This window comes from Caballeronia sp. INML1 (assembly GCF_023631085.1).
Lineage (GTDB): Bacteria > Pseudomonadota > Gammaproteobacteria > Burkholderiales > Burkholderiaceae > Caballeronia > Caballeronia turbans.
In genome coordinates this window covers 57,672-171,337 of the sequence record NZ_JALQDT010000043.1, presented here as the reverse complement: position 1 = coordinate 171,337, position 113,666 = coordinate 57,672, and the positions used below count along the sequence as shown (strand labels likewise).

108 protein-coding genes and 1 tRNA gene (1 of these 109 only partly in view) are annotated in these 113,666 nt (G+C 62.6%); 59 read left to right on the top strand and 50 right to left on the bottom strand.

Translation table 11 applies throughout. The features are described 5' to 3' along the window. Positions 1–452 precede the first annotated feature (452 nt). On the bottom strand, positions 453–1,055 hold the full coding sequence (locus NCR38_RS13850; RefSeq protein ID WP_250477256.1) for a recombinase family protein: 603 nt from the start codon (positions 1,053–1,055) through the stop codon (positions 453–455). A 589-nt stretch (positions 1,056–1,644) separates the two neighbouring features. Between NCR38_RS13850 and NCR38_RS13845 the strand changes: the two genes are divergently transcribed. Both NCR38_RS13845 and NCR38_RS13840 read left to right on the top strand, forming a co-directional pair. Further along, on the top strand, positions 1,645–4,080 hold the full coding sequence (locus NCR38_RS13845; protein ID WP_250477255.1) for an SIR2 family protein: 2,436 nt from the start codon (positions 1,645–1,647) through the stop codon (positions 4,078–4,080). Between the two features lie 122 nt (positions 4,081–4,202). Then, complete coding sequence (locus tag NCR38_RS13840; protein WP_250477254.1) at positions 4,203–5,045, top strand: hypothetical protein; 843 nt, start codon at positions 4,203–4,205, stop codon at positions 5,043–5,045. Here NCR38_RS13840 and NCR38_RS13835 read toward each other — a convergent pair. From NCR38_RS13835 to NCR38_RS13805, 7 genes are all read right to left on the bottom strand, one after another. After that, the gene (locus tag NCR38_RS13835; protein ID WP_250477253.1) at positions 5,010–6,371 is read right to left on the bottom strand and encodes a DNA cytosine methyltransferase; all 1,362 of its coding nucleotides are present in this window, start codon (positions 6,369–6,371) and stop codon (positions 5,010–5,012) included. The genes NCR38_RS13840 and NCR38_RS13835 overlap by 36 nt on opposite strands. 32 nt (positions 6,372–6,403) lie before the next feature. After that, a complete protein-coding gene (locus tag NCR38_RS13830) occupies positions 6,404–6,823 on the bottom strand; it encodes a very short patch repair endonuclease (protein ID WP_250477261.1) in 420 nt (139 codons plus the stop codon). 454 nt (positions 6,824–7,277) lie between these two features. Beyond that, positions 7,278–7,353 (bottom strand) — tRNA-Ala (locus NCR38_RS13825). Positions 7,354–7,419: 66 nt separating this feature from the next. Continuing rightward, positions 7,420–7,764, bottom strand: a complete 345-nt coding sequence (locus tag NCR38_RS13820; protein ID WP_061116676.1) for a c-type cytochrome — start codon at positions 7,762–7,764, stop codon at positions 7,420–7,422. Continuing rightward, a complete protein-coding gene (locus NCR38_RS13815; RefSeq protein ID WP_061116920.1) occupies positions 7,761–8,567 on the bottom strand; it encodes a BON domain-containing protein in 807 nt (268 codons plus the stop codon). The genes NCR38_RS13820 and NCR38_RS13815 overlap by 4 nt, the downstream gene beginning before the upstream one ends. Positions 8,568–8,590: 23 nt before the next feature. Then, positions 8,591–9,178: a phosphoheptose isomerase gene (locus tag NCR38_RS13810; RefSeq protein ID WP_061116675.1), complete on the bottom strand. Its 588-nt coding sequence runs from the start codon at positions 9,176–9,178 to the stop codon at positions 8,591–8,593. 103 nt (positions 9,179–9,281) lie between these two features. Beyond that, a complete protein-coding gene (locus NCR38_RS13805; protein ID WP_061116674.1) occupies positions 9,282–9,635 on the bottom strand; it encodes a YraN family protein in 354 nt (117 codons plus the stop codon). Positions 9,636–9,715: 80 nt separating this feature from the next. Between NCR38_RS13805 and rsmI the strand changes: the two genes are divergently transcribed. Beyond that, positions 9,716–10,606: a 16S rRNA (cytidine(1402)-2'-O)-methyltransferase gene (gene rsmI / locus NCR38_RS13800; protein ID WP_061116919.1), complete on the top strand. Its 891-nt coding sequence runs from the start codon at positions 9,716–9,718 to the stop codon at positions 10,604–10,606. 52 nt (positions 10,607–10,658) lie between these two features. Here rsmI and NCR38_RS13795 read toward each other — a convergent pair whose 3' ends face one another. Beyond that, positions 10,659–11,264 carry a septal ring lytic transglycosylase RlpA family protein gene (locus NCR38_RS13795; RefSeq protein WP_061116673.1) on the bottom strand — a complete coding sequence of 202 codons (606 nt, stop codon included), beginning with the start codon at positions 11,262–11,264 and terminating at the stop codon, positions 10,659–10,661. A 664-nt stretch (positions 11,265–11,928) separates the two neighbouring features. Here NCR38_RS13795 and NCR38_RS13790 point away from each other — a divergent pair. The 3 genes from NCR38_RS13790 (at position 11,929) to NCR38_RS13780 (ending at position 13,759) form a co-directional block, all read left to right on the top strand. Continuing rightward, a complete protein-coding gene (locus NCR38_RS13790) occupies positions 11,929–12,573 on the top strand; it encodes an MBL fold metallo-hydrolase (RefSeq protein ID WP_061116672.1) in 645 nt (214 codons plus the stop codon). After that, positions 12,570–13,205, top strand: a complete 636-nt coding sequence (locus tag NCR38_RS13785) for a hypothetical protein (protein ID WP_061116671.1) — start codon at positions 12,570–12,572, stop codon at positions 13,203–13,205. Before NCR38_RS13790 ends, NCR38_RS13785 begins: the two co-directional genes overlap by 4 nt. A gap of 95 nt (positions 13,206–13,300) precedes the next feature. Beyond that, positions 13,301–13,759, top strand: a complete 459-nt coding sequence (locus NCR38_RS13780) for an Lrp/AsnC family transcriptional regulator (protein WP_008352298.1) — start codon at positions 13,301–13,303, stop codon at positions 13,757–13,759. 8 nt (positions 13,760–13,767) lie between these two features. On the opposite strand, the gene NCR38_RS13775 is transcribed toward NCR38_RS13780, so the two are convergent. From NCR38_RS13775 to NCR38_RS13765, 3 genes are all read right to left on the bottom strand, one after another. After that, a complete protein-coding gene (locus NCR38_RS13775; RefSeq protein WP_061116670.1) occupies positions 13,768–14,955 on the bottom strand; it encodes a cation diffusion facilitator family transporter in 1,188 nt (395 codons plus the stop codon). Positions 14,956–15,169: 214 nt separating this feature from the next. Further along, positions 15,170–15,472, bottom strand: a complete 303-nt coding sequence (locus NCR38_RS13770) for an H-NS family nucleoid-associated regulatory protein (RefSeq protein WP_061116669.1) — start codon at positions 15,470–15,472, stop codon at positions 15,170–15,172. 356 nt (positions 15,473–15,828) lie between these two features. After that, the gene (locus NCR38_RS13765; RefSeq protein WP_250477252.1) at positions 15,829–16,509 is read right to left on the bottom strand and encodes a HugZ family protein; all 681 of its coding nucleotides are present in this window, start codon (positions 16,507–16,509) and stop codon (positions 15,829–15,831) included. Between the two features lie 156 nt (positions 16,510–16,665). On the opposite strand from NCR38_RS13765, the gene NCR38_RS13760 reads away from it, so the two are divergent. Then, entirely contained in the window at positions 16,666–17,889 is a 1,224-nt protein-coding gene (locus NCR38_RS13760; protein ID WP_250477251.1) for an MFS transporter, read from the top strand. A gap of 54 nt (positions 17,890–17,943) precedes the next feature. Here the strand turns inward: NCR38_RS13760 and NCR38_RS13755 are convergent, their stop codons facing one another. Continuing rightward, the gene (locus tag NCR38_RS13755) at positions 17,944–19,089 is read right to left on the bottom strand and encodes a branched-chain amino acid ABC transporter substrate-binding protein (RefSeq protein ID WP_250477250.1); all 1,146 of its coding nucleotides are present in this window, start codon (positions 19,087–19,089) and stop codon (positions 17,944–17,946) included. Positions 19,090–19,633: 544 nt separating this feature from the next. Here NCR38_RS13755 and NCR38_RS13750 point away from each other — a divergent pair. Further along, positions 19,634–20,338, top strand: coding sequence for a dienelactone hydrolase family protein (locus NCR38_RS13750; RefSeq protein ID WP_250477249.1), 705 nt, complete (start codon positions 19,634–19,636; stop codon positions 20,336–20,338). 41 nt (positions 20,339–20,379) lie between these two features. Here the strand turns inward: NCR38_RS13750 and NCR38_RS13745 are convergent, their stop codons facing one another. Both NCR38_RS13745 and NCR38_RS13740 read right to left on the bottom strand, forming a co-directional pair. After that, complete coding sequence (locus NCR38_RS13745; protein WP_041730863.1) at positions 20,380–20,562, bottom strand: hypothetical protein; 183 nt, start codon at positions 20,560–20,562, stop codon at positions 20,380–20,382. A gap of 224 nt (positions 20,563–20,786) precedes the next feature. Then, positions 20,787–22,049 (bottom strand): MFS transporter, encoded by a 1,263-nt coding sequence (locus tag NCR38_RS13740; protein ID WP_250477248.1) that lies wholly within the window; start codon positions 22,047–22,049, stop codon positions 20,787–20,789. Positions 22,050–22,372: 323 nt separating this feature from the next. Here NCR38_RS13740 and NCR38_RS13735 point away from each other — a divergent pair, with 323 nt between their 5' ends. From NCR38_RS13735 to NCR38_RS13725, 3 genes are all read left to right on the top strand, one after another. Then, positions 22,373–22,585: a hypothetical protein gene (locus NCR38_RS13735; protein WP_008352308.1), complete on the top strand. Its 213-nt coding sequence runs from the start codon at positions 22,373–22,375 to the stop codon at positions 22,583–22,585. A 60-nt stretch (positions 22,586–22,645) separates the two neighbouring features. Continuing rightward, a complete protein-coding gene (locus NCR38_RS13730; RefSeq protein ID WP_061116664.1) occupies positions 22,646–23,677 on the top strand; it encodes a serine/threonine protein kinase in 1,032 nt (343 codons plus the stop codon). A gap of 175 nt (positions 23,678–23,852) precedes the next feature. Beyond that, positions 23,853–24,581: a PepSY-associated TM helix domain-containing protein gene (locus NCR38_RS13725; RefSeq protein WP_061116663.1), complete on the top strand. Its 729-nt coding sequence runs from the start codon at positions 23,853–23,855 to the stop codon at positions 24,579–24,581. Positions 24,582–24,863: 282 nt separating this feature from the next. Here NCR38_RS13725 and NCR38_RS13720 read toward each other — a convergent pair whose 3' ends face one another. From NCR38_RS13720 to mgrA, 13 genes are all read right to left on the bottom strand, one after another. Next, positions 24,864–25,883 (bottom strand): XdhC family protein, encoded by a 1,020-nt coding sequence (locus NCR38_RS13720; RefSeq protein ID WP_250477247.1) that lies wholly within the window; start codon positions 25,881–25,883, stop codon positions 24,864–24,866. Next, positions 25,856–26,407 carry a CoxG family protein gene (locus NCR38_RS13715; RefSeq protein ID WP_061116661.1) on the bottom strand — a complete coding sequence of 184 codons (552 nt, stop codon included), beginning with the start codon at positions 26,405–26,407 and terminating at the stop codon, positions 25,856–25,858. The genes NCR38_RS13720 and NCR38_RS13715 overlap by 28 nt, the downstream gene beginning before the upstream one ends. Then, positions 26,398–27,582, bottom strand: a complete 1,185-nt coding sequence (locus NCR38_RS13710; RefSeq protein ID WP_250477246.1) for a VWA domain-containing protein — start codon at positions 27,580–27,582, stop codon at positions 26,398–26,400. The genes NCR38_RS13715 and NCR38_RS13710 overlap by 10 nt, the downstream gene beginning before the upstream one ends. A gap of 2 nt (positions 27,583–27,584) precedes the next feature. Beyond that, a complete protein-coding gene (locus NCR38_RS13705) occupies positions 27,585–28,478 on the bottom strand; it encodes a MoxR family ATPase (protein WP_250477245.1) in 894 nt (297 codons plus the stop codon). Positions 28,479–28,483: 5 nt separating this feature from the next. Continuing rightward, positions 28,484–29,284: a xanthine dehydrogenase family protein subunit M gene (locus NCR38_RS13700; RefSeq protein ID WP_061116658.1), complete on the bottom strand. Its 801-nt coding sequence runs from the start codon at positions 29,282–29,284 to the stop codon at positions 28,484–28,486. 12 nt (positions 29,285–29,296) lie between these two features. Further along, positions 29,297–31,678 carry a xanthine dehydrogenase family protein molybdopterin-binding subunit gene (locus tag NCR38_RS13695; RefSeq protein ID WP_250477244.1) on the bottom strand — a complete coding sequence of 794 codons (2,382 nt, stop codon included), beginning with the start codon at positions 31,676–31,678 and terminating at the stop codon, positions 29,297–29,299. A gap of 104 nt (positions 31,679–31,782) precedes the next feature. Further along, positions 31,783–32,259 carry a (2Fe-2S)-binding protein gene (locus NCR38_RS13690; protein WP_061116656.1) on the bottom strand — a complete coding sequence of 159 codons (477 nt, stop codon included), beginning with the start codon at positions 32,257–32,259 and terminating at the stop codon, positions 31,783–31,785. Positions 32,260–32,539: 280 nt separating this feature from the next. After that, positions 32,540–34,000 carry an amino acid permease gene (locus NCR38_RS13685; RefSeq protein WP_284503701.1) on the bottom strand — a complete coding sequence of 487 codons (1,461 nt, stop codon included), beginning with the start codon at positions 33,998–34,000 and terminating at the stop codon, positions 32,540–32,542. Positions 34,001–34,157: 157 nt separating this feature from the next. Further along, positions 34,158–34,811, bottom strand: coding sequence for a response regulator transcription factor RqpR (gene rqpR / locus NCR38_RS13680; RefSeq protein WP_061116654.1), 654 nt, complete (start codon positions 34,809–34,811; stop codon positions 34,158–34,160). Positions 34,812–34,822: 11 nt separating this feature from the next. Beyond that, positions 34,823–35,695 carry a sensor histidine kinase gene (locus NCR38_RS13675; RefSeq protein WP_250477243.1) on the bottom strand — a complete coding sequence of 291 codons (873 nt, stop codon included), beginning with the start codon at positions 35,693–35,695 and terminating at the stop codon, positions 34,823–34,825. 341 nt (positions 35,696–36,036) lie between these two features. Then, a complete protein-coding gene (locus NCR38_RS13670) occupies positions 36,037–36,807 on the bottom strand; it encodes a ferredoxin--NADP reductase (protein ID WP_061116652.1) in 771 nt (256 codons plus the stop codon). After that, complete coding sequence (locus NCR38_RS13665; RefSeq protein ID WP_143756281.1) at positions 36,804–37,163, bottom strand: hypothetical protein; 360 nt, start codon at positions 37,161–37,163, stop codon at positions 36,804–36,806. The genes NCR38_RS13670 and NCR38_RS13665 overlap by 4 nt, the downstream gene beginning before the upstream one ends. A gap of 112 nt (positions 37,164–37,275) precedes the next feature. Further along, the gene (mgrA, locus tag NCR38_RS13660) at positions 37,276–38,319 is read right to left on the bottom strand and encodes an L-glyceraldehyde 3-phosphate reductase (RefSeq protein WP_061116650.1); all 1,044 of its coding nucleotides are present in this window, start codon (positions 38,317–38,319) and stop codon (positions 37,276–37,278) included. A gap of 232 nt (positions 38,320–38,551) precedes the next feature. Here mgrA and NCR38_RS13655 point away from each other — a divergent pair, with 232 nt between their 5' ends. Further along, the gene (locus tag NCR38_RS13655) at positions 38,552–39,349 is read left to right on the top strand and encodes a mechanosensitive ion channel family protein (protein ID WP_061116649.1); all 798 of its coding nucleotides are present in this window, start codon (positions 38,552–38,554) and stop codon (positions 39,347–39,349) included. Between the two features lie 65 nt (positions 39,350–39,414). Continuing rightward, the gene (locus tag NCR38_RS13650) at positions 39,415–39,618 is read left to right on the top strand and encodes a DUF3185 family protein (protein ID WP_061116648.1); all 204 of its coding nucleotides are present in this window, start codon (positions 39,415–39,417) and stop codon (positions 39,616–39,618) included. A gap of 9 nt (positions 39,619–39,627) precedes the next feature. Here the strand turns inward: NCR38_RS13650 and NCR38_RS13645 are convergent, their stop codons facing one another. After that, positions 39,628–40,404, bottom strand: a complete 777-nt coding sequence (locus tag NCR38_RS13645) for a phytanoyl-CoA dioxygenase family protein (RefSeq protein WP_061116647.1) — start codon at positions 40,402–40,404, stop codon at positions 39,628–39,630. Positions 40,405–40,714: 310 nt separating this feature from the next. Between NCR38_RS13645 and NCR38_RS13640 the strand changes: the two genes are divergently transcribed. Then, the gene (locus NCR38_RS13640; RefSeq protein ID WP_250477242.1) at positions 40,715–41,065 is read left to right on the top strand and encodes a hypothetical protein; all 351 of its coding nucleotides are present in this window, start codon (positions 40,715–40,717) and stop codon (positions 41,063–41,065) included. A gap of 5 nt (positions 41,066–41,070) precedes the next feature. Here the strand turns inward: NCR38_RS13640 and NCR38_RS13635 are convergent, their stop codons facing one another. Both NCR38_RS13635 and metK read right to left on the bottom strand, forming a co-directional pair. Beyond that, positions 41,071–42,186, bottom strand: coding sequence for an alkene reductase (locus NCR38_RS13635; RefSeq protein ID WP_250477241.1), 1,116 nt, complete (start codon positions 42,184–42,186; stop codon positions 41,071–41,073). Between the two features lie 123 nt (positions 42,187–42,309). Next, positions 42,310–43,497: a methionine adenosyltransferase gene (gene metK, locus NCR38_RS13630; RefSeq protein WP_061116644.1), complete on the bottom strand. Its 1,188-nt coding sequence runs from the start codon at positions 43,495–43,497 to the stop codon at positions 42,310–42,312. A gap of 274 nt (positions 43,498–43,771) precedes the next feature. Here metK and NCR38_RS13625 point away from each other — a divergent pair, with 274 nt between their 5' ends. The 12 genes from NCR38_RS13625 to NCR38_RS13570 all read left to right on the top strand — a co-directional run bounded on the left by NCR38_RS13625 (position 43,772) and on the right by NCR38_RS13570 (position 56,921). Then, entirely contained in the window at positions 43,772–44,656 is an 885-nt protein-coding gene (locus tag NCR38_RS13625; protein WP_061116643.1) for a lipid A biosynthesis lauroyl acyltransferase, read from the top strand. A gap of 53 nt (positions 44,657–44,709) precedes the next feature. Next, the gene (gene dapF, locus NCR38_RS13620) at positions 44,710–45,582 is read left to right on the top strand and encodes a diaminopimelate epimerase (RefSeq protein WP_061116642.1); all 873 of its coding nucleotides are present in this window, start codon (positions 44,710–44,712) and stop codon (positions 45,580–45,582) included. A 15-nt stretch (positions 45,583–45,597) separates the two neighbouring features. Next, complete coding sequence (locus tag NCR38_RS13615) at positions 45,598–46,317, top strand: DUF484 family protein (RefSeq protein ID WP_250477240.1); 720 nt, start codon at positions 45,598–45,600, stop codon at positions 46,315–46,317. Positions 46,318–46,319: 2 nt separating this feature from the next. After that, positions 46,320–47,270 (top strand): tyrosine recombinase XerC, encoded by a 951-nt coding sequence (gene xerC, locus NCR38_RS13610; protein WP_061116640.1) that lies wholly within the window; start codon positions 46,320–46,322, stop codon positions 47,268–47,270. 37 nt (positions 47,271–47,307) lie between these two features. Then, a complete protein-coding gene (locus NCR38_RS13605; RefSeq protein WP_061116639.1) occupies positions 47,308–48,507 on the top strand; it encodes a class I SAM-dependent rRNA methyltransferase in 1,200 nt (399 codons plus the stop codon). Between the two features lie 121 nt (positions 48,508–48,628). Beyond that, on the top strand, positions 48,629–49,696 hold the full coding sequence (locus NCR38_RS13600; RefSeq protein WP_061116638.1) for a GTP-binding protein: 1,068 nt from the start codon (positions 48,629–48,631) through the stop codon (positions 49,694–49,696). Positions 49,697–50,263: 567 nt separating this feature from the next. Continuing rightward, positions 50,264–50,680, top strand: a complete 417-nt coding sequence (gene dksA / locus NCR38_RS13595) for an RNA polymerase-binding protein DksA (RefSeq protein WP_035499449.1) — start codon at positions 50,264–50,266, stop codon at positions 50,678–50,680. Between the two features lie 371 nt (positions 50,681–51,051). Further along, the gene (gene hslV / locus NCR38_RS13590) at positions 51,052–51,588 is read left to right on the top strand and encodes an ATP-dependent protease subunit HslV (RefSeq protein WP_061116637.1); all 537 of its coding nucleotides are present in this window, start codon (positions 51,052–51,054) and stop codon (positions 51,586–51,588) included. Positions 51,589–51,600: 12 nt separating this feature from the next. Next, positions 51,601–52,938 carry an ATP-dependent protease ATPase subunit HslU gene (gene hslU / locus NCR38_RS13585; RefSeq protein WP_061116636.1) on the top strand — a complete coding sequence of 446 codons (1,338 nt, stop codon included), beginning with the start codon at positions 51,601–51,603 and terminating at the stop codon, positions 52,936–52,938. Positions 52,939–53,274: 336 nt separating this feature from the next. Next, positions 53,275–54,357 carry a bifunctional DNA-binding transcriptional regulator/O6-methylguanine-DNA methyltransferase Ada gene (ada, locus tag NCR38_RS13580; RefSeq protein WP_061116635.1) on the top strand — a complete coding sequence of 361 codons (1,083 nt, stop codon included), beginning with the start codon at positions 53,275–53,277 and terminating at the stop codon, positions 54,355–54,357. Between the two features lie 225 nt (positions 54,358–54,582). Then, on the top strand, positions 54,583–56,202 hold the full coding sequence (gshA, locus tag NCR38_RS13575) for a glutamate--cysteine ligase (RefSeq protein WP_061116634.1): 1,620 nt from the start codon (positions 54,583–54,585) through the stop codon (positions 56,200–56,202). Between the two features lie 152 nt (positions 56,203–56,354). Beyond that, complete coding sequence (locus tag NCR38_RS13570) at positions 56,355–56,921, top strand: hypothetical protein (RefSeq protein WP_250477239.1); 567 nt, start codon at positions 56,355–56,357, stop codon at positions 56,919–56,921. A 1-nt stretch (position 56,922) separates the two neighbouring features. Here the strand turns inward: NCR38_RS13570 and NCR38_RS13565 are convergent, their stop codons facing one another. Both NCR38_RS13565 and NCR38_RS13560 read right to left on the bottom strand, forming a co-directional pair. Beyond that, a complete protein-coding gene (locus NCR38_RS13565; protein WP_061116633.1) occupies positions 56,923–58,485 on the bottom strand; it encodes a DHA2 family efflux MFS transporter permease subunit in 1,563 nt (520 codons plus the stop codon). Positions 58,486–58,610: 125 nt separating this feature from the next. Then, entirely contained in the window at positions 58,611–59,105 is a 495-nt protein-coding gene (locus NCR38_RS13560) for a MarR family winged helix-turn-helix transcriptional regulator (RefSeq protein ID WP_061116632.1), read from the bottom strand. A 203-nt stretch (positions 59,106–59,308) separates the two neighbouring features. Between NCR38_RS13560 and NCR38_RS13555 the strand changes: the two genes are divergently transcribed. Together NCR38_RS13555 and NCR38_RS13550 are read left to right on the top strand one after the other, a co-directional pair. Next, positions 59,309–59,587, top strand: coding sequence for a hypothetical protein (locus tag NCR38_RS13555; protein WP_061116631.1), 279 nt, complete (start codon positions 59,309–59,311; stop codon positions 59,585–59,587). Positions 59,588–59,771: 184 nt separating this feature from the next. After that, positions 59,772–61,316: an efflux transporter outer membrane subunit gene (locus tag NCR38_RS13550; protein WP_061116630.1), complete on the top strand. Its 1,545-nt coding sequence runs from the start codon at positions 59,772–59,774 to the stop codon at positions 61,314–61,316. Positions 61,317–61,319: 3 nt separating this feature from the next. On the opposite strand, the gene NCR38_RS13545 is transcribed toward NCR38_RS13550, so the two are convergent. From NCR38_RS13545 to gspD, 12 genes are all read right to left on the bottom strand, one after another. Next, on the bottom strand, positions 61,320–62,099 hold the full coding sequence (locus tag NCR38_RS13545; protein ID WP_061116629.1) for a type II secretion system protein N: 780 nt from the start codon (positions 62,097–62,099) through the stop codon (positions 61,320–61,322). Further along, positions 62,096–62,599 carry a type II secretion system protein GspM gene (gene gspM, locus NCR38_RS13540; protein ID WP_061116916.1) on the bottom strand — a complete coding sequence of 168 codons (504 nt, stop codon included), beginning with the start codon at positions 62,597–62,599 and terminating at the stop codon, positions 62,096–62,098. Before gspM ends, NCR38_RS13545 begins: the two co-directional genes overlap by 4 nt. Beyond that, complete coding sequence (gspL, locus tag NCR38_RS13535) at positions 62,596–63,942, bottom strand: type II secretion system protein GspL (protein ID WP_061116628.1); 1,347 nt, start codon at positions 63,940–63,942, stop codon at positions 62,596–62,598. Before gspL ends, gspM begins: the two co-directional genes overlap by 4 nt. 36 nt (positions 63,943–63,978) lie before the next feature. Beyond that, positions 63,979–65,097, bottom strand: a complete 1,119-nt coding sequence (gspK, locus tag NCR38_RS13530; protein ID WP_061116627.1) for a type II secretion system minor pseudopilin GspK — start codon at positions 65,095–65,097, stop codon at positions 63,979–63,981. Beyond that, positions 65,094–65,768: a type II secretion system protein J gene (locus tag NCR38_RS13525; RefSeq protein ID WP_086960773.1), complete on the bottom strand. Its 675-nt coding sequence runs from the start codon at positions 65,766–65,768 to the stop codon at positions 65,094–65,096. Before NCR38_RS13525 ends, gspK begins: the two co-directional genes overlap by 4 nt. After that, positions 65,746–66,135, bottom strand: coding sequence for a type II secretion system minor pseudopilin GspI (gene gspI, locus NCR38_RS13520; RefSeq protein WP_061116625.1), 390 nt, complete (start codon positions 66,133–66,135; stop codon positions 65,746–65,748). Before gspI ends, NCR38_RS13525 begins: the two co-directional genes overlap by 23 nt. Beyond that, a complete protein-coding gene (locus NCR38_RS13515; RefSeq protein WP_035499420.1) occupies positions 66,135–66,608 on the bottom strand; it encodes a GspH/FimT family pseudopilin in 474 nt (157 codons plus the stop codon). Before NCR38_RS13515 ends, gspI begins: the two co-directional genes overlap by 1 nt. Positions 66,609–66,637: 29 nt before the next feature. Further along, a complete protein-coding gene (gene gspG, locus NCR38_RS13510; RefSeq protein WP_061116624.1) occupies positions 66,638–67,108 on the bottom strand; it encodes a type II secretion system major pseudopilin GspG in 471 nt (156 codons plus the stop codon). A 156-nt stretch (positions 67,109–67,264) separates the two neighbouring features. Further along, positions 67,265–67,678: a hypothetical protein gene (locus NCR38_RS13505; protein WP_061116623.1), complete on the bottom strand. Its 414-nt coding sequence runs from the start codon at positions 67,676–67,678 to the stop codon at positions 67,265–67,267. Then, complete coding sequence (gene gspF, locus NCR38_RS13500) at positions 67,678–68,895, bottom strand: type II secretion system inner membrane protein GspF (protein ID WP_061116622.1); 1,218 nt, start codon at positions 68,893–68,895, stop codon at positions 67,678–67,680. The genes NCR38_RS13505 and gspF overlap by 1 nt, the downstream gene beginning before the upstream one ends. Positions 68,896–68,899: 4 nt before the next feature. Beyond that, entirely contained in the window at positions 68,900–70,384 is a 1,485-nt protein-coding gene (gspE, locus tag NCR38_RS13495) for a type II secretion system ATPase GspE (protein ID WP_061116621.1), read from the bottom strand. Positions 70,385–70,386: 2 nt separating this feature from the next. Beyond that, the gene (gene gspD / locus NCR38_RS13490; RefSeq protein WP_250477237.1) at positions 70,387–72,792 is read right to left on the bottom strand and encodes a type II secretion system secretin GspD; all 2,406 of its coding nucleotides are present in this window, start codon (positions 72,790–72,792) and stop codon (positions 70,387–70,389) included. Between the two features lie 603 nt (positions 72,793–73,395). On the opposite strand from gspD, the gene NCR38_RS13485 reads away from it, so the two are divergent. Both NCR38_RS13485 and NCR38_RS13480 read left to right on the top strand, forming a co-directional pair. Beyond that, on the top strand, positions 73,396–73,839 hold the full coding sequence (locus NCR38_RS13485; protein ID WP_061116619.1) for a lytic transglycosylase domain-containing protein: 444 nt from the start codon (positions 73,396–73,398) through the stop codon (positions 73,837–73,839). 137 nt (positions 73,840–73,976) lie between these two features. Further along, positions 73,977–75,254 carry a GTP-binding protein gene (locus NCR38_RS13480; RefSeq protein ID WP_061116618.1) on the top strand — a complete coding sequence of 426 codons (1,278 nt, stop codon included), beginning with the start codon at positions 73,977–73,979 and terminating at the stop codon, positions 75,252–75,254. A gap of 122 nt (positions 75,255–75,376) precedes the next feature. Here the strand turns inward: NCR38_RS13480 and NCR38_RS13475 are convergent, their stop codons facing one another. After that, a complete protein-coding gene (locus tag NCR38_RS13475) occupies positions 75,377–75,655 on the bottom strand; it encodes an HU family DNA-binding protein (protein ID WP_008352404.1) in 279 nt (92 codons plus the stop codon). Between the two features lie 298 nt (positions 75,656–75,953). Here NCR38_RS13475 and NCR38_RS13470 point away from each other — a divergent pair, with 298 nt between their 5' ends. From NCR38_RS13470 to NCR38_RS13435, 8 genes are all read left to right on the top strand, one after another. Beyond that, on the top strand, positions 75,954–76,976 hold the full coding sequence (locus NCR38_RS13470) for a VTT domain-containing protein (RefSeq protein ID WP_250477236.1): 1,023 nt from the start codon (positions 75,954–75,956) through the stop codon (positions 76,974–76,976). Between the two features lie 18 nt (positions 76,977–76,994). Then, positions 76,995–78,797: a bifunctional tRNA (5-methylaminomethyl-2-thiouridine)(34)-methyltransferase MnmD/FAD-dependent 5-carboxymethylaminomethyl-2-thiouridine(34) oxidoreductase MnmC gene (mnmC, locus tag NCR38_RS13465; protein WP_061116616.1), complete on the top strand. Its 1,803-nt coding sequence runs from the start codon at positions 76,995–76,997 to the stop codon at positions 78,795–78,797. Between the two features lie 820 nt (positions 78,798–79,617). Continuing rightward, positions 79,618–80,820: a cation:proton antiporter gene (locus NCR38_RS13460; protein ID WP_061116615.1), complete on the top strand. Its 1,203-nt coding sequence runs from the start codon at positions 79,618–79,620 to the stop codon at positions 80,818–80,820. Between the two features lie 42 nt (positions 80,821–80,862). After that, the gene (locus NCR38_RS13455; protein WP_061116614.1) at positions 80,863–81,975 is read left to right on the top strand and encodes a YbdK family carboxylate-amine ligase; all 1,113 of its coding nucleotides are present in this window, start codon (positions 80,863–80,865) and stop codon (positions 81,973–81,975) included. A 729-nt stretch (positions 81,976–82,704) separates the two neighbouring features. Continuing rightward, positions 82,705–83,349, top strand: coding sequence for a MarR family winged helix-turn-helix transcriptional regulator (locus tag NCR38_RS13450; protein ID WP_061116613.1), 645 nt, complete (start codon positions 82,705–82,707; stop codon positions 83,347–83,349). A 133-nt stretch (positions 83,350–83,482) separates the two neighbouring features. Continuing rightward, on the top strand, positions 83,483–84,208 hold the full coding sequence (locus NCR38_RS13445; protein ID WP_061116612.1) for a glutamine amidotransferase: 726 nt from the start codon (positions 83,483–83,485) through the stop codon (positions 84,206–84,208). Between the two features lie 109 nt (positions 84,209–84,317). Next, a complete protein-coding gene (locus NCR38_RS13440) occupies positions 84,318–85,430 on the top strand; it encodes an NADH:flavin oxidoreductase/NADH oxidase (protein WP_061116611.1) in 1,113 nt (370 codons plus the stop codon). A gap of 181 nt (positions 85,431–85,611) precedes the next feature. Beyond that, the gene (locus NCR38_RS13435) at positions 85,612–86,076 is read left to right on the top strand and encodes an SET domain-containing protein (RefSeq protein ID WP_061116610.1); all 465 of its coding nucleotides are present in this window, start codon (positions 85,612–85,614) and stop codon (positions 86,074–86,076) included. 54 nt (positions 86,077–86,130) lie between these two features. On the opposite strand, the gene NCR38_RS13430 is transcribed toward NCR38_RS13435, so the two are convergent. Then, positions 86,131–87,585: a sensor histidine kinase gene (locus NCR38_RS13430; RefSeq protein WP_061116915.1), complete on the bottom strand. Its 1,455-nt coding sequence runs from the start codon at positions 87,583–87,585 to the stop codon at positions 86,131–86,133. A gap of 80 nt (positions 87,586–87,665) precedes the next feature. Then, positions 87,666–88,352, bottom strand: coding sequence for a response regulator transcription factor (locus NCR38_RS13425; RefSeq protein ID WP_014192702.1), 687 nt, complete (start codon positions 88,350–88,352; stop codon positions 87,666–87,668). Positions 88,353–88,529: 177 nt separating this feature from the next. Here NCR38_RS13425 and NCR38_RS13420 point away from each other — a divergent pair, with 177 nt between their 5' ends. Continuing rightward, positions 88,530–88,760: a DUF3717 domain-containing protein gene (locus tag NCR38_RS13420; RefSeq protein WP_061116914.1), complete on the top strand. Its 231-nt coding sequence runs from the start codon at positions 88,530–88,532 to the stop codon at positions 88,758–88,760. 248 nt (positions 88,761–89,008) lie between these two features. After that, entirely contained in the window at positions 89,009–89,512 is a 504-nt protein-coding gene (locus NCR38_RS13415) for an Lrp/AsnC family transcriptional regulator (protein ID WP_061116609.1), read from the top strand. Here NCR38_RS13415 and NCR38_RS13410 read toward each other — a convergent pair. Then, positions 89,470–90,000 (bottom strand): class IV adenylate cyclase, encoded by a 531-nt coding sequence (locus NCR38_RS13410; RefSeq protein ID WP_061116608.1) that lies wholly within the window; start codon positions 89,998–90,000, stop codon positions 89,470–89,472. The genes NCR38_RS13415 and NCR38_RS13410 overlap by 43 nt on opposite strands. Before the next feature lie 105 nt (positions 90,001–90,105). Continuing rightward, entirely contained in the window at positions 90,106–91,008 is a 903-nt protein-coding gene (locus tag NCR38_RS13405) for a LysR family transcriptional regulator (RefSeq protein WP_061116607.1), read from the bottom strand. A 105-nt stretch (positions 91,009–91,113) separates the two neighbouring features. On the opposite strand from NCR38_RS13405, the gene NCR38_RS13400 reads away from it, so the two are divergent. The 19 genes from NCR38_RS13400 to atpB form a co-directional block, all read left to right on the top strand. Beyond that, positions 91,114–92,637: a CoA-acylating methylmalonate-semialdehyde dehydrogenase gene (locus NCR38_RS13400; RefSeq protein WP_250477235.1), complete on the top strand. Its 1,524-nt coding sequence runs from the start codon at positions 91,114–91,116 to the stop codon at positions 92,635–92,637. Positions 92,638–92,691: 54 nt separating this feature from the next. Further along, positions 92,692–94,368: a GMC family oxidoreductase gene (locus tag NCR38_RS13395; protein ID WP_061116605.1), complete on the top strand. Its 1,677-nt coding sequence runs from the start codon at positions 92,692–92,694 to the stop codon at positions 94,366–94,368. A 382-nt stretch (positions 94,369–94,750) separates the two neighbouring features. Continuing rightward, positions 94,751–95,530 carry an ABC transporter ATP-binding protein gene (locus tag NCR38_RS13390; protein ID WP_061116913.1) on the top strand — a complete coding sequence of 260 codons (780 nt, stop codon included), beginning with the start codon at positions 94,751–94,753 and terminating at the stop codon, positions 95,528–95,530. Further along, positions 95,527–96,288 (top strand): ABC transporter ATP-binding protein, encoded by a 762-nt coding sequence (locus NCR38_RS13385; RefSeq protein WP_250477234.1) that lies wholly within the window; start codon positions 95,527–95,529, stop codon positions 96,286–96,288. The genes NCR38_RS13390 and NCR38_RS13385 overlap by 4 nt, the downstream gene beginning before the upstream one ends. A gap of 74 nt (positions 96,289–96,362) precedes the next feature. Further along, positions 96,363–97,583, top strand: a complete 1,221-nt coding sequence (locus NCR38_RS13380; protein WP_250477233.1) for an ABC transporter substrate-binding protein — start codon at positions 96,363–96,365, stop codon at positions 97,581–97,583. A gap of 93 nt (positions 97,584–97,676) precedes the next feature. Further along, entirely contained in the window at positions 97,677–98,561 is an 885-nt protein-coding gene (locus NCR38_RS13375; RefSeq protein WP_061116602.1) for a branched-chain amino acid ABC transporter permease, read from the top strand. Next, the gene (locus NCR38_RS13370) at positions 98,561–99,532 is read left to right on the top strand and encodes a branched-chain amino acid ABC transporter permease (RefSeq protein ID WP_250477258.1); all 972 of its coding nucleotides are present in this window, start codon (positions 98,561–98,563) and stop codon (positions 99,530–99,532) included. The genes NCR38_RS13375 and NCR38_RS13370 overlap by 1 nt, the downstream gene beginning before the upstream one ends. A 474-nt stretch (positions 99,533–100,006) precedes the next feature. After that, entirely contained in the window at positions 100,007–101,173 is a 1,167-nt protein-coding gene (locus NCR38_RS13365; protein WP_250477232.1) for an ABC transporter substrate-binding protein, read from the top strand. A gap of 279 nt (positions 101,174–101,452) precedes the next feature. Continuing rightward, positions 101,453–102,625: an ABC transporter substrate-binding protein gene (locus tag NCR38_RS13360; RefSeq protein ID WP_061116600.1), complete on the top strand. Its 1,173-nt coding sequence runs from the start codon at positions 101,453–101,455 to the stop codon at positions 102,623–102,625. A 147-nt stretch (positions 102,626–102,772) separates the two neighbouring features. Continuing rightward, entirely contained in the window at positions 102,773–103,828 is a 1,056-nt protein-coding gene (locus NCR38_RS13355; protein WP_061116599.1) for a branched-chain amino acid ABC transporter permease, read from the top strand. A gap of 4 nt (positions 103,829–103,832) precedes the next feature. Next, positions 103,833–105,617 carry an ABC transporter permease subunit gene (locus NCR38_RS13350; RefSeq protein ID WP_061116598.1) on the top strand — a complete coding sequence of 595 codons (1,785 nt, stop codon included), beginning with the start codon at positions 103,833–103,835 and terminating at the stop codon, positions 105,615–105,617. After that, positions 105,617–106,384: an ABC transporter ATP-binding protein gene (locus NCR38_RS13345; protein ID WP_250477231.1), complete on the top strand. Its 768-nt coding sequence runs from the start codon at positions 105,617–105,619 to the stop codon at positions 106,382–106,384. Before NCR38_RS13350 ends, NCR38_RS13345 begins: the two co-directional genes overlap by 1 nt. Before the next feature lie 154 nt (positions 106,385–106,538). Continuing rightward, positions 106,539–108,503 carry a tRNA uridine-5-carboxymethylaminomethyl(34) synthesis enzyme MnmG gene (mnmG, locus tag NCR38_RS13340; protein WP_250477230.1) on the top strand — a complete coding sequence of 655 codons (1,965 nt, stop codon included), beginning with the start codon at positions 106,539–106,541 and terminating at the stop codon, positions 108,501–108,503. Next, positions 108,500–109,165 (top strand): 16S rRNA (guanine(527)-N(7))-methyltransferase RsmG, encoded by a 666-nt coding sequence (gene rsmG, locus NCR38_RS13335; protein WP_250477229.1) that lies wholly within the window; start codon positions 108,500–108,502, stop codon positions 109,163–109,165. The genes mnmG and rsmG overlap by 4 nt, the downstream gene beginning before the upstream one ends. Before the next feature lie 77 nt (positions 109,166–109,242). Then, the gene (locus tag NCR38_RS13330; protein ID WP_061116594.1) at positions 109,243–110,022 is read left to right on the top strand and encodes a ParA family protein; all 780 of its coding nucleotides are present in this window, start codon (positions 109,243–109,245) and stop codon (positions 110,020–110,022) included. Positions 110,023–110,068: 46 nt separating this feature from the next. Continuing rightward, positions 110,069–110,971, top strand: coding sequence for a ParB/RepB/Spo0J family partition protein (locus NCR38_RS13325; RefSeq protein WP_061116593.1), 903 nt, complete (start codon positions 110,069–110,071; stop codon positions 110,969–110,971). Between the two features lie 12 nt (positions 110,972–110,983). Then, the gene (locus NCR38_RS13320; RefSeq protein WP_250477228.1) at positions 110,984–112,120 is read left to right on the top strand and encodes an SLC13 family permease; all 1,137 of its coding nucleotides are present in this window, start codon (positions 110,984–110,986) and stop codon (positions 112,118–112,120) included. A 223-nt stretch (positions 112,121–112,343) separates the two neighbouring features. Beyond that, on the top strand, positions 112,344–112,877 hold the full coding sequence (locus NCR38_RS13315; RefSeq protein WP_061116591.1) for an ATP synthase subunit I: 534 nt from the start codon (positions 112,344–112,346) through the stop codon (positions 112,875–112,877). Positions 112,878–113,054: 177 nt separating this feature from the next. After that, positions 113,055–113,666 carry the 5' portion of a F0F1 ATP synthase subunit A gene (gene atpB, locus NCR38_RS13310; RefSeq protein ID WP_061116590.1) on the top strand. 240 nt of this gene lie beyond the right edge of the window, so 612 of the gene's 852 nt are visible here — the first part of the coding sequence; its start codon is at positions 113,055–113,057; the stop codon falls past the right edge of the window.

The window sequence follows — 113,666 nt, the reverse complement described above, 5'->3', positions numbered from 1 at the left end:
CCGAGAGCAACAAATCAGCACTTGCGAAAGGAGGTAAAAACAAGGATTCTTGATCCCCGTTCGAGCCCCGAAACAGGGCCTTTCTCTGGCGCCATTACGCCGAAAACACCCGGCTCCTTTACGGCGAAAGGCAACATTAATGGAGTGTGAGGGGAATCGCCGGGATGAGTGGGTATCGCTGGGATGACTGGGTTCGCCGCGAATGTCGTTGCCGGTGACAAACAGAAAACGAGCTGTGGGCGTCACTCAACTCTCACATTGTGCGAGCACCGTAGTCTTCTGCAGAGAACGAGGAGGCCGTTGCGTGGTCTCAAAGACTACGAGAGAAACTCAGGGAACATGAGAGCGAAGCCCGTCTGCTTCGTTGGAAGGGGCGTCCCCCACCTCGCTTTATATCATCAAAATATCGTTTAAAATCAATGTCTTATATCTGATTTTACATTTCGAATCGTTTAGGCTTGGGCTCCCACCTCAGCACAGTAGCGCTTGATCGTCGCCACAGACAGACCGAAGTGAGCAGCCGTGGCCGCAATGCTGGCTCCATTCTCGACTCGCCAAGCCTGCACCTCTACAGCCTCAGCCTTCCGCGGTGCTCCGAGCTGCTGACCCCGTTCCCTAGCGGCCTCAATGCCTCGCTTCTGCATTTCCTTCCGGTTCAGGTAATCAGCCTCACCCTGAGCACACATGAAAGCCAGTACAGCGTCTCTGGTCGCCTTGCTGATGGCATCGGTAGCTGTTCCATCGAACTCCATGCTGTTCATCGTGCAGATCACCTTCACACCCATGTCCATAAGTTGCCGCATTGTGGCCGCAAGCTCATCGTATCGGCGGCTGATACGGTCTAACCAACGCACGTACAGCACACCCCCATCGGAGAGCTTGTCCATCACACGCTTCCACTCGGGACGATCAGAAGGCGCTACGTGGTAGCCAGACACGCCCTCGTCAACATGCACATGGCGCTTATCCACGTGATGGGCCTTCGCATCATCGTATTGGCTGGCGCTCGTTTGACCTTCCGTTGTCGAAATACGACCGTAGTAGACCGTCTTCACTGTTAGCTCCCCGTGGCTCATTAAGTAGATGGCTCAATTCTACGGGTAGCTCACAATACAGTCAACATTATGAGCTAGGTTTTTAGCTGCACCGTTGCTTGGCTCTAACGGTATACCTTGTGAGCTAGCAGAAAGGGCGATCACGGATGCGTCGGGCTAATACCTTAGTCATCCCCCCAAAGCAGAACCATCGTTGAACAGCCAAGCGGCGATAGCTCCGACGCTCTCGACGTGCAACCGTTTAGACGCTCTTGAACTTTTCTCGACTTTGAGGTGCGAAGACCGGTACCTGAGAACCCACTGGGCCGCCTTCAAAAGAAGCGTTAAAGTCTTGATCCTGTTGTTGTAGTTTCAAGCTTGCAGCAGGGCTGGCGCTCCGGAAACTTCTCTCATCAATCAGGGCAGAGTTTGGGTATGACGGCTCAGGACCAACGGACCGAGACCTCCGCTCTCGTAAGGCACGGGGATAGAGGAAGTCCAAGGCTTGACCGGTCATTGCGATATCATTCCGGCCGAGAAAGGCAATGCAATAGGTCGGTAGCGCCGAACAAGCTGCACAACACAAAGAGAAACCATAAAAAGGCCGTATATGGATTTAGAAACCGCATTCTCACACGCTGTCGATGGAAACGCCGTCTTGTTCATCGGCGCCGGCTTTTCATTCGGTTCGCGAAATCTTCTAGATGAAACCCCTGCTGACAGCCGTGGTCTAGCGCGTGAGCTTTATGCAAAGGCGGGTATCGAGACAACCGACAGCAACCTTGCCAATGCGTCTGAGCTTTATTTGCAAGAATGGCCGGCTGGAGATTTGATTGAGCACCTAAAGAACAGCTACACCATAAAAGAACCGTCGTCCAGCCATCTCCAATTTGGAACTATCAACTGGAGACGCATCTACACGACCAATTACGACGATCTGATGAAGCGTAGCGCGGCGCAAGCGAATATAAGCCTAGTGCCGGCCGTACTTTCGGATCGCGCACTCGACTACCTTTCGACGCCGCGTACTATTCTGCACATAAACGGATGGATAGAGCGCCTAACTTCCGCCAGCTTGCGCAGCGACTTCAAGTTGACGGACGGCAGCTATTTGACCGAGGACTTCCTCCGGTCCGAATGGTGCACGGTGTTTCGCGATGACCTGCGGTTGGCGTCTGCGGTGATTTTTGTCGGCTATTCGATGTATGATCTGGATATTAAAAGGATTGTATTCTCTGAAAAGATAAAAGAGAAAACGGTTTTCGTCACCTCGCCCACAACCGATATCGTTACGGCGAAATTGCTCGGCACTTTCGGGCAGGTTTACAGCATAGGCGTTGATGCTGCTGCGGAAGTCTTATCCGCAGTCAAACAACATCATCAACCTAATCAAGATGACCTTCAGTATCTAGCTTTGCGGGAATATAAAATAGCCACCGCGAAGAACGATATTACTAATCGCGATTTCGAGCAACTTTTTCTTTACGGATTTGTTTCTCCAGAGCTGCTTGCCTCCAGCACGCGAGAAGGAAGAAGCGTTGAGTATCTACTCCATCGCGATCCTCAGGCGCAGCGTGTGGTTGATGCGATCAATCAGGGTGAGAAAAATGTCGTTGTTACCTCCGATTTAGGGAACGGTAAAAGCCTTTTCATCCAACGAGTATCAAATCTTTTGATTGATCTGGGATGGCGAGTGTTTCAAGTGGTCGACGCGTCCGCAGATACCGAGAAAGAAATTGAACGCCTGTTAGAGTCTGGGGCCAAAGTTGTCTTCGTTTTTGATTCGTATTTTTCATTCATCGATATAATTCGGTTTATTTCGATGAGGCGTTCGGACAAGCCTTGTTCTATATTAATGGCCGGCCGCACACACATCCATGAGGGCTTTGTGACTCGACTTACTAAAGCACTCGGCGGAGATGACTGGGGCGAAGAAGATCTCAACATGCTGTCGAGAGAAGACGAGGCCTTGATGATTTCACTGATGAACGCCAACGGCCTCTGGGGCGAGATGGCGGGTCAGTCGGATGTCAAAAAGTCCCGCTTTATCCGCGAGAATTGTGGATCGCAAATAAGCCAGATACTCATCGAGATCTTCAAGTCGCCCTCAATCGCGACACGGTTGAAGGCTCTGATCGACGAGGCGGATCCTGACGTAAAGAAGTTGATGATAGCGGTATCGATCATCGCGGGCATAGGAGAGTCTGCGACGCCAGATTTTCTCAATGAGGTTTTGAGTGAATCACCCCTGCTGAGAGGGCGAGCCAGTGCTCGGCCGCACCTGGACGCATTCTTTTTCTTCGGACGGGAAGGAATTGGCCTTAAGTCCCCTGTGCTTGCATTATATTACCTGACCCATATAGCGGATCCAAAGGTTATTCTAGAAACCATTCTAGAAATGTTTTTTAACGCAGATCGGGTACGGCACTTATCCGCAAGTTGCGAAAGCTTCCTTCGGGGCATAGTTCCATACTCAAATATTCAGCGACTGTTTCCCGAAAGGCAACGTCGCGAGGTTCTCCTGAGTTTCTACAGCCGAATCTCAAGATCGACTTTTGTGCACAGAAATCCTCACTACTGGCTTCAATATGCGATTGCCCGCCTCGCCTTTGAGAATGATGCAGTGAAGGAAATGGACGAAATCAGCCGTTATTTCGAAACGGCGTACGGGCACGCCAAAGCTCGGGTTCAGTTCGACACCTCGCGCATTGACAACCATTACGCACGTTTCATGCTTTTCAAGGCAACACACGCTCGTTCCTCCGAAGAGGCGATTTCGTCTTTCCGGCGGGCAGCGCAGATTATCAAAGGACAAATCGCCCGTGAGGATCGTCACTACCCTTACCGTGTCGCAGCTGGCGTCCTCCCGCTTTTTGAGCGCTTTCAACACGAGTGGACACAGGTTGAGCTGAGGGAGTTTCTAATATTCGCGCAGGAGATCACAGCGCAGATTGCCAAAATGCCGGAGCATCTCCGTAGGCACGTGCATGTAAAAACGTGCGAAGCTGCGTTGAGGACGGTCTTGGACAACAGCAGTGATCGATGAGCAAAGCGCTGCAATCTGCTATCAAATTAGGCACTCGAAAATCGGATTTTTTTAACAGGCGAGTTCTTTCTCCCAAACTCACTAACAAGAGCACACGCAGTCACAACAATTAATTAAGAAAAATGGCCAGATCAGAGAAACCAGCTGTCATTGAGCGGATCTTCAACGAATTGTGGGATGAACACGCTCAAAAGTTGACGCGGAGCGTTGTCACAAGCGAAGACGTGATTCGCGCGATTGCTCATTTTAAAGAAAAAAATGAATCGAAGCTCTCGGTGAAAAATCCGGCAAACTTCATAAAAGATGTGATAAGAAGCAAGGGCGCTTCCCGGATGTGGCCTGAGAGTCTAAAGGAAAGGCGAATAACAGCGAAACAAGTGACCGGTGACGGCAATGTCTTCGAGTTTGTCCAATATCAAGAGAATCAAACCGAGCCTTTTCCAGAGCGATTTGGTTATCATGAGGGTGTCTGGAAACATCAGATACAAAGCATCTCTATGCCGCAAGCGAGCAAGGCATTGGGGCGAGATGACGAGACGTATCTGATCCAAGTTGCAGTGAAGCTAGCCGTTGTCGAGACTCACTTTGCCCTGCAGTCGCCAATTGACGTTGTTGAACTAACTCATCTACAGGTCGGCATCAAACTTCGGCGGTGCGAAGTCGATTCGCTGTTCTCTGCTATTTACAAGGATATCCACGGAACACATCATGAAATGATCATCACTGCGGAGGCTAAGAACAAGAGCCAACGCATCTTAGAGGAACAGATCATGGAGCAGGTAAGAGCCGCGTTTAAGGCAACAAAGGTAAACCTTGTGGTGCCGATTGCGATGACGGCGGCAGCCAAAGGAATCTATCTAGCGGAATTCAAAGGAGTGAAGCGCAGCGAGCTCGACCAGTTCACTGCGCTCGACCTTGAACGGGAAGCACTATACGAGCTCTGCCCGGCTGTCAAAGGCATCTAGCTGAGCAGTTTCGGCCTCCTGTTCGAGCGTTGCTCGATCGTCCCACTGTTTTCGCTTGGGTGCGCCCTTCTTATCCCGTTTGCCTATCGGCGTCTCGATACCAAAGTGCGCCGATGCTTGGCCCATGTCCATCTGCAAGAGCGCGAGGTCGCCAAGCTCAAGGATCTTTGCAGGGACAGCCGGTTGCGCACCCAACGAGCTCATTACCTGCGCCGCGACTGCTCGCGCCAGCGGCGGCGGTACTGCGTTCCCGATTTGTCGAGCACCGTGCCATTTGGTTGGATGAAGTCGAAACCAATCGGGAAAACCGTGCAGACGAGCCATCTCTCTGACAGTTACACAGCGGGCGTGTTCGTAATGGATCGGCCGGGGAGAGGTGAACGCTCCTCTCGCGCTATCCGTTCCGGCTCGGAGGGTGTTGCTGACACCGCAGCTCGGCAACTTGAAGAACCGCGAGATTGGTTCGACGGCACCCTCTTGGGTCTCAGCGAACCTCCGTCGCGAAATTTCGGAATGGTCGGTACGTAAACTGCCCGTCAATACTCGCGGATCGAATTTGCGCCCGTACGCGAAGTCCCATGCCGGCCTCACACTGCCTCGGAGCGTTTTGGCGTACCAGCTTGCCTTACCCCACTTAACTTTCGCGGCATCTGAAACCAGAAGCCCTTCGTAAAGCTCTGCATTCGGAATGTCGCTGAGCGCGTCGAAGCAGGATGGCCCCTCGGGCAACTCCGAAAGGTCCGGTTTACTTCCGGCAGGACGGAACATCGGGGCGGGATATTGCGGGACCTCGCGTCCCTTCTTGCAGCCCATAAGTATCAACCGCTCGCGAAACTGGGGCGCACCGAAATGCGCGGCGTTCAGAACCTTCCACGGGAGTCGAATCTCATACCCAATCGATGAGAATGCGTCGATCAACTCTTGCAGAAATTGGGCGTGCTTGCCGACCGTAATCCCCTTGACGTTTTCGAAGACGAAAGCTTCGGCGTCAAGTTCGTGGACCAGTCTAACGAAATGTCGAACAAGCGCGTTCCGGGGATCGTCAAGAGCCCGACGTCCAATCATGGAAAAGCCTTGGCATGGCGCACCGCCGAACACAACGTCGACCTTCTGCTTGCCGATTCCCGCTGTTTTCCGAATCTGAGCTCCGGTCAGATGCTCAACGCTTCGCGGAATAACCGCGCAGGTGGGAAAGTTGAACGCGTGAACCGCGGCATGGATCGGGTCGATTTCGACCGCTGCGACGACGTCAAAGCCCGCCTGTTCGAACCCAAGAGACAGCCCGCCCGCACCGGCGAACAAATCAATTCCAATCGGTCGACTCATTGTGAAAATGTCCCTTTCTCGCTTAAGTGTTACTAGCTCGGAATCGTACCGGAATGCGTCGGAGAAGTCGATCGATTTTTCGATGTTGGACCAAGGAAGCTAACTAGAACGGACACAATCGCCGATGGGTCGCGAAGCTCGCATTGCCAAAGCGTAAGAGCGCCCCAACCTGCGGCTTCGAGCGCCTCAACGTTTCTATTGTCGCGGGCTTGATTCGCTTGAATCTTGGGCCCCCAGTAGTTTAGAGACGACTTCGGGAGAGCTCCTTTCCTGCAGGAGTGCCCATGCCAGTAGCAGCCATGCACAAAAATCACCTTCCTGCGGCCACTGAAAACAATGTCCGGCGTGCCCGGAAGTTCCCGGACGTGGACGCGATAGCGGTAGCCCAACTTATGAAGCAGTCGACGGACAAGCATTTCCGGCCCGGTATTGCGGGTGCCCACGGCTCGCATGATCTGGCTTCGCTGCTCGGGAGTTCGCGTGTCGACCATTTTCTGCACATTGGACTGTTGCTAGTGGACGGTCATGCCGACAACTCTCGACGCGGACGCGCCCGCCGAAAACCGGATCCGTAAGCATGTCGCCTAATCAATAAGCGAGCGACGTAATTGGTTTCCCGTGTTTGTCAACGAGATGCAGTAAGGGTTCACTCTACTTTTGCCTTCACCACCAAAAAGAGCTTACCGCCAGACCGGACAACGTTCGTCTACTTGCGATAGTAAGGAGCAGCATTCGGCCGCGCGTCGCACCGCGTGGTTGACACGCCTCGGAGTCCCTGTAATTCTTCGTTGCGACGGGCAACCGCTTGTCACCCTGATGTCACCCTGCGGGGAGTCAAACCAAACGCGGACCGGAGCAGCGCCAAAGAAAAAACCGGCCTAAGTGACCGGTTTTAAAAGGAATTCGTGGTGGAGAGGAGGAGGATCGAACTCCCGACCTTCGCATTGCGAACGCGACGCTCTCCCAGCTGAGCTACCCCCCCAACGAACGCAGATTGTATCACAGCCAAATCGCCCACAGGCAAGCCTTCGGACGATTCCACTCGCGCCTACTTCTCCGGCGCTCCCGCCAGGATCCATCCGACGACTGCCTTGATATCCGTATCGTTCATCCGGGGATGCGATGGCATCGGAATGGACCCCCACACGCCTGCGCCGCCATTCTTCACCTTCTTCTCGAGCTTCGCGCTCGCCTGCGGATCGCCCTTGTACTTCTCGGCGACCTGCTGAAACGACGGACCCACAAGCTTGCGATCGATCGCATGACACCCCATGCACGCATTGCTTCGCGCGATCACGATGGCACTCGCGGATGACACGGACTGCTCTGCGGCAGACACACCAAAAGACGCGGCGACGATCACCGCGCCGAAAATCACACGCACCATACTCATTTCGCCGCGGGAGCCCGGTTAGGATTGCCCGGATGCACGTCTGAGTTCTTCACCGGCGCGGGCGACTGCATATCGAGCGGACGCGACGTCACGCCCGAATCGGGCACCGTGCCGACCGTCGCGTCAGCGGCAGCGGGCGAGCTTGCCGCCGACACCGCGCTCGCATCGGATGCGGCCGCGGCCTCCAGCGCTCGCGCCTCTTCAGGCTTGATGTACTGGAACACCTTCACGACCTGCTCCACGCCCGGCACGCGCGCGGTGACATCGGCGCCATGCGCGCCCTCGTCCGGCGTGACGAGACCCATCAGATAGACGACGCTGCGCTCACACACCACCTTGTAGTAATTCGCGCGCAAGTCCTTTTCGCCGACCATCGCGGTCTTCACACGGGTTTCGAGATAGGAGTCGTTCGCACGCGACGAGATCGAACTCGCGCCCTGAATCGACAGTTCGTTGACGATGCTGCCCACGTTATTGATATCGCGCACGACGGCCTCGGCCTTCTGCTTCGACGCTTCGTCGGGCACCTCACCGGTCAGCAGCACGCGCCGGTTGAACACGGTCACGTTGACATGCGCCGTATCGGGCAGGTTCTCGTTGATCCGCGAAAGCGCCTTCACCTGAATCTCGCGGTCTTCGGTCTGCGCACCGAGCGTGCGGCGATCCGTGGCGATCAACGTGCCGCCAGCCGCCGCGCCGACGACCGCGAGCGCGCAGCCCTGCAACGTCAATGCGACTCCCGACAACATGCTCACCACGAGCGTGGCTTGGGCCAGCGTCGCCTTGACGCGTGTCTTGTTCATCAACTCCGTTCCCCCTTTCAGTTTCAGTCGTCGCCGAGCAACATCGCATCGATGCCGTCGCACAGACAGTGAATGGTCAGCAGATGGACTTCCTGGATGCGCGCCGTTCGATCGGACGGCACGCAGATGTGAATATCGGTTTCGGCAAGTACGTCGGACATCGCACCCCCGCCCTTGCCGGACAAGGCAATCACGATCATCTCGCGGTCATGCGCTTCCTGAATCGCCGCGAGCACGTTGACCGAGTTGCCCGACGTGCTGATCGCGAGCAGCACATCGCCCGATTGACCGAGCGCGCGGACCTGGTTCGAGAAGATCTGCTCGAACGCATAGTCGTTGCCGATGGCCGTGATGATCGATGTATCCGTCGTCAACGCGATGGCCGGCAAGCCAGGGCGCTCGCGCTCGAAGCGGCCGATCAACTGCGCGGCGAAGCGTTGCGCATCGGCAGCCGAGCCGCCGTTGCCGCAGACGAGAATCTTGTTACCGTTGGCAAGTGCGCCGAAAAGCGTGTCGACAGCCGCCGCGATCGGAACCGCCAGCGCATCGAGTGCTTCGAGTTTGAGTGCCGCGCTGTCGCGGAATTGCTGTTGAATACGTTCGACTGACATCGACTCTCGATCATCGGCCGCGGCGCGCGGCGGTATGTGGCTTGAACGCTCAAAGCGTCGGTTGTTGCGCAGTTTACCGCATGCATCATGCAACGAACCTCGCTCATGCCTCGTCGGCGCGAAACGCATCGGGCAGCCAATGCACGCGACCCGCATCGAACGCGACGACATCGAAGCGGCACGCCGGCAACGCGCCGCGCCAGGTCGCGAGGAAATGCTGGGCGGCGTGCACGAGGCGCACACGCTTTCTCGCATCGACACTCGCGGCTGCATTCGCGTAGCGCCTGCTCTTCCTCGCCCGAACTTCGACGAACACGAGCGCGCCACAAGCATCGAGCATCACAAGATCGATCTCGCCGCCCCGGCACGTCACATTGCGCGCGACGAGGCGCATGCGCTGCCGCTGCAGAAATTCCAGCGCACGCGACTCGAAAACATCGCCGAGCGTTTTGGACAAGGCTCCTCCCTAAAAGTTGTCGGCGGGCCATGCTAATCGCGCGTGGCAAAATGACGTCCTTTCCTTCAACGCCCGCGCTCATGCTCCAGATCTCCGAACTCGCCGCCGGGCAGCACTATCCGACAAGCGCGCTCTACGTCGTCGCAACGCCGATCGGCAACGCGGCGGACATCACCGTGCGGGCGCTGCATGTGTTGCAACTCGCGGATCGCATCGCGGCCGAAGACACGCGCAACACCGCGCAACTGCTCGCGCGCTACGGCATCTCGAAGCCCTCGATCGCCGTGCACGAGCACAACGAGCGCGCGGCCGCCGAACGCGTGATCGAGCATCTCAGGAACGGCGAGCGCATCGCGTGCGTATCCGACGCCGGCACGCCCGGCATTTCCGATCCCGGCGCGCGTCTCGTCGACGCCGTGCGCGAAGCCGGGCTGCCGGTCATTCCACTGCCTGGCGCGAGCGCGCTGACGACGGCGCTCTCCGCGGCGGGCGCGTGGGTAAGCGGCTTCTCGTTCATCGGCTTCCTGCCGACGAAGCCGAAGCAGCGCGCCACGCAATTGCGCACGCTCGCGAATCATCCGATGGCGCTGGTGTTCTACGAAGCGCCGCATCGCATCGTGGAGACGACGCGCGCGCTCGGCGAGACGCTCGGCGGCGAGAGGCAACTGCTGATCGCCCGTGAACTGACGAAATTACACGAGAGCCTGCATCGCTGCACCTTGGCCGAAGGGCCAGCGTGGCTGGAAGCCGATGCGAATCGTCAGCGCGGGGAATTCGTTCTGGTGGTGGAAGGCGCGCCCGAAGCGCAAGACGCCGACGACGCGCACGACGCACTGCTCGCGACGCTGCTGGAAGAGTTGTCGGTGAAGAGTGCGGCGCGCATCGCCGCGACGTTGACGGGCGCATCGCGCAACGCGCTGTACGAGCGCGCGCTCAAGCTGGCAAAGCGGCACGAAAGCGCAGACGAATGAAAACGGGCCGTCGCGAGACGGCCCGTCCGGTTCTGCAAGGCGCGGCGTGAGATCAGTTCACGTTGTCGTCGGCAAGCGATTGCGCCTGCTCTTCGCGCGCCGCACGGGCTTCCTGCTGCGTGAGACCTTCGATCTTCACCTTCTGCGTGCCGGCGCCGCGCATGCCGAGCACCGCCGCGGCAGCGTACGACAAGTCGATCACGCGCCCGCGCACATACGGACCGCGGTCGTTGATCTTCACGACCACCGTCTTGTGGTTGGACTCGTTCGTCACGCGCACCCACGACGCCAGCGGCAACGTGCGGTGCGCCGCGGTCATCGCGTTCATGTTGAACTTCTCGCCGCTCGCCGTCTTGCGGCCATGGAACATGCGGCCGTACCACGATGCCTTGCCCTTCTGTTCGAAGCTGCCGGCGTCCGGGCCGGTCGTGATCGGCTCGGCGCTCGAAAGCGACTGAGCCTGGGCCGGCTTGTCGGCCGGCAGGGTGGAAAGATGGGAATCGAACGCGAGCGGCGCCGTCGAGCGGGCATTGCTCGTGCTCAGAGAGTCTGTCTTCTGAGGATTGGCTGCAACATCGCCCGAACCCGGCGCGGCGCAACCGGCCAGCACACCAACTGCTAGCAGGCTTCCGACATGTCGAATAAATCGAGCATTCATAGACGTGTTTACGATAAAAGGAGCAACCGCGCTGCGCTGGTCGGCGCGCGCATGGCTGCTCGAGGCTTTGCCGTGCAAAGCAGAACGCCGCTCGGTCAAGCGAACGGCGAAACTGTGCTCGGATGCGGCGCACTCGTGCCGCAAACGCCCGGTTATTGTTCACGTCTGGCGCAACCTGTCCCCGGCAGCCTGACCAGACCCCACAAGCCGCCATCGAACTTGGCATCAATTCGTGCGCTGAAAACCCTTATGAGCGCAGGAACGGCGGCGTAGGCCCCATCCGGCATGATGGCTGCAAAAACCATCAGACAGACGCGCGGCGTCTGGCCGGACAAGACGTGTGCACCTACTCGAGGTGCTTGAGTTGCAATTGCGAGGCTTTTGGCCCCGGAACAGCGTACTGACAGCGATTGTAAAAACGCACTAGCGTTTCAACCTTCGCCTATTGACGGCATGGTTAAGTCCATGCACAAGTACTGCCATTATACAAAAAAACAGCGGTTCGTCCCGCCGGACCCAACATTTGGTCATTGATTTTCGCTATGACCGTAAGAATTGCCAGTTTGCGGCGGATTCCCAAGTGCTTTCAGCATCACCATTGCATGCGTTCTGGCACCGGTACAATGGACGTTTTTACAGTCCTGCGCGTACCGACGACAGTCATATGAAAGTCATTCTCGTTCCCGTGACGCCCTTTCAGCAGAACTGCTCGATCGTGATCTGCGACGCGACGCGGCGCGCCGCTGTCGTGGACCCGGGCGGTGACATCGAACGCATCATCGAGGAAGTAGAACGGCAGGGCCTGACCGTCGACAAGATTCTCCTGACGCACGGCCACCTCGATCACTGCGGCGGAGCAAAGGCGCTCGCCGACCATTACGGCGTACAAATTGAAGGACCGCACCGTGAAGACGCGTTCTGGATCGACCAGTTGCCCGCGCAGACTCAGCGCTTCGGCTTCTCGAGCGCGGAAGCGTTCACACCGGAACGCTGGCTGGTCGACGGCGACACCGTGCAATTCGGCAACGAGTCGATGGAAGTTTATTTCTGCCCGGGTCACACGCCGGGCCACGTCGTGTTCTTCAGCCGTGAGCACAAGCTCGCGTTCGTCGGCGATGTGCTGTTCGCCGGTTCCGTCGGACGCACGGATTTTCCGCGTGGCAATCACGCTGAACTTATCCGCTCGATCCGCGAGAAGCTGTGGCCGCTCGGCGACGAGGTCACGTTCGTGCCCGGTCACGGCCCGGCATCGACTTTCGGCGAAGAACGGCGCACCAACCCGTTCGTGCGCGACGGAGTGACAGCGTGAACGCGATTCCCGAAATCTACGTCAGCACCGACGTCGAAGCCGATGGCCCGATTCCCGGACCGCATTCCATGCTGAGCTTCGCCTCGGCAGCGTTCACGGCCGACAAGCAACTCATCGGCACTTTTTCGGCCAATCTCGAAACGCTGGAAGGCGCGGCGCCCCATCCGGTCCAGGCCGCATGGTGGAAAACGCAGCCGGACGCGTGGGCCGCGTGCCGCAAGGATTTACAGAAGCCGGAGATCGCGCTGCCGGCTTATGTCGAATGGGTGGAGGCGCTGCCGGGCAAGCCGGTGTTCGTCGCGTATCCGGCGGGCTTCGACTTCACGTATATGTTCTGGTACATGATGCGCTTTGCCGAGCGCTGCCCGTTCTCGTGGTCCGCGCTCGATATCAAGACGCTCGCCTTCGCGATGACCGGCCTGCCGTATCGCAAGGCAATCAAGCCGCGTCTGCCGAAGCATTGGTTCGATGAGCTGCCGCACACGCACGTCGCACTCGACGACGCGATCGAGCAAGGCGCCCTCTTTTGCAACATGCTTGCGGAGCTGCGGGCATCGCAGGCCGCGATGGCTCGGACATCGGCCGAACCGAGCGGCGATGCCGAAGGTAAAACCGCGCAGTCAGGCCAGTGAGTTAGGGAAACTCCCTCAGTGCGGGCGCCTTGCATTGCGTTTCTTTTCTGGCGCCTCTACCATGAGAGTCAAATCGCGACCGAACGGAGGCGCAGTTGACTCTCGATACATTCTCACAAAAAATCCTGCGTCTTCTGCAACTGGACGCACGACGCTCCGTTCAGGAAATTTCCGACCAGGTCGGCTTGTCGAGCACGCCGTGCTGGCGCCGCATCAAGGATATGGAGCAATCGGGCGTCATTCAGCGCTATACGGCGCTGCTCGACCGCGAGAAACTCGGCCTTCACGTCTGCGCGCTCGCGCATATCCATCTCACGCGTCACACCGAAGGCGGCGTCGAGCAGTTCGAGCGGGAAATCGCCACTTGTCCGGAAGTCACCGAGTGCTATAGCACGACCGGCGAATCCGATTACATCCTCAAGATCGTTGCGCCGGATATCAAGGCGTATGACGCGTTCCTGCACGATCGCATCTTCAAGATTCCCGCCGTCGCGCAAGTGCGAACGAGCGTGGTGCTTCGCGAAATCAAGTTCGACACGCAATTGCCGCTCTGAGCGGCGTTTTAGCGTGGCGTATCGATCGCGCGCTTCGTCGCCGAGGCGGGCGCGTAATCCAGCGCTTGTGCGATGTGAATCTCACGCGCTCCGATCTTGCGCCTGAGCGCGTCGAAATCGATCGACTCCAGTTTCGCTGCGGTGTCCGGCGCGCCTGGCGCGGGCAGCATGACATCGACATTGAAGCCGCTGCTCAGGTAATGCAGGTTCAAGCTCTCGACGGGCATTCCGTGTTGTGCGAACGCCGCCCGCACAGCGTCGCTGACGGTTGAACGCAACGGAAAGTTGCCCGGCAGCGGATTGAGTTCATCGAGTTCGGGGTCGACATGAATGAGTGCGTCGATGACCCGCGTGTCGGCCAGCATGTTCGCGCGCGCCGATTCGGCGATGTAGTGGCCTTCCGAAACCGAGATGAGCGGATCGACCAGAATGTGCGCATCGACGATGGCGAGATCGCCCATTTTGCGTGTGCGGAACTCATGGACCTCACGCACGCCGGGCGTGGCCAGCAGAATAGTTCGCAAATCCTCGGTAGTCGTTTGATCGAGCGCGCGATCGGAAAGGTCTTGTAATGCGTCCCACGCAAACGTCCATCCCATCTTGCCGATCATGAAACCGACGAGCGCAGCGGCGATCGGGTCCAAAATGCGGAATCCGGCCAGACTGCCGATTATCCCAAGCGCGACAACCAGCGAAGAAGCGGCATCGGATCGCGCGTGCCACGCATTTGCGACGAGCATCGAGGAGCGCACCCGTTCAGCCGCCCGCAGCATATAGCGAAAGAGCGCTTCCTTGGAAAGGAGCACGATTATCGCAACAGCCAGCGCGCCGACCTTTACCGGCGGAATATCCTGAAGGTTGACGATTCGCGCGCCTGCGCGCCATAGCATTCCGACGCCCACCGCGACGAGTAATCCGCCGAGGAATAATGACGCCACGGTTTCATACCGGCTATGCCCGTAGTTATGATCGACGTCCGGGGCCGCGCCTGCGTGCTTGTTCGCAATCAACACGAGAAAATCCGACACGATGTCGGCAAGCGAATGAACGCCATCCGCAATCAGTGCCTGTGAGTGCGCAACAAAGCCCACGACGAGTTGCGCTGCGGTAAGCCCGCTATTTACCGCGATGCTCGTCCAGGTGGTTCTTCGGGCAACCTCCTGCTTTTCCGCAGCGTGCGTTGTTGAAAGCGGCATGTAATTATGCTCGGTGTACTCGGGCCTTTTCAGATTCCTATTTTATCAGCGGTGCGTCGCGACGCTTTTATGCGTCAACGACAATAGTCCGGAATCGGCCTTGAACACGCCGGCTGCGTGCAGAATAAGTGACCGAAGAGGCCGTTTATGCAACTGCGAAATAAAAAAGCCGCGTGTCGAGACGCGGCTTTTCAGGCACGATCCTGCTCAGCGCTTATTTGCCGATGAGGAAGCTGTCCCGATCCTGTCCGGCGATCCACTTCGGCGGCTTGCCGCGACCGGACCACGTGCTGCCGCTTTCGGGATCACGATATTTCGGCGCCACACCAGAACGGCTGCGCGCCGCCTTCGTACCTTTAGCACCCCGACCGCCAGCCAGTTCCTGAAGCGTGATCCCGTAATCCGCCATTTTCTGCTTGATCTCATTAAGCACTTCGGCGTATTCGCGCGACTTGGCTTCTTCAATCTGGCGTTCGAGAGACTCGCGTTGTGCGAGGAGTTCCTTGTATGACGGCATGGCAATTCCCTAAGTGGTTTGCTGGCTTGCGAATCAACGCGCTCGCTTTCAGTTATCAGTATAGCCTCGGCTGGCACGCAGATTAACACAGTTCTCTTTAACGCGGCATGTGCGAATCGCCACTTAATAAAAAGTTTCGCAACTTTCTTCGTAACATTTGCCGAAAATTCCGAAGTTTGGCGCGGCTGATGATCTGGTGTAAAAAACCCGCTCCTTTGACCTGCCGCCGGCAGCGTGGCATCCGATGAAAACAACGACGATAAAGTCAGCCGCAAAGTTTCATGAGATGACAATTTACCCGGTTCATTGAGCCAGTCTGTGCGATCGCCGCGAAATCGGGCCGCAACAAGCCGGATTTATCGCTGTGAAATGTCGCGTTGCCGCTCGAAACAATCCTTTAGCGCCGCTTTCAATTCCTCGTTCGTCTGTTTCGGGTAATCGAATGTAAAACGATTGCGCGTACCGGTAAGCAGCAAATCGCAGCCGTACCGGTCCACCCCCAATAAGCGGAGATTCTCCGGGCGGCCCGCGAAAGCATCAAAATATTCCCATAACGACGATTCGTCTGCCGCGCTAACCGGTGGCAGCGCATCGAGTTCTTCGCCGGCGAGCCATCCCATCGCGCCGAATCCGCCGATATACCGCATGCGTTCCACCGACATCACCCAGAAAGAGAAATCGCCGAGTTCCAGATAACGCGCCGCATCCGGGTGATACCGCAGATAACGGCGCGCGAGTTCGGCGCCCTCCTCCGGGCTCGCGGGCGCGAAGCTGCCGAGCATCGTCAGGCGTTGACCGTCCAGCACGCCGCCGTCCGCCGGATGTGCGACCAGAAACCCGGCGCGCGCATCGGCGTGAAGATTGCGCGTGTGCTCGGCAAGATGGCTGATCAGCAGCATCGGCACGTGACGAGCGGTCGGCGCGAACGGCAGCGCTGTCGGATAGGGAAAGCCGCGCGGCTCGCGCGAATGCGTGGCGAGCGTGCCTTCGGACATGCGATGCAGCAAATGAAGCGGCGCTTGCGGTGGAATGTTCATGCAGGTCTCGTTCGTTCGTCGATTCGTCGAACGATGGTAATGCAGCGCATCCCAGCGTGTCGCCTGGCCGTTCGATAGAATCGAAAGCCTTCGCGTCCGATGGCATCATGCCCGGTCACGCTCTCGTTTCGCGCAACCTTCAAAACGGTTCCTCTCGTGTCCGACTCGACTACCGCCTCCGCCGCCTGCGAAATCAATCCGACGCTCGCGCTGCATCGCAGCCTTCCGCATGCCACGCGCGTCCGTGCACGCTACGCGACGATGGCCGTCTTCTTCATCGCGGGCATGATGTACGCGTCGTGGGGCGTGCACGTGCCGACCGTGCGCGACAAGTTCGCGCTCAGCCCGGGCATGCTGTCGTTTGCACTGCTCGCCGTCGCGGGCGGTTCGATCTTTGCGATGCTCACGGCCGGATCGTGGATCGCGCGTGCCGGCACGCGCACCGCCTGCCTGGCGGGCGGCATCACGATGATGCTCTGCGGCTCGCTGATCCTGGTGACGCCTTCGTATTGGCTGCTCCTGATCGTGCTTGCGATCTTCGGCTTCGGCATGGCGACGCTCGATGTCGCGATGAACGCCGAAGCGAGCGCGGTCGAACAGGCATTGGGGCGCCCGATCATGTCGTCGCTGCACGGCATGTTCAGCATCGGCGGGATGGCGGGCGCGGCAGTCGGCGGCGCGCTGCTCGCGCACGGGCTCTCACCCGCCGCACATCTCGCGCTCGCATCGGGCGTGAGCCTCATCGTCCTGCTCGTTTCGATGCCCGCCGTGTTACCGCATGTTCCTCATCACGACGAGCACGCAAAGGCGTCGTCGTCGAACCGCTGGCGCTCGGGCGCGCTGTGGGCGCTCGGCGGCCTGGCGCTGATTGCGCTGATCGCGGAAGGCGCGATGTACGACTGGGCCACCGTCTATATGCGCGATGTCGTCGAGGCCACGCCGTCGGTGTCGAGCGCGGCCTACGCGGCGTTCTCCGGCGGCATGGCGGCCGGGCGCTTCGGCGGCGACGCGGTGCGCGCGCGTTTCGGTGCGCCGCAACTGATCTTCGGAAGCGCGGGTCTCGCGTTCATCGGCATGGTGATGGCGCTCGTGTTGCCGAACACCATCGCCACGATGACCGGATTCACGCTGATGGGCCTCGGTCTCGCGAACATGATGCCTGTGCTGTTCGCGGCGGCGGCGCGCGTCGAAGGCGTCACCGCGGCCGAAGGACTCGCGCAGGTCGCGGGCCTCGCGTACTTCGGCTTGCTGCTCGGGCCGGTGCTGATCGGCGGGGTCGCGCAGATCAGCACGCTGCCGACCGGCCTGTGCGTCGTGGCGGCGTGCTGCCTGATCATCACGGTCATCGGGCCGCGCATTCTGAAGCGCTGGAAAATATAAAGCGCGCGGGCCTTTCGGCTCCGCGCGCTTTCCGAGACCGAAGTCCCGCGTCGATTACATCTTCACGACGTCGAGCAGCGTCTTCTTGCCGCCCTTGTAGTTGTACAGCGAGATCACGCCGTGCTTCAGATCGCCCTTCGAATCGAAGGTCGTCTGGCCGATCACGCCCTTGTAGTCCGTATTCGGCATCGCGGCGACGATCTTGGCCGGATCGGTCGAGTTGGCGCGCTTCATCGCGTCGACGATGATGTACACCGCGTCATACGTGAACGGCGCGTAGATCTGGATCGGCTGGCCGAAGCGCTTCTGGAACTTGTCCGCGAACTGCTTGCCGCCGTCCATCTTCTCGAGCGCCATGCCCGCTTCCGAGCACACGACGTTGTCGGTCGCGTCGCCGGCCAGATCCGACAGCTTTTCGGTACAGACGCCGTCGCCCGCGAGAACCTTCGCGCGCAGGCCGAGCTGCTTGGCTTGCTTGGCGAACGGGCCGCCGGTCGCGTCCATGCCGCCGTACATCACGGCGTCGGGGTTTTCGCCCTTGATCTTGGTCAGAATGGCGCGGAAGTCGACAGCCTTGTCGTTGGTCGCGTCATGCGAGATCACCTTGAGGCCGAGCGACTTGGCGGTCTTCTCGAATTCGTTCGCGAGACCCTGGCCGTAAGCGGTCGAATCGTCGACCACGGCAACCGTCTTCACCTTCAGGCTCTTCGCCGCGTAGTTGGCGAGCGCCGGGCCTTGCTGCGCATCGGTCGCGACGACGCGATACGTCGTCTTGAAGCCTTGCTGCGTGTAGGTCGGGTTCGTCGCCGACGGGGAGATCTGGACGATGCCCGCGTCGCTGTAAATCTTCGAAGCCGGAATAGACGTACCGGAGTTCAAGTGACCGACGACGCCGACGACCTTGTCATCGACCAGCTTCTGCGCCACCTGCGTGGCGGTGCGCGGGTCGGCTGCGTCGTCCTGCGCGTCGAGTTCCAGCGTGATCTTCTGGCCGCCGATCGTGAGACCCTTGGCGTTGATCTCTTCGACTGCGAGCCGCGCGCCGTTTTCGTTATCCTTGCCCAGGTGAGCAATGCCGCCGGTCAGCGGAGCGACGTGACCGATCTTGACGACCTGGTCGGCTGCTGCGGACGTTGCCAACGTAGCGAACAGCACGGCTGCAGCGCTGATCGGCAACAGTTTGTGAAGCTTGGTGTTCATGTAAGTCTCCAGTTTCGGTCCCAAAAACAACGTAATCGCCCTGTGCCCCGTCTTTCATCACGATCGCTCAGTCCCGTGGACGACCACGCCGGATGCATCGTCATGCACTTGGCAAGTCCTTCCGGCAGGCCGTTCGTGGCAGCCGCCATCCGCACTGCGCGCAAGTGTAGGGTTGTCAAATTAATTTAGGGAAGTTTTTTAAGATAGTGGTGTCACTACCAATTAACGGCCAGTTGTGATGCGCCGCCGTTTGTGGTGGTGTTCGCGCGAAGACGCCCTGTGCATGCGGGTTTGCGCGACATCGGCGCGCAAAGGTTTGACTGTCATTCAAGTTCGACTGGCACGCACCGATAATCCCTGCCGGCCGTCATCATTAGCCTGTTCTTTTAAAGCTTCTTTTTAGCTTGCGTTTAGATCGGAGGCTCTAAAAACCGGCTGCGCGTCAAACGGCGTGCCAAGCGCAGGGCGGACGGTCAGGGCGACTGAAAGGGAAAGCTGGCAAACTCACCCGGCCAACCTTTTCACATACGCAAGGAGTATCGACGTGACCGTACCCGTGACTTCCCGCTGGATCGACATCCCGGCCGATGGCGACAGCTTCCAGGGCTATCTCGCGCTACCCAGGACAGGCACCGGGCCTGCCGTGATCATCCTGCAGGAGATCTTCGGCGTGAACGGCCACATACGCAGCGTCGCCGATCAATACGCCGCCGATGGCTATGTCGCGCTCGCGCCCGACGTCTTCTGGCGCACGCAGCCGCGCGTCGAGCTGGGCTACGAAGGCGCGGATCGCGAAAAGGCGATGGAACTGCTGCAAAAGACCAAGCTCGACGCCGCTGTCGCCGATGTCGGCGCGGCCGCGGATGCGCTGGGCGCGCTGCCCGAGGTGACGGGCAAGATCGCCGCGATCGGCTATTGCTTCGGCGGCCGGCTCGCGTATCTCGCGGCGGCGCAGGGTTCCGTCGATCTGGCGGTGGCCTACTACGGCGGCGGCATTCAGAATGCGCTCGATAAAGCCGATCAGGTCAAAGTGCCGATGCAGTTCCACTACGGCGAACTCGACGCGCACATTCCGCCCGATGCGGTGGATGCCGTGCGCCAGAAGTTCGCCGGCCGCAAGGATTCGGCGCTGTACGTCTACCCGCAAGCCGACCACGGTTTCAACTGCGGCGATCGCGCGTCGTACAACGCCCGGGCGTCAGCGCTCGCGCACGGGCGCACGCTGACCTTCCTCGGCGAGCATCTGTAAAAGCAAACTGCATGAGCGAGCGCGCCCGCACGGGGCGCTCGTTATATCAGCGCGGGCAAGCCTTCGACGAGAAGAAAGGCGGCGAGCACACCGAGCAGCGCACCGAATACACGCAGGACGTTGTTCTTGAAATGCGTCGCGCAGGGAATGGCCCCAAGGAACAGCGCGCCAGCGAGCGCCATCGGGATGATCAGGATGAAGTCGCCGATCGTGAAGTACGTCATAGTGCGTCTCCCTTCGTCTTGCTTCTGGCTTTGATCGTCGCGCGGTGAGAAGCTGCATCGACGATTCGAGTATAGGCCGCTCAAGTCAAAGGCGTCGGTGATCTTCGTGCGATGGGAAACCCGAGCGATGCACGAAAGCCTTGCCTGACAAGGCTTGACGCGCGCCCGTTTTTAAGCAAACACGGAAAACCCTTAGCTTCGCTTCTTTTCAACCGGCTTTCGACTCACGCGACCGACGCGCGCTCGCGCCGGTTCAGGTACGTCGCGCCCGCCAGTCCGACGAGCAGCAATCCGCCGATCAGCCCGGCCACGCCCGTCCATCCGAACTCGGTCCAGAAGTGGCCGCCGTACGATCCGATCAGGCTCGATCCGATGTAATACGCGAGCAGATAGAGCGCCGCCGCCTGTCCTTTGGCCTGCGCTGCGAGCCGCCCGACCCAGCCGCTCGCGACCGCGTGGCCGGCGAAGAAGCCGAACGTCAGGCACGCGATACCGGCGATGATTACCGGCAGCGCGTTCGACAGCGTCAGCGCAATGCCGAGCATCATCAGGAAGAGACTCGCGATCAGCACGCGGCCGCGTCCGAAGACATCGGCCATCTTGCCGGACCACGGCGACGCGACGACGCCCGTGAGATACACGGTGAAGATCGCGCCGATCTGCGTCTGATTCAGTTGAAACGGCGCGCCGAGCAGCCGGTAACCGACGTAGTTGTAGAGCGTGACGAAACTGCCCATCAGCACGAAGCCGATGAGGAACAGAAACGGCAAGCCGCCGTGCCTCAAATGGCCGGCAAGCGAGCGCCGATGATGCGCGAACCCGACGCCGCGCCGAGGCTTGAACCGCCGCGACGGCGGCAGGAGCGAACGGAATGCGAGCGTGGCGAGCACACCCAGCAGCCCGATGCCGCCGATCGCGACGCGCCAGCCGAACAGGTCCGCGAGGATGCCGCTGATCACACGCCCCGCCATCCCGCCGATTGCAGTCCCGCCGACATACAAACCCATCGCGAGACCGAGGCCTTCCGGATGCACTTCCTCCGCGAGATACGCCATCGCGACGGCGGGCACGCCGCCGAGCGCGATGCCTTCGAGTGCGCGCACCACGAGTAGCGCGTGCCAATCGGGCAGCACCGCGGCGATGACCGTCAACACCGACGATGCAAGCAGCGAAAGCGTCATCAAACGGTGGCGGCTCCAGCTTTCCGAGACGAATCCCGCGATGAAGATGGCAATCGCGAGCGCCGCCGTGCTCACCGACACCGCAAGCGCGCTGACAGCCGGACTGACGCCGAATGCCTTCGTGAACTCGGGAAGCAACGGCTGCACGCAATACAGCAGCGAGAAAGTCGCGTAGCCGGCGAACAGCAGCGCAAGCGATGCACGCCAGTAGGCGCGCGAGCCGCGTTCGAGATACGGCGCGGCGTCGGCGGCGCGGTTGGCATTATCGTCGGCGTTCGGGCGCTCGGGCGCCGGTGCAGCATTCACGAATGAAGTCTCCGCTGAAAAACTCTCGACGATACGCCGATCCCTAGGGTTTTGCCTAATACGACACACGCTCTTCGGCGACGATCACCGAGTAATTACTGCGAGTCGTCTGCGATCGGCAACATAACGAGCCAAATGGCGTCGCGCCGACGCATCGCGATGCGCTAAAGTAAGAGCACAATCGTTCATGAAAGCCGCGCATGTCGCGCTTCCCGCAACAAAGACGCGGCGATTGTCTGGTGCACGAGCCGTGAAAAGCCTGTGCTTGGTGAAATATATGACCGGCGTTTCATCCTCAGCCGGCGTTGAAACGGGGATTCATCATGCAAATCGGTTCGATTGTCCGCTCCGTGCATATTGCCGTGCCTCAGGGTGCGCGCGGCATCGTCATGCGCATTCTCGGTGACATGGCGATGGTCGCCTGGTACGCGGGCGAGCCCGGCGTGACCAAGCTGCTCAATACGGAGCCGTTCTTCCTCGAAGACCTGATCGATACGGGCGATGTCGTGCGCCCGTCGAACACGGTCGTTCATTGAACGGCGCCGCATCGTTGATGTAATGATGCCGCCCGCGCGAAGGCGCGGCACAATGCCGGGATGAACCCAATCGATCCCGATTCCCAAGGCGCGCCTGCCGATGACGCGCCGCCCTTCGCCGGCCTCACGCCCGAGCGCGTGCTCGATGCGCTGGACAGCGTGCTGATCCCCGTGGGCACACGCACCGACGGCCGCCTGCTGCCGCTCAACAGCTACGAGAACCGCGTCTATCAGGTGGGCGTCGAAGACGGCGCGCCGGTCGTCGCGAAGTTTTATCGTCCGGAACGCTGGTCGAATACGGCGATCCTCGAAGAACATGCATTCGTCGCCAGTCTCGTCGAACGCGAGATTCCGGCGGTGCCGGCGCGCGTGCTCGAAGGCGCGACGCTGCACGAATTCGACGGTTTCCGCTTCTCGGTTTTCGAGCGCCGCGGCGGACGCGCGCCCGATCTCGACCACACCGATACGCTCGAATGGCTCGGGCGCTTCATCGGGCGCATTCACGCGGTGGGCGGACTCGAGTCTTATCGCGAGCGGCCCACGCTCGATATCGAGACGTTCGGCTACGAACCGCGCGATTTTCTGCTGACGCATGGCTTCATCCCCGCCGATGTGCGCGAAGCCTGGGAAACCGTCGTATCGATGGCGCTGGAAGGCGTCGCGCAATGCTTCGACCGCGCGGGCGACGTGCGGCATCTGCGTCTGCACGGCGACTGTCATCCGAGCAACGTGCTCTGGACCGACGCGGGCCCCCATTTCGTCGATTTCGACGATAGCCGAATGGGTCCGGCGATTCAGGATTTATGGCTGCTGTTGCCCGCCGGACGCGCGGACGCATCGCGCGCGCTCACGGATCTGCTCGCCGGCTACGAAGATTTCTGCGAGTTCGATCAGCGTGAGCTGCATCTGGTGGAAGCCTTGCGCACGCTCCGGCTGATCCACTACTCCGCGTGGCTCGCGCGCCGCTGGAACGATCCCGCGTTTCCGGCCGCCTTTCCCTGGTTCAACACGCAACGCTATTGGGAAGACCGCATCCTCGAATTGCGCGAGCAAGTCGGCGCGATGCAGGAAGGGCCGCTCTGGCCCGTCTGAAATTTTTCGTGACATTCGCGCACTGTCAGGCAATCGCAAAGCATTGAAAAGCGCTTTGCTGCGTGTAATGATAACAATTCTCATTTGCCCGCCTTTCGTCGATCGCCGCGCGTTCGTTCGCGTATAGCCGATCGGGGCGCGGCTTTGCCTGCTAACGCCCGATCTGGAGAGACGCGTGAACGCGCCTGACACCCTCAATCCGCAGCCGCCCGCGACGAGCGGCCCGACGCACTATCGCCCGCATGGACGCCTCATCGACGATGCCGAGCAATTCGCGCGCAAGAACCGCTCGCGCCGCTCGACGTTTCTGAAGTGGCTGCGCAAGGTGCACGGCTGGATCGGCTTGTGGGGCGCGCTGCTCGGCCTGCTGTTCGGCATGACGGGCTTTCTGCTGAATCACCGCGCGCCGCCGCTGCGCATTTCCACGGGCGAGCCGCAGGTTTCGCAGATGCAGATGCCGCTGCCCGCCGAAGGCTTCAAGACGCCGCGCGACATGGGCGCGTGGCTGAAGAAGGAATTGAAGCTCGATGGCAACCTCGGGCGCACGCGCCGCGAGCCGGCGCATCCGGTCGGCTGGGGCGACAGGAGCACCATGCAGCCGGAGCAATGGTCGGTGATGGTGGCATCTCCCGGCGGCAGCGTGATGGCCGAGTACTGGGTGGGCAACAACTTCGTGTCGGTGAAACGCACGGAAAACACCGTCCTCGCGATGATGACCAACCTGCACAAGGGCGTGGGCCTGAGCGTGGGCTGGGTGCTGCTCATCGACACGTTTGCGGGCAGCATCGTTCTTCTTTCGCTGACCGGCGTGTTGCTGTGGACCGAGTTGAACAAGAAGCGAACGGCGGGCGTGGTGATCGTCGCGGCATCGTTGATCGCGGCGATTGTTTGCGGGTTGATGTGACTTCCGGCTACGCGGCGCGCTTTCCCTTCCCCGGGTTATGCCGCGTGAGCCACAGATAAAGGCCGCTCCCCAGCACCGCGATCGTCAGCACATCGGACGCCGCTCAGAAAATCTTGAGCGGCATTCCGCCCGGCAGCACATCGCCGATCAAAACCTCCCCGGGCATTCGATGCAGACTTCGAGCCAAGGAGGGAAAGGCTTCGCGTCAGCCTATCCGGCCACGCAAACGAGAGATGCGGACCAAGGACGCATCGTCAGGATTTCGTAGTCATTGCGGCGCGCTCAGACGCCGCACACTTCGCCTCTCCCCGCTACCTCGCGCGCCGCCTTCGCGCCTTCGACCTGCAACAGCTCCGGCAACGACACGCCGTTCTTCGCCGCCGTGACCTCCGCGAGAATCGACACGGCAATCTCCGGCGGCGTCCTGCTGCCAATGTAGATGCCCACCGGTCCATGCAGCCGCGCGAGTTCGGCCTCGCTGAGATCGAACTCCTTGAGGCGCTCGCGACGTGCCGCGTTATTGCGCCGCGAACCGAGCGCGCCGACATAGAACGCGGGTGTCTTCAAGGCTTCCATCAACGCGAGATCGTCGAGCTTGGGATCGTGCGTGAGCGCGATCACCGCGCAGCGCTCGTCGAGCTTCATGTCCATGACGGTGTCGTCGGGCATGGTGCGCACGATCGTCGTACCCGGCACGTTCCACTCTTCCGTATATTCCTCGCGCGGATCGCAGACGGTGACCTGATAGTCCAGCCCGACCGCGATGCTGCACAGATACTGCGACAACTGCCCCGCGCCGATCACCAGCATCCGGTAGCGCGGGCCGTGAATCGTCAGAAGCCGCGCGTCGTCGAAAAGCACGCCGTCGGTGGCTTGCGCGGGTTCGAGGTGCACATCGCCCGTCGCCATGTCGAGCGTGCGCGCGACGAGCCTGCCGCTTCCCACCGCCGCGCACAGTTCGGCAATGCCGCTCGACATCGTCAAAGGTTCCAGCACGAGCTGGATCGTGCCGCCGCACGGCAAGCCGAACCGGTGCGCCTCTTCCGCGCTGATGCCGTACTTCACCGCCTCCGGCTTCGTCTGCTCGATGCCCCGTTGCCGCACGCGGTCGATGAGATCGTCCTCGATGCATCCGCCCGACACCGAGCCGACGACGTGACCATCGCCGCGCACGGCGAGCATCGCGCCCTCGGGCCTCGGCGACGAACCCCACGTCTTCACCACCGTCACGAGCAACACGCGATGCCCCTCTTCGAGCCATCGCGCGCTGCTCTTCAGGACTTCGAGATCCACGCTGTCCATGATTTCTTTCCTTTCTCCTGCCCTTCCTGCACTTCTCCGCCGTTTTCGTCGGCGGCGCCTGCACCCTGCGATTCCTGCCCGCCCTGCAACTGCGCGCTGAACCGCTTGAAGAATTCACCCGCAATCTTACGCGCCGCGCCGTCGACAAGCCGCGAGCCGATTTGCGCGAGCTTGCCGCCGACCTGCGCGTGCGCACTGTAGCTGAGCTTCGTCGTGTCGGCTTCGTCGCCGGGTTCGAGGTTCACGGTCGCGCTGCCCTTGCTGAAGCCGGCCGCGCCGCCCTGCCCTTCGAACACGATCGTGTAAGTATGCGGGGCGTCGATATTCGTGAGCTCCATTCTGCCCTTGAAGCGCGCCTTAACCGGCCCGACCGACGCGGTCATCGCGACGTTGTAGGCGTTCTCGCCGTCGGCGTCGATGCTGTCGCAGCCGGGAATGCAGACCTTCAGCATCGACGTGTCGTTGAGCGCTTCCCACGCGCGCGCCTGAGGCACGGGTAACGTGTGTGTTTCGGTCAGTTCCATCGCGGGCCTCCCAAGGGCTTGTGTTGCGACAGGACGGCGAGTTCGCGGCCCACAGCGCCGAGGCTGTCGAGGTTATGGGCCGCGAGCATCGCATCGACGTGCGGCAGGATCGCGCGCACGCCTCGCGCGCGCGGCGTGAAATCGGCGAAGCGCAACAGCGGATTGAGCCACACGAGCCGATGCGCGAAGCGTCTGAGCCGTTGCATCTCGGCATCGAGCACGTCGATGGCTTCGTGATCGAGGCCATCGGTGACGAGCAGCACCGTCGCCCGACCGGCCAGCACACGGCGGGCCCAGCGTCGATTGAACTCCGCGAGCGCCGCGCCGATGCGCGTGCCGCCCGACCAGTCCGCCACCTGTGCCCCGAGCGTCGCGATGGCGACATCGGGATCGCGTTCGCGCAATGCGCGCGTCGCATTGGTCAGGCGCGTGCCGAACAAGAATACCTGGAGACGTTCGCGCGACTGCAATAGCGCGTGACAGAAATAGAGCACGGCACGCGAGTACGCGCTCATCGATCCGGAAATGTCGAGCAGCAAGACGAGCGGCGGCCTGCGCTCGACCGCCGCGCGATACTTCCACACGGTCCAGTCGCCGCCCGAGCGGACGGCATGGCGCGCGCTCGCCTTGAGGTCGGCGTGCGTGCCGCGCGACGCCGCCTTCAGCCTGCGCGTCGGCTCGGTCGCGAGCGGCATCCGGTGCGCGCGGATCTGATGCCGCAGCGTGCGCCATTCGTCGGCGCTGAGCGTATCGAAGTCGCGATGACTCAGGCGTTCCTGCGAGCTGAACGTGATGCGCGCGTGCGCCTCTTCGGGTTTCGATTCCGACACCTGCGCTTTCGATGCCGCGGCGCGCGTCGCCAATGCATCGGCTAGACGGTTGTTGCGCTTCGGCGGCGGCAGGCCGCCCTTCACCTTCGGCAGCAATAGTGCGCGCAGCTTGCCTTCCCAGTCGGGATCGCGCCAAAAGAGATCGAATGCGGCGTCGAAGATGTCGCGCTCGTCACTCGCGTGAACGAGAAGGCACGCGAGCGTCGCGCGCACGTCGTCGCGGCGATTCAGATCGACGAGACGCAGCGCGTCGAGCGCATCCACCGCGTGCGCGGGCGACATGCCGAGACCCGCGCCCCGCAGGAGCCTCACGAAATGCACGACATTGCGGGCGAAGGGTTCCATCGTCATGGCGTGGCGGAGAGGCATTGCGCGAGCGTGTCGGCGTCCATGCGCGCGAGATCGTCCTGATACTTGAGCAGCACGCCGAGCGTGTCCTGAACCGATTGCGGATCGAGTTCCGACACCGACAACGCCGCGAGCGCGCGGCACCAGTCGATCGTTTCCGCGACGCCCGGCGCCTTGAACAGATCCAGCGTGCGCAGCGCGTGCACGAACGCGACGGCGCGCTTCTGCAAATCCTGCCCTGCTTCCGGCGCGCGCGCCGCGACGATCGCGAGTTCGACGTCGCGCTCCGGATAACCGATCCATTGATAGAGACAGCGGCGCTTCAGCGCATCGTGGACTTCGCGCGTGCGGTTCGATGTCATTACGACGAGCGGCGGCCGCGCCGCCCGCACGGTGCCGTATTCCGGAATCGATACCTGAAAATCCGACAGCAATTCGAGCAGAAACGCTTCGAACGGCTCGTCGGCGCGGTCGATCTCGTCGATCAGCAAAACGCGGCGCGCATCGGGGTTCGCGGGATCGGGCAGCAGCGCCTGAAGCAACGGACGCTTTAGCAAGAACTCGCCGCGATACAGCGAATCGTTCGAAGGCGTCTCACCCGCGGCCTCCGCGAGCCGCAGCGCCATGATCTGCCGCGGATAGTCCCATTCGTAGAGCGCGCTGGCAGTATCGAGTCCTTCGTAGCATTGCAGACGCAACAGCGTGGTGCCGCACACGCCCGCCGCCGCTTTCGCGAGCTCGGTCTTGCCGACGCCCGGCTCGCCTTCGAGAAACAGCGGCCGCTGCATCCTGAGCGCGAGAAAGAGCGCCGTCGCGAGCTCGCGGTTCGCGAAGTACCGATGCTCGCGCAACCGCGCGAGCGTGTCGTCGATGGAGCCGGGCTCGCCCTGCATCGCGATCAGAAGGACATCGCGCGCTCGATCGCGCGGCCCGCGAGCACCGGAATCAGATGCGCGCGATATTCGGCGCTCGCGTGCATGTCCGAGTTCAGCTCGTCGGGCAGGATCCTGACGCCCCGCGCCGATGCGACCGAAAAGTCCTTCGACAACGCCGCTTCGAGCTCGGCCGGGCGAAATACGGAAGACGCCGCGCCCGTCACGCCGACGCGCACGCCGTCTCCGAACTTCGCGACGAACACGCCGACGAGCGCGAAGTGCGACGCCGGATTGCGAAACTTCTCGTAGCCCGCACGCTCGGCGAGCGGGAACTCGACGGCGGTGATCAACTCGTCGGGTTCGAGCGCGGTCGTGTACATGTCGATGAAGAAATCGTCCGCGCCGATGCGCCTTCTGTCCGTCACGACGGTCGCGTTCAGCGCGAGCACGGCGGACGGATAGCACGCCGCCGGATCGTCGTTCGCGAGCGAGCCGCCGATCGTGCCGCGCTCGCGCACCTGCCGGTCGCCGATGCGCCCCGCAAGGTCCGCCAGGCCAGGCAGCGCCTTCTTCACGTCGGCGTTCGATGCGACCTCCGCATGGCAGACCGCGCCGCCGATGGTGAGCGTGCCGCCATCGAGCGTGACGCCTTTCATCGACGCGATGCGCGTCACGTCGATCAGCGCCGACGGCTGCGCGAGGCGCAGGCGCATCGTCGGCAGCAGGCTCTGGCCGCCCGCGAGAAACTTCGCGTCGCCGTTCGCGCCGAGCGCGCCGACCGCCGCCTTCGCTTCGTTCGGCCGTTGATAGTCGAATGAGTACATTTTTCGGGCTCCTCAGGCGTGTTGGGCGTTGTGCATCGCGGTCCAGACGCGGTGCGGCGTCGCGGGCATCTGCAAGTCCTTCACGCCGAGCGGCGTGAGCGCATCGAGAATCGCGTTGATCACGGCCGGCGGCGAGCCGATCGCGCCCGCCTCGCCGCAGCCCTTCACGCCGAGCGGATTGTGCGTGCACGGCGTGCCCTTCGCGGTCTCCACGGTGAAGTTCGGCAGATCGATCGCGTGCGGCATCGCGTAATCCATGAAGGAGCCGGAGAGCAGCTGGCCGGTGCTGTCGTCGTAGACGCAGCGTTCGAGCATCGCCTGGCCGATGCCCTGCCCCAGCCCGCCATGCACCTGCCCTTCGACGATCATCGGGTTGATGACGTTGCCGAAGTCGTCGACCGCCGTGAATTTCTGGATGCGCGTCTCGCCCGTGTCCTGATCGACTTCGACTTCGCACACATACGCGCCCGACGGATAGGTGAAGTTGGTCGGATCGTAGAACGCGTTTTCGTTGAGGCCCGGCTCCATCGTTTCGAGCGGGAAGTTGTGCGGCACGTACGCGGCGAGCGATACATCGACGAACGACTTCGTGCGGTCCGTGCCCGCGACGCTGAATACGCCGTTCTTGAACTCGATGTCCTCCACCGCCGCTTCGAACAGATGCGCGGCGATCTTCTTCGCCTTCGCTTCGACCTTGTCGAGCGCCTTCATGATCGCCGAGCCGCCGACGGAGATCGAGCGCGAGCCGTATGTGCCCATGCCGAACGGAATGCGGCCGGTGTCGCCGTGAATGATCTCGACGTTCTCGATGGAAATGCCGAGCCGGTCCGCGACGACCTGCGCGAACGTCGTTTCGTGCCCTTGTCCGTGGCTGTGCGAGCCGGTGAAGACGGTGACCGAGCCTGTCGGATGGACGCGCACTTCGCCCGCTTCGAAGAGGCCCGCGCGCGCGCCCAGCGCACCCGCCACGTTCGACGGCGCGAGCCCGCAGGCCTCGATGTAGCACGAATAACCGATACCGCGCAGCTTGCCGTTCTTCTTCGATTCTTCCTTGCGCGCCGCGAAGCCTTTCACGTCGGCGAGTTCGAGTGCGCGGTCGAGACACGCGTCGTAATCGCCCGTGTCGTAGGTGAGACCGACCGGCGTCGCGTACGGAAACTCGCGGATGAAGTTGCGGCGGCGCAATTCGACCGGGTCGATATTCAGCTCGCGCGCCGCCGTCTCCACGAGGCGCTCGACGACATACGTCGCTTCCGGCCGGCCCGCGCCGCGATAGGCATCCACAGGCACCGTGTTCGTGAACACGGCTTTGACTTCGGCGTAGATCGCGGGCGTCGTGTATTGACCGGCGAGCAGCGTCGCGTAAAGCACGGTCGGGATCGACGATGCGAACGTCGACAGATACGCGCCCATGTTCGCCGTCGTATGCACGCGCATGCCGATGAACTTGCCGTCCTTGTCCAGCGCGAGCTCGGCCTTGGTCACGTGATCGCGGCCATGCGCGTCGGAGAGGAAGGCTTCGGAACGCTCGGCGGTCCACTTGATAGGCCGCCCGACTTTCTTCGACGCCCACGTCAGCGCGACATCTTCCGGATAGAGAAAGATCTTCGAGCCGAAGCCGCCGCCTACGTCCGGCGCGATCACGCGCAGTTTCGATTCCGGCAGTTGCAGCACGAACGCCGCCATCAGCAAACGCTCGACGTGCGGATTCTGATTCGCGACGTAGACCGTGTAGCTGTCGTCGTGCTTCGAATAGCTCGCATTGACGGCGCGCGGCTCGATCGCGTTCGGCACGAGGCGCTGGTTCACGATATCGAGCGTCGTCACGTGCGCGGCCTGGGCGAACGCGGCGTCGGTCTTCGCCTTGTCGCCGTGGCCCCAGTTGTAGCAGACGTTGTTCGGCACGCTGTCGTGCACGAGCGGCTGCCCGGCATCCGATGCGCTCGCCGTATCGACGGTCGCGGGCAGTTCGTCGTAATCGACCTCGATCAATTCGAGCGCGTCCTTCGCCTCCTTCACCGATTCCGCGACGACGAGCGCCACCTGATCGCCCACGTGCAACACCTTGTCGTGCGCGATGACGGGATGCGGCGGCTCGTGCATCGGCGAGCCGTCGGTGCTGTGGATGAGCCAGCCGCACGGCAGGCCGCCAACGTTCTCGCCCGCCATATCCTTGCCGGTGAAGATGCCGACCACGCCCGGCGACTTCATCGCCGCTTCGATATCGATGCGCCTGATCTTCGCGTGCGCGTGCGGCGAGCGCAGGAATACGCCGTAGCTTTGCTGCGGCATGACGACGTCGTCGGTGTACTGGCCCGCGCCCGTCAGGAAGCGATAGTCTTCCTTGCGCTTGACGCCGGCGCCGATCAGTTTCTGTTGCTCAGGGGCATTCATCACGGTCTCCTTGCGCCCGGAGTTGGCGCTTTAACGCCTTGCTCGAGCCCGCACAGGGCGAGAAAGGCGCGATTCATCGTTTCGTAAGGGAGATGGGCGTCGCGTCAGGCGCCGGATTTCATGGCCTGCGCGCCGTGGAGAACGGCTTTCACGATGTTGTGATACCCCGTGCAGCGACACAGATTGCCGTCGAGCTGTTCGCGCACGTCTTCTTCGGAAAGGTCCGGTGATTGCGCGGCCAGCGCGCTCGCGGTCATCACCATGCCCGGCGTACAGAAGCCGCACTGCAAACCGTGACATTCCTTGAAGGCCGCCTGCATCGGATGAAGCTGGCCGTCCTTAGCCATGCCTTCGATGGTCGTCACTGTCATGCCATCCGCCTGCACGGCGAGGATGTTGCACGACTTGATCGCGCGGCCGTCGAGATGAACGGTGCACGCGCCGCACTGCGCGGTGTCGCAGCCGATATGCGTGCCGGTGAGCCTGAGTTGATCGCGGAGGAACTGGACGAGCAGAAGATGCGGTTCGACGGTGGCGGTCACGGGTTTCCCGTTGACCGTCAGGCTGATGCTGAGCGCCATTTTCACTGTCTCCTTTGCGATCAGAGCCGGCGCTTTTGCGCCTCACTCTGATCCCATGCAGTTTCACTGCTGTGGGATGGACCAGCCTTGCGCCACGCACCTGCCTACTGCCGCCGCGAGCGTTCAGCCGGATTGGGTGTTATGTGATTGTGACATCGAGTAAAACACAAATCGGCGGGCGTCGCTATCCGCGCGAACGTCCGTCCCATATTCACGGAATCGCGGCCGCAAAAGCAAAGCGCCGCCTCTCGGGCGGCGCTTTTGCGAAGGACGATGGCGCTCAATGCGTCACGGTTTCGCGCTTCTTCTGCGCGTTGGCGGCCGACGCGGCGGCACGCGGCGCTTCGAGAGGCGCGCGTCCGAGTACCGAGTGGCGGCGCGAGTACAGGAAGTAGATCGCAAGGCCGATCACGAGCCACACCGCGAACGCGATCCACGTCATCGCCTGGAGATTCATCATCAGGAACAGGCACGAGGCCACGGCGAGAACGGGCACCACGGGCACGCCCGGGCAGCGGAACGCGCGCGGCAGATCCGGATGCGTGCGGCGCAGGATCAGCACGGCGATGGAGACCATCGAGAACGCGGCGAGCGTGCCGATGTTGATCAGTTCGGCGAGCACGTTGAGCGGGACGAGCGCACCGATCAGGCCGAAGAAGATTCCGACCAGCCACGTCGTGAAGAACGGCGTCGCGAAGCGCGGGTGCACGCTCGACAGCCGCGCGGGCAAGAGGCCGTCGCGCGACATCGCGTAGATGATGCGCGTCTGACCGTAGCTCATCACGAGAATCACGGTGAGCATGCCGAGCACGGCGCCGAGATCGATGAAGCCCGCGACCCAGTTCTGGCCGGCCATTTGAAGCGCGAACGAGACCGGATGCGGATTGTTCGCGAACTGCGCCGCCGGCACGATGCCCGTCACGACAGCCGCGACCGCCACGTACAGCACCGCGCACACCGCGAGCGACGAGATGATGCCGATGGGCAGATCGCGCTTCGGATTTTTCACTTCCTCGGCCGCCGACGACACCGAATCGAAGCCGATGAACGCGAAGAACATCACCGCCGCCGCGCCGAACACGCCGGACCAGCCGTTCGGCATGAACGGATGCCAGTTCGCCGGCTTGACGTGGAACACGCCCACGGCGATCACGAGCAGCACGACCGTCACCTTGACCGCGACCATGATGTTGTTCACGCGCGTGGATTCCTTAACGCCGACCGAGAGCAGCGACGTGATCGCCATCATCACGAGAAACGCGGGCAGGTTGAAGAAAGTGACGTGGCCGGGCAGGGCGCCCGGCGCGGCGGAAAGCGCCGTAGGCAGCGAAATGCCGAAGCCCGACAGCAGCGATTGCAGATAGCCCGACCAGCCGACCGACACCGCCGACGTCGCAAGCCCGTATTCGAGCATCAGGTCCCAACCGATGATCCACGCGGCAAGCTCGCCGAGCGTCGCGTACGAATAGGTGTAGATGGAGCCGGCGACGGGAATCGTCGACGAGAATTCGGCGTAGGCGAGGGCGGCGAAGCAGCAGGCGATCGCCGCGACGATGAACGAAATCATGAGCGCCGGACCGGCCTGCACGGCGCCGGTGCCGGTCAGCACGAAAATCCCCGTGCCGATGATGGCCCCGATCCCGAGGAATGTCAGATCGAGGGCGCCGAGCGTCTTCTTGAGCGACGTGCTTTGCGCGCCGGCCAGCATGTGCTCGATGTTTTTCTTGCGGAACAACGACATTGCGATGAGTCTCCTTCTGGCGCGCGGGCGCCCTGCTGCGGGAAAACCCGACATTTTATCGGAGACTCGGAGATTGCCCGGTAAATGGGCACCGGGCGCGCTTTTGCGGCGATTTTCTACAGATTCATCCTCGATTTATCTTGTACAAGATAAATTCTTATCCGGCGATGGCCGGATTCATATCGACGAGACGGTTGCTCATCACATAGAAAGTAAGCTCCGCGTTGTTCGCGAGCTTCATCTTTTCCAACAACCGTGCGCGATAAACGCTCACCGTTTTAACCGAAAGCGATAAGGCATGAGCGATGTCGGTCAGCCGCTTTCCCGAGGCGAGCATGCAGAGCGTCTGATATTCGCGGTCAGACAGCTTTTCGTGCGGCAGGCGCTCGGTGTCGAGCGCAACGTAAGTCGCGAGCGCTTCGGCCATTTCGGGGCTCACGTACTTGCGGCCCGCCGCGACCTGCTGGATCGCGCCGATCATCAGCGCCGGGTCGGCCGTCTTCGATACGTAACCCGACGCGCCCGCCTTCAGCGCGCGCACCGCGTATTGATCCTCCCGATACATCGAAAACATGAGCACCGGCAGACGCGGACTTTCGCGCTTGAGACGCTTCAGTACGTCGATACCGTTCACGTCCGGCAGCGAGATATCGAGCATCGCGACGTCGAGCGGACGGCGCGCGGCCAGCGCGAGCGCCTGCATGCCGGTCTCCGCCTCCGACACTTCGGAAGCAACGCCACGTTCCAGAAGCAATTGCGCGACGCCGCGGCGCACGATGGCGTGGTCGTCGGCGAGCAGGATTCTGAGCATCGCGGGCGGCCTCAGGCGCTGAACATGTGTGGCGTGACGAGCGCGAAGAGACCGGGACGCGCCGCGGTCCACGGCAGACGCGCGCGCACGCATGCGCCGACGGGCTTCGCTGCCGCGACGCGCAGATTGCCGCCGAGTGCCTCGCAGCGCGCGCGCATCCCCGAGAGGCCGAAGCGCCCGCCCTTGCGTCGCGCGGTCGCGCTGATGCCGACGCCGTCGTCGGTGACAGTCAGCATCACGCCTTGGCCATCGAGCGAAATGGTCACGCTCGCGCGCGCCGCCTGCGCGTGGCGTGCGACGTTGCAGAGCGCTTCCTGCATCACGCGAAAGAGTGCGAGCGACATGTCGCGCGACATGCGATCCAGCCGCGCATCGTCCGGGCAGGAGAAGTCGATGGAAATTGCCGTGCGGGCGCCGAAGCACGCGATCCATTCGGCGAGCGTGGCGGCGAAGTTCGCGTCGAAGGTCGGCGTCTGCAACCCTTCGACGATGCGATGGCTCGTCTCGCAGACTTCCGCAAGCGCGGCGCGCGCCTGACGCAGCGCGTCGGCGAGCGCGGCGGGCGCATCGACGGGCAGCCGGTGCTCGGCGCGCGCGAGGGCGAGATTCGCGACAGTGAGCGCCGCGCCGGTTTCGTCGTGGAGATCCTGTGCAAGCGCCTGGCGCGCGCGCTCTTCCGTGGCGGCGAGCAGCGCGGCGAGTTCCTGGACACGGGCGGTGAGGCGCTGAATCTGACGATCGCCCTTGAGCTTGGCGTCGATCAGCGCGGAATAAGGAGAGGCGAACGGCGCGCCGGAGCATTCGGGCGCCGGTGACGGAACGCCCCGCAGCGGGGCGCGGCGAATCGGGCTCTCTTCGAGCGTGATCGTAGCCGACGGATTCATTCACTATCCTCGCGTTGAGCGCAACTTGAGCTACGTCCTCGGCAAGCTCACGAGAGGCGTAACTGAATTTACACTCTGTAACATCGATGACGGACTGCGCGGTCTTGCGCGCCGTTTCAGCGTTACCGGATCATATCTCAAAAATATGATAAATCCATGTCCGGCAAGGCTTCGCCGAACGAAGTTCATGTCATTTGCCAAGTCGCTGCGCATAATGCGTAGGAAAAACACCTACTGACGGCCGCCAATTTGTAACAAGACGACCTGCGGCGCGACGCGGCGAGACGAAAAAAAACCGGAGCGCGCGGCTCCGGTCTTTGCATAGGCGGTGTCTTGCCGGCTCAGCCGACGAACGCTTTCTCCACCACATAGTGGCCAGGATGATTGTTGCTGCCTTCCTGGAAGCCCATTGTGTCGAGCAACTCTCGCGTATCGCGGAGCATGTGCGGGCTGCCGCAGAGCATCACGCGATCGTTTTCGATCGAGAACGGCTCGAGCGCGAGATCCGCGAACAGTTTCTTCGTCTCGATCAGATCGGTGATGCGGCCGCGGTTCGCGAATTCCTCGCGCGTGACCGTCGGGTAATACACGAGCTTCTCGGAGACGATTTCGCCGATATGCTCATGCGCCGGCAGGTGCTCGGTGATGAAATCCTTGTACGCGAGTTCGTCGACGAAACGGCACGTGTGCGTCAGCACGATCTTCTCGTAGCGGTCGTAGACGTCCGGGTCCTTGATGATCGACATGAACGGCGCAAGGCCGGTGCCGGTCGACAGGAGCCACAGCGTCTTGCCGGGCAGCAGGTTGTCGGCGACGAGCGTGCCCGTCGGCTTCTTGCCGATGAGCACCGAATCGCCGACCTTCAGATGCTGCAGGCGCGAGGTGAGGGGGCCGTCGGGAACCTTGATGCTCAGAAATTCGAGATGCTCTTCGTAGTTCGCGCTCGCGAGGCTGTAGGCGCGCAGAAGCGGCTTGCCGTCGACTTCGAGACCCACCATCGTGAACTGGCCGTTCTCAAAGCGGAACGAGCTATCGCGGGTGCAGGTGAAACTGAAAAGCGTATCGGTCCAGTGGTGGACGCTCAGAACGGTTTGAGAATTAAGGTTGCTCATGGCTTCTTGAACTGTGCGAAAACGGTGACGCTCTGACGCTCGCGGCTGATTTGCGGCCGATGCCACGCCGGGCCGGCGTCGAACATAAAGCGCGCTACGGGGGCGCTGCGCTGCCCGAACAGGACGATCGAATGGGCGAAGGTCGCCGATTGACCCGAAACCCAGATTCGAAGACAGCGTTTCACGCCGCGCCATGCGTGAACGTCGCGCAAAAAACCAGACAGCCCGGCGCAATCGGCTATTTTAACCCGATAGCCGTTTCGCGGTCCGAATGTCATGACGGCGGCAAAGGCGCGCACGCGTGCCTCGTGGGCGAACGTGCGTGCTGAAGAAGTGCGCTTTTCTGCTGGCTGCATGGCCGGCGGCCAGGACCGGCGGCGATCGCTGCCGAGAAGCCGCCGAGCCCGCATCATAGCAACGGACGCCGTCCTTATCCCGAAATACCCTCCTGGCGAAAGGCTCGGCGCGTCAGATACGTTGATCCGTCGACGGCTTTTCCCACAGATTGATGCCGCCTTCCTGCGCGTGCTGATCGATCTCCGCGAGCTCTTCCTTCGTGAACTCGAGGTTCTTCAGCGCGCCGACGTTCTCCGCGACCTGTTCCGCGCGGCTCGCGCCGATCAGCACCGACGTCACGCGCCCGCCACGCAGCGCCCACGCGAGCGCCATCTGGGCGAGGCTCTGGCCGCGCTTCTGGGCGAGTTCGTTGAGCTTGCGCACGTGCGCGAGGTTCGCGTCGCTCAGATGCTCCTGCTTGAGCGACCCGCCGCCCGGCTTGTTCACGCGCGCGTCCTGCGGGACGCCGTTCAGGTACTTGCTCGTCAGCAGACCTTGCGCGAGCGGCGTGAACGCGATGCTGCCGGCGCCGACATCGTCGAGCGTGTCGAGCAGTTCCTCTTCGATCCACCGGTTCAACATGTTGTACGACGGCTGATGGATCAGCAGCGGCACCTTGTGCTCCGCGAGCAGCTTCGCCATTTCACGCGTCTTCGTCGCGGAATACGATGAGATGCCGACATAGAGCGCCTTGCCCGAATGCACGGCCGTCGCAAGCGCGCCTGCTGTTTCTTCGAGCGGCGTGTCGGCGTCGAAGCGGTGCGAATAAAAGATATCGACGTAATCGAGGCCCATGCGCTTCAGGCTCTGATCGAGGCTCGCGAGCACGTACTTGCGCGAGCCGCCGCCCTGGCCGTACGGGCCAGGCCACATGTCCCAGCCGGCTTTCGACGAAATCAGCAGTTCGTCGCGATACGGCCGGAAGTCGTCCTTGAAGATGCGCCCGAAGTTCGCCTCGGCGCTGCCGTACGGCGGCCCATAGTTGTTCGCGAGATCGAAATGGGTGATGCCGAGATCGAATGCGGTGCGAAGAATGTCGCGTTGTGTCGAGATGGGCGTCGTATCGCCGAAGTTGTGCCACAAACCAAGCGATAGCGCGGGCAGCTTCAGCCCGCTCTTGCCGCAGGTGCGGTATTGCATCTGCGTATAACGCTCGGACGCTGCTTCGTAGGCCATGACGGATTTCCTCTGCGGATTGCGAATTGATCGGACGGCGACCGGCAGGAGAGCACACTGGATATGCGTGTGCACGCGCCCTGCCAAGGGCGTCAATGGTAAGCCAATCGGGGCAAAGCGCGCACGACGCGCTTCGCGTTCCCGCTATTCGGCATCGGCCGAATGGTCAGTAATGGGAACGATCGAACACGAATCGGGACAAATGCAGATTCTTTTGCAAGGAACCTGACTCATGGATTCGATCGACAGACTGCGCCCCGCCTACGACTCCTTCACCGCAATCGCCGTGACCTACGGCATCGACATCTTGCTGGCGATCCTGATTCTCGCGGTGGGATGGTGGATTTCGAACGCCGTCGCGAACGCGATGCGCCGCACGCTCGGCCGCACCAATGTCGACGCCACGCTCACGCCGGTGCTGGCCAGTCTGGCGATGTGGGCGATCCGCGTCGTCGCCATCGTCGCGGCGCTCGGCAAGTTCGGCATTGCCGCAGCCAGCATCCTGACCGTGCTCGGCGCTGCCGGTCTTGCCATCGGCCTCGCGTTGCAGGGCACATTGCAGAATATCGCGGCCGGTCTGATGCTTCTGCTGTTGCGGCCGTTTCGTGTGGGGGACTACATCGAAGGTGTCGGCACGACGGCGGGGACCGTCAATGAAATCGGACTGTTCACGACGCGCCTCACGAAAGCCGACGGCATCGTCATGTTCGTGCCGAACAGCCTCATCTGGGCGAATGCCATTACCAACTACAGCGCGAACGATCGCCGGCGCGTCGTCATCAACTTTCAGGCGCAGCATGGGCTGAAGGTCGAAACCGTGCTCGCGGAATTGCGCAACCTGATGAGCCAGGATGCGCGCATCGTGCAGGACGGGCCGTCGGCGCCGTGGGTCGCGGTCGCCGATTACACGGATACCGGCGTCAAGTACAACCTCGGCGCGTGGACGAGCCGGAGCGATCATCAGTACGTCATGGCCGATCTGCTGCGCAAGATCCAGCCCTACACGCGCGAAGAGGCGCAAGCCGCCTGAAGCGGAGTGGACGCGCCCGCGCAGACCCGCTAACCTGACGCGCCCTCAAGTTACGAGAACATGTTATGACCCGAGCGATTTCCGTTGCGCTGCTTGTCGGCGGCGTCGTGCTGCTGTATTTCGGCGGCCAGTCGTTTCATTCGCTCTCCAACGACGTCTCGCGCTTCTTCACCGGCTCGCCCACGAGCAAGACCATCTGGCTGATCGCGGGCGGGATCGTCGCGTCGCTCGCGGGGCTGATCGGCCTCGCTTTGCCGTCGAAGCGCTGAACTGAACGCTCAGACCAGCGGCACTTCCGGTTTCGACGCCGAGCGCGTGCCGGGCAGCGCCACGTTGCTCGCGCCGCGATACGTGAACACGAGCGAGAACTTCACCTGATCGGTGAGGTTTTTGCCCGCCGAGTGCAACGTGTTGCAGTGGAAGAAGACGACATCGCCCGCTTCCAGTTCGGGCGACACCGCCGTGCGAATCAGCGCCGCATTCTCGGGCAGATCGGAGCGGAAGAACTTGGCTTCGTCGAAGCGATCGGACGTAAACGGCAGCTTGTGCGACGTCGGCACGAACCACAGTGCGCCGTTATCCACCTTTTCGTCACCGAGTGCGACCCATGCGGATACCAGATCGTCGCGCTCGAACGCCCAGTAGCGCACATCGCGATGCCAGCCCGTCAGGCTGCCGTACGCGGGGTGCTTCGTCATCATGCAGTTGTGATGTGCGCGCGACAGATACGGCGTCTCGCCGAAATACAGCTCCATCCAGCCGCGCACGTCGGGTGACGTCGCGAACTCCGCGAAGAGCGGATGCCGCACGTAAGCGTCGAGAAGACGGCGCACCGTATGTCCGCCGGGCGCGTCCTTCGAATCGGGCGCGCCGGGATATTTCAGATCGGCCTCGAACTCCACGGGCGCAGCAGCCTCGGCGAGTTGCTGGCGGGCGACCTCGCGCATCGCATCGCAACGTTCCTTCGTGACCAGTCCCTTAACGATCACATAGCCTTTTTCGCGCAGTTCGCGCACCTGTTCTTTCTTCGATTTCAACGCGTTTTGATCAGACATTTCAGTTCTTGCCTCCAACGGCTTTCGATTTTATTCATGCCGTCGACGCTATATCCGGAATTAGGGCGAATACGGCGATTGTAAATCCGGCAGCGCGGGAAGGCCCGTGTGACAATGCATCGGCCGATTTTCATCAGCAACCGCTTCATAAATCGACAGGGAAAACGCGGACTTACCGGGGTAACAAAGGTCTTGTACATTGGGCACTTCATTCGGTGCAACTTGGCAAACGCTGTTGAATCGAAGCCTTGAACGCTATTTTTGAGACGACTATCGTCGAGTCTGCTTCCACGCAACGACCTCCGCTGACATGAACCACCGAATCGCTATCGGCTTGACTCGCGTTGCCTCGCGGGCCGCGCGCCCTGCCCGCCGCGGCATGATCCGCGCGTTGCGTCATCACTCCGCCCGCACTCAGGTGCTCGCCGAGCAATTGAAGAACGTGCATCCGGTCGATGGCATCCGGTCGTGGTTCCGCGGTTTCTTCTTCAATTTGCGCGTGCGCACGGCTTCGCGCCGGGTGTCGTTGCGAGCGCTTTTGCGCCGTCCGGTGCAACTGCGCGCACCGTCGCCCAAGCCGAAGGCGGCCGCGCTGACGAGCCGCCGTCCGCGTCGCGTGTCGGCGAGCAGCGCCGGCTGGTACGCGTTCGCCGCGCGCTGAGCGACTCAGTCGGGCCTGGCGTCGTCGAGTGCCGGGTAGTCGGTGTAGCCTTTTTCTCCACCGCCGTAGAACGTCGCCTCGTCGGGCGTGTTGAGCGGCGCGCCTGCGCTGAAGCGCTCGACCAGATCCGGATTGGCGATATACGCGCGACCGAAGGCCACGGCATCGGCTTCACCTCGCTCGATGCGCGCGTCCGCCTCCTCCGCCGTATACTCGCCGCAGACGATGATCGCGCCGTCGTAAGCCTCACGCAGCGCGCGACGATAGCCTTCCGAAAGCGGCGCGCCGCCCGCCCAGTCTCCTTCCGCGAGATGCAGATACGCGACGCCGATGCGCTTCAACTCCTGCGCCAGATACAGCGATGACGCCTCGCCTTCATCGTCTTGCAGGTCGAATTCCGTGAAGTTCGGCGAAATGCGTATGCCCACGCGATGCGCGCCCATCACGCCCGCCACCGCCTCCAGCACATCGACGACCAGTCGCACGCGATTTTCGATTCCGCCGCCATAGTCGTCCGTGCGCCGGTTGGTGCCCGTCGCCATGAACTGATGCAGCAGGTAGCCATTGGCCGCGTGCACTTCGATCATGTCGAAGCCGGCACGCTTCGCGCGCTGCGCGGCGTCGACGAACTGCAGAACGATGCCCGGCAGCTCATCGGCTTCGAGCGCGCGCGGTTCGTCGGCATCGGTCATGGCGTATGAGCCGTCCTCGCATTTCACGAACACCTGCGTGTTGCGCGCGCGCACCGCGGACGGCGCGACGGGCGATGCGCCGTCTTCCTGAAGCGATCGATGCGACACGCGCCCCACATGCCATAACTGCGACGCAATGCGTCCGTGCCGTGCATGAACCGCGCCCACGACGGATTTCCATCCGGATTCCTGTGCATCCGAATAGATGCCCGGCGTCGCGAAATAGCCCTGACCTTGCCGCGATACCTGAGTCGCCTCGCTGACGATGAGACCCGCACTCGCGCGCTGCGCGTAATAGTGCGCGTTCATTTCGGACGGCACATCGCCTGGCTGTGACGCGCGGTTGCGCGTGAGCGGCGCCATGACGACGCGATTGGGCAACTGCAGATTGCCGATGGTGACAGGTGAGAGAAGCGAGTCGAACGGCATGGCGGTTCCATTGGCGGCGGGGGTGTCGTCCGTGGAAGTCGCAATAATCGCGCCGCGAAGGCATAAAAAAACCGGCGAGCGCAATGCTCGCCGGTTCGTGTCCCGCTCGTTCAGCGAACGGCGTTACGCCACGCTCGCGACCGGTTCCGTGCCCGCCGCTTCGGCCAGGACGAGCGCCTTGTCCGCGGATTCCCACGAGAATTCCGGCTCTTCGCGGCCGAAGTGGCCGTACGCCGCCGTCTTTTCGTAGATCGGGCGCAGCAGGTCGAGCATCTGGATGATGCCCTTCGGACGCAGGTCGAAGTGCTCGAGAACGAGCTTCGTGATCTCCGCATCCGACACGCGGCCCGTGCCGAACGTATTCACCATCACCGAAGTCGGACGCGCGACACCGATCGCGTACGAGACCTGAATCAGCGCGCGCGATGCGAGACCCGCCGCAACGATGTTCTTCGCGACATAACGGCCCGCATAGGCCGCCGAGCGGTCGACCTTCGACGGGTCCTTGCCCGAGAACGCGCCGCCGCCGTGCGGAGCCGCGCCGCCGTACGTATCGACGATGATCTTGCGGCCCGTCAGACCGCAGTCGCCTTGCGGACCGCCGATGACGAAACGGCCCGTCGGGTTCACCAGGAACTTGATGTCGCCCTTGATGAGTTCCTTCGGCAGAGTCGGCTTGATGACTTCCTCGATGACCGCTTCGCGCAACTGCGACAGGTCGATGTCCGGCGAGTGCTGCGTGGAGAGCACGACGGTGTCGATGGAGTGCGCCTTGCCGTCGACGTAACGCACGGTGACCTGCGACTTCGCGTCCGGACGCAGCCAGGGCAAACGGCCGTCGCGGCGCAGGTTAGCCTGGCGCTCGACGAGGCGGTGCGAGAGGTGGATCGGCAGCGGCATCAGCTCGGGCGTTTCGTCGCACGCGTAGCCGAACATCAGACCCTGGTCGCCAGCGCCTTGATCGAGGTTGTCGTCGTGCGCCTTGTTCACGCCTTGCGCGATATCCGGCGATTGCTTGTCGTACGCGACGAGCACCGCGCAGCCGCGATAGTCGATGCCGAAGTCGGTGTTGTCGTAACCGATGCGCTTGATCGTGTCGCGCGCGACCTGAATGTAATCGACGTTGGCGGTGGTCGTGATTTCGCCCGCGAGGACAACGAGACCGGTGTTGCAGAGCGTTTCCGCCGCGACGCGCGAATATTTGTCCTGCGACAAGATGGCGTCGAGGATGGCGTCGGAGATTTGATCGGCGACCTTGTCCGGGTGGCCTTCGGAAACGGATTCGGAAGTAAAGAGATAGTCGTTCGACACGCTTCAGACTCCATTTGAGTACGGTTGATATTCACGTAGCCGTCTTCGTCTGGAGTCTGAAGCGGCGACGCTTTAGCGGATGTCTTTCCGGGCCGGCGACTTCCACAAGTTCAGAAGTCTCCGACCCGCTTCGCCCCGCAAGTTGTCCATTAACTCGGCGAAGGTTTTATTATACCGGTTTCCCTTGTTTTCACAGAGCCGAACGCTTGCCGCTATCCACCACGCATCAACCATCCGCACTTCGCGGCCGTCCGTCCGTTCGCTGGAGCCGCTCATGCTAGGGCGCATCGGCGTCGCGCTCGCCATCGGCTTTCTCAAGTTTCTGGCGCTCATTCCGTACGGCATCACCGCGCGTTTCGGCGACGCCCTCGGCTGGCTGCTCTATCAGATTCCAAGCCGCCGAAAGCGCATCGTTCACACGAATCTCAAACTGTGCTTCCCGGAGTGGTCCGACGAAAAGCGCGAGGACATCGCGCAGAAGCATTTCCGGCACGCGATCCGCAGTTATGTCGAGCGCAGCGTGCAATGGTTCGGCTCGGCGAAAAAGCTCGAGAAGCTGATTCAGGTGGAAAGCGCCGTCGATCTAACCGATCCCGATCTGCCGCCCACGCTCTTTCTCGGCCTGCATTTCGTCGGCATCGAAGCGGGGTCGATTTTTCTGAACTATTCGCTGCATCGTCGCTGCGGATCGCTGTATCAGCCTTTTTCGAATCCGCAGATCGAGGAGCTCGCCAAGACGCAGCGCGCGCGCTTCGGCGCCGACATGGCGAGCCGCGCCGACAGCGCGCGCATCGTGCTGCGCTGGCTGCGCGACCGCAAGCCGGTGATGCTCGGCGCGGACATGGACTACGGCATGCGCAACTCCACGTTCGTGCCGTTCTTCGGGATTCCGACCTGCACGCTGACGGCCGTCGGCCGGCTTGCCAAGACGGGCAAGGCGCAGGTCGTGCCGTTCATCGGCGAGGTTCTGCCGGATTACAAGGGTTATCGGCTGAAGATCTTCGAGCCGTGGGACAACTACCCGACCGGCGACGACGAAGCCGACGCGCGCCGCATGAACGCGTTCCTGGAAGAGCAGATTCCGCACATGCCCGAGCAGTACTACTGGGTCCACAAGCGCTTCAAGACGCGGCCCCCGGGCGAGCCGAGCTTTTACTAAAAGCGTGTGCGCGGCGCGAAACGCCGCGCTGGCGGGTCACATACAATAGCGCGATGAAACTCAAATTCACCAAGATGCAAGGCGCGGGTAACGACTTTGTCGTGCTCGACGGCTACACGCAGGCGCTCGATCTGACCGCGGAGCAAGTGCGCGCGCTCGCGAACCGCCATTTCGGCGTGGGCGCGGATCAGTTGCTGCTCGTCGAAAAGCCGACCATCGAAGGCGTCGACTTCAAGTACCGCATCTTCAATTGCGATGGCGGCGAAGTCGAGCATTGCGGCAACGGCGCGCGCTGCTTCGTGAAGTTCGTGCGCGATCGCCGGCTGACCGACGCATCCACCGTGCGCGTGCAGGTGCAGAACGGCATCATCACGCTGACGATGCAGGAAAACGGCGAAGTCGTCGTCGACATGAGCACGCCGGTGTTCGATCCGCCTCGCGTCCCGTTCGACGCGCAAGGGCTCGAAGGCCGGAAGGAAGGCAACGACACCCTCTGGCCGCTCGACGTGAATGGTGAAACGCGCCCGATCTCCGTCGTATCGATGGGTAATCCGCACGCGGTGCAGATCGTCGACGATGTCGAGGCTTATCCGGTCCTGACCGAAGGTCCGCTCATCGAGCGCCACGCGCGGTTTCCGAAGCGCGTCAACGCGGGCTTCATGCAGATCGTCGATCGCCATTCGGTGAAGCTGCGCGTCTACGAGCGCGGCGCGGGCGAAACGCTTGCGTGCGGCACGGGCGCATGCGCGGCGGTGGCCGCCGGCATCCGCCGCGGCTTGCTCGAAACGCCCGTGCGCGTCGAAACACATGGAGGCACGCTCACCATCAGCTGGAGCGGCGCGCGCGACGAATCCGCCGCGCTCTTCATGGCGGGCCCCGCCGCGACCGTTTTCGAGGGTGAAATCGAGCTCGATCGCATCGTCTAACGCATACACGTCACCATGAATCCACGCGAAGTCGCCGACTACCTGCTCGACAACCCCGATTTCTTTGCCGAGCACGCGGAACTGCTCGGCACCATCCGGCTTTCGAATCCGCACGGCAAAGCCGCCGTGTCGCTGCAGGAACGCCAGATGGAAATGCTGCGCGACAAGAACAAGCAACTCGAACGGCGTCTCGCCGAGCTGCTGCGTTACGGCCACGAGAACGACAGCATCTCGAGCAAGTTCAACCGCTGGACCGTGCGCGTGATTTCCCAGCGCGATCCGTACGCGTTGCCCGCGACGATCAGCAAGGGCTTGTGCGAAGTTTTCGACGTGCCACACGCCGCGCTGCGCGTGTGGGATATCGACGAAGCGTACCGGCAGGCCGATTTCGCGCGTCAGGTCGGCGAGGAAGTGCGCATATTCACAAGCAGTCTCGCCGCGCCGTACTGCGGCGCGAACACGGGCTTCGCGGCAGCGCAGTGGCTCGGCGCGGTGAATTCGGCATCGGCGACGGTCCCGCCCAGCGACGGCCCGCCCGACACCGACCGTACGATCGAATCCGTCTCGCTGATCGCGCTGCGCGATCCGCAAGCCGGCCCGGATGCGCCGAGCTTCGGCCTGCTCGTGATGGGCTCGCCCGATCCGCGCCGCTTCCACGACGGCATGGCGACCGACTTCCTCACGCAGATCGGCGCGCTGGCGAGCGCCGCGCTGTCCCGCTTGCTGCCGCACTGAACATGGACGCCGCCGACGCCCCGAAGGATGCCCCCCAAGGCGGTGTGATCGCCGACTATCTTGCGATGCTGGAGCATCAGCGGCATCTGTCCGAGCACACCCTGCGCGGCTATACATACGAGTTGAGCGAACTGCGCGCCCTCGCCAAGGACCGTCCGCTCGAGTCGCTGACCGCCGCCGATATCCGCGGCGCGGTCGTGCGGGCACATGCGGGCGGGCTGTCGTCGCGCTCGATCGCGCATCGGCTGTCGGCGTGGCGCGCGTTCTATCGATGGCTCGCCGAGCGTGTCGAGATGCCCGCGAATCCCGTCGCGACGGTGCGCGCGCCGAAACGCGAAAAGACGCTCCCGAAAGCGCTTTCCGTCGATGACGCCAGCCGGCTCATGGACGCGCCGCAAGCCGGCACGACCGAAGCACTGCGCGATCACGCGATCCTCGAACTCTTCTACTCGTCGGGCCTGCGGCTCGCCGAACTCGTCGGGCTGGACGTGCGCCACGTCGATACCAAAGAACATACGTCGCAGGGCTGGATCGATCTGGCGAACGCGGAAGTCACGGTTCTGGGCAAAGGAAAGCGCATGCGCAAAGTGCCCGTCGGCAGCAAGGCGCTCGAAGCATTGCGCGCATGGATCGACGTGCGCGGCGAATTCGTCAAGCTCGATCCGCACGCGCTCTTTCTCTCCGTGCGCGGCAATCGCATGTCGCCCGGCGTGGTGCGCGAGCGCGTGAAGCGGCTCGCGCTGCAGGCCGGCATTCCGTCGAACGTGCATCCGCACGTGCTGCGGCATTCCTTCGCCACGCATGTCCTGCAATCGAGCGGCGATCTGCGCGCGGTGCAGGAGCTGCTCGGCCACGCGAGCATCACGGCCACGCAGGTTTATACGTCGCTCGATTTTCAGCATCTCGCCCGCGTCTACGATGCGGCGCACCCGCGCGCAAAGAAGCGCGATTGATCCCGACAGTGCCTCGCGCGCTGCATTAATCAATGCAATGAACACCATCACGCTCAAACCGGCGAAGGACAAATCGCTCGTCCGCCGCCATCCGTGGATCTACGCGAACGCCATCGCGCGCATCGACGGCAATCCCGCGCCCGGCGCGACCGTCACCGTGCGCGCCGCCGATGGGCGCCTTCTCGCGCGCGCGTCGTACAGCCCGCACTCGCAAATCCGCGCGCGCGTCTGGACCTTCGACGAGAGCGAGCCGGTCGATCACGCGTTCTTCAAGCGCCGCGTGCAGCGCGCCGTCGCGCACCGCCAGACGATGGTGAAGGACACCGGCGCCACGCGTCTCGTCTTCGGCGAAGCGGACGGCTTGCCGGGACTGATCGTCGATTACTACGTCGGGGACGAAGGCACGCACGCGCAGCTCGTCTGCCAGTTCATGGCAACGGGCGTCGAAGCGTGGAAGGAAGCGATCGTGCAGGCGCTGATCGCCGCGACCGGCTGCCCGAACGTCTACGAGCGCTCGGACGTGTCGATCCGCCAGAAGGAAGGCCTCGAACAGACGACCGGCGTGCTCGCGGGCGACGCGCCGCCCGAGACGCTCATCACGAACGAATGCGGCGTGCGCTATCACGTCGACGTGCGTAACGGCCACAAGACAGGCTTCTATGTCGATCAGCGCGACAACCGCGTGCTCGTCGCGCAGAACGCGCAAGGCCGCGAAGTGCTGAACTGCTTTTGCTATACAGGCGGTTTCTCTCTCGCCGCCTTGAAAGGCGGGGCGACGCGCGTGGTTTCCGTCGATTCGTCCGGTGAAGCGCTCGCGCTGGCTCGCGAAAACGTCAAGGCGAACGGGTTCGACGCCGAAAAGGCCGAGTGGCTCGACGCCGACGCGTTCAAGACGCTGCGCCGTCTCTACGACGAAGGCCAGCGCTTCGATCTGATCGTGCTCGATCCGCCGAAATTCGCGCCGTCGAAGGAAACCGTCGATCGCGCCGCGCGCGCCTACAAGGACATCAATCTGAGCGGCTTCAAGTTGCTCCGTCCGGGCGGGCTGCTCTTCACCTATTCGTGCTCCGGCGCGATCGATTCGGACCTGTTTCAGAAGATCGTCGCGGGCGCGGCCGCGGACGCGCGCGTCGATGCGCGGATCCTGAAACGGCTGGGCGCGGGCGTCGATCATCCGCTGCTGACGGCGTTTCCGGAAGGCGAATACCTGAAAGGGCTGCTGTTGCAAATCGCCTGATCGGCCTAATGTAGCCGCGATGCACTGCCGCGCGGAGCACGGAAGCGTCGGCTTGACAAATATGTTTCAATACCCGATTCAGTGCGATCTACGTATTACAGACAAGGACACAGGCGACACCATGATCCCCGTAACCATCCTGACCGGCTTTCTGGGCAGCGGCAAAACCACGCTGCTCAAGCGCATCCTGAACGAGCAGCACGGCATGAAGATCGCCGTGATCGAGAACGAATTCGGCGAAGAGAACATCGACAACGAAATCCTCGTGCAGGAAACGAACGAGCAGATCATCCAGATGAGCAACGGCTGCATCTGCTGCACGATCCGCGGCGATCTGGCACGCGCGCTCGAAGATCTCGCGAATCGCAACAAGGCGGGCACGCTCGATTTCGACCGCGTCGTGATCGAAACGACCGGCCTCGCGAATCCGGGTCCGGTCGCGCAGACGTTCTTCATGGATAACACCGTCGCCGACGAATTCCTGCTCGACGCGATCATCACGCTCGTCGACGCGAAGCACGCGAATTCGCAACTCGATCAACACGAAGTGGTGCAGCGGCAGGTCGGCTTCGCGGATCGTCTGTTCGTCACGAAGTCCGATCTCGTCTCGGCCGACGAACTCGAAGCGCTGAAGCATCGCCTGCTGCACATGAACCCGCGCGCGGCGATCAAGGTCGTGAATTTCGGCGATGCCGACATCAAGGAAATTTTCGACCTGCGGGGCTTCAATCTGAACTCGAAGCTCGAAATCGATCCGGACTTCCTCGCCGAAGACGATCACGATCATGACCACGCGCATGACGATCACGATCATTCCACCTGCGGCCACGATCACAGCCACGATCACGAGCACGAGCACGGACATCACCACCATCACGCGCACCACGACGACAAGATCAAGTCGTTCGTGTACCGCAGCGAGAAGCCGTTCGATCCGAACCGCCTCGAAGATTTCCTCGGCGGCATTCTGCAGATCTATGGCGAGCGGCTGCTGCGCTACAAGGGCGTGCTGTATATGAAGGGCGTCGATCGCAAGGTCGTCTTCCAGGGCGTGCATCAGATGATGGGCAGCGACCTCGCCGGCAAGTGGATGCCGATCGAAAAGAAGAACAGCAAGATGGTGTTCATCGGCATCGAGCTTCCGAAGGATCTGATCACCGACGGCCTCGACGCCTGCCTCGTGAAGTAATCCGGCATGCATCTCGCTTGGATCGTGCACGGCACGCGCGGGCGAAAAACGGGCACCGAAATAAAACGCCGCACGCGATTGCCTCGCGTGCGGCGTTTTTCATGATCGACTTTTAGTGCGCGTGTGTAACCGCGGGCACCAACCGACATCGCTTTTTGCACGTTCAAGCGTTATATTTTTGAAATTCCGGCGCGAATTGACAGGGTTTTCCTCGGTTATCGTCGGAATTTGCGGTTCAGTTACAATACAGCCCCACTGGAGAAGGGCAGTTTCGCTGAATGCGCGTCTTTCAGGCGCTCGCTCGGCGGACGTTAGGAAAAGGGATGTCCCGTCGGGACGATGCCTCGATTTGCCGGGGGAAGGCAAATCAAGACAAAGCACCGGGGCCGGAAATCCGGGGCCATGCGAATGCGCCCGGTCATCCGGAGCATCATCCAAGATCGGTTTCCAGAGGAGTTCGGCCCCGCATCGGCGCGTCGCGCAGCCCAAGCGTCCTGATGCGCTGCATGCGGGTAACGCAAGTGCGGGCGTTGCGCAGACATCGCCTTACATTGAAGAAGCAAGCAGATGACAACGAAACTCTTGACCGAAGCCGAAATCCTGAAGATGAGCGAGAAGGACTACATGAACGAGGATCAACTCGCCTTCTTCAAGAACCGGCTCGAGCAGTTGCAAGCGGACATTCTGAAGAATGCCGGCCAGACGACCGAAAATCTGCGGGAAACGGTGATCGTGCCGGATCCGGCGGATCGCGCAACCATCGAGGAAGAACATGCACTGGAGCTGCGCACGCGTGATCGCGAGCGCAAGCTTCTGAAGAAGGTGCAGCAATCGCTCGCGCGCATCGATTCGGGCGATTACGGCTGGTGCGAAGAGACCGGCGAACCGATCGGCATTCCGCGCCTGCTCGCGCGCCCGACGGCCACGCTCTCGCTCGAAGCTCAGGAACGCCGCGAACTGCGCCAGAAGCTTTTCGGCGACTGAAATCGTCGTCGGCAGGCGAGCGTCGCGGGACCGGCCCGCCACGGGGAAGACGCCGCCGCGAAAAGCTGCTCGCACGTAATTGCATCAAGAGAAAGGCACCCATAGAAGGGGTGCCTTTTTGCTTTCCGGCAGGTAAAAACGGCGGGCGACGACACCACATGCCTTGATAAATCTGCCGCCGCCCTAAAATTCACTCGACGCGCCCCGCAACAGCCTGATCGCGGCTGGCGCGCGCGCGGCGCCGTCCGCCCGAGGCCTCGAGCTCTGACGGAACCCCGCGCCGTGCACTCCATCGAATTCTCGACTGCGCGGCGGCCGGTCGCTCGACGACGAAGCCGCCCGCGTCCTTCTGGTTTTCACAAGGAACGCACATGGAACAATTTCACGGCACGACCATCGTCTCCGTGCGCCGCGACGGCAAGGTCGCGCTGGGCGGCGATGGTCAGGTGACGCTCGGCAACATCGTCATGAAAGGGGGCGCGAAGAAAGTGCGCCGCATCTATGGCGGCAAGGTGCTGGTCGGCTTCGCCGGCGGCACCGCCGACGCGTTCTCGCTGCTCGATCGATTCGAAGCGAAGCTCGAGAAACATCAGGGCAATCTGACGCGCGCCGCCGTCGAACTGGCGAAAGACTGGCGCACCGACCGCATGCTGCGCCGGCTCGAAGCAATGTTGATCACGGCCGACAAGGACACGACGCTCGTCATCACCGGCAACGGCGACGTGCTCGACCCGGAACACGGCATCGCCGCGATCGGCTCGGGCGGCGCATACGCGCAAGCGGCGGCGCAGGCGCTCGTCGAGAATACGGATCTCGCGCCGCGCGATGTCGTCGAAAAGGCGCTCACCATCGCCGGCGACATGTGCATCTACACCAACCACAATCGCGTCATCGAGACGATCGAATAAAGGACCCAAGCGATGACCACCATGACTCCCTCCGAAATCGTCTCCGAACTCGACAAGCACATCATCGGCCAAGGACGCGCGAAGAAGGCGGTTGCCGTCGCGTTGCGTAACCGCTGGCGCCGTCAGCAGGTCGCCGAGCCGTTGCGTCAGGAAATCACGCCGAAGAACATTCTGATGATCGGGCCGACGGGCGTCGGCAAGACCGAGATCGCGCGCCGTCTCGCGAAACTCGCGGATGCGCCGTTTATCAAGATCGAAGCGACCAAGTTCACCGAAGTGGGCTACGTCGGGCGCGATGTGGACAGCATCGTGCGCGATCTGATCGAGATTTCCGTCAAGCAGACACGCGAATCCGAGATGAAGAAGGTGCGTACCAAGGCGGAAGATCGCGCCGAAGACCGCATTCTCGACATCCTGCTGCCGAGCGCGCGCCCCGTCGGCTTCGGCGCGGCCGAATCGAGCAGCGAAGGCGATAACGCCACGCGCCAGACCTTCCGCAAGCGCCTGCGTGAAGGCGCGCTCGATGACAAGGAAATCGAGCTCGATGTGGAAATGCCGCAAGTCGGCATGGACATCATGGGGCCGCCGGGCATGGAAGACATGACCGAGCAGATCCGCTCGATGTTCGCGAACATCGGCGGCGGCAAGAAGACGCGGCGCAAGGTAAAGGTCAAGGAAGCGCTCAAGCTCCTGACGGATGAGGAAGCCGGCAAGATGCTCAACGACGAAGAGGTCAAGAGCAAGGCGGTGCAGAACGTCGAGCAGAACGGCATCGTGTTCCTCGATGAAATCGACAAGATCGCGTCGCGCAGCGAGGCGGGCGGCGCCGAAGTGTCGCGCGCGGGTGTGCAGCGCGACCTGCTGCCGCTCGTCGAAGGCACGACCATCAACACGAAGTACGGGATGATCAAGACCGATCACATCCTGTTCATCGCGAGCGGGGCGTTCCATCTGGCCAAGCCGAGCGATCTGATCCCCGAGCTGCAAGGGCGTTTTCCGATTCGCGTGGAGCTGGATTCGCTGTCGGTCGGTGACTTCGAATCGATCCTGAATTCGACCGACGCGAGCCTCGTGAAGCAGTACAAGGCGCTGCTCGCAACCGAAGACGTCGAGCTCGATTTCACCGACGAAGGCATCCGGCGTCTTGCTGAAATCGCATTTTCGGTGAACGAGAAGACCGAGAACATCGGCGCGCGACGGCTGTATACCGTCATCGAAAAGTTGCTGGAGGAAGTGTCCTTCGCGGCGGGCAATCACACGGGGCAGCCGGTGCGGATCGATGCCGCATACGTAGACCGCGCGCTCGGCGAGGTGGCGGAGGACGAAGACCTGTCGCGCTACGTGCTGTAACGACCGCGGCGGTGCATGCAACGAACCGGGCTGCGAGCCCGGTTTTTTGTGCCTTCCGCGTTTGAAACGTGGCAAAAAAGGCGGGCAAAAAAAAGCCCGCCTGGTCGGCGGGCTGAATCCATATCAGGAGGAGACATGGAGGAGACAGTTCCAATAATACACAGACGGTTGATGCGACGCAATAGAAATTTCGGTACAAACCCCTATGGCGTCCGTTTGTGGTATCTGCGCGTCACTTTTCAAATCCCGCGTGCCGATGACACAGCAAGAAACGGCGCGTAACCTCATCTGCGTGGCTCTACAGTGGTCCCGTACCCAAGAGCCTCGAGGTCCATCATGAAAACCGTAGCAGCGCCTGTTTTTTCATCTGACGAATGCCGCTGGCAGGCGGTCGTCGATCGCGACGAGCGCGCTGACGGCGCCTTCTTCTTCGCCGTGCGCACGACGGGCGTGTTCTGCCGGCCGTCGTGCGCGTCACGTGCGCCGCGTCGTGAGAACGTCGAGTTCTTTCCGACGACCGATGCAGCCGTCGCAGCCGGATATCGCGCGTGCAAGCGTTGCCAGCCGACGAGCCTGCCGCGCGAGCTGGCGATCGTCGAGCGCGCGTGCAAGGTGCTCGACGCCGATCCGCAGCAGCGCATGACGCTCGCGCAACTGAGCGATGCCGTCCACGTCAGTCCGTTCCATCTGCAGCGCCTGTTTTCGCGGATCGTCGGGGTTTCGCCGCGGCAGTATCAGGCGGCACAGCGGGCGGGCGTGTTGCGCGATGCGTTGCAGCGCGGCCGCGACGTCACGCGCGCGACGCACGACGCCGGCTTCGGTTCGCCATCGCGCATGTACGAAGCCGTGCCTGCGGAACTGGGCATGACGCCGTCCGCGTACAAACGAAAGGGCGCGGGACTGACCGTGCGTTACGCGACCGCCACGACGCCGCTCGGCACGGTGCTCGTCGCCGCGACCGACAAGGGCGTTTGCAAGATCGCTTTCGGCGACGATGCCAACACGCTCATCGATCAGCTCGCAGCCGACTTTGCGCAGGCCGGACGCGTCGAGGATGCAGCGAGGATGGAGCCGTTCATCGCGCAGATTCGCGCGTATCTTCAAGGCACGCGCGAGCGTTTCGACTTGCCGCTCGACATCGGCGCGACCGCGTTCCAGCGGCGCGTGTGGGACGCGTTGCGCCGCATCCCATACGGGCAGACGCGCAGTTATACGGATATCGCCGAATCGCTCGGCACACCGGGCGCGGTGCGGGCGGTGGCGAATGCGTGTGCGTCGAATCCGGTCGCGCTCGCGATTCCGTGCCATCGCGTGATCGGCAAGGACGGCGCGATCGCGGGCTATCGTTGGGGCAGGCCGCGCAAGGAAGCGTTGCTCGAAACCGAGCGCGCGCACAACGAAACCAACAAGGTCGCATAAAGCACGGGCGCTCGCCGTCGACAGACGCGCGAGCGCTTCGATCTCCCCCGCGAGCCGCGCGAACCGGCTCCACCGCGCGGCCACGCGTCCCGCGAACGTCCCGAAAACCCCGCATCCCTTGCCAGTTCTGGGCGCAAGCACGCCTTACACCGAGATGTTAAAGTGCCCGCTACCCTAAAAATACGACCGGGCGCACGCCGCTCGCGCTCCTCGCAGAACGCTTCAATGGCAAACAAGAATTCCGCTCACACCAAGGCCGGCGCTTTCGAGCGCAGGCTTGCCGCGCTCGCGTCCGGCCCGCACGCCGACGCGTTGCGTCAAGGCTTGCGCGGCATCGAGAAAGAAAGTCTGCGCGTGACGCCGCAAGGCAAGCTCGCCGTGACGCCGCATCCGCGCGCGTTCGGCTCGGCGCTGACGCATCCGCTCATCACGACCGATTATTCCGAGGCGCTCGTCGAGCTCATCACGCCCGCCGAATCCGATGTGTCGATCACGCTCGATCGCCTCGACGCGCTGCATCGCTTCGCCTACGCGCACATGGGCGACGAGCTGCTGTGGAACAACTCCATGCCGAACTCGCTACCGCCCGAGGACGAGATTCCGTTCGGCTATTACGGCACCTCGAATATCGGCAGGTTGAAGAATGTGTACCGGCGCGGGCTCGCGCTGCGTTATGGCCGCACGATGCAATGCATCGCGGGCATCCACTACAACTATTCGCTCAGCGAAGACGTGTGGCGCGCATGGCAGGCGCTCGACAAGACCAGCACGCTATCCGCGAAAGACTTCCAGTCCGAACGCTACTTCGCGCTGATCCGCAACTTCCGTCGCACGAACTGGCTGTTGATGTATTTGTTCGGCGCATCGCCGGCGCTGAACAAGCGCTTCGTCGAAGGCAAGGCGCATCATCTCGAAAGATTCGATGGCGACACGTTCTACTTGCCGCACGCGACCAGCCTGCGCATGAGCGATCTGGGCTACGCGAACAATCCCGCGCAGGCGGACCTGCTGCCGAGCTACGACAACCTCGACGCCTATCTCGATGTGCTCGCCAAAGCCGTGAGCCAGCCGTATGCGCCGTATGAAGCCATCGGCACGCGGCGCAACGGCGAATGGGTGCAGATCAACGCAAACGTCCTGCAGATCGAAAACGAGTTCTACTCGACGATCCGCCCGAAACGCGTCGCGCACTCGGGCGAGCGTCCGCTGCACGCGTTGGCTGAGCGCGGCGTGCAGTACATCGAAGTGCGTTGCCTCGATATCGATCCCTTCGAGCCGACCGGCATCTCGCTGGAGACGGCGCGCTTCCTCGACGCCTATCTGCTCTACTGCGCACTGGAGGACAGCCCGCTGCTGTCGTACGACGCCAACATCGAGGCGAACGGCAATTTCAGCACGGTGGCGAAGGAAGGGCGCAAGCCTGGGCTCGCGCTGCAACGTGATGGCGCAAGCGTGCCGATGCAGCAGTGGGCCGAAGCGCTTTTCGATGCGATCGAACCCGTCGCGAAGACACTCGACGCGCTCAACGGCAACGACGAACACACGCGCGCACTCGGGGCGCTGCGGCCGCGTATCGCCGATGCATCGCTCACGCCGTCCGCTCGCGTCTTGCACACGATGCGCGACAAGCAGCAAACCTTCGACGAGTTTGCGCTCGAACTCAGCGCGCGGCACGCGGAAGGCTTCCGCGCACGGCCGCTTTCCGTCGACGAAGAGCGCGCGATGGAAGAGCTTGCTGCAAAATCGCTGGTGGAACAGGCGGTGGTCGAAAGCCGCGACACCGAATCGTTCGATGCCTTCATCGCGGCGTATCAGGTCTACACGCTAAATCCCGCGAGCGCGTGATCGCGCCTGTTGCTTCGAGCAGGATTTTCCGCCTCAGCGCCTCGGCGCGCCGGCAATTCCTACCGGCTTATGCAACAGAGGGAAACGCGTCACAACGTCATCCGATTTGACGAGTCAAAATATGGCCGACTTTTCGACGATCCGGGGGTGCAATGAACAAGAAGTTCTTCGGCGCAGTCGCGCTGGGGGCGGCGGCGCTCGCGCTTTTGAGCGGGTGCGCGGTGCAGGATCAGGTCAGCAGCACCACGATGGAGCAGGCCACGCAACCGCTTACATGCATGAGCAAGGCCGAATGCGACGCGTGGTGGGCGCGCGCGCAAGTGTGGGTGACCAACCATTCGGAGTACAAGCTGCAGACCGTCACGGATTCGATTATCCAGACCGCCGGGCCGTCGAGCGGCAAACGCGCGCTCGCGTACCAGATCACCAAGACGCCGACCAACGAGGGCACCGCGACCATCGGTTTCGCGGCGCATTGCGACAATCCGCTCGGCTGCCAGCCGAATCCGTGGGAGGCGGGCGCCGACTTCAAGCAGTTCATTCGAAACGGTCCCGGGCTGCGGAAAACGGCGACGCCGCAGGCCGGTACGATGCCGCCCGCCGCACCTGCACCCGCGCCTGCGCCGAGCGGCGTGCAGGTCAGTCCGCTGGATCAGCCGGTTCCGCTCAACCTCGAAAGCCAGCCGGGCCAGTCGGCGGCGCCGCTCACGCCTCAATAATCTAGTGTCCCATCGAGGCTGACGCGCCCTTCTTCGGCCGCGTCAGCCAGACCATCACGGCCAGCACCAGAAACGCATAGAACGAGATGCGGAAGAAGTCATTGGTTGACATCATGTACGCCTGCGCCGACACCACGCGATCCAGTTGCGCCGTCAGCGCCTGTCCCGACAGGCCGAGTCCCGAAAGCAGATCCGAGTATGCCGTCGTGCCGGCCGAATACGGCGTGACCGATTCGGTGAGCCGCGCGTGATGGCGGATCATGTCGTTCTCCCAGAAGGTCGTGCTGACCGCGGTGCCGATCGCGCCTGACAAGGTCCGCAAAAAGTTCGACAAACCCGCCGCTCCTGCAAGCCGCTCGTCGGAGACGCTGGACAGCGTGATCGTCGTCATCGGCACGAAGAAGCACGCGACACCGATACCCTGAATCAGCCGCGGATAGATGATCTGGTGAAACGGCGTGTCGAGCGTGAAAGTCGAGTTCCAGTGCGACACGAAGGCAAACGTGAGGAACGCAAAACTCGCGACCACACGCAGATTCAGCCGATGCATGTTCTGCCCGATGATCGGCGACAGCACCAGCGCGAGAATGCCGACCGGCGCGGTGGCAAGGCCCGCGAGCCACGGCGTGTAGCCGAGCACGGTCTGCAGCCACAGCGGCAGCACCACGACCGAGCCGAAGAACGCAAGAAAGCCGAGCGACGTGATCAGCACGCCCATCGCGAAATTGCGGTCGCGGAAAAGCGAAAGATCGATCACGGGCTCCTTCTCCGTCAGCTCCCACGCGAACATGAAGGCGAGCGACACCGCCGACACGATTGCCAGCGTCACGATGAAGCTGGAGCTGAACCAGTCGCGGTCCTTGCCGAGGTCGAGCATCATCTGCAGGCTCGCGACACCGATCACGAGCAGCGCGAGCCCGACGCCGTCGATGCGCTGCTTCGTTGTCTTCGTCTCGTGGCCGCGCAGCAGGAAGAACGCGATGGCCGCCGAAAACACGCCGATCGGCACATTGATATAGAAGATCCACGGCCAGGTGAAGTTGTCGGTGATGTAGCCGCCCATCACCGGGCCGAAGATCGGCGCGACGATAACGGTCATCGCCCAGAGACCGAGCGCGAGGCCGCGCTTTTCGGGCGGATAGCTGCGCATCAGGATGGTTTGCGACAGCGGGACCATCGGGCCGGACACGAGACCTTGCAACAGCCGGAACGCAATCAGCGATTCGAAGTTGTGCGCGAGGCCGCAGAGCGCCGATGCGATCGAAAACAGCAGCACGGAAATGGTGAACAGCTTCACCTCGCCGACGCGGCGTGCGAGCCAACCGGTCAGCGGCACCGCAATCGCGGACGCGACGGAGTACGACGAGATTACCCATGTTCCTTCGCTCGTCGCGACGCCCAGATTGCCGGAGATGGTCGGCACCGCGACGTTCGCGATCGACGTGTCGAGCACTTCCATGAAGGTGCCGAGCGCGAGGCCCATCGTCAAGAGGGCGAGGATGCCGCCTGTGAGCGGCATGGGCGTGGGCGGGGTTGCGGGCGTGCTGGTCGAGGATGTAGACATCTTTCAGTTCTCCGGCGCGTGGACGGCGCTCAAAACGCGCATCGCACGCAAACTATTTCTTGTCGCGGCATTCTCTGCCCAGACAGTGAAAGCGGCGCTATAGACGCCGAATTTTGTCAGGTTAATCAGGCTAGATCGTCATCGAGCGTGCATGGAGCGCAATCGCCCGCCGGCGTGTTTCCGATGATGCGCGCGAGCATCGCAATCAGCAGGTCCAGTTCCGCGGGGCTGAAACCGCGCAACTGCTCATTGAGCACCGCCGCACCGATCACCGGTAAACGCTTGGCGGCATCGCGTCCGCGCTCCGTCAGACTGAGCTCGACGACTCTCCGATCCGCCTCGCTGCGCGCGCGGCTCACGAAGCCCTTCTTTTCGAGCCTGTCGAGCATGCGCGTCATCGAGCCGCTGTCGTAGGACATTTCGCGCGACAACTCGAGCGGCGTGCGCGCCCGCCCCGACGCCAGCATGAGCATCACGCCGATTTGCGGCGATGTGAGGTCGAGCGGCTTCAGCGCCTGATCGGTTCGCATGATGAGTACATTGCGCGCCTTGGCGAGGTAATAGCCGAGGCTCGTTTCGAGCTGAATCGTGGCGGGATCGTAAAGCGGTTCGCTATTCATGCAACGTGGAAAGCGGCTGGTGCAGGTCTGCGACTAGGTCGCGTCTCTATAAGGCAACAATTCCGAAAAAGCAATCAGCAGTATCTTGAAAAGTAGTTGCACAGTCAATATTATTCTATGCAACGAGTTATGCGCTTGATGCGCCGCCCGAGACTATGTTCTGACCGCCTGCCGTCGTTCGCCGACGCCCGAGAGACCTTCCAATGACCCGCTTTGTTCGCACCGCCCGCCGACGCTTCGGCCCCATCAGCAGCATGCTCGCCAACGCTTCACGTCACTTCGTCCCGCCGAAGCTGAGCTCGTGGAAACTCGCGTTGTATCTGATCGTGTTCCTGCTTCCGGGCGGTTCGTTCGTGGTGCTGGGCATGGGATGGTTCGAGAACCGGCATCGGCGCAAGGCGACGGCATCCGCGCCGACGAAGGCGCCCTCCCGATCCCTTCTCGCCGCGCCGTGCCCCGGCGGCGGCGCCAGCGGCGCGTGACCCACCCGTAACGCGTCGTAACCTATTCCCGCTGCCGCGTAACACCCGCCTTACGGCGAACCCGTTACGCTAACGTCTGCCTGACGAGCGCGCATGATAAGCGCCCGTCGCGTTCCGTTACCATTTCGGCTTGCCGCGTCCGTCGCTTCGGAGGCGCGGCGCCGACAGGAATTCCGACAAGCAGATGCCGCATCGCCCCGCCTTTCCCGCTTTCCCCGTTACGCGCCCGCTGACCGCCGCCGCGCTCGCCGCCACGCTTGCGGTCTTCATCGCCGGTTGCGCGGTCGGCCCCGATTATCAGCGCCCCGCGGCAACGATCCCGGCCAGCTACAAGGAAGCGCCCGAAGGCTGGAAGGTCGCGCAGCCCGGCGACCAGGCCGATCGCGGAACCTGGTGGACCGTCTATAACGACGAGCGCCTCAACGACCTCGAAGCGCGTCTGAATCAGTCGAATCAAAGCATTGCGCAGTTCGCGGCCGCTTACCGGCAGGCGCGTGCGCTCGTCGGCGAGGCGCGCGCGGCATATTTCCCGACGATCGGCGCGTCGGCTTCGGCTTCGCGTTCCGGAACCGGCGCAGGCAACCGGTCGACCAACAGTTCCAGCTTCGGTCAGCAGGGTTCGGTGAACAACCAGTTCAGCCTCGCGCTCGACGCATCGTGGGAACCGGACCTGTGGGGCAGCGTGTCGCGCACCGTCGCCGCGCAAACGGCGGGGCAGCAGGGCGCCGCCGCCGATCTCGCCAACGCGCGGCTGTCCGCGCAGGCCACGCTCGCGCAAGACTATTTCCAGTTGCGCTCGCTCGACGCGCAGCAGAAGCTTCTGGACGAAACCGTCGCAGCCTACGAGCAATCGCTCAAGCTCACGCAGAATCAGTACGCGCAAGGCATCGTCGCGCGTTCCGACGTGATTCAGGCGCAGACGCAATTGCAATCCGCGCAAGCTTCCGCCATCGACAACGGCGTCGCGCGCGCGCAGTTCGAACATGCGATCGCGGTGCTCGTCGGTGAGCCGGCTTCGACCTTCTCGCTTCCGCCGATTCCGCTCGACGCGACGCCGCCCACCGTGCCCGTGCAGATGCCGTCCGCGATTCTCGAGCGTCGGCCGGATATCGCATCGGCGGAGCGCAAGGCGGCGGCGGCAAACGAGCAAATCGGCATCGAAATGGCCGCCTATTTTCCGACGCTCACACTCTCCGCACAGGGCGGCTTCGAAAGCTCGGTGCTGTCGCAATTGCTGCGCGCGCCGTCACGTTTCTGGACGCTCGGGCCGGACATCGCCGCGACCATTTTCGACGGCGGCCTGCGCTCCGCGCGCACGGAAGCCGCGCGCGCCGCCTACGACCAGAACGTCGCGACGTATCGGCAAACGGTGCTGACCGCGTTCCAGGACGTCGAAGACAATCTCGCGTCGCTGCGCATTCTGGAAAGGGAAATCGTGGTGCAGCAGCAGGCCGTCGAATCGGCGCAGCAGGCGCTCGCGATCATCAACAATCAGTACAAGGCGGGAACGGTCGCGTTCATCAGCGTGCTGACCGCACAGACCACCGCGTTCACCGCGCAGCAGAAGCTGGCGAATATCGCGGGGCAGCGAATGGTGTCGTCGGTGGGACTGGTGAAGGCGCTCGGCGGCGGCTGGGATGTCGCGCAAATGAATCGCGAAACGGGCGGCGTGGAAGCGCCCGCCGCGGCTGCGTCCGCTGCAAGCGCGACGCAAACCGCCAATCGCTGATTTTTAACGCATGAAGGTCAGCGCAACCGTATCCGGATCGGTATGACGGCCGAGCAGGTTCAGAAGGCCTGCGAGGTTTTCACGCTGATTCGGCGCAGCCGTCGCGGTGCCCTGAAACGACGTCGATTCCGGCGAGATCGAGCCGTTGCCGGTCAGCATGAGCGGCCCTTTGCTCGTCGAAAGATCGATCGTCGCGGATGCGCCCTGCGCCTGCAGCGCCACGCGATACGAACCGAGCGGCTTGACACGCGAGACGCGCGAAGCCATGTCGTCGAGCGTGACGACCAGTTGGCCGTACGTGTTGCGGTTGAGCAAGCGGAACTCGGTCCACGAAAGCCGCACGCTGCCATCGAAGTCGAGCGTGTTGAACGGAGCGCCCAGACCCGCGAGCAGCGTCGCAGGCACGGCGATCTGGCCTGGCGTGACTGTCGCGCCGCGCGTCGTGGCATCGACGGTCACGGCGTCGGGCATCGCGTCGGTCTGGCGCATCGTCATGTGCACGCGGCCGGTGAAGAGCGGCAGAAAGGACGTCGTCCATTCGATGCGCCCCGGCAGAAGCGTCGCGCCCGCGCCGTCGTTGCCCGCGGCGAGCATCAGCGTGGCCGAGCCGCTCCACAGCGAGCCCGCCGGATCGACCAGGTTCACGTGGCCGCCCGTGGCCTTCGAAAATTGCGGCACGATCCACGCGGCGGGCATCATGGCGAGCAGCGTGCCGGCGACCGATATCACCATCACGAAAAGCGCCGGCAGCGCGAGCCGGAAACGTCGCGTCCAGTAACTCATTTCGCGCCGGCCGGTTGCAGCGACGCCGTCAGATCCACTTGGCCATCCGGCTTCAGCGCCGTGACGTGCGCCTCCGATACCTGCACTTTGAACTGCTTGCGCGCGTCGTCGAGCCACATCGTCCAGTTCGGGAACGACGCGTTCTTCAACTGAATCTGCACCGCCGCGCCGATCACCTGGATCTGCGTCGGCTGCATGCCGTTGTCGGCAAGCGACTTCGCGAGCGCATCGCGCAACGCGCCGCCCGTCGGCATCACGCCTTCGGCGGCGGGCGCGAGCGAGCGCGCGTCGTTGGCCTGCGCGGTCATCGTCGCGAGCTGGCGCTGCATCACGGGCAGGCTTTCGCGCAGCCGCGCGCGGCCTTCGTAGGCGGGCGCCCACAGCACGAGATACACGAGCGCGAGGCCGAGCGCGAGGCCGCCCCACATCAGGAGCGTCTTTTCGCGCGGCGTGCGCACTTCCCAGAATTCCGACAGTGAACGTGCGATTTCCGCTTTCATTGGCCGCTCCTGATCGTCCATTTGCCGGTGTTGCTATCGATCGAACCGTTCAGGCCGTTCGCGGCGAGGCGCTTCGTCAGGTCGGGATCGACCTTCGTTTCCGGCTTGAAGGTCACTTCCAGATGACGGTCGCGATAATCGAGGGCCGCGACGCCGTTCACCGGCACGGGCCCGAGCGAGCGCGCGAGTCCGTCCGCGAGCGAGAGGAAATCCGATGGCGACAGCTCGCCCGACGCCACACGCAGGCGATCGAGATTGCGCGTCATCTGATCGGGCGCGTCGAGCACGACGGTCGTTTTCGGAAATGTGTTGAGCAGCAGATCGGTTTCCTGCGCGGCAATCGCGTCGCGCTGACGCGCGAGTTGCAGCCATTGCACGTTGATGCCGATGATCGACACGACGATCGACGCCGCCACGAGCGCGATCGGCACGCGCAGGCGCCGCATCGTCGCGCGGTCGAGCCGCCACGGCTGCGCGGCGAATTCGAACTGGCACAAGTCGAAGCGGCTCGCGACGGCATTGCGCGCGAGCGTTTCGAATGTGACGGGCTGCGCGCCGGCGACCGCGGCTGCGGCATTGCGCGAACCCGACAGGCGCGGCTCGTCGCCGGGAAGATCGGCGAGCGAATAGAGCGTCACGGGATGATCGCCCGCGAGTGCCGCGAGTGTCGCTGAAATCGAATCGGCGGGCAGCGCGAGGCCTTCGCCGAGCGCCGCGCGTTCGCCGCGCGCAATCGCGATTTCGATGCGCGGCGCACCGAGCGCGGCCGGCGAGGGCGCGGCCAGCTCCCCGATCAGCGCAGGCGCGGTCGAGACGACCTGACCGAGCAGCCCCGCGATGAAGGGCGTCGATGGCGCCTCCGTTGCCTCGCCTTCCGCGGCTTCTGCAACAGGCGGCACAGCCGCGACCGGCAGGCAGCGCATGGCAGGCACGGCCTTCACATTGCGATGCCCCGCGCCCGAAAACGCGCCCAGCACGAAGCGGAACCAGCCGCGATCGATCACGGCGAGCACGCGCTTGCCATCCGCGAGTTCGACCGGATCGACCGCGATGTGGCACGTCTGCGGATCCTGAATCAGTTGATCCTCGACGACGTTCGGCAGCGCCTGCCGCAAGCGCGGCCCCTTGAGCGGCGGCATGGAAGCGGCGAGCAGGAGCGTGTCGCGGGCCGCGACGATCAGCACGGTCGCGCTCGCACGCGGCAGAAGCCCGAGCGCCGCGCGGCCGACGCGCTGCGGCGCGCCGCGCTTGTCGAGCAGCAAAAACGGCAGATCCGGCAGATGCCACTCTTCCGAGCGCACCGCCGGATCACGCGGCGGTAATAAAACGATCAGTGTGCTCAATGGCCACTTCCTCTCATCAATGACTGCGGCACGTCTTCACAGCGCATCGCGCGTGTAGACGATGCGCGTCGTATGCGTCGTCGGGTCGCGATACACGAGCGTCGTGCGCTCCAGTTGCGCGCGTTCATGTTCGACGCGACCGTGGATCACGAAATACTTCGTGGTGACGTCCATCTCGTTCGGGTCCATCGACACCGTCTTGACGCCCGCGCCGGTCAGCGCGAGCTGCACGTTGCCGACATCGTGGAAGAACACCGTCTCCCGGCGCGCGACGAACGCCTGTCCCTGCGACAGGTTCATCCCCGGCACCACGGCCGCCACCACTTCGGCGGGCGCGGTGTTCATGTTCACGGCGGTCGTCGTCGGCAGCACGGTGACGAACGGCCGAAGCTTGGCGACCGCTTCCGGCGAGAAACCCGGCACGTCGAGCAGCGAATCGACGGTGATCATCTGCAAAGGCGCGACGGGCGCGTTGCTGTCCGCGTCCTTCAGTCCGGGATCGTCGGTGAAATTGCCGCCGCCCGTGCCGCCGCCTTGCGCGATCGCCGCCAGCGTCGTCGCTTCGTTGTTCGTGCCCGCCGCCGTGGTCGCGCTGTTGCCCGTCTGCGTCTGAAAGCGCGTGGCCGAGCGCGCGAGGCCCGCGCGCATCTGCAGCGCCACCGTCTTCGCGAGCGAGCCGTTGATGCCGAGCATCGTGAGCAGCCGCTGGAACGCCTGAATCTGCGCGACGTTGATGGTCAGCACGCCGGGCGTCGGCGTCGAGACCAGATTGCGCAGGTTGAACTTCGCCTGCGCGTCCTCGATCGAGCCGGACAAATAGGTCGATGCGCCTTGCTGCGCGCGCACTTCGCCGATCTGCCCGAGGAAATCCGACAGCTTCGTCTTCGCGATCGGCACGCCCCATACACCGCCGAGATACGTGACCGTGGGCGAGGTATCGGCTTCCGAGCGCAGGATGAGGCGCGTCCAGTCGAGCGCGCTGCGCGAAATCCACTGCGCCTGCGCGAGCAGCCGCTGATTCTCGATGCGGCGAATCTGCACCTGCTGGCGCCACAGCATGCCCGACACGAGAATCGCCGCGAGCGATACGACCAGGAGCGCGCTGATGATCGCGACGCCGCGTTGCCTCTTCGGATTTGGAGCGCGCATGCTCATTCTCCGACCAGAAACACGCGCGTGAGCGGCGTCGCGAGCGTGCGCGCGCCGACCGCGATCTGAATGCCCGACACCGCGCGCGCCAGCGGCGCGTTGCCGAGTTGCGGCACCTTCAGGTTGTTGCCGTTCTGGTTGATCTGCGCGAGCACGTCGGTCATGCGCGTCGTCCAGCCTTTTTCCGGAATGTAGACGCGCGTCGCGAGCGAGGCCACGCCGCCCATCAACGGAATCGAGCTCCAGCCATCGCCCGTATCGCCCGACGAGAGCGCGCGCCGCACTTCGCCGACGTTCGACAGCGGCGGCGACGCAAAGCGCACGATGCGCCCGTTCGACAGCCGGTAGCGCACTACCTGAAGCCGCGGCGGCGTACCCGGCGCGAACACGCCGCGCACGATCTGCAGCGAGCCGTTGCCGACCTGCACGGCGGGCTGGCCGGCTTCGTCGTCGGTGGCGGCCTGGCGCGCGTCGATACGCATCTGGTCGAACAATTGCGCGACGACGCGCTCGTCTTCCATCGCGTTCTCGATCGTCGCGCGGCCGCGGATCACCGAGTCGAGCCCGCGCCACGACAGCACCGCGAGCACCGCGAGAATCGCGATGGCGATCAGCATCTCCAGCAGCGTGAAGCCGCGCTGCTTTCTGCCGCGGTCAGAGCGAGCGGTTCGTTTCATTCGCCACCACCGTGACCATTTGCGCCAGATTCCCGGAGCGGCCGGGCGTCGAGACGAACATCTCGACGCGCCGGAAAATCGGATTGGGCGTCTGGCTCACGCGCTGCGTGCACAGGAGCTTCAGATTGCCCTGCGAGCAGTCGAAAGTGCGCGAGCCGATCGGCGGAAACTGATGCGAGAGCCGCAGTTGCGCGAGCTCGTTGTCCGCGCTCCAGCCCGCGAGCAGCCGCCGGTGCAGGTCCGCTTCGCCCGTCGCGAGCGAGCCGACCGCGCGCACCGATGCGGCGAGCGCCACCGCGATGATCGCCAGTGCGACGAGCACTTCGATCATCGTGAAGCCGCGCTGATGCCGACGATGTTCGCGCATCACCGCACCTGATAGCGGCCGTTGCCGCTTCCGACGATCGTCACGCGGCCCACGGCCGAGAACAGCGTGATTTCCATCGGCGCGTCGATGGCTTCGGTACCGAACACGAGCCGGCTCACCGTTTTGTCCGAGTCGAGGAACTGGATCGACACGCCGGTCACGCCGCCTTCCCAGCGCCGCTGGCGCAAGAGGTCGTCGCGCAACGGGCGCCAGCCGTCTTCCGTGCGGATGTCGAAGCGAAAGCCGCCGTCGAGCGGCTGCCACGCGATCGGCCGCGCGCGCACCTGCGCCTCGTCGCCCGCGGATTCGAACAGCAGGGCGAGACGCTGCGCTTCCTCGTTGAGATCGGTGCGCGGATTGCGCGTCAGTTGCAGCGACGCGAGCGACACCAGCAAGCCCGCGATCACCAGCACGACGAGCATTTCGAGCAGCGTGAAGCCCGCGTTGCGTCGCGTATGTCGGTGCCTGTTCACGCCGCTTTCCTTCGTCTGCCGTCAGACGGTCATTGCCACGAGCCGACATCGGCATCGTTGCCTTCGCCGCCGGCCTTGTTATCCGCGCCGTAGCTGAACACGTCGATTTCGCCGTGCACGCCCGGATTCAGATATTGATACTGACCGCCCCACGGATCGGCCGGCAGGCGCTCGAGATAGCCACCGTCCTTCCAGTTATTCGGCACCGGCTCGGTCGACGGCTTTTCGACCAGCGCGCGCAGGCCTTGCTCCTGCGTCGGATAGCGGCCGTTATCGAGGCGATACAGCTTCATCGCCTGCATGATGGTGCCGATGTCCTGCTTCGCGGCGACGCGGCGCGCCTCGTCCGGGCGGCTCATGATCTTCGGCACGATCAGCGCGGCGAGAATGCCGAGAATCGCGATCACGACCATGATTTCGATCAGCGTGAAGCCGCGCTGACGGCGTCCTTGCGCCTGAGCCTGTTGAATTCGCATGCGGCGTTGGGTCCACAATTGCATGACTGCTACCTCTTGAATTGAAAATATCGTTTCCGGGCTCATGCCCGGTGATGATTGGAAAAATCGCGCGGCTTCCTGTCTTTCGGAAGCCGCCGGTCATTCTATCGATCCGCTTTCGTCGCGTGATTTCTGCCCGAGCGAGGCATCGCGTCGCGCTCAGCGCACCCAGATCGTCGGTCCGGGCGGATTCGGCGGCAGGAAGATCTCCGACTTCACGCCGTTGCGATCGATGATGATCGAACGCGCGCGCACTTCGGAGAGCTTCACGCCTTGCGTGAGCGGCCCGCCCAGCGACACGGCCTTCGCCGCTTCGCCGCCGTAGCTCACGATGGCCGCCGCGCCGCCCTGCAACGCGAGAATCCCGAACAGATGCACATCCGAATTGGCCTGACGTTCCAGCCGTCCACCGAAAATGGTCGCAGCCTGCTCGACCGACGGAGCACGCGTCGCGGCCGCGGCGGGCAGCGGCGCGGTCTGCCGCGAGGTCAGCGTGACGACCCAGTACGTTACCGTCACGCAGAAGAGCGCGAGCGCGGCGAGCGTCAGTAAGCGAGTTTGAAGGGCGTTCATCACTGCACCAGATTATTCAGTTCGATGATCGGCAACATCACGGCGAGCACGATCACCAGCACGACGCCGCCCATCGCCAGAATCAGCAGCGGCTCGAGCAGGCTCGTGAGGAACATCGTGCGCCGTTCGAGCTCGCGCGCTTCGCCTTCGGAAGCGCGGTCGAGCATCGTGGTGACGTCACCCGTCGCCTCGCCCGAGCGGATCAGGTGAACCAGCACGGGCGGAAACGTCTTCGTGTTGCCGAGCGCGCGCGACAGCGACGAGCCCTCGCGCACCCGCACGATCGCGTCGTCGACGTTCTCGCGCATCGCCGTGTTGCTGAGCGTTTCGCCCGCAGCCTGCAGCGCGCGCAGGATCGGCACGCCCGCGGCGGTCAGGATCGCGAGCGTGCTGGCGAAGCGCACCGTGTTGTAGCCGCGCACCAGCTTCCCGATGAGCGGCGCGCCGAGCAGCCAGCGGTCGAACGACATGCGCGGGCCGGGCCGCGCGAGGATGCTCTTCACCAGCCACGCGAATATCACGACGCCGATCAGCACCGCCCACCAGTAACTTCGGACGAAGGACGAGAGCGCCATCATCATGACGGTCAGGAAAGGCAGCGCCTGCTTCGTGCTCGCGAACACGTTCACGACCTGCGGCACGACATAGCTCAGCAGGAACGTGACGATGCCGAACGCGATGATCGTCACGATGCCCGGATACGTGAACGCCAGAATGATCTTCTGCTTGAGCGCGTTACGCTGTTCGATGTAGTCCGCAAGACGCGACAGCACGAGGCCGAGCTTGCCGGTGTGCTCGCCCGCCGCGACGAGCGCGCGATAGATCTCCGGAAAGTCCTTCGGATGCTGCGCGAGCGCGTTGGCGAAGGAATGGCCGCCGAGCACTTCGGCGCGGATCGCGGCCATCAGTTCGCGGATGTAATCGCGCTCGGACTGCTCCGTCAGCACCGCGAGCGTCTCGCCGAGCGGCAGACCGGCGATCAGGAGACTGGCGAGCTGGCGCGTGAGAATCGCCTGTTCGCGCTGCGACAGACGCCGCCCGAGCGACAGCCGCTGCTGGCGCTCGCCGCGCGTGCGCGTGCCCGCCGCCTCGACGACGAGCGGCGTCAGCCCCTGCGTGCGCAACTGGCTGCGCGCGGCGCGGGCGCTGTCGGCATCGAGCACGCCTTTCTGCGTCTTGCCCGCGTGGTCGATCGCTTCGAAACGAAAGGCCGGCATACCGTTACTCTCCGCCCGTCACGCGCAGCACTTCTTCCAGCGACGTCACGCCGGCGGCGAGCCAGCGGTCGCCGTCCTCGCGCAGCGTGCGCATGCCTTGCTTGCGGCCTGCCTCGAGAATCTCCGCATCCGCCGCGTTGCGATGGATGAGCGGGCGGATCGCGTCGTCGATCAGAAGCAGTTCGTAGACACCGCGACGGCCGACATAACCCGACTGGCCGCATCGCTCGCAGCCGACCGGATGGTAGCGCTTCGTGCCGTCTTCCTCGACGCGCTCTTCCTTGCAGACCGGACAGAGCTGGCGCACGAGCCGCTGCGCGAGCACGCCGAGCAGCGACGACGCCAGCAGATACGGCTCCACGCCCATGTCGGTGAGACGCGTGACGGCAGAGGCAGCGTCGTTCGTGTGCAGCGTCGCGAGCACGAGGTGGCCGGTTAGCGAAGCCTGCACCGCGATCTGCGCGGTTTCGAGATCGCGGATTTCACCGATCATGATGATGTCCGGATCCTGGCGAAGGATCGAGCGCAGCGCGCGCGCGAAGGTCATGCCGATGCGCTCGTTCACCTGCGTCTGCCCGATGCCCGACAGGTCGTATTCGATCGGGTCTTCCACCGTCATGATGTTGGTGGTCGTGGTCTCCAGCCGCGACATCGACGCATAGAGCGTGGTTGTCTTGCCGGAACCGGTCGGGCCGGTGACGAGCACGATGCCGTGCGGCTTGCCGATCAGCTTGTCGAAGTGGACGAGCGTGTCGCGCGCCATGCCGAGCGTTTCGAGATTCAGGCGCTGCGCGTCCTTTTCCAGCAGACGCAGCACCGCGCGCTCGCCGTGGCCGGTCGGCAGCGTGGAAACCCGCACGTCGACGGGACGTCCGCCCACGCGCAACGTGATGCGGCCGTCCTGCGGCAATCGTTTTTCAGCGATATCGAGCTGCGCCATGATCTTGATGCGCGAGATCAGCGCGCCGTGCAGCGCTTTCTTCGGACGCACGACATCGCGCAGCGTGCCGTCGACGCGAAAGCGCACCACTGACGCGTTCTCGAACGGCTCGATGTGAATATCCGATGCCTGCTCGCGCGCCGCCTGCGTGAGCAGCGCGTTGATCATACGGATGATCGGCGCGTCGTCCTCGGATTCGAGCAGATCCTCGACTTCGGGAATGTCCTGCATCAAACGCGACAGATCGACTTCGCCTTCCACTTCGCCGACCACCTGCGCCGCGCTGCCGTCGTTGCGCGCGTATGCCGAATTGATCGCCGCGGCGAGCTCGTCGGCGGGCTTGCGCACGATCGACAGCGCGCCGAAATTGCGCGCGACTTCAGCGAGCGCCGCGTCGGTCGTCCGCTCGCTGATCCATACCTCGATGCTGTCCGCGTGCCGATGCGCGAGCAAGATCTGCCCGCTGCGCGCGAAGCCGTAGGGCACGAGGCGGGCCGCCGCCAGCGGCGACGCCGCGCTGCTCGCGCTCTCGACCGCATCGTTGACCATGCTCACGGCCGGGCTCCCTGTTGGCCGTTCGTCGCGGCGTTACCCGGCAGGGTGTTGGTCGCTGCGTTGCCCGGCATGGCGTTGGTCGCGCCGTTCGCGGGAAGCGGATAGCTGCCCTGCGGCGGCGGCGTCGATTGCGGCGCGGATTGCATCGGCTGCGGCGCCGGACCTGCTTCCGGGTTCTGCGGCAGCGTCGTGCTCGGGCCGGGGCCGCGTGTCGTGTTGCTCCAGTCCAGCAGATTTTGCGCCGGGACGCCGCCGCCTTCGCTCGGACCAATCGGTTTCGGCGGCATCACCGGCACATTCTGATCCTTGATGAGACGGTTGTCCGTCGTCGAGCCGTACTGCTGCTGACGCAGATACTCGTAGCGCGTGTTGGTGATCTGCGTCGAGGTTGCCTGATCGCGCACGATCACCGGGCGCAGGAACACCATGAGGTTGGTTTTCGTGCGCGTCTTGCTTTCGCTTCTGAACAGGCTGCCGATGAACGGAATGTCGCCGAGCAGCGGAATCTTGCTGTTGTTATTGTTGTACTGGTCCTGCATCAGGCCGCCGAGCACGACGATTTCACCGTCATCCGCGAGGATGGTCGACTGCACCGAGCGCGTATTGATCGTCACGCCGCCCGGATCGTTCTTCGTGGTCGCATCGACGCTCGAATCTTCCTGATAGATCTGCATCTTGAGCACGCCGCCATCGGTGATCTGCGGCTTCACATGCAGCGTCACGCCGACGTCGCGCCGGTCGAACGTGTTGAACGCGGTGACCGAGGTGGCCGCGTTCGCGGTCGGCGTCGCGTAGGAACCCGTCACGACCGGCACGTTCTGGCCGACGACGATCTTCGCTTCCTCGTTGTCGAGCGTAATCAGGTTCGGCGTCGAAAGGATGTTCGCATCCGCCGATGTCGACAGCGCCTGCAACAGCCCGCCGAGGCCGAAGAGGTTGCCGAAGCGGTGCAGCAAGCCGATGTTGAGGCCCTGCGCGAGCAGGCCGGTGGTCGACGTGATGGCCGACGGATTCTGTGCGATCGCGTTGCCCTGCAAGGTCAGATCGACGATGTTCGTGTTGCCCTGACCGAAGCTCGAACTGCCGTAGAGCGCGTTGTTGCCGCCGTTCGACAGCAGGAGGCCCTGCCACTGAATGCCGAGGTTCGCGCCGGTGGTCGCGGACAATTCGACGATCAACGCCTCGATGTAGACCTGCGCGCGGCGCGCGTCGAGCTGATCGATCACGGCGCGCAGGTTTCGATAGACCGGGTCCGCAGCGGTGATGATCAGCGAGTTCGTTGCGGCATCGGCCTGGATCATGCCGCCGCCCTGGTCGTTGCCGGACTCGTTGTCCTTGTTCGACGAGAAGCTCGAGTCGCGGTTGCCGGCGCCGCCCGACATCGGATTGTTGCTGCTGCCCGAGGTGCCGCCGAGACCGCCGGGCAAAGGCGGCGTGCCGGCCGTGCCGGTGGACATCGACGAACTGCCGAGACCGCCGCCGCTCTGACCGAACGAATTCGAGCTGGAGTTCGAGCCCGACGTGTTGTCCGAAGTATTGTTGCCCTTGCCCATCATGCCGCGCAGCGTCTTGGCGAGACGCGTCGCGTCGGCATTGCGCAGCGCCACGACGTGCATGTTGCCCGGTTGCGAAGTCGGAGAATCGAGCTTCTGCGCCAGTTGCTTCGCTGCGGCGAGACGCGAGCTGCTGGACGCGCGGAACATCAGCGAATTGGTGCGCGCATCGGGCGTGACGGTGACTTTGAGCGTGGCGTCGGTGCTGCCGATCGCGCCGGGATCGAGCAGCTTGTTCATCTGCTCGGCAACGTCGATGGCGTTCGCGTTCTTCAGCGTGACCACATCGACCGAGCGGCCGGCCGCCGTATCGACACCCGCGATGATGCCCGCGATGCGGCGCACGTTGTCGGCGTAGTCCGTGACGACGAGCGTGTTGTTCGCCGGATAGGCCGCGATGGTGTTGTTCGGCGAAATGAGCGGACGCAGCACCGGCAAAAGATTGTTCGCCGATTCGTTACGCAGTTGAAAGACCTGCGTGATCACCTGATCGCCGCGCGCGGCCGGCGCGTTGCCGACATACGTGGGCACGCCCTGCAGCTTCGCGTCGGCTTCGGGCACGACCTTCAGGACGCCGTGATCCTGCACGAGCGCGAAACCCTGCATGCGCAGCGACGACTGGAGCGTCTTGAGCGCCTGATCCTCGGGAACCGCATTCTCCGAGACCAGGTTGAGTTGCCCCTTCACCCGGGGATCGACGATGATCGTTTTGCCGGTAGCGGCGCCGATCGCCTTCGCGACCTGGTCGATGTCCGCATTGACGAAATTCAGCGTCACTTGCGCGTGCGCGGCTTGCGCGACGATAAGTCCCGCCGCCAGCAGTGCCGTCGCGATACGACGCAGTGCCATAGGTTGTCTTCTCATGAATGTGATGTCAGAGCCGGGTCTCGGGGGAGCCAGCCAAGGCAGCACCGCCCGTCAGCCGAGAGCGCTGCTAACCGCGATGTGGGACGCACAGGCCCGGAACATCGCGATCATTTTAAAAAAAATGACGATAACAGCTTAATGTAACGAAAATGTGCCAATTCGTTCCGGATCAGATGACGCCTGGCTGTCGACTTCGCTACGTTTTCCAGCGCCCTCAAGCTTTCAAAAAACTTGCCGATAGACCGTACCTGGACGCTTCCAGAGGTCGGCCGATGCACGCGGGAGCCGAATTGTACCCCGTCCAGAAGTCTTATTATTCATACATTTAGATCACACCTGATTGACGGTCCGATGTGTTCCCGCGCAAGCGGGCTTCCGGCGCTGCACCGGGCGTATGTCTGATAGCCAACTTATGGTCTGATTCGTCAGCCGGTATGATACGGTCGGTTCCGCATTCCGGGCGGTTGCGAAATGGGCGGGTTTTCCCCATGCAGTCCGGCCGCGGGCGTTGATTTGTTGGCGTTGGCGCCAAGGCGCCGCAACGGCGGCATGACGTTCCGCATCTGCGGATGGAGTAGAAGGAAGATGAAGAGAATATTGCGACTACTTGCGATATGCGGGCCGCTCACGGCGGCCGCCTCCGCACATGCGGACTGCTTCGACGAAGCCGCGAAGTATCAGAAGGTCAATCCGCTCATCCTGCGCGCGATCGCCTGGCAGGAATCGCACAACAAGCCTGACGCCATCAACAAGAACGCCAACGGCTCGACCGACTACGGGCTGATGCAGATCAATTCGATCCATCTCAACACGCTGGCGCAGTACGGCATTTCCAGCGGCACGCTGATGGAGCCGTGCAAGAGCGTGTATGTCGCCGCCTGGCATCTGCGCCAGAAAATGAACAAGTACGGCAATTCGTGGCAGGCGGTCGGTGCTTACCATTCCGAAACACCCGCGCTACGCGACAAGTACTCGGCGCAGATCATCGAGATCCTGCGTCGCTGGAAGCTGCTTCAGGCCACGCGCTGACCCAAGGCGCGCTACTCGCACACGCGCCGCGTCCGGCGCGCATTTGATGCAAAATCCCCTATTCGATCGCCCGCGCCGCCCGAACGGCAGCGCGGGCTCGCGCTCGCGCGCTCCCTTCCTCCGTCACGCTCACTGCGATGAACCAGACGCCATTGCCCATTACCGTGCTATCGGGATTCATCGGCGCGGGTAAGACCACGCTCGTCGATGCCTTGCTCGCCAACGCCGAAGGAATCCGCATCGGCGCCGTGACATGCGGCAAGGCCGCGTCCGGCGCGGAACGCGAAACCACCGACTTGCCCAACGGCTGCCTCGTGCTGACGCTCGGCGACCCATCGATGGAGACGCTCGAAAGCGCGATCACCTGGATCGCGGAACAGCAGCGCTTCGATGCGATCATCGTCGAATCGTCGGGCATCGCGAATCCGATCACGATCGCCGAGCATCTCGCATTCGGCGATGACGACGACGCGACGCTCGCGGGCCGCGCGCATCTCGATACGTTCGTGACCGTGATCGATGCCGCGACCTTCCTGCGCGACTATGCGTCTTCGGACTCGCTCGCCGAGCGCGGTCTCTCGCAAGAAAGCCACGGCGACGAAGACGACCAGACAGTCGTCGAGACCCTCATCGAGCAGATCGAGTTCTGCGATGTCATCGTCATCAACAAGATCGATCTCGCCGGCGCGGACGAAGTGGAAAGGATCGCGCGCATCCTGCACGGGCTCAATCCGCGCGCGCTTCAAGTGCGGGCGCAATCCGGCAACGTGTCTTCCGGCGACGTGCTGAACACCGGCCGCTTCGATTTCGATGCGACCGCGAGCGCGCCCGGGTGGCTTGCGATTCTCAACGGCGAGCACGCGGCGAGCGACGAGCCCGATGCCTCCGGCATCGGCCATTATGTGTATCGCGCACGCCGGCCGTTTCATCCCGAGCGCCTGTGGAACCTGCTGCATCAGGAATGGCCCGGTGTCCTGCGGGCGAAAGGCTTCTTCTGGCTCGCGACGCGAAGCGATGTCGGCGGCTCGCTGTCGCAAGCGGGCGGGACCGTGCGGCACGGTCCGGCGGGGTTGTGGTGGGCCGCGCAAGATCGCAGCGAATGGCCGATCGACGACCCCGAGCTCGAAGCGGAGATCGTTGCGGAATGGTATGGCGACCCGGACGACAACAGCATCGGCGATCGCCGGCAGGAACTGGTGCTGATCGGCGAGAACCTCGACCGCACCGCATGGCAGGCCAGGTTCGATGCATGCCTTCTGACCGACGACGAATGGGCGCTCGGCCTCGATGGCTGGCATCGCTTCGCCGATCCGTTTCCCGCTTGGGACGTCGAAGAGCACGACCACGATCACGATCATGATAACGACCACCACGATCATGGTCCCGATTGCAATTGCGAGGATCATCGGCATTGAAGCGTGAACGGCTCGATGCAACGTCGAGCCCGCCAACGAGATGCGCAGCCGAAAAAAAAACCCGCCGAAGGCGGGTTATGTATAACTGGCTACTTCGAGTAGCCGCACAATCGGCAAGAAGCTTACCGCTTGTTCACTGCGTCCTTGAATGCCTTGCCAGCCGTAAACTTGACCGTCTTCGCGGCCGGAATCTTGATGGACTCGCCAGTCTTCGGGTTGCGGCCGGTGCGCGCTGCGCGCTTTCCCGAGCCGAAGCTGCCGAAGCCGATCAACTGAACTGCGTCACCTTTCGATACAGCCTTCTTGATCACTTCGAGCAACGTGTCCAGCGTTTCGCCGGTTTGAGCCTTGCTGGCGCCGGTCTGAGCGGCTACGGCGTCGATCAATTCCTGTTTGTTCATTAAGGTTCCTTTATCAGTTTAGGTTGACACGAACAGCGCGAACGCGCCGATTATACGTGCGCAAGCCGTGCAGTCGAGTAGCGACGGCCTTCTGGCGCGGCCGACCGGGGAATCGGCGGTGTTACGCGCCATCTCAACGGCATTGCTTCACTTCGTCGCCTTCACGCCGCCTCTATACGCGGCGCTTGGTATGATAGCGCAGCGCAAACCCAATCAGGATAAGGGTTTCAAAGATTTACCCTTATATTTTTGAGGCTCGCGGCGGTTTTTTTTGGCGCAGAACAACTGGGTCCGATCCATGCTACGCGAGCTGATCATCGAATACGGCCTGCCGTTGGTTTTTGCCAACGTTCTGCTCGAATGCCTCGGCTTGCCGCTCCCAGCCTTGCCCACACTGATTCTGACGGGTGCGATCACGGTCTCCGCGAGCTTCGCAACGGGCGTGCCTTCGGGCTTTCCGTCGGCTGCATGGGGGCCGCTCTTGGCGATCGTCGTCACGGCCAGCATGGCCGCGCTCATCGGCGACACGCTCTGGTTCCGGCTCGGGCGTCGCTACGGCAGCCGCGTGCTTGCCTTCATGTGCAAGATCTCGATCTCGCGCGATACCTGCGTGAACCGCAGCCTCGACTTCTTCGGGCGCTTCGGCGTGCGCATTCTCGCCCTGTCCAAATTCATCCCCGGCCTGTCGACGCTCGCGATACCCGTCGCGGGCGCGACCGGCATCGGCTTCGGCAGCTTTCTCTTGTATGACGCGCTCGGCGCATTGTTGTGGTCCGGCATCGGCGTCGCGTTCGGCGCGATGTTCGCCGATCTCGTCGATCGCATGCTCGCCTGGCTCGACCTGTTCGGGCGCGGCGTGGTCGTGCTTGCGATCATCGCGCTCGCGCTCTATCTCGCCATGCGCTGGTGGCAGCGCGTGTCGCTGTTGCGGAGGCTGCGCATGGCGCGCATCGATATCGCGATGCTGCGCGCGCTGCTCGATGGCGAACCGCCGCCGCTCGTCATCGACGTGCGCCGCCGCGAACGCCGCGCGATGGATCCGTTCGCCATTCCCGGCGCGCTGCTCCTGCACGACGACGCCGCATCGCAGCTCGCCGGTATCGCCCGCGACCGCAAGCTCGTGACGTACTGCGACTGCCCGAGCGAAGTGTCCGCCGCGCTTGCCGCCAAGGAACTCGCCGCGCACGGCTTCACCGATGTCGCGCCGCTGCTCGGCGGCCTCGCGGCATGGCGCGCGGCGGGCTACGCGCTCGAGCCGCTGACGATCGAAGACGCCCCGAACGGCGCCGCGCGGACCTTGGCCAAGTCGTCTTCCGCTTGACGTGTCTTCCCCTGTCGCATGACCGAATCTCTGTTTTTCGCGCCGCACGATCTTCCCGCGCGCTGGCGGCGCACGCGCGTCTTCACCTTCGTCGATATGACATTCAGCGCCTTCCTCCCGCTCTGGCAGCGCTGGCGCGACGACGAAGAGCGTTGCGACCGGTTGCACGTCGTGGCGATTGCGACGCTAAAGGCGCTGGACGATCCACCATCGACCGATGACGCATCGCCGCTCGCGGCCGAGCTTGCACGCGCGTGGCCGATGCGCGTGGCAGGCATGCATCGGCTGGAGTTCGACGAAGGACGCGTGGTGCTCACGCTCGCCATTGGCGACGACGCGCAGGCGATGCTGTCGAAACTCTGGCTACGCGCCGATGCCTTCCATCTCGAAGCGACCGACGATCCACGCGCCCTATGCAAATCGCTCGCGCGCTTTGCCGGCGACGGCGCGACAGTCTGCGCGAACGCATCCGGGCCGCTTCATTTGCCGATGCGCCGCGCGCTGGAATCGTCGGGCTTCGAGTGCTCGTCGGCGGCGGCGGACGCACGGCTCGTCGCACGCTTCGCGCCGCGCTGGCGCGTGCGCCGCCACGAACCGCCGCTTCCTTGCGCTGCGAGCGCGCGCGAGGCCGTCGTCATCGGCGCGGGACTCGCGGGCTGTGCCGTGAGCGCGCGGCTCGCCGGGCGCGGCTGGCACGTCACGCTGATCGATCGTCACGCGTTGCCCGCGCGCGATGCATCGGGCAATCCGGCGGGCGTGTTTCATCCTATCGTCTGGCGCGACGACAGTGTCGCCGCCCGCCTCACGCGCGCGGGCTTTCTCTACGCATTGCGCCGATGGCAGGCGCTCGAAGACGCACATCACGACTTGCTGCGCAGCCCCGCGGGTTTGCTACAGATCGCCGACACGCCCGAAGACGCCACTGCGCTCGCCGCCGCCATCGCGCGCTTCGCGTATCCATCTGAATACGTGCAGCCGACGACGCGCGCCGATGCATCGCGCATCGCGGGCGTCGATGTCGCGCGCGGCGGCTGGTTCTTTCCGCGCGGCGGTGCGATCTCGCCTGCGGCCGTTTGCACAGCGCAACTCGCCGACGCCGCTGCCCGGATCACGCTGCGCATGGAAACCGACGTAACGCGCATTGCGCACGATGGCCGCATCTGGAGCGCGTTCGATACGAGCGGCGGCGAGATCGCGAGCGCGCCGGTGATGGTGCTCGCCAACGCTCACGATGCCGCGCGGCTCGCCGGTCTGTATGGCGCGCCGACACGCAGCGTGCGCGGCCAGCTCACCGTGCTCGATTCATCCGCGCTCGATGCCCTGCGTGCGCCGGTTATCGGCGAAGGCTACGCGGTGCCGCTCGGCGCGGACGGCGCGCTCATCGGCGCGACCTATGACATCGACGATCCCGACCGGGATATTCGCGAAGCCGGGCATCTGGAGAACATCGAGCGCGTCGCGGGGATGTTGCCGGATCTAGCGCTCGCGCCGAAGCAAATCCGCGCGGGGCGCGTCGCGTTCCGCTGCGTGACGAGCGACCGCATGCCGATGATCGGCCAGCTTGCCGACGAAAGCGCCGCGCGCCGCGATGCGCCTCAACTCTCGGGCGCGTGGCCGCTCGATCTGCCGCGCATGCCCGGTCTTTACGGCGCATTCGCATTCGGCTCGCGCGGGCTCGTCTGGGCGACGCTCGCGGCCGAGCTGATCGCGTCGCAGATTGAAGGAGAACCGTGGCTCATCGAGCGCGAACTCGCGGACGCCGTCGACCCAGCCCGCTTTTTGCTCAGAGCGCTCCGTCATGGAGAAATCGGCTCGACATAGTTGTCCCCGGCACGTTGTGGATAACCCGTCTAATTGCAGGTGGAAGTCGTGTGAACGCGATGTGCACGTAAACGGGACAACCTGGACTTCCGGTTTACGCGCGCCAAAGTTGTTCCGGGTTGGCCGCGCCGCGCCAACGTGTTTACGGCCCGCTTCTGCTTTATCCAAATGATTGAATGTAAAGACGAAAGATGGGTTATCCACAGAAGACGCAGCCTCTTGTTAACTACTACTACGTTTATATACAGTAAACCTGTAAACACCTGAAGACGAAGCCATCGGTCAGGCATAAACCAGAAATCCGAACGTCCCGATAACGGCGAGCGGTCAGCCTTTCCATCCTGCTTCGAGCCCGGCAGTCGCTTTTACTTCATAAGAATCAGGAGCTTGGACTTTCTGTCAGGGCAACGGAGGTATGGCACAATCGCGCTTCTTCCTGCGTCGCGCCGTTCGGACGGCGACCGCTTCATTGGAACGATGGTTGCGAGCCAAGAATCTGATCAACGAAGCCGCGCCGTCGTTTGCTGTGTTCGGCCCGGCATTCGAGCGGGCGCCGCATGCGTTACCCATGTCACACGGATCCGAGTTCTCCGGTGCGACATCGAGGGCATGCAGGGCGCATCGCAGCTAGCCGAACGCGTCGTCTAATCCGTGCACGTCCTGACGTGACGCCGTGTTCGTTCGCATTTCGTTTCGCCTGAATGAACCAACGCTCGCATAGCGGGCCCGATGCGCCTCGCCCGCGAGCGCGCGCCGTCGATGCGAGTCACGCAACGGAACGTGCACGCTCTGCTGCAGCAACGAAGGAGAAGCCAATACGATGAATTCGGCATTTTCATTTTTGCCCGTCTGGCCGCTCGAACCCGACGCCATTTTCTGGGCCGGTCTCGCGCTCATTACGGCGGGGCTCGCCGGCGAGCTGTTATGGCGCGCGTGGCGCTTGCCGCGCATCACCGGGTTCGCGGTGATCGGGCTGATCGCCGGTAACGCGGGTCTCGGTGTGATCGACGCAAGCGCGGCCGGCCTGTCGCGGCCGCTGCTCGATGTCGCGCTCGGGCTGCTGCTCTTCGAATTGGGTGGGCGGCTCGATCTGCGCTGGATCCGTCGCAATCCGTATCTGATCTTGTCGAGCATCGCCGAATCGACGCTGACGTTCGGCCTCGTGCTGATCGCGCTGACATTGCTCAACGTGCCGACGATGCCCTCGGTCGTGATCGCGGCCATTGCGATGGCGACGTCGCCCGCGATGGTCATCCAGTTGAAGACCGAACTGCGCGCGGAAGGCCAGGTCACGCAACGTCTGCTGACGCTGACCGCGCTCAACAGCATGTATGCGGTGATCGTCGAGAAGCTCGCGGCGGGCGTGCTGCATCAGGAAATCTACGGCAACGCGCTCGCGACGATCCTGCAGCCGCTCTATCTGCTGATCGGCTCGCTCGTGCTCGCGTTCCTGCTCGCGCGCGCCTGCAATCTGCTGGTGCGGCGCCTGCCCGCGAACGACGAGCATTCGTTCGTCGCGCTCTTCGGGCTCGTGCTGCTGGCGATCGCGGTCGCGCATATCTTCAAGCTGTCGACGATTCTCGCGCTGCTCGCCGCGGGCATCATCGTGAAAAACGCCGACGAACGTCCGCAACTCTGGCCGTCGCACTTCGGCTCCGCCGGATGGCTCCTGACCGTGATTCTTTTTGCGCTGACGCTCACGCCGTTTCACTGGCGCGATATCGCGCTCGGCGGCGTCGCGGCGCTCGGGCTGATCGTTGCGCGTTTCGTCGGCAAGCTCGTCGGCGTGCTGATTTTCGCGAAGCCGAGCGGGCTCGACTGGAAGCAGGGCGCGGCGCTGGGCGTCGCGCTGACGCCGATGTCGGCGCTGGCGTACGTGCTCGTCGACGACATGTACGTTCTCTATCCGGACTACGACCCGACGCTGCGCGCGATCATCATGTGCTCGATCGTCGTGCTGCAGATAGTCTCGCCCTTCGTGGTCTACCGCAGCCTGTCGGCAGTCGGCGAGCGGCGCGAGTGATCGCGCCCGCTTGACTCATGCATTGATTATTCAAGAGGCGCCATGGCACTCGAACCTTTCATCAACTCCGAACCGTTCACGTTCGGCGTCGAGCTGGAGATCCAGGTCGTCAACACGCACGACTACGATCTGACCCGCGCCGCGTCGGACCTCATGCGTCTCATCAAGGACGAAAAAATTCCGGGCAACATCACGCCTGAAATCACCGAAAGCATGATCGAGCTTTCGACCGGTATCTGCACGACGCACGAGCAGGCTGTCACGGACCTTCGCAAGATCCGCGATACGCTCGTCGCCGCGGCGGATCAGCTCAACGTCGGGCTCGCGGGCGGCGGCACGCACGCGTTCCAGCAATGGAGCGATCGTCAGATCTACGACGCGCCGCGCTTCCAGTACATCTCCGAACTGTACGGATACCTCGCCAAGCAGTTCACGGTGTTCGGCCAGCACGTCCACATCGGTTGTCCCGATCCGAACAGCGCGCTCTTCCTGCTGCACTCGATGTCTCGCTACATCCCGCATTTCATCGCGCTTTCAGCGTCGTCGCCATACATCCAGGGTGTCGACACGGGGTTCCACTCGGCGCGTCTGAACTCGGTGTTCGCGTTTCCGCTGTCGGGGCGCGCGCCCTTCGTGCTGACCTGGGACGGCTTCGAGGAATACTTCTCGAAGATGGTCAATACGGGCGTCGTCAACAGCATGAAGGACTTCTACTGGGACATCCGGCCGAAGCCCGGCTTCGGAACGATCGAAGTGCGCGTGATGGACACGCCGCTTTCCGTCGACAGGGCGGCCGCGATCGCCTGCTACATCCAGACGCTGTCGCGCTATCTGCTGCTCGACAAACCGCTGACGCCGCGCGAGGACGACTATCTGGTCTACACGTTCAACCGCTTCGAGGCGTGCCGCTTCGGACTGGAAGGCACGTGCATCCATCCGCAGACGGGCGAGCGGCGCACCATCGGCGAGGACATTCTCGCGACGCTCGACGTGCTCGCTCCGCATGCCGAAGCGCTCGGCTCACAGGCCGCGCTCGCGGAGGTGGCCGATATCGCGCGCGGCGTCAACGACGCGACCTGGCTACGCGGCGTGGTGGACAAGGAAAAATCGCTGCACGAGGCGGTCAGGCAGCAATGCCTGCAGTGGCGCCGATAACGCTGCGCTTACGCCGACGCGAATCGGCGAATCATGACGAAAGGCCGCTTCGAGAAGCTTACGAAGCGGCCTTTATCTTTGGGCCGTATGAAACATGTGCATGACGAGCAATGTGCATAAAGCGCTCGCGGCAACGTTGGAAGAAAAACCGATTCAGCGACGCTAAGGTTTACTTCAAGAAGTCCGTATACATCCGTAATAGTAGTTAACAAGTCTTCCCCGACGCTGTGGAAAACGTCAAAAAGAGGTGCAGAGTCAACGAGCTAGCGCGATGATAACCATGCGGCCCGCGTGTGGCGTCGCGACGAGGATTCTGGACAACGGAAAGGTGTCCGACGCGAGGGGAAGTGTTATCAAGAATACGCCCACATCAAAGAAGACTCTTTTCCACGGGTTATCCACAGTTCTGCGTGGATAATTAAGGTGTACGTTTGTTCTATGTCGCTTAGAATGGCGACTTTGCTGGCATGGCGTTATAGTCGGCAAGAAAACAGCGCCACGAGCAGGACCATAAGACGGCGCATAACGAAGAGGGTTGCAACGTCCCCATTCAGGCACCGCTAATTGGCTTGGCACGCCTGAATTTTGAGACGGCGGGGACCTGGAACGAAGGGCAGTTCGCAAGGGGTTCGGAGTACTTTCTGCGGGCGGCGTTTCGAACGAGGTGTTCGCGGTGGTTGCCGCGAACGTGCCGTCAGAACACATAAGCGGAACAACAAGCGAAAGACTATGAGTGAAGGCGTTTACGGAGAGCAGGCGACGGGGCGGGTGACCCACGGCCTGCTGAGGCTGAGCACCGCGATGCGCAGCCAGGCATGGGAATGGGCGGAAGGCGCGGGGCTGACGCCGACCCAGGGTGAAATTCTCGTTCTGCTGATGCAGCGCAAGGGGCCGATGCGCCTCGGCGAGATCGCACGTGAAACGGCGCTGACCGCCGCCACGACGAGCGATGCGGTGAGCACGCTCGAAGGCAAGGGTCTCGTCGAAAAGCGCCGCGCGCTCGACGACGGCCGCGCGCTCGCGGTGCGTCTGACCGCGCGTGGCCGCACGGCTGCGAAGAAGGCACTGCAATGGCCGGACTTCCTCGCGAAGGCGGTCGGCACGCTGCGCGAGGACGAGCAGGTGGCGTTCTATCGCACGCTGCTCAAGACAATCCGTCAGCTCGAATCGCAGCAGCAGATTCCGGCGCACCGCATGTGTCTCTCCTGCTCGCACTTCGAGGCGAGCAAGAATCCGAAGAAGACGCCGCATCACTGCGCGCTTCTGCAGATCGACATGGCGGACACGGATCTGCGTCTCGACTGTTCGGTATACGAAGAAGCCGACGTCGCCACGCAGAAGAAGAGCTGGAAGGTCTTCGCCCAAGTCGCCTGAATCAGGCTGCGCGGGTAAAAAGCCATCTGGCGGCATCCGGCGCTGTGAGGCCGCGGCGAGTCGGTTAGACTGTGCCCGTCGCGCCTCGCCGCGAGGCCCGGCTCGTCACTACTCCGTCCCGGGAAAGCCGCCGATGAAACATGAAGTCCTGGCGATTCGCCACGTCTATTTCGAAGATCTGGGCAGCCTCGAACACGTGCTCGGCGATCGCGGCCATCTCGTGCGCTATCTGGACGTCGGACGCGGCCGTATCGACGCGCCCAATCCGCTCGATCCTTCGTTGCTCGTCGTGCTCGGCGGACCGATCGGCGCTTGCGACGACGCGCATTATCCGCATCTCGCGCCGCTGCTTTCGATGCTCGAAAAGCGCATCGCGGCAGGCTTGCCGACGATCGGCATCTGCCTCGGCTCGCAACTGATCGCGCGGGCGCTCGGTGCGCGTGTGTATCCGTCGGGCAAGCTGGAGCTCGGCTGGTCGCCGCTCGAGCTGACCGGCGCGGGACGCGCGTCCGCGCTGCGGCATCTCGAAGCCGACGGCGCGCCCGTTCCGGTCTTTCACTGGCACGGCGATACCTTCGATCTCCCCAAGGACGCGACGCTCCTCGCATCCACCGATCTCTGCGCGCATCAGGCATTTTCCTGGGGCGAGCACGTTCTCGCGCTGCAGTGTCATCCCGAAGTGCTCGTGGAGCGCTTCGAGAGCTGGCTCGTCACGTACCCGGGCGATATCGCGCGCAGCGGCGCGACGGTCGCCTCACTGCGCGAAGACACCGCGCGTCACGGCGCGAAACTCGAACGGGCCGCTCGCGCGATGTTCGGCGAATGGCTCGACCGCTTCGCCGTGGTGGACGCGCGCTGAACGTGTGATGGTATGAATCATCGCGCCGCGTCTCGCGCGGTGCGCGTCCCTGCACGAAAGAAATCGCGGTGCTATTCTCGATCGCTCCTTTCTAGCGACGAGCCACGCCATGAGCGCGCTGTTCACTCCCACGACCCTCCGCAGCCTCCAGCTCCCGAACCGCATTTTCGTCTCGCCGATGTGTCAATACTCCGCCGAGCGCGGCGAGGCTACGGCATGGCACATGATCCATCTGGGCCACCTCGCGTTGTCCGGCGCGGGCATGCTGTTCATCGAGGCGACCGCCGTCGAGCCGGACGGCCGCATCACGCCGGGTGATCTCGGTCTTTGGGACGACGTCACCGAGGCCGCGCTGCGTCCGGTGCTTGCCGCGATCCGCCAGTATTCGAAGATCGCGGTGACGATGCAGCTATCGCACGCGGGCCGCAAGGCATCGAGCCGCAAGCCGTGGGAAGGCGGGCAGCTGATCTCCGTCGCCGATGGCGGCTGGATGACCTTTGCGCCATCCGCCATTGCGCACAAGCCTGAAGAGACCCCGCCGCTCGCGCTCGACGCCGCTGGCCTCATCCGTGTGAAGGAGGCGTTCGTCGCATCGGCGAAGCGTGCGGCGCGGCTCGGCATCGACGGCATCGAAGTGCACTGCGCGCATGGCTACCTGCTGCATCAGTTCCTGTCGCCGCTCGCCAATCAGCGCACCGACGAATACGGCGGCTCGCTCGAGAACCGCATGCGGTATCCGCTCGAAATCTTCGACGCCGTGCGCGCTGCGTTTCCCGCCGACAAGCCGGTCGGCGTGCGCGTCTCCGCGACCGATTGGGTCGAAGGCGGATGGAGCATCGAGGATACGATCGCGTTCGCGTCGGAGCTGAAAAAGCGCGGCGTGGACTGGGTCGATGTGTCGTCGGGCGGGGTCTCGCCGTTGCAGAAGATTCCGTTGTCGTCGGGCTATCAGGTGCCGTTCGCGCAGGCCGTGAAGGAAGCGACGGGCGTGAACACCGTGGCCGTCGGGCTGATCACCGAGGCAAAGGAAGCGGAAGAAATCGTCAGGAGCGGCAAGGCCGATTACGTCGCAATGGCGCGCGCGATGCTCTACGATCCGCGCTGGCCGTGGCACGCCGCCGCCGAGCTCGGCGCAACCGTCACCGCGCCGCCGCAGTACTGGCGCTCGCAGCCGCGCGAACAGAAGAATCTCTTCGGCGAGATCACCATCGGGCAACGCTGAAAAGTTTCGAACATCGTCCAGACGGTTGAGCATTCGCGCGCCGGGAGTGTAGGATACCGGTCTGTTGAGCGCGAGCGTTCAACCGAGCGAACGCGGCGCCTTTTGAGGCCACCGCGTTTTTTTTCATCCCGATGTTCATCCCGATCGCGCGGGAGCGAAGCGTTATTTAAGGATTCGTTCGATGAGTTCACGCAGGGTCACCGTTCGCCGCTCCGGCGTGCATGGCAAGGGCGTGTTTGCCGTGAAGCGGATTGCCGCGGGCGAGCAGGTGATGGAATACAAGGGCGAGCGCATTTCATGGAAGGAAGCGCTGCGCCGCCATCCGCACAACCCCGAAGAGCCGAACCACACGTTCTACTTCGCACTCGACGACGGCCGCGTGATCGACGGCAAGATCGAGGGGAACAGCGCGAAGTACATCAACCATTCGTGCGCGCCGAATTGCGAGGCCGAGGAAGTCGAAGGGCGCGTGTTCATTCACGCGTTGCGCGACATCGAGCCGGATGAAGAACTGAACTACGACTACGGGCTCGTCATCGACGGCCGCATCACGAAGAAGCTCAAGCAGGAATACGAGTGCCGATGCGGCGCAAGGAAATGCCGCGGCACGATGCTCGCGGTGAAGAAGGAGAAGAAGAAAAAGTAGGTCGCGCGCGCGTCGAGTCGATGCGAAAGAGCCACGCAAGCGCGTGGCTCTTTTTCATTCCGCCGCCGGCTTCTCTTCCTTGAGCGGCATGCGCACGATGAAGCGCGCGCCGCCTTCCGGCGCGTCCTCATAGTGCACGGTGCCGCCGTGCAGCACCATGATGTCGTGAACGATCGCGAGCCCGAGTCCCGCGCCGCCTTCCACGCTTTGTCCGTCGCCGCGGAAGAAGCGCTTGAAGAGATCCGGCTGCTGATCCGGCGGCACGCCCGGGCCGTTGTCCTCCACGATGACTTCGCCGAAGCGGCGGCCATTCGCGTCGCGCCATTCCGTGACCGTCATGGTGATACGCGCGCCTTCGATGCGAAACGGCGGAATGTACTTGAGCGCGTTGTCGATCAGATTTGCCAGGACTTCGCGGGCGAGCACGACGTTGCCGCGCACGATCAGCGGATGCTCGTTCTCGGGGTCGTCGAGACGCTGAAAGCCGAGATCGACGTGCGCGGCGAGCGCACGCGGCACCCACTCCGCGCCGGTTTCGAAGGCGAGCGCGGCGATGTCGAAATCGGCGAAACGCGCCGCCTGTTCGCCCGGCTCGGCGCGCGCGAGAGAGAGCAGTTGATTCGAAAGCCGCACCGCGCGATCCGCCGATGCACGCAACTCCTTCACCGCCTCGATCGCTTTGTCGGGATCGCGCGAACTGAGCGCCTGCTCCGCGTGCAGCTTGACCGCGGTCAGCGGCGTGCGCAGTTGATGCGCGGCATCGGCGATGAACTTGCGCTGCGCATCGAGCGCGCTCTGCAGGCGCACGAGCAAGGCGTTCATCGCGCTCGTGAGCGGGCGGATTTCGCTGGGGACATAAGTCTCGTCTACGGGCTCGAGCGAGATGTGCGTCTGCTGGTTGAGCGCGTCGGCGAGATCGGTGAGCGGGTTCAATTGCTGATTCACGACGCGCCACACGATCACCCAGCCCGCGAGCAGCAGCAGCGCGAGCGGCATCATGATCGCGATGAGAAACTCCACGGCGATCCGATACCGCGAGCCGACCCGTTGCGCCACTTCGACGACGATCGGATTGCCGGTCGGCTGCGGCACGCGCACTTGCGCCGCGCGCACGGAGACGCCCTGGAAGTGCGTCTCGAAGACATACGCGTAGTGGATGCGCCGCACGTTGGTGCCGGTGAGCGGCAGATCGGGCTCGCCCGCGATTTCCTCATCGCCCGTGCTGATGCGGTAGATGAGCTGCTCGACAGGATCGGAGAACATCGCCTGCGCGAGCGGCGGGACGGTGACGGGCGCATCGACGCCCGCGAGCTGGATCTGCTTGGAAATGGCAGTGGCCAGATCCGCGAGCGAGCGGTCGACGACGTGCTGCGTGTACTGCCAGGCGAGCCAGTACGCCATGAGGCCGCTCATCAGCGCGAGCAGGGACAGCGGCGCCGCGAGGCGGCGCAGCAGCGTGCGCCGCAGGCTCGGGGGCGCCGGCGTCCTGGTGGCTGTCGATCGAGCCAGATCGAGCCAGTCTTCGCGGGCGAAACGCTGATCGCTCGCACGGCGGGTGGGAAATCGCAAGGCGGTCTACGGCAGAAGCATTACGCGGCTTGCCGGATCTCCTGAAGCAGATAGCCGAAGCCCCGCACCGTCACGATCTCGACGCGCGTGTTTTCGAGTTTCTTGCGCACGCGGTGCACATACACTTCGATCGCCGTATCGCCGAGATCGCCGCCGAAGTGGGTCAGGTGATCCTGCAACTGCGCCTTGCTCACGACGCGGCCGTGGCGCAGCAGCAGCATTTCGAGCACGGCGAATTCACGCGGCGAGAGTTCGAGCGGACGTTCGTCGTTGAAGATGCGACGATCGACCCCCGACAGCCGCAGGCCGCCCAGCGACACTTCGGGGCGCGGCACGTCGCCGTGCGGGCCGCTGCGGCGCATCACCGCGCGAATGCGCGCTTCGAGTTCCTGCGGCTCGAAGGGTTTCAGCATGTAGTCATCGGCGCCGCTGTTCAGGCCTTGCACGCGGTCGTGCAGCTCGTCGCGCGCGGTGAGGATGATCACCGGCGTATGGCGGTTGCTCTGGCGAAAACGCGAGAGCAGCGTCATGCCGTCGATGCCGGGCAAGCCCAGATCGAGAATGACGAGTTCATGGCGGTTCTGCGCGAGCGCCTGCTCGGCGAAGATGCCGTCGTGGACCATGTCGACCGTGAAGCCGGATTGTTCGAGGCTGCTTTGAATGCCGCGCGCGATGGGGCGGTCGTCTTCGATCAGAAGGATTCGCATGGAGTCGCTCAAGTACAATGGTTGAGTTCAAGCGGGCGGGGCGGTCGGTGACATGCTCACATGCACGACGGGGCGGCGCGGGCTCGAGCGGTTTACATCTCATATCTCATGCGGCGTCGCGCGACCGTATCCCGGAATGCGCGAGCCGCCGTACACCGAAAGTGTTTCTGCCCGGACATGGCTGTCATCTCGATCAACGAACTCGAAGCCGCGATCAACTACTGGCGCGGCCGCTCTCCGTCTAGCGGCGACGAACTCAGCCTTTGCAAGGAGGCGAGCGCGTTGTCCAGGCCCTATGCGCTGCTGATTGTACAGCGTCAGTCCGGCGTGCCACCCGAGCAACTGGACGACGACGCGCGCGCCGCGTGGGAAGCTTACGAGCAATTCAGGAATGGTATCCAAGACTGAAAGCTAGCTGACGTCTGAGCTTTCTTTTTCCTGTTCTAACGCTTTCGTTTTTCCCGATTTCGCGGAATTTCGCGCGATTTTCGCCTTTCGCGATGTCATGATTGGTAACACGCGCGTTACTTTGTTTGCCGCCGTAAGCAATTCGTCAAATACGCGCTGAACGGCCCTTTCGCGCAAAGGGTTTGTGAGCTTCTGGTCATCAGTGCGATAAAGTCGCATTCATCCACGCCACAGCGCACATCCGCCTCATGCTCGAACTCGACCATTTCGACCTCGCCCTGCTCGACGTGCTTCAACGGTTCGGGCGCGCCACGCATCAGCAACTGGGCGAGCAAGTGCCGCTTTCGCCGTCGCAGATCGGGCGGCGGCTGCAGCGGCTGGAATCGACGGGGGTGATCGAAGGGTATCGCGTGGTCCTGCGGCCGGAGAAGCTCGGCCTGGGCGTAACGGCGTTCACGAGCCTGAAGCTTAAGCATCACGGCGATTCGATCATCGAGCAGTTTCAGCAGCAGATCGAGATGCTGCCCGAAGTGCTCGAATGCCACGCGACCGTGGGCGACGCCGACTATCTGCTGCGCATCGTCGCGCCGGATTTGAACGCGCTGTCAGGTTTCGTGATGAAAAAGCTGATGCGCGTGCCGGGCGTCGACAGCGTGCGCTCGAACATCGTGCTCACGACGTTCAAGCGCAACGGCCCGCTGCCGCTCTCTCATCTGGCGAGCGATGACTCGGGGCTCAGCAGATCCACGTAAGCGAGCGGCACGAGGTCCGTCTGCGCAACGCCCAGGCGCGCGAACATCGCGTGCGCTTCCTGTTCGCCGCCGGCTTCGTCGTCGTCCTGGCCGAGGAGCACTTCCAGCTCGATGAAATCGCCCAGGCCGTCCACGCGGTCCAGATGAATGCGCGTGCGTCCGACGAGATACACGTGCCGCTCCTTCGAGACGATGCCGCGCGTCGTCAGCGCCTGGGCGAGCAGCGCGTGCATCGCTTCGGGATTCGTGACCGGGCTGCGCGAGTAATACGAGACTTTCGGGCCGTCGCGGTCGTCGCGCTGATAAAAGATCAGCTCGGACGGCGTGCCGTCGTCGAACTGGCGCAGCTTGAGGCGTCCGGTCGGCACGTCGTAGAAGAAGTCTTGCTGGCGGAAAACCAGCGGCGCTTCGGTGGCGAGCGCGGCCGCCCGTTCGCGCAGCTGGTCGAACTGATGCGCGCGCGCCTTGATTTCGATGTTGCGTGCCATGAAGGCTCCTCGAACACGGTTGGATGGACGAGCCTAGCAAACAATCGATGAAGGTCGCTTGAATGCACTTGCGCGCGGACTCGGTATTTCCACTGAGATGTCGGCTCAAACCGCCCACTGCGCGTCGATCAGCCGCAGCGCCGCGGCGATCGCCGGTTCCTCGCGGCGCTCCGCCAGCGCGACGAAAGACAACTGCGTGGGCACCGTGACGCCTTCGACGATCGTCAGCGCGTGCGCATGCGCTTGCGCCAGCGCGATCGAATCCCGCACGAGTGACAGGCCGACGCCCGATTTGACGAGATCGAGCATCGACGGCTCCTGGTCGACTTCCGCGACGATCACCGGCATCGCGCCCGCCTCGCGGAAGATGCGCGACAACAGCCGGTTGTGGGCGGACTCGGCGGGCGTCCAGATCCACGGCAGCTTGGCGAGCGCGGCCCAGTTGCGCTTGCCCTTGTTCACGCGGTTGTGCCAGCCCGCCGGCGCGAGCACGCGGTAAAGAAACGGCGTCAGCCTGACCACGTGGAAGCGCTCGCCGTCGCGCGTGCCGTCGATGGCCGGATCGCCGATGTAATAGCCGACGTCCAGATCGCGCGACCTCACGCGCTCCAGAACCCAGCCCGACATGCCGTGCCGCAACGAGGTTTCGATACGCGGATGCGTCTCCACCAGTTGCCGCAGGAAGCCGCCGAGACGCAGGAATTCGGGATCGAGAATCGTGCCGATGCGAAGCGTCCCGCTCACTTCGTGACGCAGCGCAGCAGCAGCGCGCTGCACGTCGGCGGCGGCGGTGAGTGCGCGTTCGGCGTGCGGCAGAAGCGCTTCGCCGTCGCGCGTCAGCAGAAGACCGTGCGACGTCCGCGAGAACAGCACGACGCCCAGCATCTCCTGCAGATTCTTGATCTGCAGACTGACAGCCGGCTGCGTGAGATGCAATTGCGCCGCGGCGCGCGTGAGATTGCCTTCACGAGCGACGGCGAGAAAGGCGCGCAAAAGGGTGTAGTCCATCGCCTGATATTAAATCTTCTTATATCCCAGTTGAACATATCTCATTGGATTCGAGGAAGCATCCGGCAGTACGCTCGGGCTATTCACACATATAAGAGAGACATCATGGGCGAGACACATCGAAGCGAAGCGCGCGTCGCGGCGTTGACGCATTTCATCGGCGGCAAGCGGGTCGAAGGCGCGAGCGAGCGTTTCGGCGACGTGTTCAACCCGGCGACGGGCGCCGTCGCATCGCGCGTGGCGCTGGCGGGCGCATCCGAAGTGGATGCCGCCGTAGCCGCCGCGAAAGCCGCTTTCCCCGAATGGAGTGAAACCGCGCCGATCAAGCGTGCGCGCGTGCTCTTCAAGTTCAAGCAACTGCTCGACGAACATCACGACGAACTCGCCGAGATCATCACGCGCGAGCACGGCAAGGTGTTCAGCGACGCCAAGGGCGAAGTGATGCGCGGCATCGAGATCGTCGAGTTCGCGTGCGGCATTCCCAATCTGCTCAAGACCGACTTCACGGATCAGATCGGCGGCGGTATCGACAACTGGAACCTGCGTCAGCCGCTCGGCGTGGTCGCGGGCATCACGCCCTTCAACTTCCCGATGATGGTGCCGTGCTGGATGTTCCCCATCGCGATCGCGGCGGGCAATACCTTCGTGTTGAAGCCATCGGAGCGCGATCCGTCGGCATCGGTTCGTCTCGCGGAATTGCTGACGGATGCCGGCTTGCCAGATGGCGTGTTCAACGTCGTGCACGGCGATAAAACCGCTGTCGACGCATTGCTCGCGCATGGGGATATCGAAGCGCTGTCGTTCGTCGGCTCGACGCCGATCGCCGAATACATCCACACTGAAGGCACGAAGCACGGCAAGCGCGTGCAGGCGCTGGGCGGCGCAAAGAACCATCTCGTCGTGATGCCCGATGCGGATCTCGATCAGGCGGTCGATGCGCTGATCGGCGCGGCGTATGGTTCGGCGGGCGAGCGCTGCATGGCGATTTCGGTTGCGGTCGCGGTGGGTCACATCGCCGATGAGCTGATCGAACGCCTCACGCCGCGCGTGAAATCGCTCGTGATCAAGAACGGCATGGAAAGCGATGCCGAAATGGGTCCGCTCGTCACGGGCGCGCATCGCGCGAAAGTCGAAGGCTACATCGACGCGGGCGTGAAGTCGGGCGCGACGCTCGTCGTCGATGGGCGCGGCCACAAGGTCGAAGGGCACGAGAACGGCTTCTTTCTCGGCGGCACCCTGTTCGACAACGTGAAGACGGACAGCAGCATCTATAAGGAAGAGATCTTCGGACCGGTGCTCTGCGTCGTGCGCGTGCCGGATTTCGCGAGCGCGGTCGAGCTCATCAACAAGCATGAGTTCGCCAACGGCGTGTCTTGCTACACAACGGATGGCGGCGTCGCGCGCGCGTTCTCGCGTCAGATCAAGGTCGGCATGGTCGGCATCAACGTGCCCATTCCGGTGCCGATGGCGTGGCACTCGTTCGGCGGCTGGAAGCGCTCGCTCTTCGGCGATCACCACGCATACGGCGAAGAAGGCGTGCGCTTCTATACGCGCTACAAGAGCGTGATGCAGCGCTGGCCCGACAGCATTGCGAAGGGCGCCGAATTCACGATGCCGGTAGCGAAGTAATCGAATCATCGAATCATCGAAGCCGCGCAAGACGGCAAAGTCAGGAGACACGTCATGAAGCAGAACGCACGCAAGCTGGAAGGCGAGTTCGACTACATCATCGTCGGTGCGGGCACGGCAGGTTGCGTGCTCGCAAATCGCCTCACCGAAGATCCGAACGTGAAAGTGCTGCTGCTCGAAGCAGGGGGCAAGGACGACTATCACTGGATTCACATTCCGGTCGGCTATCTGTATTGCATCGGCAATCCGCGCACGGACTGGCTCTACAAGACGCAGGCAGAACCGGGTCTCGACGGCCGCAAGCTTTCGTATCCACGCGGGCGCGTGCTCGGCGGATGCTCCTCTATCAACGGCATGATCTACATGCGCGGCCAGCGCGAGGACTACGACGACTGGGCGCACATCAGCGGCGATCCGAACTGGTCGTGGGATTCGGTGTTGCCCATTTTCATGCGCAGCGAGGATCATCACGGCGGCGGCAATGCATGGCATGGCGCGGGCGGCGAATGGCGCGTCGAGAAGCAGCGCCTGAAGTGGAAGATTCTCGAAACCTTCGCGCAGGCCGCGCAGCAAAGCGGCATTCCCGCGACGGACGATTTCAACCGCGGCGACAACACCGGCGTCGGCTATTTCGAAGTGAACCAGCGCGGCGGCATTCGCTGGAATGCGGCGAAAGCATTCCTGCGTGAAGCGATGAAGCGCCCCAACCTCACGACGATCACCGGCGCGCATACGCAACGCCTCGTGTTCGAAGGCATGCGCTGTATCGGAGTGGAATATCGCGGCGGCGATGTCGATTACCTCGCGCGTGCGCGTATCGAGGTAATTCTCAGTGCGGGCGCGGTGAATTCGCCACAGATTCTCGAACTCTCCGGTATCGGCAACGGCGCGCGTCTGCAACGCCTCGGCATCGATGTCGTGAAGAGCCTGCGCGGTGTCGGCGAAAATCTGCAGGACCACTTGCAACTGCGCATGGCGTACAGGGTCGATGGCGTGCGCACGCTCAATACGCTGTCGGCGCATTGGTGGGGCAAGCTCTTTATCGGCATGCAATACGCGGTGATGCGAAGCGGGCCGATGTCGATGGCGCCGTCGCAACTGGGCGCGTTCGCCAAATCGAATCCCGACGATGCGTCGATCACACGCGCCGATGTCCAATATCATGTCCAGCCTTTGTCGCTCGAACGTTTCGGCGAGCCGCTGCATTCGTTCAATGCGTTCACCGCGTCCGTGTGCAATTTGCGGCCCACATCGCGCGGCAGCGTGCATATCGAATCGCCGGATGCGCACGCAGCGCCGCTGATCGCGCCGAACTATCTGTCCACCGACCGCGATCGCGAGGTCGCCGCGAATTCGCTGCGTCTCACACGACGCATCGCCAGCGCGCCAGCGCTGGCGCAATACGCGCCCAAGGAAATTCTTCCGGGCATCCAGTTCCAGACGCAGGAAGAACTCGTCGAAGCGGCGGGCAAGATCGGCACGACGATCTTCCATCCGGTCGGCACGTGCCGCATGGGCACGGACAACGATCCGGGCGCGGTCGTCGACAGCCGCCTGCGCGTGATCGGCGTGCGCGGGTTGCGCGTGGTCGACGCATCGGTGATGCCGACCATCACATCGGGCAACACGAACTCGCCGACCCTGATGATCGCCGAGCGTGCGAGCGAGATGATCCGCGAGGACAGGCGCGGCATCGAAGCGGAAGAAGTGATCGCCACCGCACTTGCGTGACGGATCGGTGACACGGGCGCGTCAGATGCCGGGACGTCGGGATGACGCGTGACTGGCGCGCGCATGAGGCCGCACCGAGGAATGCTTATATGCAAAGCGCATAAGCAGTCTCCGTGCCCCTAATGCGTGCACGCGTAAAACTCCAAGCAATTCGTTAGTAAGTGCAAATCCCAATGATTGCGCTGCATCATTGGCGCGACAATGGCCCCGGAATTAGTGATGCTCGGCATACCTCGTGCACACTTTGTGCGGGCGCAACAGCGATGCAAGCAGCGAAGCGGCACCGGGATGGAGACAACGTTCGGGTGCGCGCGCGGAAAGAAAAAATAAGGCGCAGGCGAATACGGATATGCCCAGCGCTTCACTTCGCATGGAAGGGGACATGATTCTCGGCGACACCATTCTTGAAACGCGAGGGCTCACGAAGGAATTCAAAGGCTTTACGGCCGTGAATGGCGTGAACCTGCGCGTGCGCCGCGGTTCGATCCATGCGCTGATCGGACCGAACGGCGCAGGCAAGACGACCTGCTTCAACCTCCTCACCAAGTTTCTCGAACCCACCGCGGGGCAGATCGTTTTCAACGGCACGGATATCACGCGCGAGCGGCCGGCGCACATCGCGCGGCGCGGGATCATCCGCTCGTTTCAGATTTCCGCAGTGTTTCCGCACCTGACGGTGCTCCAGAACGTGCGCATCGGTTTGCAGCGGCAACTGGGCACGTCGTTTCATTTCTGGCGCAGCGAGCGTTCCCTCGATGCCCTCAACGACCGCGCGATGGATCTGCTCACGCAAGTCGGCCTCACCGACTTCGCCGATACGAGAACCGTCGAGCTCTCATACGGCCGCAAGCGCGCGCTCGAGATCGCGACCACACTGTCGATGGAACCCGAACTGATGCTTCTCGACGAGCCGACGCAAGGCATGGGTCACGAGGATGTCGATCGCGTGACGGCGTTGATCAAGAAGGTGTCGGCGGGCCGCACCATCCTCATGGTCGAACACAACATGAACGTGATCGCGGGCATTTCCGACACCATCACCGTGCTTCAGCGCGGCGAAGTGCTCGCCGAAGGCAGCTACGCGGAAGTGTCGAGGAATCCGCTCGTGATGGAAGCCTACATGGGCAGCGCCGATGCGGCGCTCACCGGAGCGCATGCATGAGTACGATCGTGGAGGAGCGCCGCTCGCGCGAGGCGAACGGCGCGGCGGGCAATGTGCCCGCGCTGGAAATATCGGGTCTGCAGGCGTGGTACGGGGAATCGCACATCCTGCACGGCGTGGACCTGAAGGTAAATCGCGGCGAAGTGGTCACGCTGCTCGGCCGCAACGGCGCGGGCCGCACGACCACGTTGCGCGCCATCATGGGTTTGACCGGGCGAAGGACGGGTTCCATCCGCGTCGGCGGAAATGAAACCATCGGCCTCGCCACACACAAGATCGCGCATTACGGGGTCGGCTATTGTCCGGAGGAGCGCGGCATTTTTTCGAGCTTGTCCTGCGAGGAAAACCTTCTTCTGCCGCCGATGATCGGCCATGCAAAAGACGCAATGCCGCTCGACGAGATCTACTCGATGTTCCCGAACCTGAAGGAACGCCGCGCAAGCCAGGGCACGCGTCTTTCGGGCGGTGAGCAACAGATGCTGGCCGTCGCGCGCATTCTGCGCACGGGCGCGAATCTGCTTTTGCTCGATGAAATTTCGGAAGGGCTCGCGCCGGTCATCGTACAGACGCTCGCGCGCATGATCCTCATGCTGAAGTCTCGTGGCTACACGATCGTCATGGTCGAACAGAATTTTCGTTTCGCGGCGCCGCTCGCGGATCGCTTTTACGTGATGGAGCACGGAAACATCGTCGAGCATTTCGGCGCGGGGGAACTCGAAGCGAAGATGCCGGTGCTGCACGAACTGCTCGGGGTGTAATCGATCCCGGGCGCGGCACATCGGAAGGGCAACACCAGTAATACCGCAACAAATCAAAACTCATGGAGACTGGAATGAAAAAGAAGACCCTCGCGCGCCTCTCTATTCTGTGCTTTGCGGCTGCGGCGGCGAGTGTGGCGGTGATGAGCACGAGCGCCAACGCCGCCGACAGCAACACGGTGAAGATCGGTTTCGTCACCGACATGTCTGGCCTCTACGCGGATATCGACGGGCAGGGCGGACTCGAAGCCATTCGCATGGCGGTCGCTGACTTCGGCGGAAAGGTGAACGGCAAGCCGATCGAAGTGGTGTATGCGGATCACCAGAACAAGGCGGATATCGCGGCATCGCGTGCGCGCGAATGGATCGACCGCGACGGCGTGAACGTGATCATCGGCGGGACGAACTCGGCGACGGCGCTTTCGAGCGCGCAAGTCGCGGCGGAGAAGAAGACGCCGTACATCAACATCGGCGCGGGCGCGGACAACCTGACCAACGAGCAGTGCTCGCCCTACACGGTCCACTACGCCTACGACACGATGGCGCTCGCGAAGGGCACCGGTTCCGCGGTGACCAAGCAGGGCGGCAAGACGTGGTACTTCCTGACGGCCGACTATGCGTTCGGCAAGGCGCTCGAAAAGAATACGGCTGACGTCGTGAAGGCCAATGGCGGCCAGGTGCTCGGCGAAGTGCGTCATCCGCTGTCGGCGTCGGACTTCTCGTCGTTCCTGCTGCAGGCGCAAGGTTCGAAGGCGCAGGTGCTCGGCCTCGCGAATGCCGGCGGCGACACGATCAACGCGATCAAGGCCTCGAAGGAGTTCGGCATCACCAAGTCGATGAAGATCGCCGCGCTGCTGATCTTCATCTCCGACATCCACAGCCTCGGCCTCGAAACCACGCAAGGGCTGGTCGCGACGGACAGCTGGTACTGGAACAAGGACGACAAGACGCGCGCCTGGGCGAAGCGCTACTTCGACAAGATGAAGAAGATGCCGGGCAGCCTGCAGGCGGCGGATTACTCGGCTGTCACGACGTACCTGAACGCGGTGAAGGCGGCGGGCACGACCGACAGCGACAAGGTCATGGCGCAGCTCAAGAAGGCGAAGATCGACGACTTCTACGCGAAGGGCTACATCCGCGAAGACGGATCGATGATCCACGACATGTACCTGATGGAAGTGAAGAAGCCGTCGGAATCGAAGGAGCCGTGGGACTACTACAAGATCACCGCGACGATTCCGGGCGATCAGGCGTTCGGCACCAAGGCCGAATCGCGCTGCAAGCTCTGGAAGTAAGCATTCGGTAGTGCGCAAGCGTCGCGAGGCGGGCGGCCGGAAGGGCCGCTTCGCCGTCGCAGCCGCGTCAACACGTTTCTGACGGCAGGTTCAATGGAAATATTCGGCATCCCGCTCGCCGCAATGATGAGCCAGCTGTTGCTCGGGCTGGTGAACGGCTCGTTCTACGCGATCCTGAGCCTCGGGCTCGCGGTGATCTTCGGCTTGCTCAACGTCATCAATTTCGCGCATGGCGCGCTCTTCATGCTGGGCGCGATGCTCGCGTGGATGGGCTATTCCTATTTCAACATCCCGTACTGGGCGATGCTGCTGCTCGCGCCCATCGTGGTCGGGCTGTTCGGCGTGGTCGTCGAGCGCTCGATGCTGCGCTGGCTTTACAAGCTCGATCATCTTTACGGGCTGCTGCTCACCTTCGGCCTGACGCTCGTGATCGAAGGCGTGTTCCGCTCCATCTACGGTTCTTCGGGGCAGCCTTACGACGTGCCGTCGCTGCTTTCGGGCGCGACCAATCTCGGCTTCATGTTCCTGCCGAACTATCGCGCGTGGGTGGTCGCCGCGTCGCTCGCCGTGTGCTTTGCGACGTGGTTCGTGATCGAAAAGACGCGCATCGGCGCTTATCTGCGCGCGGGCACGGAGAATCCGAAGCTCGTCGAGGCATTCGGCGTCAATGTGCCGATGATGATCACGCTCACCTACGGCTTCGGCGTCGCGCTCGCGGCGTTCGCGGGCGTGCTGGCGGCGCCCGTGATCCAGGTGTCGCCGCTCATGGGCCAGTCGATGATCATCACCGTGTTTGCGGTCGTCGTGATCGGCGGGATGGGCTCGATCATGGGCTCGATACTGACGGGCCTGCTGCTCGGCGTGATCGAGGGCTTTACGCGCGTGTTCTATCCGGAAGCGTCCGCGACGGTCGTCTTCGTCATCATGGCGATCGTGTTGATGATTCGCCCGGCAGGACTCTTCGGCAAGGAAAAATGATGCAGAGAAAAGCGCTCTACGGCCTGTTGCTGATCGGCCTGATCGTCGCGCCGTTCGTCGGCGTGTATCCGCTGTTTATGATGAAGGTGCTGTGTTTCGCCCTGTTTGCGGCGGCATTCAATTTGCTGATCGGCTATACCGGGCTGTTGTCGTTCGGTCATGCGATGTTCCTCGCGACCGCCGGCTATGTCGCCGGCTATGCGATCCAGTCGCTGAACTTCACGCCGGAGCTCGGCGTAATCGCGGGCACGGCGGCGGCGACGCTGCTCGGGCTCGTCGCCGGTCTGCTCGCGATCCGGCGCCAGGGCATTTACTTCGCGATGGTCACGCTCGCGCTCGCGCAGATGGTGTACTTCGTGTTCCTGCAGGCGCCGTTTACGCATGGCGAAGACGGTCTGCAAGGCGTGCCGCGCGGCAAGCTGTTCAATGTCATCGATCTGGGCAACGACATCACGCTCTACTACGTCGTGCTCGTCGTGATGCTGCTCGCGTTCGCGCTGATCGTGCGCATCGTGCATTCGCCGTTCGGGCAAGTGCTGATCGCAATCAAGGAGAACGAGCCGCGCGCGATTTCGCTCGGCTACGACACGTCGCGCTACAAGCTGCTGGCGTTCGTTTTGTCGGCGGGTCTCTCGGGCTTCGCGGGGGCGATGAAGACACTCGTGCTCGGCTTCGAAACGCTCGGCGACGCCTACTGGACGATGTCGGGCCTGGTCGTGCTGATGACGCTCGTCGGCGGCATGAGCACGATGTTCGGGCCGTTGCTCGGCGCGGCGATCATCGTCGCGCTCGAAGACCGGCTCGGCGACATCGGCAGCGGCATCGCGCGCATCACGGGTGTGTCGTGGTTCAACTCGTTGGGCGAATCGGTGACGATCGTGACAGGCGTGATCTTCATCGCGTGCGTGCTCGCCTTCCGCCGCGGGATCGTCGGAGAGATCATCGCGCGGGTTCGGCCGCTTCAAGGCTGAGCGATTTATTTGGAATTACGAACGAATGGAGCATTTGAAAAAAGCGCGCTAAATTGCAAGAAATACGCCCCGTTGCGGTGCTTTTGTGCACCACTAGGGTAAATGCTAGGTTGTCGTGCAGTGTTGCGTTCTTTAACATGCGTCCTAGTTCTGTTGCACCCAGATTTTTGAGGTGGAGAACGAGGAGACATGAGGCACAAAGTGCCCGACCGAAAAGCGCTGTTGGATGAGTCCAACAGCGCTTTTTTTATTTGCCGTCGATAATACGAATAAATCCCCGCGGATTTTTTTTAAGGCGGGTTTTCCCGGGGTTCGCAAGGCACGGAAAACCTTCAAAACGCTTGCTGCACGGCGGTTTCCTCCGCTAAACTGCATTTCCCGACCCGCCGGTCGGCGATTCAGAGCGGGCGCGAAACACGGCATATTCGCAGACAATTCTTCACGCAGAAAACACGATTTACGGGGCGCAAATCAATGAAGTTGGCTTTACGCGGCAAGGCGGTCGCAATGGCCGTCGCGGGATTATCGGCGGTATTCAGCAATCAGGTTTTGGCGGACGTGAAAATCGGCGTGACGGTCTCGGCGACAGGACCGGCGGCTTCGCTCGGCATTCCGGAAAAGAACACCGTCGCGCTGTTGCCCAAGGAAGTCGCCGGGCAGAAATTGGAATACATCGTTCTGGACGACGCGACCGATTCCACCCAGGCGGTGAAAAACGCACGCAAGCTGACGAGCGAAGATCACGTCGATGCGCTGGTCGGTTCGACGGTCGTTCCCAATTCGCTCGCGATGATCGACATCGCGGCCGAAACGCACACCCCGATGATTTCGATGGCCGCGGCCGCGAGCATCGTCGAGCCGATGGACAGCAAGCGCGCGTGGGTCTTCAAGACGCCGCAGAACGACATTCTGATGGCTACCGCGATCGCGCAGCACATGTCGAATCACGGCGTGAAGACTGTCGCGTTCATCGGCTTTTCCGACGCCTACGGCGAGAGCTGGTTCAAGGAATTTTCGAAGGCAGCCGATCTGGCGAAGCTGAAGATCGTCGCGAACGAGCGCTTTGCGCGCAACGATGCGTCGGTGACGGGCCAGGTGCTCAAGATGATGTCGCAGAACGCGGACGCGGTGCTGATCGCGGGCGCGGGCACGCCGGCCGCGCTGCCGCAGAAGACGCTCAAGGAGCGCGGCTACAAGGGCAAGATCTATCAGACGCACGGCGTCGCCAATAACGATTTCCTGCGCGTGTGCGGCAAGGACTGCGAAGGCACGTTCCTGCCCGCGGGCCCGTTGCTCGTCGCGGAGCAGTTGCCTGACAGCAACCCCGTGAAGCAAGCCGCGCTGACGTACAAGAAGGCGTACGAAGGCGCCAACGGCGCGGGTTCCGTGTCGACGTTCGGCGGTCACGCGTGGGACGCGGGCCTCATTCTGCAGCGTGCGATTCCTGTTGCGCTGAAGAAGGGCCAGCCGGGCACGCCGGCGTTCCGCGAAGCGTTGCGCGCGGCTATCGAAGAGACGAAGAATCTGCCTGCATCGCACGGCATCTTCAACATGAGCCCCAACGATCACTCCGGACTGGACCAGCGCGCACGCGTGATGGTGGAGATCGTCGGCGGCAAGTGGAAGCTCTCGGGCAACTGACGGATTCGCATGTGAACTGATTCGGAGAACAAAGGCGCGTAGCAACACAACGCGCCTTTTTTTCTGTGCCGTGCAGCAGGAACCGCGACGCGAAGGAGAGGGCGCAAAGCCTCGATCGCGGCGGCGCAACGGTCAGGGAAAACCAGCCTTGGCACGCAGTAACGCGGTAAATAGATTGGGGCGGCTCTTTGGTTGGCGCCAGAGAAGCAGCATCGATAACAACTCGCAGCAGCGCACCGCAGGGGTGCGTGAACCGCAAGTCGCGTTTGGAGACAAGCAATGAAAACGAAGAAGGCATGGATCAGGACGGGCATCGCGCTCGCCATCGCGGGCAGCGCGCTTGCCGGGGCGGGCGCGGCGCTCGCTCAGGTGAAGATCGGCGTGACGCTCTCGGCGACGGGACCGGCCGCATCGCTCGGGATTCCCGAGAAAAATACGGTCGCACTGTTGCCGAAGGAAATCGGCGGGAAGTCGGTCGAATGGATCGTGCTCGATGACGGGTCCGACACGAGCCGCGCCGTGCAGAACACGCGCAAGCTGATCGACGAAGATCACGTCGATGCGATCGTCGGCTCCACCGTGACGCCGAACTCGCTCGCGATGATCGATCCGGCCGCCGCCGGCAAGACGCCGATGATCTCGATGGCCGCGTCCGCCGCGATCATCGCGCCGATGGATGCAAAAAAGGCGTGGGTCTTCAAGACGCCGCAAAACGACGCGCTGATGGCCGATGCCATCGCGAGCTACATGGAAAAGCACGGCGTGAAGACGGTGGGCTTCATCGGCTTCGCGGATGCCTACGGCGACGGCTGGTACAACGTGTTCAATACGGCGGCGACGGCGCACAAGCTGAAGATCGTCACGAACGAGCGCTATAACCGCACGGACACGTCCGTGACCGGCCAGGTTTTGAAGACGATGGGCGCGAACCCGGACGCGGTGCTGATCGCGGGTGCGGGCACGCCGTCTGCGCTGCCGGCGAAGGCGCTGAAGGAGCGTGGCTACAAGGGCAAGGTCTATCAGACGCATGGCGTCGCCAACAACGACTTCCTGCGCGTGTGCGGCAAGGACTGCGAGGGAGAAATCCTGCCCGCCGGCCCGGTGCTCGTGACCGAGCAGTTGCCGGAGAGCAACCCGGTGAAGAAGTCGTCGGCCGCGTACAAGGACGCGTATGAGAAGGCGTATGGCGCAGGCACGCTGTCGACCTTCGGCGGGCATGCATGGGATGCTGGCCAGATGCTTCAGCGCGCGATTCCCGAGGCGCTCAAGAAAGGCCAGCCGGGCACGCCGGAATTCCGCGAAGCGCTGCGCGCCGCGCTGGAAAACCTGAAGGACCTGCCGGTGTCGCACGGGATCATGAACACGACGCCGACCGATCACAACGGCTTCGACAATCGCGCCCGCGTGATGGTGCAGATCGTCGACGGCAAGTGGAAATTGCTGAACGACTGAGCTCGACAGGACGCGCTTCATCGCGCGTTCTCGTTTCTTAATTTCGAGATGAATGGGCGGCGCACCGGCAACGGCGCGCCGCTTTGACCATGTTCCGGCGGCTGTTTCTTGAGTCGCCTGTTTCACAAGAAGCTTCGAAGAGGAAGTATGGACTTATCGATTGCGGCGATCCTCGCGCAGGACGGGATCACCACGGGCGCGATCTACGCCTTGCTCGCGCTCGCTCTGGTGCTCGTGTTCTCCGTGACACGCGTCATTTTCATTCCGCAGGGCGAGTTCGTCGCGTATGGCGCGCTCACGCTGGCCGCACTGCAGACGCAGAAGCTGCCGGCGACCTGCTATCTGCTCATCGCGATGGGCGTCGGCTGCTTTGTCGCGGAACTCGCGGGCATCGTTCGGCATCCTGCGCGATATCACCAGATCGGGCGCTTACTGGCAGTGCTGACGGGCAAGTATCTGCTGTTTCCCGTCGCGGTGTGGGGCATCACGCAAGCGGCGTTCGCACAGCCTCTGCCGATGATCGCGCAGATCGCGCTGACGCTTCTCATCGTCGTGCCGATGGGACCGTTCGTGTATCGCCTCGCGTATGAGCCGATCGCGGAGGCGAGCACGCTGTTGCTGCTGATTGTGGCGGTGGCGGTGCACTTCGCGATGGTCGGCCTCGGGCTCGTGATGTTCGGCGCGGAAGGCTCGCGCACGACGGCGTTTTCTGACGCCACGTTCAACCTGGGCAGCGTGTCGATCTCCGGGCAGAGCTTGTGGGTCGTCGGGACGGCCGTCGTGCTGATCGTCGCGCTGTACTTCTATTTCGATCGCTCGATCTCCGGCAAGGCCTTGCGCGCGACGTCGGTGAATCGCCTCGGCGCGCGGCTCGTCGGCATCGGCACGACGCAGGCAGGCCGCCTCGCATTCACGCTCGCGGCGGGCCTGGGCGCGCTGTGCGGCGTGCTCGTGGCGCCGATCACGACCATCTACTACGACTCGGGCTTCCTGATCGGCCTCAAGGGCTTCGTAGGCGCAATCGTGGGCGGTCTGGTGAGCTATCCGCTCGCGGCCGCAGGGTCGTTGCTCGTGGGTTTGCTCGAATCGTATTCGTCGTTCTGGGCAAGCGCGTACAAGGAGGTGATCGTCTTCACGTTGATTATTCCGGTCCTGCTGTGGCGAAGCCTGGCAAGCCCGCATTCGGATGAGGACGAGGAGTAAGCCGATGAACTTTCTGCATCGATATCGATTTTTCTGGTTGTTCCTGGTTGTCGTCTTCGCGCTGCCGGTCTTGCCGCGGCCGGTCGCCGTGCCCGAGTACTGGATCACGCTGCTGAACTACATCGGCCTGTATTCGATCGTCGCGATCGGGCTGGTGTTGCTGACTGGCATCGGCGGGATGACGAGCTTTGGGCAGGCCGCGTTCGTCGGCGTGGGCGCGTATGCGACGGCTTTCCTCACGACGCGCTACGGTGTCTCGCCGTGGCTCGCGCTGATCGCGGGCGTCGTGCTCACGGCCTTCATCGCGCTGCTGCTCGGTCTCATCACGATGCGCCTTTCGGGACATTTCCTGCCGCTCGGGACGATCGCGTGGGGACTCTCGCTGTTCTACCTCTTCGGCAACATGGAGTTGCTCGGCAAGTACGACGGCATCAACGGAATTCCCGTGCTCAACGTGTTCGGTTGGGAGCTGGAATCGGGCCGTAGCATCTATTACCTGATCTGGGTCGTGGTACTGCTTGCGGTGATTTCTGTTCAGAATCTGCTTAATAGTCGCCCGGGGCGAGCGATTCGCGCGTTGCGCGGCGGCGGCACGATGGCCGAAGCGATGGGCGTCAACACTGCCTGGATGCGCGTAGTCATCTTCGTCTATGCAGCCGTGCTCGCGGCCGTTTCCGGCTTCCTGTACGCCCATTTGCAGCGGGCGGTGAACCCGACGCCGTTCGGCCTGAATCACGGCATCGAGTTCCTGTTCATGGCGGTGGTCGGCGGCGTCTCCCATGTCTGGGGTGCGATTCTCGGCGCGACAATTCTCACCGTTCTGCAGGATTATCTGCAAACGCTTCTGCCCAAGCTGCTCGGCGCGAACGGCAACTTCGAGATCATCGTGTTCGGCGTGGTGATGGTCTTGCTGCTGCAATACGCGCGGCAAGGCGTCTGGCCGTTCGTGGCGCGTCTGTTTCCACGCGGGCCGCGTGCACACGTGCCGGATCATGGCGATGCTTTGCCGCAGCGCAGCAAACCCAACGTGGGGGAGCGCTTGCTGGTCGTCGACAAGGCGCGCAAGCAGTTCGGCGGACTCGTGGCAGTGAACGATGTGAGCTTCGAGGTGAGGGCAGGCGAAATCATCGGATTGATCGGCCCGAATGGCGCCGGGAAGTCCACGACCTTCAATCTTGTCACCGGCGTACTTCAGGCGACGAGCGGCGCAATCAGCTTCCACGGTGAGCGTATCGAGAAGCTGACTTCGCGTGAAATCGTCAAGCGCGGCATCGGCCGGACGTTCCAGCACGTGAAGATGCTTCCCGGGATGACGGTGCTGGAAAACGTGGCGATCGGCGCGCATTTGCGTGGAAGCACGGGCGTCTGGCGCAGTGTCGTGCGACTGAACGCGGCAGAAGAGGCGCGGCTGATGGCTGAGGCAGCGAAGCAGATCAAACGCGTCGGGCTGGAGAAGCATATCTATAGCGAGGCCGGTAGCCTCGCGCTGGGTCAACAACGGATTCTCGAGATTGCCCGGGCGCTGTGCTGCGATCCGACGCTGCTGCTGCTGGATGAACCCGCCGCCGGCCTTCGTTATCAAGAAAAGTTGCAATTGGCCGATTTGCTGCGAAAGCTGCGCGCGGAGGGAATGAGCATTCTTCTTGTCGAGCACGATATGGATTTCGTGATGAATCTGACGGATCGGCTCGTAGTAATGGAGTTCGGCACGAAGATCGCAGAAGGATTGCCTACGGATGTCCAAAAGGATCCGGCGGTGCTCGAAGCATATCTCGGCGGGGTGGAGTGATGGCGAAGGAATCGAACGCAGTTGTGAACCCGATCTTGCAGGTAGACGCCCTGTCCGTGCGCTACGGCAAGGTCGAAGCATTGCACGATGGCAAGCTCACCGTCGGAGCGGGGCAAATCGTTTCGGTGATTGGGCCGAATGGGGCGGGAAAGTCGACGCTCCTTAACGCGATCATGGGCGCGTTGCCCCAAACGGGGCACGCGAAGGGCGTGGTGCGTTACCTTGGCGAAGACGTGTCCGCATTGGCGATCGAGCGCCGCGTTTCACGTGGAATGTGTCTTGTGCCCGAGAAGCGCGAATTGTTCGCGACGATGGCGGTGGAGGACAATCTCGTGCTGGGCGCATATCGGCGGAAGAAAGCCGGCGAGCGAAACTTTCTCGATCAGCTCGACCACGTGTTCCAGCTTTTTCCTCGTCTAAAGGAGCGAAGAAGGCAGGCGGCGGGAACTTTGTCTGGTGGAGAGCGGCAGATGCTCGCGGTTGGCCGTGCATTAATGGGGAAGCCGCAACTTCTGATGCTCGACGAACCGAGCCTCGGCTTGGCGCCGCTGATCGTGAAGGAGATTTTCCACATCATCAGCGCGCTTCGGCAGACGGGTGTTGCAACGCTGTTGATCGAGCAGAACGCGCGCGCTGCGCTTCAGATTTCCGACTATGGCTATGTTCTTGAGACCGGCGAGTTCGCGCTGGAAGGAAACGCCGACGCGCTTCAGCACAACCCTCAGGTCATCGAAACTTATCTCGGTCTGACTAAAAAGGTGGCATAAAACGCGGTGTTCTTTGGGAAAATGGCGGCGTGTTTCACGTGAAACACGCTTTTTTTTGCCTGTGATCGAACGGTCGATTCGAGGTCAGGAAGAAGTCGTTATAATTCAAAGCTATTCTCTCTTCAGGTTCGTGTCGTTCGTACACGAGATCCCAATGCTTTATCCCACAGAATTTGATGTGATCGTCGTTGGTGGCGGTCACGCGGGCACGGAGGCGGCGCTCGCTTCTGCGCGTATGGGCTGTAAAACGCTTCTTTTGACGCACAACATCGAGACGTTGGGCCAGATGAGCTGCAATCCGTCGATTGGCGGCATCGGCAAGGGTCATCTCGTCAAGGAAGTCGACGCTCTCGGCGGGGCAATGGCTGCGGCTACCGATGAATCGGGCATTCAGTTCCGTATCCTCAACTCGTCGAAGGGACCCGCCGTTCGGGCAACGCGCGCGCAGGCCGATCGTCTTTTGTACAAACAGGCGATCCGCCATCGCCTCGAGAATCAGCCGAATCTGTGGCTCTTCCAGCAAGCCGTCGACGATTTGATGGTCGAAGGCGATCACGTTGTAGGCGCCGTAACGCAAGTCGGACTTCGTTTTCGGTCCCGCGCCGTTGTGTTGACCGCTGGCACTTTCCTGGACGGAAAAATACACGTCGGCCTGAATAATTATGTCGGCGGCCGTGCAGGTGACCCAGCGGCGGTGTCGCTTTCAGCGCGTTTAAAGGAATTAAAGCTGCCTCAAGGCCGCATGAAGACGGGCACACCGCCTCGTATTGATGGCCGCACGATCGACTTTTCGAAGCTCGAAGAGCAGCCGGGCGATCTCGATCCCATTCCGGTGTTCTCGTTCCTTGGCCGCGTAGAGCAGCATCCGCGTCAGATGCCATGCTGGGTCACACATACGAATGCACAGACGCACGACATTATCCGGGGCGGACTAGACCGCTCGCCGATGTATACGGGAGTGATTGAAGGCGTCGGACCGCGTTATTGCCCGTCGATCGAGGACAAGATTCATCGTTTTGCTTCCAAAGACGCGCATCAGATCTTTCTGGAGCCGGAAGGACTGACGACGAATGAGTTCTATCCGAACGGGATCTCCACGAGTCTTCCTTTTGACGTCCAGCTTGAGCTCGTTCGCTCGATGCGCGGGCTCGAACACGCGCATATCTTGCGGCCCGGCTACGCGATCGAATATGACTACTTCGATCCGCGTGCGTTGAAGGCTTCGCTCGAAACAAAGGCGATCAACGGCCTCTTCTTTGCAGGTCAGATCAACGGGACAACCGGGTACGAAGAAGCCGCCGCGCAGGGACTGTTGGCTGGTATCAATGCTGGTCTACAGGTTCAAGGGAAGGAAGCGTGGTCGCCGCGCCGCGATCAGGCGTATCTGGGTGTTCTGGTGGACGATCTCGTGACGCGCGGGGTGTCGGAGCCATATCGGATGTTCACGAGCCGCGCGGAATACCGCCTGTCGCTGCGCGAAGACAACGCAGATATGCGTCTGACGGAGATCGGGCGCGAACTCGGCGTAGTCGACGATGTTCGTTGGGATGCTTTCAGCCGCAAACGCGACGCTGTTTCACGTGAAACACAGCGTCTGCGTTCAACGTGGGTAAATCCTAAGACTTTGCCGGCGGAGGAAGCGACGGCGTTGCTGGGCAAGGCGATCGATCATGAGTACAGCCTTGCCGATCTTCTGCGACGCCCCGGCGTTTCGTACGACGGAATCTGCGCACTTCGTGAGGGCGCCTGCGGTCCCGAAGCATCGCTCTCGGACGATCCGGTTCTGCTCGCACAAATCAAGGAGCAGATCGAGATCGGCGTTAAGTACCAAGGCTACATCGATCGTCAGGCCGACGAGATCGTGCGGAACGGCGCGCAGGAAAACACCCGGTTGCCGGACGGGCTCGACTACAACGAAGTCCGCGGATTGTCCTTCGAAGCCCGTCAGAAGTTGATTCAGCATCGCCCGGAGACGATCGGGCAGGCTTCGCGCATTTCCGGCATCACGCCGGCCGCAATCTCGCTTCTCATGGTGCATCTGAAGCGCGGCGCAGGCCGTCGCGGCCGAAATTCTGCTGGCGACGATGCGGCAACCGGCAACCCGACGGCGGTTCAATGACGGAGCGCCATTTATCCTTGGCGGCGACGCTCGAGAAGGGCGTCACCGAACTCGACATTGCGCTTTCGTCCTCGCAAATTCAGAAATTTCTCGATTATGTTGCGCTGCTCGGCAAATGGAATTCCGTCTACAACCTGACGGCGATCCGCGATCCGCATCAAATGCTCATCCAGCATATTCTGGATTCGCTTGCGATCGTTCCGGCGGTGAACGTGCGCAGGCCGTCGACAGTGCTGGACGTCGGCTCCGGCGGCGGTTTACCCGGCATCGTACTGGCGATCGCGTTGCCTGAATTGCACGTCACGCTCAACGACATCGTTCATAAGAAAACAGCATTTCAGTCGCAGGCGAAAGCGCAGTTGGGTCTGAACAATCTGTCGGTGGTGACCGGTCGCGTCGAAAGTTTACGTCCGGGAGTCGAAGTCCCGGGGAAATTCGATTTAATCGTGTCGCGCGCATTCGCAGAGCTCTCCGATTTCGTTACACTTGCGCGTCATCTGGTTGCGGACAACGGACGGATTCTGGCGATGAAGGGTGTCAGGCCTGAGGCTGAAGCCGCGCGTGTGCCGGCGGGTGCCAAGGTGCTCGGTATCGAGCGCCTCAATGTGCCGATGCTCGACGCGGAACGGCATCTCGTCGAGATTGCCGTCGAGCCAGCTTGAAGGTCCGCTGCACGGTTTCCATCCGGCATTCCAGGCACGCTGATCTTCTGACAGCGAAGAAACGAGGACACTAAACGATGGCAAAAATCTTCTGCGTCGCAAATCAGAAGGGCGGCGTTGGAAAGACCACGACAGCGGTCAATCTCGCGGCGAGCCTTGCGGGCCTCGATCAGCGCGTTCTGCTGATCGACCTCGACCCTCAGGGCAACGCGACCATGGGCAGCGGCATCAACAAGGCCGCGTGCGAGAACACTGTCTATGAAGTGCTCGTCGATGGCGTGACACTGCGCGAGGCACGCACACGCCCGGAGGCGGTCGGATACGACGTGCTGCCGGCCAATCGCGAGCTGGCAGGCGCCGAAGTCGAACTCGTGGACATGGAAAATCGCGAAGGCATTCTTCGGGCGGCGATTGCCGAAGTAGCCGATGACTATGACTTCGTGCTGATCGATTGCCCCCCCGCGCTTTCGCTGCTGACGCTTAACGCCCTATGCGCGGCGCACGGCGTCGTGATTCCGATGCAGTGCGAATATTTTGCGCTCGAAGGATTGTCGGATCTCGTGAACACCATCAAGCAGGTGCACGCGAACCTGAATCGTGACCTGAAGGTAATTGGCCTGCTGCGCGTGATGTTCGATCCCCGAATTACGTTGCAGCAACAAGTGTCGGACCAATTGAAGGAACACTTTGGCAGCAAGCTGTTCGACGTTGTGATCCCGCGCAACGTGCGCCTTGCGGAAGCGCCTAGCTATGGACTGCCCGGCGTCGTGTTCGACAAGTCGTCGCGCGGTGCGCAGGCGTATATCCAGTTCGGCACCGAAATGATCGAGCGTGTGCGCGCGCTCAACGTCAACTGAGCAAACCCCATTCGATGCGGCCGAGAACGCCGACGGAGGAACCGAAATGAGCGCTGTGATGAAGAAAAAAGGTCTAGGCCGCGGCTTGGACGCATTGCTCGGCGGTAGCGTCGACATTACGGAAGCCGTGCGCGGCGAGGGCACGCCCTCGGTGCTGCCGCTCGATAAGCTGCAAGCCGGCAAGTATCAGCCGCGTACACGGATGGACGAGGGCGCGCTCCAGGAACTCGCCGCGAGCATCCGCGCGCAGGGTCTGATGCAGCCGATTCTCGTGCGCTCGGTGAGTGACGATCGTTATGAAATCATTGCGGGCGAGCGGCGCTTCCGTGCCGCGCGCCTTGCCGGCCTCGACGAAGTTCCGGTGCTCGTAAAAAACGTGCCAGATCAAGCAGCCGCTGCGATGGCGTTGATCGAAAACATTCAGCGGGAAGATTTGAACCCGCTGGAAGAGGCGCAGGGCATCCAGCGTCTGCTCGACGAATTCCGCTTTACGCACGAACAAGCGGCCGAGTCGGTCGGGCGCTCGCGCAGCGCGGTATCGAACCTGCTGCGCCTGCTGAATCTCGCAGCGCCCGTGCAGACCATGCTTCTCGCCGGCGACCTGGACATGGGCCACGCGCGTGCGTTGCTCGCCGTCGATGCGGCGACGCAGATCCAGCTCGCCAATCATGTCGTCAATCGCCGCTTGTCGGTACGCGAAACCGAACGCCTGGTAGCGGCGACGACCAAGGAAGCCCCTGCGACAAAAGCACGCGCCGCAAATGACGGCGGACGTGATACGCGCCGTCTGGAAGAAGAGCTGTCGGATCTGCTTTCCGCCAACGTAAAGATCAAGTTGGGCGGAAGAGGGCGCGGCAAGGTCACGATCGATTTCGGCAATCTCGACTCGCTCGAGGGCATCCTGAGCAAATTGCGTGGAAGTATCGAAGCGCCGACTCCGACGACCTGATTCACACGCATCTTGTCCGAATTCAACGTCAAAAGCACACGTTTCGACCTCCTCGCCCGTATCTGGCGAGCCGTCTCGAAGGAGCCGGTTCTCGCGATCCTCGTCTTCGCGCTCGTCGTGTTGCAGATCGGGCATCCGCGGCCGTGGATGTCGCTGCCCGGTCTCGTCGACTGGCAGACGGTACTCACACTCGCCGGCCTCCTGATTCTCACCAAGGCGATCGAATTATCAGGATTCCTGATGTGGGCGGCGCACCGCCTCGTGCACCACATTCATGGCGAGCGGACGCTGGCGCTGCTGCTCGTCGCGCTTGCTGCGGTACTGTCCACCGTCCTGACCAACGACGTCGCGCTTTTCGCCGTCGTGCCGCTCGCCTTATCGCTGCACAGGCTCGCACCACTGCCCATCAAGCGGCTCGTGATCGTGATCGCACTCTCGGTCAACGCGGGTTCGATTCTCACGCCGCTCGGCAATCCCCAGAACCTGTTTCTATGGCAGACGAGCGGCGTCGGCTTCCCCGCGTTCGTGTGGGCGATGCTGCCGCTGTGCGCCGCGTTGATGGCGCTGCTCGGCATCCTCACGTTTGCGATGTTCCGCGCCGAACCGCTCGATCTTTCCGGCGATATCGAAGAGCATCGCGTCGATCGCGTGCTGTGCAGCGTGAGCGTGCTTGCATTTGCCGCGTTCGTGGCGCTCGCGGATGCGCATCATGCCGGGCCCGCGCTTGCCGTGCTTGCGATCCTCTTCGTGCTGTGGCGTCGCGAGGTCGTGTTCAAGATCGACTGGCTGTTGTTGCTCATCTTCGTGTTGATGTTCATCGTGCTGCGCAGCGCGGCCGCAATGCCGTCGATCCACGCAGCCATCGCACACGTCGGCATCGGCACGCCTAAGCGCGCGTATGCGGCCGGCGCCGTTCTCTCGCAAGCGATCAGCAACGTGCCGGCGGCCATCGTGCTCGCGGAGTTCTCCAAGGACTGGCGCGCGCTCGCGTTCGGCGTCAGCGTCGGCGGATTCGGCATCGCGATCGGTTCGCTGGCCAATCTCATCGCCGTGCGATTATCGGGCGAAAAGGGGCTGTGGATGCCATTTCACATGGTGTCGATTCCATTCTGGATCGTGGCAACGGTCATCGGTTGGGCGCTCATTTAACCGTTCATCGGACGATGTGCCATCGACTGAGAATCTCCTTGCAATTGCAAGGAAAGTCTCGTTTTCGAGACCGATTTTTAAGGTTCGTCCGCTTGGCTTTTGACACACCTAAACTATTGAATCCCCGACAACAATCGCTTACAATCGCCCGGATTTATCAGCTAGGCCACCTCGAAAGCGCAGCGAAAGCGCAAGGTGATTTTCCGGACTTTTGGTTGAAGGTTTGAAGACGGTGCGAGAGGAAAATCGAGCGCCGAACGCTCACGCAACCGGCGACGCAAATGCCTCCGGAAATCAGCCGCGCAGATCGTCCGGCGACGCGTGGGATGCCGAAGCGCAAGATAACAATATCGTTCCGCTCACGCGGGATCAGGCACAGAAGCTGTTTGGGCCCGAGGTGAGTCGTCCATCGCGTGTCACGCCGTTTAAGGTCGTGGCAGCGCAAATGGTTTTGTCCCTGGGTGCGACGCTGTTGTGGTGGCTGTTTTACAAGCCGCCGGGCGACGCTGCGCTGTCAGCATTTCTCGGGGGAGCAATTTGCTGGGTGCCGAGCGCTTTGTTCGCCGCGCGCCTGAGAGCAAAAAGCGGCGCGGAGACGATCATGAGCTGGATGATCGGCGAGGCGCTCAAGATGGGCGCGACGATCGCCATGTTCGTGGCGGTCGCGTACTGGTACAAGAGTGCGTTGTGGTTGCCGCTGCTCGTGACGTACATCGTCGCCCTGAAGACTTACTGGGTTGCAATGGCGCTGCGGTGACGATTCTTGACGTCCCAGGTAAGTGCCTTCAGCACGAGTTGCAAGTAGCATCACAGATGAACAGGTGCGGACCATGCTCCGCACTCGGGCCTCTCGACCCGAAGCCGCAACGCGAAGCGGCGGCTCGGAAGCGACAGGTGACGAAAGATTTTTGACAATTTGGGTGGCTTTAACGATATGGCAGCTAGCGAAGGAACGCACGCTCTGGATCCGTCCGAGTACATTGCGCACCACTTGCAGAATCTTTCCACGCACGCACAGGCGTCGATCTTCGACATCCATGTCTGGAATCTCGACACGCTTTTCTGGTCGATCGTGTGCGGTCTCGTGACCATCATCATTCTCGGTCTTGCCGCGCGCAAGGCGACCTCCGGTGTACCCGGCCGGTTCCAGTGCGCGATCGAGATGCTGGTCGAAATGGTCGAAGATCAGTCGAAGTCGATGATTCACGGCAGCCGCCGTTTCATCGCTCCGCTCGCACTGACCGTGTTCGTCTGGGTCGCCCTGATGAACTCGCTCGACTTCATCCCCGTTGATTTGCCGGGCCGCGTCATCGGCTGGCTGGGACTGTCGGAAGCGCTGCCGCATCATCGCATTGTGCCGACGGCTGACCTGAACGGCACCATCGGCATCGCGCTCGGCGTGTTCGTGCTGATGATCTACTACAACTTCAAGATCAAGGGCGCCGGCGGCTTCGTGCATGAACTGCTGTCCGCTCCGTTCGGCGCGCATCCGCTCTTGTGGATTCCGAACCTCGCGCTGAACATCATCGAGTTCGTCGCCAAGACG

Bases quoted from the DNA above. Each gene is read 5' to 3' on its own strand.
- NCR38_RS13455 (WP_061116614.1), top strand. From the start codon at position 80,863: ATGGCACTCGAACCTTTCATCAACTCCGAACCGTTCACGTTCGGCGTC.
- NCR38_RS13460 (WP_061116615.1), top strand. From the start codon at position 79,618: ATGAATTCGGCATTTTCATTTTTGCCCGTCTGGCCGCTCGAACCCGAC.
- NCR38_RS13795 (WP_061116673.1), bottom strand. From the start codon at position 11,264: ATGAATGCTCGATTTATTCGACATGTCGGAAGCCTGCTAGCAGTTGGT.
- NCR38_RS13440 (WP_061116611.1), top strand. From the start codon at position 84,318: ATGAGCGCGCTGTTCACTCCCACGACCCTCCGCAGCCTCCAGCTCCCG.
- gspG (WP_061116624.1), bottom strand. From the start codon at position 67,108: ATGCAATTGTGGACCCAACGCCGCATGCGAATTCAACAGGCTCAGGCG.
- NCR38_RS13350 (WP_061116598.1), top strand. From the start codon at position 103,833: ATGAACTTTCTGCATCGATATCGATTTTTCTGGTTGTTCCTGGTTGTC.
- NCR38_RS13820 (WP_061116676.1), bottom strand. From the start codon at position 7,764: ATGAGTATGGTGCGTGTGATTTTCGGCGCGGTGATCGTCGCCGCGTCT.
- NCR38_RS13475 (WP_008352404.1), bottom strand. From the start codon at position 75,655: ATGAACAAACAGGAATTGATCGACGCCGTAGCCGCTCAGACCGGCGCC.
- NCR38_RS13605 (WP_061116639.1), top strand. From the start codon at position 47,308: ATGAACACCATCACGCTCAAACCGGCGAAGGACAAATCGCTCGTCCGC.
- NCR38_RS13555 (WP_061116631.1), top strand. From the start codon at position 59,309: ATGACCCGCTTTGTTCGCACCGCCCGCCGACGCTTCGGCCCCATCAGC.
- ada (WP_061116635.1), top strand. From the start codon at position 53,275: ATGAAAACCGTAGCAGCGCCTGTTTTTTCATCTGACGAATGCCGCTGG.
- NCR38_RS13745 (WP_041730863.1), bottom strand. From the start codon at position 20,562: ATGACGTACTTCACGATCGGCGACTTCATCCTGATCATCCCGATGGCG.
- NCR38_RS13485 (WP_061116619.1), top strand. From the start codon at position 73,396: ATGAAGAGAATATTGCGACTACTTGCGATATGCGGGCCGCTCACGGCG.
- mnmG (WP_250477230.1), top strand. From the start codon at position 106,539: ATGCTTTATCCCACAGAATTTGATGTGATCGTCGTTGGTGGCGGTCAC.
- NCR38_RS13770 (WP_061116669.1), bottom strand. From the start codon at position 15,472: ATGCCGTCATACAAGGAACTCCTCGCACAACGCGAGTCTCTCGAACGC.
- rsmG (WP_250477229.1), top strand. From the start codon at position 108,500: ATGACGGAGCGCCATTTATCCTTGGCGGCGACGCTCGAGAAGGGCGTC.
- NCR38_RS13690 (WP_061116656.1), bottom strand. From the start codon at position 32,259: ATGGCGCTCAGCATCAGCCTGACGGTCAACGGGAAACCCGTGACCGCC.
- NCR38_RS13565 (WP_061116633.1), bottom strand. From the start codon at position 58,485: ATGTCTACATCCTCGACCAGCACGCCCGCAACCCCGCCCACGCCCATG.
- gshA (WP_061116634.1), top strand. From the start codon at position 54,583: ATGGCAAACAAGAATTCCGCTCACACCAAGGCCGGCGCTTTCGAGCGC.
- NCR38_RS13445 (WP_061116612.1), top strand. From the start codon at position 83,483: ATGAAACATGAAGTCCTGGCGATTCGCCACGTCTATTTCGAAGATCTG.
- mnmC (WP_061116616.1), top strand. From the start codon at position 76,995: ATGACCGAATCTCTGTTTTTCGCGCCGCACGATCTTCCCGCGCGCTGG.
- NCR38_RS13615 (WP_250477240.1), top strand. From the start codon at position 45,598: ATGAATCCACGCGAAGTCGCCGACTACCTGCTCGACAACCCCGATTTC.
- dksA (WP_035499449.1), top strand. From the start codon at position 50,264: ATGACAACGAAACTCTTGACCGAAGCCGAAATCCTGAAGATGAGCGAG.
- NCR38_RS13645 (WP_061116647.1), bottom strand. From the start codon at position 40,404: ATGTCTGATCAAAACGCGTTGAAATCGAAGAAAGAACAGGTGCGCGAA.
- NCR38_RS13470 (WP_250477236.1), top strand. From the start codon at position 75,954: ATGCTACGCGAGCTGATCATCGAATACGGCCTGCCGTTGGTTTTTGCC.
- NCR38_RS13765 (WP_250477252.1), bottom strand. From the start codon at position 16,509: ATGAACATTCCACCGCAAGCGCCGCTTCATTTGCTGCATCGCATGTCC.
- NCR38_RS13625 (WP_061116643.1), top strand. From the start codon at position 43,772: ATGCTAGGGCGCATCGGCGTCGCGCTCGCCATCGGCTTTCTCAAGTTT.
- gspI (WP_061116625.1), bottom strand. From the start codon at position 66,135: ATGCGCGAACATCGTCGGCATCAGCGCGGCTTCACGATGATCGAAGTG.
- NCR38_RS13410 (WP_061116608.1), bottom strand. From the start codon at position 90,000: ATGGCACGCAACATCGAAATCAAGGCGCGCGCGCATCAGTTCGACCAG.
- hslV (WP_061116637.1), top strand. From the start codon at position 51,052: ATGGAACAATTTCACGGCACGACCATCGTCTCCGTGCGCCGCGACGGC.
- NCR38_RS13845 (WP_250477255.1), top strand. From the start codon at position 1,645: ATGGATTTAGAAACCGCATTCTCACACGCTGTCGATGGAAACGCCGTC.
- NCR38_RS13330 (WP_061116594.1), top strand. From the start codon at position 109,243: ATGGCAAAAATCTTCTGCGTCGCAAATCAGAAGGGCGGCGTTGGAAAG.
- NCR38_RS13345 (WP_250477231.1), top strand. From the start codon at position 105,617: ATGGCGAAGGAATCGAACGCAGTTGTGAACCCGATCTTGCAGGTAGAC.
- NCR38_RS13640 (WP_250477242.1), top strand. From the start codon at position 40,715: ATGAACCACCGAATCGCTATCGGCTTGACTCGCGTTGCCTCGCGGGCC.
- NCR38_RS13655 (WP_061116649.1), top strand. From the start codon at position 38,552: ATGGATTCGATCGACAGACTGCGCCCCGCCTACGACTCCTTCACCGCA.
- NCR38_RS13365 (WP_250477232.1), top strand. From the start codon at position 100,007: ATGAAGTTGGCTTTACGCGGCAAGGCGGTCGCAATGGCCGTCGCGGGA.
- NCR38_RS13675 (WP_250477243.1), bottom strand. From the start codon at position 35,695: ATGAATCCGTCGGCTACGATCACGCTCGAAGAGAGCCCGATTCGCCGC.
- NCR38_RS13325 (WP_061116593.1), top strand. From the start codon at position 110,069: ATGAGCGCTGTGATGAAGAAAAAAGGTCTAGGCCGCGGCTTGGACGCA.
- NCR38_RS13665 (WP_143756281.1), bottom strand. From the start codon at position 37,163: ATGCAGCCAGCAGAAAAGCGCACTTCTTCAGCACGCACGTTCGCCCAC.
- NCR38_RS13840 (WP_250477254.1), top strand. From the start codon at position 4,203: ATGGCCAGATCAGAGAAACCAGCTGTCATTGAGCGGATCTTCAACGAA.
- NCR38_RS13380 (WP_250477233.1), top strand. From the start codon at position 96,363: ATGAAAAAGAAGACCCTCGCGCGCCTCTCTATTCTGTGCTTTGCGGCT.
- NCR38_RS13670 (WP_061116652.1), bottom strand. From the start codon at position 36,807: ATGAGCAACCTTAATTCTCAAACCGTTCTGAGCGTCCACCACTGGACC.
- NCR38_RS13815 (WP_061116920.1), bottom strand. From the start codon at position 8,567: ATGAACAAGACACGCGTCAAGGCGACGCTGGCCCAAGCCACGCTCGTG.
- NCR38_RS13835 (WP_250477253.1), bottom strand. From the start codon at position 6,371: ATGAGTCGACCGATTGGAATTGATTTGTTCGCCGGTGCGGGCGGGCTG.
- NCR38_RS13550 (WP_061116630.1), top strand. From the start codon at position 59,772: ATGCCGCATCGCCCCGCCTTTCCCGCTTTCCCCGTTACGCGCCCGCTG.
- NCR38_RS13480 (WP_061116618.1), top strand. From the start codon at position 73,977: ATGAACCAGACGCCATTGCCCATTACCGTGCTATCGGGATTCATCGGC.
- NCR38_RS13415 (WP_061116609.1), top strand. From the start codon at position 89,009: ATGCTCGAACTCGACCATTTCGACCTCGCCCTGCTCGACGTGCTTCAA.
- NCR38_RS13435 (WP_061116610.1), top strand. From the start codon at position 85,612: ATGAGTTCACGCAGGGTCACCGTTCGCCGCTCCGGCGTGCATGGCAAG.
- NCR38_RS13755 (WP_250477250.1), bottom strand. From the start codon at position 19,089: ATGAACACCAAGCTTCACAAACTGTTGCCGATCAGCGCTGCAGCCGTG.
- rqpR (WP_061116654.1), bottom strand. From the start codon at position 34,811: ATGCTCAGAATCCTGCTCGCCGACGACCACGCCATCGTGCGCCGCGGC.
- NCR38_RS13355 (WP_061116599.1), top strand. From the start codon at position 102,773: ATGGACTTATCGATTGCGGCGATCCTCGCGCAGGACGGGATCACCACG.
- NCR38_RS13635 (WP_250477241.1), bottom strand. From the start codon at position 42,186: ATGCCGTTCGACTCGCTTCTCTCACCTGTCACCATCGGCAATCTGCAG.
- NCR38_RS13505 (WP_061116623.1), bottom strand. From the start codon at position 67,678: ATGAACGCCCTTCAAACTCGCTTACTGACGCTCGCCGCGCTCGCGCTC.
- NCR38_RS13830 (WP_250477261.1), bottom strand. From the start codon at position 6,823: ATGCGAGCCGTGGGCACCCGCAATACCGGGCCGGAAATGCTTGTCCGT.
- rsmI (WP_061116919.1), top strand. From the start codon at position 9,716: ATGCTCCAGATCTCCGAACTCGCCGCCGGGCAGCACTATCCGACAAGC.
- NCR38_RS13730 (WP_061116664.1), top strand. From the start codon at position 22,646: ATGAACCCAATCGATCCCGATTCCCAAGGCGCGCCTGCCGATGACGCG.
- gspK (WP_061116627.1), bottom strand. From the start codon at position 65,097: ATGAGCATGCGCGCTCCAAATCCGAAGAGGCAACGCGGCGTCGCGATC.
- NCR38_RS13570 (WP_250477239.1), top strand. From the start codon at position 56,355: ATGAACAAGAAGTTCTTCGGCGCAGTCGCGCTGGGGGCGGCGGCGCTC.
- NCR38_RS13405 (WP_061116607.1), bottom strand. From the start codon at position 91,008: ATGGACTACACCCTTTTGCGCGCCTTTCTCGCCGTCGCTCGTGAAGGC.
- NCR38_RS13720 (WP_250477247.1), bottom strand. From the start codon at position 25,883: ATGGACAGCGTGGATCTCGAAGTCCTGAAGAGCAGCGCGCGATGGCTC.
- NCR38_RS13395 (WP_061116605.1), top strand. From the start codon at position 92,692: ATGAAGCAGAACGCACGCAAGCTGGAAGGCGAGTTCGACTACATCATC.
- NCR38_RS13790 (WP_061116672.1), top strand. From the start codon at position 11,929: ATGAAAGTCATTCTCGTTCCCGTGACGCCCTTTCAGCAGAACTGCTCG.
- NCR38_RS13390 (WP_061116913.1), top strand. From the start codon at position 94,751: ATGATTCTCGGCGACACCATTCTTGAAACGCGAGGGCTCACGAAGGAA.
- mgrA (WP_061116650.1), bottom strand. From the start codon at position 38,319: ATGGCCTACGAAGCAGCGTCCGAGCGTTATACGCAGATGCAATACCGC.
- gspF (WP_061116622.1), bottom strand. From the start codon at position 68,895: ATGCCGGCCTTTCGTTTCGAAGCGATCGACCACGCGGGCAAGACGCAG.
- NCR38_RS13700 (WP_061116658.1), bottom strand. From the start codon at position 29,284: ATGTACTCATTCGACTATCAACGGCCGAACGAAGCGAAGGCGGCGGTC.
- NCR38_RS13650 (WP_061116648.1), top strand. From the start codon at position 39,415: ATGACCCGAGCGATTTCCGTTGCGCTGCTTGTCGGCGGCGTCGTGCTG.
- NCR38_RS13400 (WP_250477235.1), top strand. From the start codon at position 91,114: ATGGGCGAGACACATCGAAGCGAAGCGCGCGTCGCGGCGTTGACGCAT.
- NCR38_RS13810 (WP_061116675.1), bottom strand. From the start codon at position 9,178: ATGTCAGTCGAACGTATTCAACAGCAATTCCGCGACAGCGCGGCACTC.
- NCR38_RS13685 (WP_284503701.1), bottom strand. From the start codon at position 34,000: ATGTCGTTGTTCCGCAAGAAAAACATCGAGCACATGCTGGCCGGCGCG.
- NCR38_RS13705 (WP_250477245.1), bottom strand. From the start codon at position 28,478: ATGCAGGGCGAGCCCGGCTCCATCGACGACACGCTCGCGCGGTTGCGC.
- gspD (WP_250477237.1), bottom strand. From the start codon at position 72,792: ATGGCACTGCGTCGTATCGCGACGGCACTGCTGGCGGCGGGACTTATC.
- NCR38_RS13525 (WP_086960773.1), bottom strand. From the start codon at position 65,768: ATGAAACGAACCGCTCGCTCTGACCGCGGCAGAAAGCAGCGCGGCTTC.
- NCR38_RS13735 (WP_008352308.1), top strand. From the start codon at position 22,373: ATGCAAATCGGTTCGATTGTCCGCTCCGTGCATATTGCCGTGCCTCAG.
- NCR38_RS13425 (WP_014192702.1), bottom strand. From the start codon at position 88,352: ATGCGAATCCTTCTGATCGAAGACGACCGCCCCATCGCGCGCGGCATT.
- NCR38_RS13545 (WP_061116629.1), bottom strand. From the start codon at position 62,099: ATGAGTTACTGGACGCGACGTTTCCGGCTCGCGCTGCCGGCGCTTTTC.
- hslU (WP_061116636.1), top strand. From the start codon at position 51,601: ATGACCACCATGACTCCCTCCGAAATCGTCTCCGAACTCGACAAGCAC.
- NCR38_RS13360 (WP_061116600.1), top strand. From the start codon at position 101,453: ATGAAAACGAAGAAGGCATGGATCAGGACGGGCATCGCGCTCGCCATC.
- NCR38_RS13450 (WP_061116613.1), top strand. From the start codon at position 82,705: ATGAGTGAAGGCGTTTACGGAGAGCAGGCGACGGGGCGGGTGACCCAC.
- gspE (WP_061116621.1), bottom strand. From the start codon at position 70,384: ATGGTCAACGATGCGGTCGAGAGCGCGAGCAGCGCGGCGTCGCCGCTG.
- NCR38_RS13775 (WP_061116670.1), bottom strand. From the start codon at position 14,955: ATGCCGCTTTCAACAACGCACGCTGCGGAAAAGCAGGAGGTTGCCCGA.
- dapF (WP_061116642.1), top strand. From the start codon at position 44,710: ATGAAACTCAAATTCACCAAGATGCAAGGCGCGGGTAACGACTTTGTC.
- xerC (WP_061116640.1), top strand. From the start codon at position 46,320: ATGGACGCCGCCGACGCCCCGAAGGATGCCCCCCAAGGCGGTGTGATC.
- NCR38_RS13370 (WP_250477258.1), top strand. From the start codon at position 98,561: ATGCAGAGAAAAGCGCTCTACGGCCTGTTGCTGATCGGCCTGATCGTC.
- NCR38_RS13600 (WP_061116638.1), top strand. From the start codon at position 48,629: ATGATCCCCGTAACCATCCTGACCGGCTTTCTGGGCAGCGGCAAAACC.
- NCR38_RS13375 (WP_061116602.1), top strand. From the start codon at position 97,677: ATGGAAATATTCGGCATCCCGCTCGCCGCAATGATGAGCCAGCTGTTG.
- NCR38_RS13695 (WP_250477244.1), bottom strand. From the start codon at position 31,678: ATGAATGCCCCTGAGCAACAGAAACTGATCGGCGCCGGCGTCAAGCGC.
- NCR38_RS13715 (WP_061116661.1), bottom strand. From the start codon at position 26,407: ATGGAACTGACCGAAACACACACGTTACCCGTGCCTCAGGCGCGCGCG.
- NCR38_RS13385 (WP_250477234.1), top strand. From the start codon at position 95,527: ATGAGTACGATCGTGGAGGAGCGCCGCTCGCGCGAGGCGAACGGCGCG.
- NCR38_RS13420 (WP_061116914.1), top strand. From the start codon at position 88,530: ATGGCTGTCATCTCGATCAACGAACTCGAAGCCGCGATCAACTACTGG.
- NCR38_RS13710 (WP_250477246.1), bottom strand. From the start codon at position 27,582: ATGGAACCCTTCGCCCGCAATGTCGTGCATTTCGTGAGGCTCCTGCGG.
- gspM (WP_061116916.1), bottom strand. From the start codon at position 62,599: ATGAAAGCGGAAATCGCACGTTCACTGTCGGAATTCTGGGAAGTGCGC.
- NCR38_RS13560 (WP_061116632.1), bottom strand. From the start codon at position 59,105: ATGAATAGCGAACCGCTTTACGATCCCGCCACGATTCAGCTCGAAACG.